Source organism: Streptomyces lydicus, assembly GCF_000717345.1.
Lineage (GTDB): Bacteria > Actinomycetota > Actinomycetes > Streptomycetales > Streptomycetaceae > Streptomyces > Streptomyces lydicus.
In genome coordinates this window covers 1-115,343 of the sequence record NZ_JNZA01000016.1, presented here as the reverse complement: position 1 = coordinate 115,343, position 115,343 = coordinate 1, and the positions used below count along the sequence as shown (strand labels likewise).

The window sequence follows — 115,343 nt, the reverse complement described above, 5'->3', positions numbered from 1 at the left end:
CCCCAGACCGTGCCCCGTACCCCGCTCCGGCGCCGCCGTACGGAACCGCCGCGGACCCTCCGCACACAACTCCGCCGGATACCCCGGACCGTGATCACGCACCACGATCCGCGACCCCGCGACCACCACCTCGATCGGCGGCTTGCCGTGCTTGGCCGCGTTCGCCAGCAGATTCACCAGCACCCGCTCCACCCGGCGCCGGTCCGTCTCCACGATCCGCGGCTCCCCCTCCACGGCCACCGACACCTCGTCCACCCCCCGCTGCCGCGCCGCCCGCTTCACGATCCCGCGCACCAGCGACGGCAGCTCACAGGCATCCACATCCGCCCGCTCCACCCCCGCGTCCAGCCGCGACACCTCCAGCAGGTCCTCCACCAGCCGCCGCATCGCCTGCGCCCGGTCCCGCACCATCTCCACCGCCCGCGGCTGCGGCAACAACTCCGCCGCCGCCACCAGACCCGCCACCGGCGTCCGCAGCTCGTGCGCCACATCAGCGGTGAACTCCCGCTCCGCCTCCACCCGCGCCGCCAACGACGTCGCCATGTGATGCACGCTCCGGCCCAGCTCGGCCACCTCGTCCCGGCCCCGGCTCGCCAACGCGTCCGCGTCCGGCGGCTCACCCGCCGCGATCCGCCGCGCCGCCGCCGCACTCAACCGCAACCGCCGCGACAACCGCTGCGCCACGAACCACGACACCACCGCCATCAGCGCCACCGTCCCGCACCCGGCGATCAACAACGCACGGTCCAGCGCCACCTGCGCCGGATCGTCATCCGGATACGCCGCCGACACCGACAACGACCGCGCCGGGGTACTCCCGTCCCCGTCACCGACCCCCGTCGCCGCCCACACCCGCGGATCCTCACCGCCGCTGACATACGTCCCCGACCGGTTCTTGAACACCGCCTCCCGCAACGGCGACGGCAACGTCGCATCATCCAGCTGCGCGCCCAGCGCCAGCGTGCCGTCCCGCTCGTAGATCTGCAGCGCCGAACTCAGACGGTCGTCCTGATACGCACGCGCCGAACGCTCCCGCTCCGCGTCCGCTATGTGGTGCACGGCAAAACCGAGCACCACCACCGCCAGCGCCGTCATACACGAAATGGCCAGGGCGATCCGGCCTCGAATGCCCATCACGCGAGGTTGTACATCTCCGTCGTGTCCCCGAGCGGCGTCGACCCCTCGTACGTCACCTCAAGCCCCGTGAACGCCAGCCCGCCGTCCACCGGCTTCGGCCCGTAGAGCCGGAACGTCGCCGGAAACCCGGACTCCGTCCCCACCCCGGCCGCCGTCTTCTCCACCTGCACCACACCCACCCCGAGCGCATCCCGCGCCCCGTACTTCTTCCACGTGATCGCGGTCGCCACCATCCCGGCGTCCGCACACGTCAACGTAATCACCTGCGGCTTGATCTCCGGCTCACCGATCCCGCAGTCCCGCACCCCCGGAAGCCCGCCCGACTGCTTGGCGTCCTCCTTCACGTCCTGCACCGCCGCCGTCTTCGGCGCCGCATCCACCGCCGACGCGCGGTCCGACGCCTGGCTGAACCACACCCCGCCCGCCGCCAGCGCCGTCACCACGGCAAAGGCCACCAGCGCGGTACGGCCCCGGACCCAGCGGGACCCTTCGCGGTCGGTCATCACGATCTCCTCCCGGGGACCACGCCCCGTACCCCCACCAGCAAACACGACTGCCACGCCCGGCGCTGCCACTCTCCCGTCCCCGCCACACAGGCTGATTGCCCGAATACTGCGAGGACCGCGCGGCTGTGTACCAGTCCTGTAACAAGCCCTGCCGCACCCCTGGCGCGCCGCGCCCACCACACCCCGTACGGCGCACCCGCACGTGACCTACCTCGCGATATTCGGCGAGATTGGTTTGACTCGCGCGCGACCGTGCAGGCGTACCTGTCGACACCACGCGCAGCCCGCGCCGACCGACCGAGAGGACGCCCCGTGCCGAACGGCAGCACCGACGCCGATCTCGCTCCCGAACAGGACCGAGAAGCACACAAGCGCCACCGGGTGCTCTTCCGTGCCGTCGCCCGGCGCAAAAATCCCAAACTGCGCCGCACCGACATCACCGTCACCGACGAGCGCGTCGTCAAACGCGCCGTGAAGGCCGCGGCCCTCGGCAACGCCATGGAATGGTTCGACTTCGGCATCTACAGCTACCTCGCGGTCACCATCGGCAAGGTCTTCTTCCCCGGCGGCAGCGACACCACCAGCCTGCTGTCCTCCTTCGCCACCTTCGCCGTGGCCTTCCTCGTACGCCCCCTCGGCGGCGCCTACTTCGGCCCCCTCGGCGACCGCGTCGGCCGCAAGAAAGTCCTCGCCCTCACCATGATCATGATGGCGGTCGGCACCTTCTGCATCGGCCTGATCCCCTCCTACGCCACCATCGGCTTCGGAGCCCCCGCCCTGCTCATCGCCTTCCGCATCATCCAGGGCTTCTCCACCGGCGGCGAATACGGCGGCGCCTCCACCTTCATCGCCGAATACGCCCCCGACAAGAAGCGCGGCTACTTCGGCAGCTTCCTGGAGATGGGCACCCTCATCGGCTACACCGGCGCCGCCGGCATCGTGCTGCTCCTCAACACCGTGCTCGGCGACGAGACCATGCTCACCTGGGGCTGGCGCCTGCCCTTCCTGATCGCCGGCCCGCTCGGCCTGGTCGGCCTCTACCTGCGGATCAAGCTCGACGAGACCCCCGCGTTCCAGAAGTTCGAGGCCGCCCACACCCACAACGCCTCGGGCTCCGTCGTCGAGGCCGAAGCGGAGTTCTCCCACCTCTCGGAGAACGCCCCGAAGAAGAAGCTCGGCGAGATCTTCGCCCAGCAGTGGCCCACCCTCATCCTCTGCATCGCCCTGGTCGGCGCCTACAACATCACCGACTACATGCTGCTGTCGTACATGCCGACGTACCTCACGGACGCCCTCCACTACGAGGAGTCCCACGGCCTGCTGATCCTCCTCGCCACCATGGTCGTCCTGATGTTCGTCATCAGCAGCGTCGGCAAGCTCAACGACCGCTACGGCCGCAAGCCCCTGCTGATGACCGGCATGCTCGGCTTCTTCCTCTTCGCCATCCCCGCGTTCCTCCTGGTCAAGCAGGGCTCCCTGCTCGCCGTCTGCGGCGGCATGGCCCTCCTCGGCCTCTCCCTGGTCTGCCTCCTGGGCACCATGTCCGCCGCCCTCCCCGCCCTCTTCCCCACCAGCGTCCGCTACGGCTCCCTCTCCATCGGCTACAACCTGGCCGTCTCCCTCTTCGGCGGCACCACCCCCCTGGTGATCACCGCCCTCATGGACGCCTTCGACAAGAACGTGATGGTCCCCGCCTACTACACGATGGGCGCCGCCCTCGTCGGCGTCATCGCCGTCGCCTGCATGAAGGAGACCGCCCAGCAGCCCCTGGAAGGCTCCCCGCCCTCCGTGGCCACCAAGGAAGAGGCCGTGGAACTCATCACCGCCCAAACCCAGGAACCCCGCTTCTGAGCATCCCCCGAACAAGAGGCCCCGGACCCCCTTCCCCGGGGCCTCTTCCCTTTCCGCCCTCTCACCCCGCGTAACCGCCCCCGCGTTCGATCGTTGGTCTGTTCGAGAGGGCGTCGGGGCGGTTCCGGCGCCGGAGGGGGTGGCGTACATGCCGGTGAGTCCGTACACCAGGGAGCGACTGGAGGCCGCGGCGTCGTCGTCGCGGACGTTGTCGGAGGCGGTGGGGAAGTTGGGGGTGGATCCGCGGAGTTCGACTCGGACCTACCTCAGGGAGCGGATGAGGAAGCTGGGGGTGGACACGTCGCACTTCGAACGGGAGGGGGCCAGGTGGACGAAGGAGATCCTCGAACCGGTGGTCGCCGCGTCCACGAGCGTGAACGAGGTCGTACGCCGACTGGGGCTCGATTGCGTGGGTGGCCACCAGACCAACATCGCGCGGCGTATCAAGGCGTACGGGATCGATACCTCGCACTTTGCGCCGCCTACCCGACGAGGCAGGCCCTGGCGTCGCCGGAAACCCGAGGCTCTGCTGGTCGAGCAGTCCGCCACGCAGGCCCGGCGCATCCCGAGCGACCGCCTCAAGTGGGCAATGACGGCTCTGGGCATCCCTGAACGATGTGCACACTGCGGCACGGAAGCGGTCTGGCGAGGGCACCCGCTGTCGCTCGAGGTCGACCACATCGACGGCAACTGGCGAGACAACCGCATCGACAACCTGCGGTTACTCTGCCCCAACTGCCACTCGACGACGGACACTTACCGCGGGCGCGGCAAGGGACGCACCAGGGATGCCGCTGCATGAGGCGCGGCGTGCAGTACACCCGCGAGCGGCTCAGCGAAGCTGCCGCTCAGTGTTCCGACATCGACGAGGTCATCGCCTTCTTGGGCACCCGGCCGTACGGCAAGCTCCGAGGCTATCTGTTCCGGCGCTTCGACCACTTCGAGATCGATGTCTCACACATTCCACGCCAGATGCGGGCCACCAGGACACCCGCCAAGCCGCCCGCCGACGAGCTACGCCGCGCCGTCCAGGAGGCGACATCCATCGCCGGCGCTCTCCGCGCACTCGGGCAGGAACCGTACAGCAGCACATCGCGCGCCCTGTTCCACACATGGGTGGCCCAGGACGGTCTCGACACCTCCCACTTCCTGGGGCAGGCACATCAGCGTGGCAAGCCGGGCGTGGTTCCTGTCAAGCGCCCGGAAGACATCTTGGTCACGCACGACGGGAAGTACCGGACGCGAACCCCTCTGCTCCGCCGTGCTCTCCGCGAAGTCGGCGTACCCGAGGAGTGCGTCACGTGCGGTGTCGGTTCCGAGTGGCTCGGAAGGCCCATGACCCTTGAGGTCGACCACATCAACGGGGACTGGCGCGACAACCGCCGCGAGAACCTGCGGTTGCTGTGCCCCAACTGTCACGCGATCACGACTACTTGGTGCCGTGGCGGCCGCCGTCCCCAGTGACCGCAAGGACCACCCGCCCATACCCGACCGCACCATCGCCGGGCCGGTACGATGACTGGTGGCTGGCGGCCGTGGCGGAATTGGCCTACGCGCAGCACTTAGGATGCTGTGGGAGAAATCCCTTGAGGGTTCGAGTCCCTCCGGCCGCACAGGCTTACGGCCTGCGAATCGAAATTTACGATTCGCAGGCCGTTTCCGTGCGCGCGTGTTCCCGGCGCCTCAGCCCAGCAACTCCCGCACCACCGGTGCCAACGCCCGGAACGCCTTGCCGCGGTGGCTGATGGCGTTCTTCTCGGCGGGGGTCAGTTCGGCGCAGGTGCGGGTCTCGCCGAGGGGCTGGAGGACGGGGTCGTAGCCGAAGCCGCCGGTGCCGACGGGGGTGCGGCGGAGGGTGCCCTCCAGCGTGCCCTCGACGACGCGCTCGGTGCCGTCGGGGAGGGCGAGCGCCGCGGCGCAGGCGAAGTGGGCGGCGCGGTGTTCGTCGGCGATGTCGGAGAGCTGGGCCAGGAGCAGCGCGAGGTTGGCCCGGTCGTCGCCGTGACTGCCGGCCCAGCGGGCGGAGAAGATCCCGGGCGCGCCGCCGAGGACGTCGACGCAGAGGCCGGAGTCGTCGGCGACGGCGGGGTGGCCGGTGGCCCGGGCCAGCGCGTGGGCCTTGAGGAGGGCGTTCTCCGCGAAGGTGACGCCGGTTTCCTTCACGTCGGGGACGTCGGGGTAGGCGTCGGCGCCGACGAGTTCGACGTCGAGGCCGGCCGCTTCCAGGATGGCGTGGAGTTCGCCGATCTTGCCGGCGTTACGGGTGGCGAGGATGAGGCGGCGGGGGCTCGTGGGGTGGCCGCCGGTGTGTGACTGCATGGGACCTGATTATCCCGGTCAGCCGGGGGTGCAGATTTTGGTCATCTCGCCGGCGCCGTCGACGATCGGCTGGATGTCGGGGGCCTTGTTGTTCTCGATGGCTTTGCGGGCGTCCTTGATGCCCTTGTTGGCCTTGTCGACGGCCTTGGACAGTTCGGGGTCGCTCGCCTCGTCGCTGAGCTTCCGCAGGTTGCTGTCGATGTTGTCGAGGGCCTGCTGGGTCTTCTTGGGATCGATGAGGGCGTTGTCCGCGGCCTGCTGGAGTTTGTCGGCGGCGTTGACGACGGAGGTGGCGGTCTTGGCGCAGTCCACGGCCTTCTGGACCGCTCCGCAGCCGGAGAGCACCGGTATCGCGAGGGTCGCGGCGGCTAAGGCGGCGAGCGCGGGGGCCGCGGTGCGGCGGGTGCGGGGCGTGCGGGGGGCCATGGGCCGGTTCCTTCCTTCGGGTCATGCTCGGGCAAAGGAAGAAACGCGGGGTGGGGGTGTTTGGTTGCCCGGGGGTGGCGGCCGTGGGCGGGGTTCGGCCAGGTGTCAGACGAGGCCGGTCTGGGTGAGCAGCATGGCGAGCACGACGACGAGGGTCCAGCCGGCGAGGTGTTCGAGGAGGGTGGAGTCGTCCTTGGGGCCGCCGGTGCGGGTGCCGGGGCGGGCGCGGGCTGCGGTGGCTGTCGTGGGCATGGGTCCACGGTGCGGGTGCCGGGGCGGCTTTTCCAGAGGCGGACGCCGCATGAGAAAAGGGTCACAAGGGGGCACAGGGGAGGTTCGGCGGGCGGCGGGTGTGCCGTTGTGCCCGCCGAGCCCCCCTGCGCCTTGCGCCCTGTGTCCTGTGCCCTGTGCCGTGTGTCGCGCGTGCGGTGTGTTCAGAGGGTGCGGGCGAGTGCCGCGCGCTGGGCGGCGTCGAGGTCGGCGCAGCCGGCGACGGCGAGGTCGAGGAGGGCGTTGAGTTCGTCGCGGGCGAAGGGCTCGGCCTCGGCGGTGCCCTGGACCTCGACGAAGCGGCCGTCGCCGGTGCAGACGACGTTCATGTCGGTCTCGGCGCGGACGTCTTCCTCGTAGCAGAGGTCGAGGAGCGGGGTGCCGTCGACGATGCCGACGCTGACCGCGGAGACGGTGCCGGTGAGGGGCTTGCGGCCGTGCTTGATGAGCTTCTTGCCCTGGGCCCAGGCGATGGCGTCGGCGAGGGCGACGTAGGCGCCGGTGATGGCGGCGGTGCGGGTGCCGCCGTCGGCCTGGAGGACGTCGCAGTCGAGGACGATGGTGTTCTCGCCGAGGGCCTTGTAGTCGATGACGGCGCGCAGGGAGCGGCCGATGAGGCGGCTGATTTCGTGGGTGCGGCCGCCGATCTTGCCGCGTACGGATTCGCGGTCGCCGCGGGTGTTGGTGGAGCGGGGCAGCATCGAGTATTCGGCGGTGACCCAGCCTTCGCCGGTGCCCTTGCGCCAGCGGGGGACGCCTTCGGTGACGGAGGCGGTGCAGAAGACTTTGGTGTCGCCGAAGGAGATGAGGACGGAGCCTTCGGCGTGCTTGCTCCAGCCGCGTTCGATGGTGACCGGGCGGAGCTGTTCGGGGGTGCGGCCGTCGATGCGAGACATGGCGTAGACCCTATCGGCAACGGCGAAGGCCCTTCTCCGGGCGGTCGGTCGTCCGGGGAAGGGCCTTCGGTCCGTGGGCTGAGCGGGAGCGGCCTGCGCCGGCTCGGGGGCTCAGCTGCTCACATCATGTCTTCGATTTCGGCGGCGATGGGGTCGGCGTCGGTGCCGATGACGACCTGGATCGCGTTGCCCATCTTGACGACGCCGTGGGCGCCGGCGGCCTTGAGGGCGGCCTCGTCGACCAGGGAGGCGTCGTTGACTTCGGTGCGGAGGCGGGTGATGCAGCCCTCGACCTCTTCGATGTTGTCGAGTCCGCCGAGCCCGGCGACGATCTTCTCAGCCTTGGTGGCCATGTCCACTCCTGCTTGTCTCGGCCGCCGGCCGTTCAGCCGCGCGGATTTCACACGGTAACGCACGTTCAGCCCAACTATGTGGGCGTTTGTCCGCTTCCTGGCGAAGGATGGCGATCACCAGATGGCGATCACCGCGGCGCGCGCCGGACGGCCGGGGAGGGTGTCCGGAGCCCGCCGAGTGGTCTACACCACCAGTATGCGGCACGCTTCAGGCCGGCTGTCGACGGGCCGACTGCCGAAAGGACGCAGATGAGTTCGGACGCAGCGGCGGCACCGCGCGGGAGCTGGGCGTCCTCCCTCTTCCAGGGCCTGCAGAAGATGGGGCGCAGTCTGCAGCTGCCGATTGCCGTTCTGCCCGCCGCGGGCATCCTCAACCGTCTGGGCCAGCCGGATGTGTTCGGCGCGAAGGGGCTGGGCTGGGACGCGGTGGCGAAGGTGTTCGCGGCGGCGGGCGGGGCGCTGCTGGATTCGGGGCTGGGGCTGCCGCTGCTGTTCTGCGTCGGTGTGGCGATCGGCATGGCGAAGAAGGCGGACGGGTCGACGGCGCTGGCCGCGGTGGCGGGTTTCCTGGTCTATTTCTCGGTGCTGCACGCCTTTCCTTCCGGCTGCACCCCGGGGCAGAGGTATACGCAGGCGGGGCTGTGGAGCGGGGTCTGTGTGGATTCGAAGGCGGCGGTCACGCAGGCCGCGTACCAGAATCCGGGGGTTTTCGGCGGCATCGTGATGGGTTTTCTCTCGGCCTGGCTCTGGCAGCGTTTTCACCGGGTGAAGCTGGTGGACTGGCTGGGTTTCTTCAACGGCCGACGGCTGGTCCCGATCATCATGGCGTTCGTCGGGCTGGTCTTCGCGGTGCTGTGCCTGTTCGTCTGGCAGCCGATCGGTGCGGCGCTGACGAGTTTCAGTGAGTGGCTCTCGGCGCTGGGTTCCTGGGGGGCGGGGGTTTTCGGGGTGGCGAACCGTGCGCTGCTGGTGGTGGGTCTGCACCAGTTCCTGAACACGTTCGTCTGGTTCCAGTTCGGCAGTTTCACCAAGCCGGACGGCACGGTCGTGCACGGCGACATCAACCGGTTCCTGGCGGGGGATCCGGATGCCGGGCAGTTCACCACGGGCTTCTTCCCGATCATGATGTTCGCGCTGCCGGCGGCGGCGCTGGCGATCGCGCACTGTGCGCGGCCGCACCGCCGCAAGGAGATCGCGGGGATGATGCTGTCGGTCGGGCTGACCTCGTTCGTGACGGGGGTGACCGAGCCGATCGAGTACTCGTTCCTGTTCGTCGCCCCGCTGCTGTACGCGATCCATGCGGTGCTGACGGGTGTGTCGATGGCGGTGAGCTGGGCGCTGGGGGTGCACGACAGCTTCAGCTTCTCGGCGGGGCTGATCGACTACGTCATCAACTGGGGGCTGGCGACCAAGCCGTGGCTGATCATTCCGCTGGGTCTGGGTTTCGCGGCGGTCTATTACGCGGTCTTCCGTTTCGCGATCACGGTGTTCGATCTGCAGACGCCGGGGCGTGAGCCGGACGAGGTGGGGGACGCCATGGAGCGGGAGAACGTGAAGTAGCCCCGACCTGGGCTTCGGTACGGGCTGTCACTGCCCGCTACCGCTTTTCCCGCGGCGCTGTACGGGGGCCGGTCGTCGCGTGGTCCACACCACTTGGAAGAATGGATTCCTTTGTGCCCGGGCTCCGTGCTAAGAATGGTCTAAACCACCAGTGGTGTAGACCAAGGTGTAGACCAACAAGCGGGCCGTCCCCCCTCTCCGAGTGCCCGCCTCACCAGGAGGAATCCGATGAGTTCGGCCACCGCCGAAAAGGCGGCTCCCGCGAAGAAGCGGGGCTCCGGCCTGTTCCAGGGCCTGCAGAAGATCGGCCGCAGCCTCCAGCTGCCGATCGCCGTCCTGCCCGCCGCGGGCATCCTCAACCGCCTCGGCCAGCCGGACGTCTTCGGCGAGAAGGGCCTGGGCTGGATCGACGTCAGCAAGGTCTTCGCCGCGGCCGGCGGCGCGGTCTTCGACAACCTGCCGCTGCTGTTCTGCATCGGTGTGGCCATCGGCTTCGCGAAGAAGGCCGACGGCTCGACGGCGCTCGCCGCCCTGGTCGGCTTCCTGGTCTACAGCAATGTCCTCAAGGCGTTCCCGGTCACGGAAGGCCACATCGAAAAGGGCAAGTGGGTCGAGCCGGTCCTCAACAACCCCGGCGTCCTCGGCGGCATCATCATGGGCCTGCTCGCCGCGGTGCTGTGGCAGCGCTACCACCGCAAGAGGCTCGTCGACTGGCTGGGCTTCTTCAACGGCCGCCGGCTGGTCCCGATCATCATGGCGTTCGTGGGCACCGCCGTCGGCGTGCTCTTCCTGCTGATCTGGGAGCCCGTCGGCAACGCCATCTCCAGCTTCGGCGAGTGGATGACCGGCCTGGGCGCCGCCGGCTCCGGCCTGTTCGGCCTGATCAACCGCGCACTGCTGCCCATCGGCATGCACCAGTTCGTCAACACCGTCTCGTGGTTCCAGCTCGGTGACTTCACCGACGCCGCGGGCAAGGTCGCGCACGGCGACATCGGCCGCTTCTTCGCCGGCGACCCGTCCGCCGGACAGTTCATGTCCGGCTTCTTCCCGATCATGATGTTCGGCCTGCCGGCCGCCGCGCTGGCCATCGCGCACGCCGCCCGCCCCGAGCGCCGCAAGGCCGTCCTGGGCATGATGATCTCGCTGGCACTGACCTCGTTCGTCTGCGGCATCACCGAGCCGATCGAGTTCTCGTTCATGTTCATCGCGCCGGTGCTCTACGCGATCCACGCGGTGCTGACCGCCCTGTCGATGGCCGTGACCTGGGCACTCGGCGTGCACGACGGCTTCACCTTCTCGGCCGGCGCCATCGACTACGGGATGAACTGGTCCCTCGCCACCAAGCCCTGGATGATCATCCCGATCGGCCTGGTGTTCGCGGTCATCTACTACGTGCTCTTCCGCTTCGCGATCTCCAAGTTCAACCTCACCACCCCGGGCCGGGAGCCCGAGGAAGAGCTCGAGGACCTGACGAAGGCGTAAGGCGCAGGCGTAGGCGTAGGCGTCACGCCGCACGGGCCGCCGCGGCCCACGGCAGGGGCCCCGGAACCGTACCCACGGTTCCGGGGCCCTTCGTCGTACGTGCGTCGGCGCTCGTCGCGGGCGCGCCCGCGCGGCGGCGCTCAGATCTCGTAGACCGCGCCCGCCTTGGCCACCTCGACCGGCCCGTCGTAGACCTTCTGCGCGTCGCGGATGTTGATGTCCGGGTCCGTCCACGGCGGGATGTGGGTCAGCACCAGCCGGCCGGCGCCCGCCCGCCGGGCGTGCTCCCCGGCCTCCCGCCCGTTGAGGTGCAGGTCCGGGATGTCCTCCTTGCCGTACGTGAAGGACGCCTCGCACAGGAAGAAGTCGGTGCCGGCCGCGAGGTCGTCCAGCGCCTCGCAGCTGCCGGTGTCACCGGAGTACGTCAGCGAGCTCCCGTTGTGCTCGATACGGAACCCGAACGCCTCCACGGGATGGCTGACCCGCTCCGTACGCACCGAGAACGGCCCGATGCCGAAGGTGCCCGGCGCGAGCGTCCGGAATTCGAAGACCTCGCTCATCGCGCCGTCGTGCGGCAGATCGGCGTGCGCCACGGTCAGCCGGCGCTCGGTGCCGGCCGGCCCGTAGACCGGCATCGGCGCGCAGCGCCCGCCGTCGGGGCGGTAGTAGCGCACCACGAAGTAGCCGCACAGGTCGATGCAGTGGTCGGCGTGCAGATGCGACAGCAGTACGGCGTCGAGCTCGTAGAGCCCGGAGTGGCGCTGCAGCTCGCCCAGGGCTCCGTTGCCCATGTCGAGGAGCAGCCTGAAGCCGTCGGCCTCCAGGAGGTAGCTCGAGCAGGCCGATTCCATGGAAGGGAACGACCCCGAGCATCCGACGACAGTGAGCTTCATGCGGGCGTGAACCTCCGTGGGCGGGGGCGGCGGTATAGGGGTCTCCCCCTGCTCGAACACCGTTGAGAGCTTGGGGAAGGTCCATGCGGGTCTTCCCGGCGGGGGACTTGCCGGGTTGTGCCGGGTCCTGGCGGTCTGTGCGGTGCCCACGAGCGTAAGGCGCAAAAGGGCGTGAGGGTCCTCCGGCGGGGCGAGCTGTGGGCGGAATCACCAGTCCGGGCTGACCCCCCGTACGCCCGTACGCAGGGGCCGTCGCCGCCTCGTCCTGTGCCGGCCCCTGGCCATTGTGACCACGCACCGCGGCGCCGGGCATCATTTGCGGCCCTGACGCCTGCCCGGGTCGGTCCCGGCGGCCGCCCGGGCCGGTCGCGAACGGCCCCGGCCCCGCGAACGAGTGAGCCCGACGAACGGCCCGGCCCCGCAAACAGGCCCGCCGCCGCGGCGGGAGCCACGACGGCGGGAGGAGCCGGCGGCACGGCCGGCCGGGGCGGCCCGGGGCGGCGCCGTCAGACGCCTACGCCCACAGCTGACCGTGCAGCGTCGCGATCGCCGCCTCGGTCGACTCCGCGGTGTAGACGCCGGTGGAGAGGTACTTCCAGCCGCCGTCGGCGACGACGAAGACGATGTCGGCGCCCACGCCGGCCTTGACCGCCTTCCGGCCCACGCCGATCGCGGCGTGCAGCGCCGCGCCGGTGGAGATGCCCGCGAAGATGCCTTCCTCGGCGAGGAGTTCACGGGTGCGGCGCACCGCGTCCTCGGAACCGACCGAGAAGCGGGTGGTGAGCACGGACTCGTCGTAGAGCTCGGGGATGAAGCCCTCGTCGAGGTTGCGCAGGCCGTAGACCACGTCGTCGTAGCGCGGTTCGGCGGCGACGATCTGGACGCCGGGCACCTGCTCGCGCAGATAGCGGCCGACGCCCATCAGGGTGCCGGTGGTGCCCAGGCCCGCCACGAAGTGGGTGATCGAGGGCAGGTCGGCGAGGATCTCCGGGCCGGTGGTGGCGTAGTGCGCACCGGCGTTGTCGGGGTTCCCGTACTGGTAGAGCATGACCCAGTCGGGGTGCTCGGCGGCGAGCTCCTTGGCCACGCGGACGGCGGTGTTGGAGCCGCCGGCCGCGGGCGAGGAGATGATCTCGGCGCCCCACATGGCGAGCAGCTCGCGCCGCTCGGAGGAGGTGTTCTCCGGCATGACGCACACCATGCGGTAGCCCTTGAGCTTGGCCGCCATGGCGAGCGAGATGCCGGTGTTGCCGCTGGTCGGTTCGAGGATGGTGCAGCCGGGGGTGAGCCGGCCGTCCTTCTCGGCCTGTTCGACCATGTGCAGCGCGGGCCGGTCCTTGACGGAGCCCGTGGGGTTGCGGTCCTCCAGCTTCGCCCAGATGCGGACGTCGTCGGAGGGCGAGAGGCGCGGGAGGCGGACGAGAGGGGTGTTCCCGACCGCCGCCAGCGGGGAGTCGTACCGCACCGTCAGACCATTCCGCCGGCCACGGCCGGGAGGATCGTGACGCTGTCGCCGTCGGCGAGCTTGGTGGAGATGCCGTCGAGGAAGCGCACGTCCTCGTCGTTGAGGTAGACGTTCACGAACCGGCGCAGCTGCTCGCCGTCGACGAGGCGCTCACGGATGCCGGCGTGCCGGCTGTCCAGGTCGGCGAAGAGGTCGGCGAGGGTGTCGCCGCTGCCGTCGACGGCCTTCTGGCCGTCGGTGTACGTGCGCAGGATGGTCGGGATGCGGACCTCGATGGCCATGGGGAGTGCTCCTGTCGGAGTGAGTGCGGGGCGGGTGCTGTGCGTCCCGTTGCACGGCGATGCGGCGTGCCGGGGGCGTCGGGTGACGCGGGAAGGTGCGGGTGGCGGCGCGCCGCGCGGCGCCCGGTGCGGTCCGGGTCAGACGGCGGCGCAGCGCGGACAGATGGCGCTGGACAGGCGGCACAGATCCACGTGCAGCCGTGCGGCTCCGCAGCCGAACGCGCCCAGCAGGGCGGATGCGGAGCGACGCGTGGCGAGCGGAGCGTGCAGCAGCATGCCCGGCCTCTTCTCGCTCACGTCGTGGTCAACCATGCGGTCATCGTATCGATTCCCGGTCCGGGTATTGGAACCTCGTCCCACCATACGGACGTTTGGTGTACGCCAGTTGGGACGCGATCTTGCGGTGCGGGCGCCGAGCAGGTCAGGAGTACTCCGCGACGACCTCGACGTCCTCCTCGGTGACCACGCCGTCGACGATCCGGAAGGAGCGGAACTGGAAGGGCCCGGCGTCGTCGGTGTCGGCGGTGGAGACCAGGACGTAGTGCGCGCCGGGCTCGTTCGCGTAGGAGATGTCGGTGCGCGACGGGTACGCCTCGGTGGCGGTGTGCGAGTGGTAGATGATCACCGGCTCCTCGTCCCGGTCGTCCATCTCGCGGTAGAGCCGGAGCAGGTCCGAGGAGTCGAATTCGTAGAACGTGGGCGAGCGGGCGGCGTTCAGCATCGGAATGAACCGCTCGGGGCGGCCGGTGCCCGCCGGGCCGGCGACCACACCGCACGCCTCGTCGGGGTGGTCCTGGCGGGCGTGCTCGACGATCTGGTCGTGGAGGACCTTGGTGAGGGTCAGCATGGCGCCAAGAATAAGCATGCGGGCCGATCCGTACCGAGGAGTGGTACGGACCGGCCCGCATACTGGACAGGCGGCTGGGCGTCAGCCCTTGTCGACGCCCTTGGCGGCGGCTTCCTGCGGCGCGGCGCCCGCGCCGTTCGCCGCTTCCTTGCGCTTGATGCACAGGTAGCCCACGCCCAGGATCAGCGCCCACAGGGGGGCCGCGTAGAGCGAGATCCGGGCGTCCGGGTCGACGCCCATCATCACGATCACCATGGCGATGAAGGCCAGCGCGAAGATCGAGGTGTAGGGGCTGCCGGGGGCCTTGAACTCGGACTGCGGCAGCTCACCGCGGTTGGCCTTGGCGCGGTAGCGCAGCTGGGAGGCGAGGATGACGATCCAGGCCCACATACCGGAGATGGTGGCGAAGGAGACGACGTAGTTGAACGCCTCGCCGGGCCACTGGTAGTTGATCCAGACGCCGAACAGCATCATGCCGACCGAGACGCCGGTGCCCCAGGTGGGCAGGCCGTTCTTGCTGAGCTTGGTGAAGAACTTCGGGCCCTGGCCGTTGAGCGCGAGGTCGCGCAGCATCCGGCCGGTGGAGTACATGCCGGAGTTGGCCGAGGAGAGCGCGGCCGTCAGCACGACGAAGTTGACGATGCCCGCGCCGGCCGGCAGGCCGATCTGCTGGAAGGCGGCGACGAAGGGGCTGACGCCCGGCTTGAAGGCCGTCCAGCTGACGACGGACAGGATGATGATCAGCGCACCGATGTAGAAGAGGCCGATCCGCCACGGCACCGTGTTGATCGCCTTGGGCAGGACCTTCTTCGGGTTGGTCGCCTCGCCCGCGGTGACGCCGACGAGCTCGACGGCGAGGAAGGCGAACATCACGATCTGCAGCGTCATCAGCGTGCCGCCGATGCCCTTGGGGAAGAAGCCGCCGTGGGACCACAGAAGGGTGAAGGAGGCGGTGTCACCGGCGTTGGAGAAGCCGAGGGTGATCACGCCGAGACCGATCAGGATCATGCCGACGATCGCGGTGACCTTGACCATCGAGAACCAGAATTCCAGTTCACCGAAGATCTTCACGGAGATCAGGTTGATACCGAAGAGCGCGACGGTGAAGACCAGCGCCGAGATCCATTGCGGTATGCCCTTGTTCCAGTACTGGACATAGGTGGCCGCGGCGGTCACTTCGGTAATGCCGGTGACAACCCAGAAAAGCCAGTACGTCCAGCCGGTCACAAAGCCGATGAACGGGCCGAGGAATTCACGGCCGTACTCCGAGAACGAGCCGGAGACCGGCCGGTACATGAGCAGTTCGCCCAGGGCCCGCATGATGAAGAAGATGACCAGACCCACGATGGCGTAGGCGAGGATGATGCTCGGCCCGGCCATGGAGATCGCCTTGCCGGCGCCCAGAAAGAGGCCGGTACCGATGGCGCCACCAATGGCGATCATCTGGATCTGACGGTTTCCCAGACCCCGCTGATAACCCTCTTCGGGGGCTTTTGCAGCTGCCTCGTTGCCGTCGTCGTGTTGCTTGTCGACCTGCACAGAGGTCATGAGTGGTGCGCCTTTCTCCATACCGACCCGGTCTGTCCGGATCGGGTCCCGATCCCCCCGGATGGAGTTCCTGCACGCCGACGGTCGGCCGGCTAAGCGCTCCCGTAGCGACAGGGGTGGCGTCACTCACGGCAGGTCGTGAACATTTAACACGGCGCTTCCTTGATCGCCTAGGGATGACCTGCGTCACACCAACGGGAAATACGGACAAATGACGCAGAAGCCAGCGAAATACATGGGTGGGTGTGACGCGATCGTTATCCGGATTTGAGCATCCGCTGAGCGAACGCCACGCGAACACTTCACGCCGACGCGCCGGGCGATACGCCCGGACATATCCGCCTTCAGCCCGTCGATCAGCCCGTCAGCGACTCGACGAGGGTCTCCTGGAGCCCGCCCAGCCAGAGGTAAGCCATCACCATCGGCTTGCGCGGATCACTGTCCGGCAGCCGCAGCAGCTCGCCCCCGTCCTCCTCGTCGGTGACCTCCAGCCGGGTACCGATGGCCAGCCGCAGGTCGTTGAGGGCACCCAGCCACTGCCGGCACTCGTCGGGCTTCAGGCGCAGCACGGCCTCCCCGCCGGACGGCGAGAGCGTGTCCAGCGCGCGGATCAGCGCCAGGGCGTCCTCACGCTTGCGGGAGCGCAGGTCGTTCTCGGTGAAGCGGCGGAACTCCGCGGCCGCGGCGCGCACGTCGTCGTCCGGCACGAGGTCGGGACCGCCGTACGCGTCCGGGAAGAGCCGGGCCAGGACCGGGTCCGCGGGCGGCTCGCTGGGGCCGTCGTTGAACACCGACGCCAGCAGGTCGTCGCTCTCGCTGTCCGTCCCCTCCTCGCCCGGCCCGACCAGCTCGATCAGCTGGACCGCGAGGCTGCGCAGGATGGAGATCTCGACCTCGTCGAGCGGTACGGCGGCGCCGCCGTCCGGCAGCGGCTCGAAGTGCCCGGTCATCGGCGGTCCTGCTGGAGGGTCGCCCACAGACCGTAGCCGTGCATGGCCTGCACGTCCCGCTCCATTTCCTCGCGACTGCCGCTGGAGACCACCGCGCGGCCCTTGTGGTGCACGTCGAGCATCAGCTGGTGCGCCTTGTCCTTCGAGTAGCCGAAGTACGTCTGGAAGACATAGGAGACGTAGCTCATGAGGTTGACGGGGTCGTTGTGGACGATCGTGACCCACGGGACATCGGGTTCGGGAACCTCGAAGGGAGCCTCGCTCGACTCGGGACGCTCGATCTCGACCGGGACACTGAGTGTGCAGTGGTGCGGTCGGAGCGTGATCGTGGGTGACGGGTGGGCGCTCACAGGCCCCATGCTGCCACCCGGGGGCGGGCGGTGCACAAATGCCCCTCGCACAGGCCGCGTCGGCGTGCCGCCCACCCTCGCCACGATCCACCTCCCCGGCGGCCCGGACCTACTATCGTCAAAGTGACGAGTATTGGGGGTAGCATCTCCCCCATGAACACAGCAGACCTGGGGCTGCCGGTGGCCGTGCCGTCGACTGCGCTCTTCACCGACCAGTACGAACTCACCATGCTGCAGGCCGCGTTGCGGTCCGGCACCGCCGACCGGCGCTCGGTGTTCGAGGTCTTCACCCGCCGGCTCCCCGAGGGCCGCCGCTACGGCGTGGTGGCCGGCACCGGCCGGGTGCTGGACGCCGTGGAGAACTTCCACTTCGACGAGACGATCCTCGGCTTCCTCCGCGAGCGCGCCATCCTCGACGGGCCGACGCTCGACTGGCTGGCCGACTTCCGCTTCCGCGGCGACATCTGGGGCTACCCGGAGGGCGAGGTCTACTTCCCCGGCTCGCCGATCATGCGGGTCGAGGGCACCTTCGCCGAGGCGGTCCTCCTGGAGACGGTGATCCTCTCGATCCTCAACCACGACTCCGCGGTGGCCGCGGCCGCCTCCCGGATGTCGGTGGCGGCCGGCGCGCGCCCGCTGATGGAGATGGGCGCCCGCCGCACCCACGAACTCGCGGCGGTGGCGGCCTCCCGGGCCGCGTACGTCGGCGGCTTCCACACCACCTCCGACCTGGCGGCCGGCTTCCGCTACAACATCCCCACCGTCGGCACCAGCGCGCACGCCTTCACCCTGCTGCACGACACCGAGCGGGACGCCTTCACCGCCCAGGTCCAGACCCTCGGCAGCGGCACCACCCTCCTCGTGGACACCTTCGACGTCACCGAGGCGGTCCGCACCGCAGTGGAGGTGGCCGGCCCGAACCTGGGCGCCGTACGGATCGACTCCGGCGATCTGCTGCTGATCGCCCACCGGGTGCGCCAGCAGCTGGACGAGCTGGGTGCCACGAAGACCAAGATCGTGGTGACCAGCGACCTGGACGAGTACGCCATCGCCTCGCTGGCCGCCGCCCCCGTCGACGCGTACGGCGTCGGCACCCAACTGGTCACCGGCAGCGGCCATCCGACCTGTTCGATGGTCTACAAGCTGGTCGCCCGCGCCGACAGCGACGCCCCGGACGCCCCGCTGCGGCCGGTCGCGAAGAAGTCGATGGGCGCCAAGACCTCCGTCGGCGGCCGCAAGTGGGCCGCCCGCCGGCTCGACGAGTACGGCGTGGCGGAGGCCGAGATCGTCGGCACCGGTCCGGTCCCCCCTGAGCTGACCGACCACCAGCTCCAGGTGCCGCTGGTGAGCGACGGCACGGTGGTGGCCCGCGAACCGCTGGACGCCGCCCGCGACCGGCACTTCGCCGCCCGCAGCGGCCTGCCGCTCTCGGCGACCCAGCTCTCGCGCGGGGAGCCGGTACTGCCCACGGAGTACGTCTGAGGGGCGGGGCATCAGGGGGTTCGTGGAGTTGGTCGGGGCGGGTTCTGCGGGGTTCGGGGAGTTCGTCGGGGAGGGCTCTGCGTCGGGGCGGGTTCTACGGGGTTCGTCCGGGGGCGGGGGGCTCGGGACGTTATGGCGTTACGGAGTACGCCTTGGGGGCGTTACGGAGTACGTACGTCCGGGGTGGGGCCTTGCTGGGTGCCGGGTGCGCCTCCTTCCTACTTTCGGCAACGATTACGGAGAGTTATTAGTTCCGGAGGTTCATTACTCTTCGTAGTGACGATCCTGGGGTGTGGTGGGAGACTCCCGCAATCACCCTCCAGTGGCTACCCTCGGTCACACCACCACTCCGCGACCCCGCCAAATCCACCGCTCCGCGCCGCTCCCCCACCCCGGCAGGGCCCGTCTCCAGGGCCCCGTTCCCGGCGGGAGGGCCGCTCTCAGCCGGACCCGATTCCAGCCGGAAGGCACGCACCATGCACCGGGCATTGATCGTCGTTGACGTACAGAACGACTTCTGCGAGGGCGGCAGCCTCGCGGTGGCGGGGGGTGCGGATGTCGCGGCGGCCATCACCGATCTGATCGGGCAGGCGGCCGGCGGGTGCTACCGCCACGTCGTGGCCACCCGGGATCACCACATCGACCCCGGCGACCACTTCTCCGACACCCCGGACTACGAGCACAGCTGGCCGGTGCACTGCGTCGCCGGAACGGAAGGCAGCGGCTTCCACCCCAACTTCGCACCGGCCCTCGCCTCCGGAGCGGTCGACGCGGTCTTCGACAAGGGCGCGCACAGCGGCGCGTACAGCGGCTTCGAGGGCGCGGACGAGAACGGCACCCCGCTCGCGGACTGGCTGCGGCAGCACGACGTCACCGAGGTCGACGTGGTCGGCATCGCCACCGATCACTGTGTGCGCGCCACCGCCCTGGACGCCCTGCGGGCCGGGCTGCGGACGCACGTCCTGCTGGACCTGACGGCCGGGGTGATGGCACACACGACGGAGCGGGCGCTGGAGGAGCTGCGGGCGGCCGGCGCCGAGCTGACCGGCAAGCCGGTGGTCATGAGCGGCTGACGCGCCCACTGGAGCGGCCTCCGCGTCCGCCCGGCCCCCTGGGGGCCGGGCGGAACCTGAAGCGGGTGTGGAGGTGTGGAGGTGCGGAGGTGCGCCACCGGATCGAGCGCGCGGCCAGGCACCGGCACCCCCGATGAGCTGCCCTCAAGCGCCCCTCAGGCGGGCCGCGCAGACCAGCCACACAGCGCAGCCAGGCCGCGCAGCCGAGCCCCGCGGCCCCCGCTCAGGCCCCGCCGCCCTGCCAAGCCCCGGCCCCGCTCAAGCCGCGCGGCCGCGCTCCTCGACCGGTCCGATCGGGCCGATGGGGCCAGCCGGGCCGATGGGACCAGCCGGACCGGCCCCACGCCCGGTGCCGCGGCCGGCCCCAGCTCCATTTCCGGCCCCAGGGCCGGCGCCGGGCCCGGCCACAGGGCCAGCCCCGGCCCCGCTCCCGGTCGGCGTGCCCTGGCGGTCCGGCGTACGGACGGGCAGATCCGGCGAAGGGACGGGCAGATCCGGCGTGCGGACGGGCAGGTCCGTCGCGGGGACGGGGGTGCGGGCGGCGGTGCGGGCGCGGGCCTGGTTGACGCGCCAGAGGGCCCGTATGGGGTGCCAGGACTCCGTGTCGTCGTCGGGGGCCTCGCGCCAGACCAGGCCGTCCGGGTGGTGCAGGACCGCCGTGATCTCGTCCGGGGTGGGCGGCGCGCTGTTGCCGCGGAGGTAGACGGAGCGCAGGCCGAGGTTGCGCAGCCTGGTCAGGGCGCGCTGGCGGTTCACGGCGTGCACCAGGATCCGGACCCGGCAGCCGCAGTCGTACGGATCGGACCGCGCCCCGTGGGGCGGTCTCGGCAGTGAGAGGGCGACCACCACGCTTCCGCCAGGAAGCCTGATGAAGCCGCCGCGGGTCATGGTCATTTCTCCCCCGTGAGACTTGGCGTCAACAAGGAACTTCAGGACGCATCTAAACGCGAATCGGCCGCTGCCCGCTAGGGGGCAACGGCCGATCTGCGCTTGACCTGCAGTTTTTATCTTTTACTTACCGGCGCGGCCGACCTGGATCGTCACCGAGGAGCCGTCCCTGGCCTCCTTGGTGATCTTGATCCGGGTGTTGGTGTCAGGAACGATCACACCGCCGGTCGGGTTCGACGTGTCGTAGTAGACGCCGTTCCGGTCGTCGAAGAGCGTCACGCCCTTCTTCGACGTGATCGTGACCGGCTTGCCGTCCCGGTGGAGCGTCAGGGCGTCGGTCCGGAAGCGGGTGAAGGTCGAGTCGTAGGACTGGAAGCGGTTGCGCATCAGCTTGCCGTCCGCCCAGTGCTCGGCCGTCGGGTGCGCGTCGACCGGGAGGATCTGCCCGTGGCCGGGGTGCTGCCCGACGTTGTTGTCGGCCTGCGAGGTGTCCCACAGCCAGATCAGCACGCCGTTCTGGTAGGGGAAGTGCTCCACCCAGCTGGGCTTGGCGGTGGTCCAGCCGAAGTTGTACGGGCCGACCTTGAGGGTCTTGTCGTACGACACGTACTGGCGGTTCTCGGCGATGTAGTACTGCGGGTAGTCCTTGGTGAAGGACGCGCCGATGCGCGAGAAGCCCTTGCTGGTCCAGCCGTTGTCGTCGCCCTCGGCGTTGTCGCTGAACAGCGGCTTGCCGTCGGCGACGACGCTGACGGTGTCGGCCGCGAAGCCCTTCCCCGCGGTGCCGCCGTCGGTCTGGTAGCGGAAGCGCAGGTCGATCTTCTTGCCCGCGTAGGCGTCCAGCGGGTAGCTGAGGTCCTGGTAGGCGGCGACGGTGCCGGTCAGGGCGGGCTTGTCGCTGCCGTCACGCGGGATGGCCTTGCCGTTCGCGGTGCCGTCCAGGGCGGTCCAGTTGGCGCCGCCGTCGGTGGAGACCTCGGCGTAGAGGTAGTCGTAGTCCTTCTCGATGTCCCACCAGCCCTTGAGCGTCAGCGACGCCTTGGCCTTGCCGGTGAGGTCGACGGGACGGGTGAGGGTGTTCTTGAGGTCGTCGCCCATGCCGCTCCACCACTGCTTGGAGCCTTCGGCGGGCGCCACGACGTCGGTCTTGACGGCCTTGGCGGGCAGTTCGACGACCACCGCCTGCTTGTTCTTGGTGTTGTACTCGGCGACGCCCAGCTTGTGCGTGGACTTCGTCGCCGCCTTGGCCTTGGCGTAGTTGAGCCAGCCCAGCTGCAGCTTGTCCCAGGCGCTCATGTCGCCGGGCAGGTTGCCGATGGCGTCCTTGCCGGTGCCGAGCCAGGAGCCGCCCGACATCAGCGACCAGAAGTCGACGGAGGACTCGCCGGTGCCGGTGGTGTCGTACTCGTCCGGCAGGCCGAGGTCGTGGCCGTACTCGTGGGCGAAGACGCCGAGGCCGCCGTTCTCCGGCTGCATGGTGTAGTCGCCGACCCAGATGCCGGTGTCACCGATCTGGGTGCCGCCCGCCTTGTTGGCGCCCGGACCGGTCTTGCCGGCGTCGGTGCCGTACGCGTACCAGCGGTGCGCCCAGATGGCGTTGGTCTTCTGGACGCCGCCGCCGGCGGACTCGTCCTCGCCGGCGTGCACGATCTGGAAGTGGTCGATGTAGCCGTCGGGCTCGTTGAAGTTGCCGTCGCCGTCGTGGTCGTAGCGGTCCCACTGGTCGTACTTGGCGAGGTCGGCCTTGATCTGGGCGTCGGTGCGGCCCTGGGCCTTCTGGTCCTTGGCCCACTGGTTGACGCCGTCGCGGATCAGGTCCCAGGCGCTGGCGCAGTTGGTCTGGCCGCAGTAGTTGGAACCGTAGCGGGCCTCGTTCCAGTCGACCTTGACCCAGTCGGAGACCTCGCCGTTGACGGAGTAGCGGCCCGAGGACTGCTTCTCGTAGTACTTGGCGAGCGACTGCTTCTTGCGGTCGTGGGAGAAGTAGAGGTCCTGGAAGTGCTGCCGGTTGAAGTCCTTCTGCCAGGCCGTGCTGTTGTCCTTGGCACGGTCCGGCTCGGCTATCCGGTTGTGCGCCGGGCCGGGGTCGCCGCCGTACTTCTTGACCGGAGGCTTGGGTCCGTCGCCGTCCGGGTCGTACATCGTGGTGTCGTCGACCTTGTCGCCGAAGTCCACGAGGATGGTGAAGATCTTGTCGGTCTTCTGCCGGGCCAGCTCGACGTACTTGCTCTTGCCGAGCTTGACGACCTTGGAGCCCCCCCGGTCGGTCGTCTTGGCGTCGCCGGAGATGACCTGCTGGAGCGCTTCCTTGCGCTCGGCCGCCTGCTGGTCGCTGAAGGGGCCCTTGAGGTCGTGGTCCACGGCCCGCTCGGGGGCCGGGTCGTGGCGCTTGGCTACCGGCGAGGGCCCCGGCGCATCGGCCGTGGCCACCCCCGAAGACAAAGCGGCCGCCCCGATCGCGGCGATCGCCGTGGCCAGGGCGGCCGATCTGAACATCCGTCTGTGGTCTCTCACTTGGCGCTGTCCTCCCCATCGAACACGGTCACTGTTCGAGGGCATTCGACCGGAAGTACGGGGGAAAAGACAGGTCTTGACTTGGCCACGTCAGCGAAGTACGTTATCCGGCCCGCGAATTTCGGCTATCGGACAGGGGAAGACGACCTGAAGAACGGCCGCGGAGAGGCCGCGGAGAGAGCGCGGAGCGAGGTCGCGGAAGTTTCCTTCGGTGGCGTGGCAGGGGCCGGGCGTATATGCCTGCCGGGCATGCGCCCCCGCCCGAACAGCCATGACACCAGCGCGTGTTCGAACGCGCGCGGTGTTGTGCGCCCCCTGTGCTCCCGCCCCGTGGGTTAGGTCACGCTTACTTGGCGTTCCGCTCGGGCAGTAAGGACCGTAGGCTCGTGTGATGGCGCGCCCTTGACCGACACCCCTGCCGACCCTCCGAGGACGGATTCCGCCATGCCTCGTCCGACTGCCACCCAGCTCGTCTACGGTTCGGCCACCGTCTTTCTCTCCACCCTCGCGATGCTGCTGCTCTCGCAGACGCAGACCGGGATCGGGGTCGCGGTCATCGCCATTGCGGGGCTCGGGCTCGGCCTGCTGGTCGCCCTGACGGCGCCGGTCCCCGGGGTGTCGCGGGTGGTCCGCCGGCAGGTCGTCCGGGCCGATTCCCCGGACGCCCCCGCGCCGTTGACGGCCGTACCGACGCCGGCGCCGGCGCGTTCGGCACCGGCGCCGTACGAGGGTGTGGCGCGGCGCCGCCTGTCCGGGCGGGCCGCCGCGGCCGAGGCCCGGGTCGGCGAGCACTCACGCTGACGACGTCGACACCGCACCGCTGGGGACGTCACGCTGCGGGCGCACCGCACCGCTGAGGGCGTCCGGCCGGGGGCGGCACCGCGCCGCCGCGCGCGTCAGGCCGTCGGGGGCATGCCTCCTGCCGGGGCGGTTTCCGTGGAGACGACGACGGTCTTTGCCGCCTTGTCGTGCAGACACTGCCGGTACGGCTTGTCCCAGGTGCACCACAGGACGTTGACCAGCCAGAAGATGAATCCGCAGCACGGCACGATCTCCGGCAGCGTGTAGACCGCGGCCCGGATCCAGGCCGACTGGGCGGTCGGGATCGAGCCGTTCGCGAGCATCGCGACGCGGATCTTCATCGCCATCTTGCCGACGGTCTGCCCGCGCTTCGCGAGCATCAGCCCTTCGTAGATCAGGTAGGCGAGCATCGTGACGCCGGAGACCGTCGACTGCTTGCCGGCCTCGACGCTGCTGGTGCTGAAGTAGTTCACCCCGCCGACGATCAGGGTCATGATCACGGACACCGGCACACCGATCAGGATGGCGTCGATGATGCGCGCCACCAGGCGCCGGCCGCGGTTGGCCAGCGGCGGCATGCCGGCCAGCGGATCGGCCGCCCCGTACTGCCCGCCGTAGGGGTCACCGGCATACGGGGCGCCGCCGTACGGCCCTCCTCCGTAGCCGGGCGGCGGGGTTCCGCCCGGAGGCGGGGTTCCACCCGGAGGCGGGGTTCCACCCGGAGGCGGGGTTCCACCCGGAGGGGGCGGCGGGGTGCCTCCGGGAGGCGGGGGCGGGGTGCCGCCGCCTCCCGGGCCGCCGCCCTGCGGTGCGTTGTTGCGAGAGGAGCCATTGCCGGGCTGCTCGGTGCTCATGGCCCGAGTCGACCCCTTGTCGCGGCCGGGCGCATCCGGCGAGGTCCGTTCGGCGTACGGGAGGGCCGCCGTCGGGTCAGCCGGAGGCGACGAAGGTGCGCGCGACCTTGTCGTGCCAGCACTGCCGCCACGGCTGGTCGAAGAGGCACCACACCACGTTCACGACGCCGACCGCCAGCACGCCGAGCACGCTGTAGACGAACCAGCGCTTGAGGGCGGCGCCCAGCGTCGGGCTGTCGTGGCTCTCGATGTCCAGAACCCGGACGCCGCACAGCTTCTTGCCCAGGGTGCGGCCCCACTTGACGGTCGGCAGCGCCTCGTAGAGCGCGCCGCCGATCAGCAGGACGGCGAGGAGCGTGGCGAAGACCGGGGCGGTGGTGCCGTCGACCAGATACACCGTCACCTGGCGTCCGGACTGCTTGGCCGCCTCGACCTTGGCGTCGATGTGGTCGGTGACGGTGCCCCACATGGGCAGGGCCACCGCGGCGGTGACCGCGCCCACCACCAGGGTGTCGATCAGCCGGGCGGCGAGCCGACGGCCGAGCGCGGCGGGGTGGCCCTGGGCGGCCTGTGCGGCGGCGAAGAAGGGGTCGTCGGCGGCCGGCGGCTTCCAGGGGATGACGCCCTCGGGGGCGGCGCCCTGCGGTGCGGGCGCGGCGGGCGCGGCGCCGCCCTGCGGCGGGAGGCCGGCCGGGGGCGCGGACGCCTGCCGGACCGACGGCGGGGCGGGTGCCCGGTCCGGTGTCCGGGCCGGCTGCGGTGCGGGGGTGGGCTGCGCCGGTGCCTGGCCGTGCGGGGCCGGGCGGCCCTGCTGCGGCCGGTCACCGCCGGAGGGCAGCTGCTGCGGGGGCGCGGCGTTGCCGGGGGCGCCGGTCTGCGGACGGCCGGTGCCGGCGACGCGGATGGCCATCGTCTCGTTGCCCTTGGCGGGCTTGCCGGCGGCGGGCCGGTCCGCGTCGGGCCGTACCGCGCGGATCGCCGTGGTGCCCTGGTCGCCGGAGTGCGGGGCGCGGCGGGCGGCCGGGTTGACGGCGCGGATGGCGACGGTCCCGTCGCTGGGGGCGTCGGGGTCGCGCGGGGCGGGGGTGGCCTGGGAGGAGGTGGCGGGCAGGTCGCCGGCGGCCGGTACGTCGCCGGCCTGCTGCTCGCGCGGGGCGGGGACCGCGCCCCACGAGGCGGCGCCGGACGGCGTGCCCGGGGGCGCCTGGTCGGGCGAGCCCCAGGAGATGCGGCGGTCGGACTCGGCGAAGCCGCTCTGCCGGGCGGCGTCGGCCTGCCAGGAGGCGGCCGGTTCCGGGCTGCTGCCGTGCAGCCGGGCCGGGTCGTCCCAGGCGGCGGGGGCCTGCCGGGCCTCGACCTCGGCGCTGCGGCGCACCGCGGGGAGTGCCGTGCCGGCCGCGGGTTCCTCCTCGTCGAGGAAGACCGGGCCGGTCTCCTCGACGGCGGCCGGCGGGGCGGCGCCGGGTGGCGGGGCGGGCATCGCCTCGCCCTCGGCGGGGGCGGGCCGGCTGGTGCCCGGCACCCATGCGGCACCGTTCCAGTACCGGATGTAGCCGGGGATGGACGGGTCCGGGTAGAAGCCTGGCGTGGGGCTGCCGCCGGCGGATCCTGAGGTAGGGGCGCTCATGTCCGAAGTCCCGTATCTGTTCTCGGCCTGGTGGGTGTGGGGTGCAGTCTGCCGCAACGCGGCGTCCACATCTATCAGACGGCGGGTTGCGGCGGTGCTCGTGCCCGTTTTCGACCACCTGGAAGAGGCCCGGGAAAAAAGTTGTCCGAAGTCGTGTAAGGGTCCGGGGGCAGACGCCTCTTGCATCAGTGCGGGCCGGGTACCGGGTCCGTGCGGACGACCGAGAGAGGCGGACCTCATGCACACCATGGTGGAACGAGAGCTGGAGCTGTGTCTGGTGCTGTCGCCGGAGCGGAGCATCCCGGTGCCGGCCCGGCTGACGTACCGGACGGACGACCCGTATGCCGTTCATGTCACTTTTCACGTCGGTTCGGACACGCCGGTCACCTGGACGTTCGCGCGTGAGCTGCTCGTGGAGGGGGTGTTCCGGGCGTGCGGGGACGGTGATGTGCGGGTGTGGCCGACGAAGGTGGACGGCCGAAGCGTGGTCTGCACGGCGCTGAACTCGCCGGACGGGGAGGCGCTGCTGGAGGCGCCGGCGGGGGCGGTCTCGGCGTGGCTGGAGCGCACCCTGCGGGTGGTTCCGCCGGGTTCCGAGCGGGAGCACCTGGGTCTCGACAAAGGGCTGAGCGAGTTGTTGACGCTGGCGTCGCGGGACGAGGCGTGGCCCGGTGACGAGTGGCCGTCGGAGGAGTTCCCGGAGGCCGGGGCGTAGGGGTGTCCGGGGAGTCGCCGAGGGGGCGGTGCCGTCGGGCCGGTGGCGGGGGAGGCCGGTGCGGCCCGGTGAGCGCACTTGTGGAATGTTCAACCAGTCGTCGGTGTTGGCTCCGGCATGAACGGGACCCCGTACACCCCCACGGAACAGCAGCCCACCGCCGGCACGGCGTACGACGACGGCTACTACGCGCACGGCACCGCCGCCGACCGCTGGGCACGGGCCGGGCTCTACTTCGACGCCAAGGACTTCAGCACCGCGGCGCGCATCCTGCGCGGCCTGGTCGACGAGGACCCGCAGCCCGTCGCCCCGCGGCTGCTGCTCGCCCGCGCCTACTACCACTCCGCCCAACTGGGCCGCGCGGAGACCGAGTTGCGCGCGGTCCTGGACCGTGACCCGGTCGAGGCGTACGCCCGCCTGATGCTCGGGCGCACCCTGGAACGCCGGGGCCGCCCCGACGAGGCCGCAGGCCACCTCCGGATCGCCGCGGCCCTGGGCGCCGACCAGGGCTGACGCGTGCCCAGCGGCGCCTCGGCTCAGCCCCGGTACGACTCCAGCAGGCGGAGCCACACCTCGCTGATCGTCGGATAGGAGGGGACCGCGTGCCAGAGCCGTTCGAGCGGGACCTCGCCGGCCACCGCGACGGTGGCGGAGTGGAGGAGCTCGCCGACACCGGGGCCGACGAAGGTGACGCCGAGCAGGACCTCGCGGTCGAGGTCGACGACCATCCGGGCGCGGCCGCGGTAGCCGTCCGCGTAGAGGAAGGCGCCGGCCACCGCGCCGAGGTCCTGGTCCACCACCCGGGTGCGGTGGCCGGCCCGTTCGGCCGCGGCGGCGGTCAGGCCCACCGAGGCGACCTCGGGGTCGGTGAAGACGACCTGCGGGACGGCGCGGCGGTCCGCGGTGGCCGCGTGGGCGCCCCAGGGGTCGGACTCCAGGATCGGCACGCCCCGGGCGCGCGCGCCGATCGCGGCTCCGGCGATCCTGGCCTGGTACTTGCCCTGGTGGGTCAGCAGGGCGCGGTGGTTGACGTCGCCGACGCCGTAGAGCCAGCCGCCGGTCACGCCGGTCACCCGGCAGCTGTCGTCGACGTCCAGCCAGGAGCCGGGGCTCAGGCCGACCGTCTCCAGGCCGATGTCGTCGGTGCGCGGGGCCCGGCCGGTGGCGATCAGCAGTTCGTCGGCGACGATCTCGTCGCTGGGGGTGCCTCCCGGGCCGCCGGGCCCGGGGGGAGAGTCCAGGACGACGGTGACCGGGCCGCCGGGGGCCTCGCGGCGCACCTCGCGCACCTCGACACCGGTGCGCAGGTACGCGCCCGCCTCGGCGAGCGACTCGGCGACCAGGCGGCCGGCGAACGGCTCCATACGGGGCAGCAGCCCGTCGCCGCGGACCAGCAGGGTCACGGAGGAGCCCAGGGCCCGCCAGGCGGTCGCCATCTCGACGCCGACGACGCCGCCGCCGACCACGACCAGCCGGCCGGGCGCGGACTTGGCGCTGGTGGCCTCGCGGCTGGTCCACGGCCGGGCCTCGGCGAGGCCCGGGACGGGGGGCAGTACGGGGCGGCTGCCGGTGCACACGGCGACCGCGTGCCGGGCGGTGAGCACCCGTTCGCCGTCGACGACGACGCGGCGGGGCCCGGCCAGCCGGCCGTGGCCGCGGACGAGGTCGATGCCGGCCGAGTCGAGCCAGCGGACCTGCCCGTCGTCCTTCCAGTAGGAGGTCATGGCGTCGCGGTGGGCGAGTACGGCGGGCGCGTCCAGGGGGCCGGCGACGGCGTCCTTCAGGCCGGGCACCCGGCCGGCCTCCGCGCGGGAGGTGACCGGCCGCAGCAGCGCCTTGCTGGGCATGCAGGCCCAGTAGGAACACTCGCCGCCGACCAGTTCGCTCTCCACGATCACCGTGCTCAGGCCGGCGGCGTGCGCCCGGTCGGCGACGTTCTCGCCGGTGGGGCCGGCGCCCAGCACGATGACGTCGTACTCGTCCTGCGCGGCTCCGGACGCTTCGGTCGCTGCCATCGGCTCTCGCTCCCTGGGTGCGCGAAGGCGGCCCGGCGGGCCGCGGAAAAGGGGCCCGCGCCACCGGCGGGCCTGTGGTCATCCTCTGCCCGGCGGACCGTCAGCGCATCCGGCGCTCGACCGCTTCCTTGGCCTCGACGAGCCCGGAACCGGTCAGCTCGCGGTGCACCTTGATCGCCTGGATCTTCTTTCCCCGGGCCAGCAGCTCGTCGATCTCGGCCATCCGGGGGTCCTGCGGCTCCTCGACGCCCGCGTGGGCGAGCAGCAGGTCGACCTTGCGCTCCAGCCGGCCGAGCCGGCGCTCCAGGGTCTTGGAGCGCCGGTCGGTGGTGGAGGCGACCATGGCGACGGCGAGTACGAGGAGGGCGGCGCCCGGGAGCAAGGAGTCCATGGCGGAACCCTATGAGGCGGCGGCGCGTGCCATGAACACGGCAGTCGCGGCGGGGCCGTGGACGGTGCCGCGGACCGCCGGTGCGCCGTCGGTGAGGATCTCGCACTCGGCGTAGGCGTCGGGCGCGTCGAGGGTGAGGGTGAGCATCGGCATGGCGCCCACCCCGCGTGCGTCGGTCACCACGAACCACGGCAACTCCGGCCGGGCCACCTGGATTTCGTCGCCGGAATCGCCGGGCGCCTGGACGGCGTAGGTGAGGTCGTCGACGCCGCGGCCGGTCACCCGGAAGGTGACCATGCCCTCACCCGGTCTGTGCGGATCGTTGATCGTCATGGGGGCAGTCAACCGTCTCGGCCCGCCGCTGTACATCCGGACGCCGGCCCGTGGCGGCGCCGGCGCGCCCGGCGTCAGAACAGCTTGCCGGGGTTCAGGATGCCGAGCGGGTCGAAGACGTCCTTGATGCCGCGCTGCAACTCCAGCCCGACCGGGCCCAGTTCGCGGGCCAGCCACTCCTTCTTCAGGACGCCGACGCCGTGTTCGCCGGTGATCGTGCCGCCCAGTCGCAGGCCGAGCGCCATGATCGCGTCGAAGGACTCGCGGGCGCGGCGCGACTCGTCGGGGTCGTCGGCGTCGAAGCAGACGGTGGGGTGGGTGTTGCCGTCGCCGGCGTGCGCGACGACGCCGATGGTCAGGTCGTACTTGTCGGCGATGGCGGCGGTGCCGTCCAGCATCTCCGCGAGCCGGGACCGCGGTACGCAGACGTCGTCGATCATGGTGGCGGACTTGACCCGTTCGAGTGCGGTCAGGGTCAGCCGGCGGGCCTGGAGCAGCAGGTCGGACTCGGCGGCGGTCTCGGCGGGCACGACCTCGGTGGCGCCCGCGGCGGTGCACAGCGCGCCGACGGCGGCGAGGTCGGCGGCCGGGTCGGGGGTGTCGAAGGCGGCGAGCAGCAGCGCCTCGGTGGTGTCGGGCAGGCCCATCTGCGCCATGGCGTTGACCGCGCGGACGCTGGTGCGGTCCATCAGCTCCAGCAGGGACGGGGCGTGGCCGCGGGCCATGATCTCGCAGACCGCCTCGCAGGCGGCGGCCGTGGAGGGGAACTCGGCGGCCAGGACGAGCTGCTGGGGCGGCTCGGGCCGGAGGGCGAGGACGGCGCGGACGACGATGCCGAGGCTGCCCTCGGAGCCGACGAAGAGGCGGGTCAGGTCGTAGCCGGCGACGCCCTTGGCGGTGCGGCGGCCGCAGCTCAGCAGCCGCCCGTCGGCGAGGACGACGTCCAGGCCGAGGACGTACTCGGCGGTCACGCCGTACTTGACGCAGCACAGGCCGCCGGAGGCGGTGCCGATGTTGCCGCCGATGGAGCACTGCTCCCAACTGGAGGGGTCGGGCGGGTAGTACAGGCCGTGCTCGTTGACCGCGCGGGACAGGACGGCGTTGACCACGCCGGGCTCGACCACCGCGATCCGGTCGACGGGGTTGATCTCGATGATCCGGTCCATCTTGACCAGGGACAGCACGATGCAGCCGTCGGAGGCGTTGGCGGCGCCGGACAGGCCGGTGCGGGCGCCCTGCGGGACGACCGGGACGCGCAGCTCGGTCGCGGTCCGCATGACGTGCTGGACCTGTTCGACGGTGCGGGGCAGGACGACGACGGCGGGGGTGCCCGCCTCGCAGAAGCTCGCCATGTCGTTGGCGTAGGAGCCGGTGACGTCCGGGTCGGTGAGGATCGCTTCGCCCGGGAGGCCGGCGCGCAGACGTGCGATGAGGTCCATGCCCTCAGCCTCGCATCCGTGGGCCGCACACGGAAGATCGTGTACGGCCCACGGGGCGAGCGCAGCGCTGTCCTCCCGGCGGCGGAGGCGCCGGGTGGCGGGGGGGGAGGGCAGTCGGCGCGCAGCGCTGTCTTCCGGGGGTGGAGGTCGGGCGACGGGCGGGAGGTCAGAGGTTGCCGCGCCGCTCCTGCTCGCGCTCGATGGCCTCGAAGAGCGCCTTGAAGTTGCCCTTGCCGAAGCCCAGGGAGCCGTGCCGCTCGATCATCTCGAAGAAGACGGTGGGGCGGTCCTGGACCGGCTTGGTGAAGATCTGCAGCAGGTAGCCGTCCTCGTCGCGGTCGGCGAGGATCTTCAGCTCGCGCAGCTCCTCGATCGGGACGCGGGTGTCACCGACCCACTCGCCGAGGGTGTCGTAGTACGAGCCGGGCACGTCGAGGAACTCGACGCCCGCGGCGCGCATCCGGCGCACCGTCGAGACGATGTCGTTGGTGGCCAGCGCGATGTGCTGGACGCCCGGTCCGCCGTAGAACTCCAGGTACTCGTCGATCTGCGACTTCTTCTTGGCGATCGCCGGCTCGTTGATCGGGAACTTGACCTTCTTGGTGCCGTCCGCGACGACCTTCGACATCAGGGCGGAGTACTCGGTGGCGATGTCGTCGCCGACGAACTCCTTCATGTTGGTGAAGCCCATGACCTTGTTGTAGAAGGTGACCCACTCGTTCATCCGGCCCAGCTCGACATTGCCGACGCAGTGGTCCACGGCCTGGAAGAAACGCTTCTTCGGGGGCTCGACGACGGGCGGCACGGTGACGTAGCCGGGCAGGTAGGGGCCGTCGTAGCCGCTGCGGTCGACCAGGGTGTGCCGGGTCTGGCCGTAGGTGGCGATGGCGGCCAGGACGACGGTGCCGTGCTCGTCCTTGATGTCGTGCGGCTCCTCCAGGCCGGTGGCGCCGTGGGCGACGGCGTACTCGTAGGCGGCACGGGCGTCGGGCACCTCGATGGCGAGGTCGACGACGCCGTCGCCGTGGGCCGCGACGTGGTCGGCGAGGAAGCGGCCCCACGCGGTGACGGGCTTGATGACGGAGGTGAACACGAACCGGGCGCCGCCGGATTCGAGCACGTAACTCGCGGTCTCACGGCTGCCGTTCTCCGGGCCCGCGTAGGCGACGCGCTTCATGCCGAAGGCGGTGGAGTAGTAGTGGGCGGCCTGCTTGGCGTTCCCGACGGCGAAGACGACCGCGTCCATCCCCTTGACCGGGAAGGGGTCCGCCTGCCGGGCCGTGGCGGGGGTGGTGGGCTGGGTGTGCATCGTGGTGTCTGCCATGGCCGCAGAGTCCCTCCGATCCACAAGGTGCGCAATAGTTTGTGAATCCACTGGGCATTCTGTACAGCGAACGAGGGGCGTGTCCGGGCTATCTGTACATGATGACCATCGAAATCGAGGGAGCGGGCATTGGCGATCGATCATTTGGACGGGGCGTTGCTGGAGCTGCTCGCCGAGGAGCCGCGGATCGGCGTCCTGGAGGCGTCCCGGCGGCTCGGGGTGGCCCGCGGCACGGTCCAGGCCCGGCTCGACCGGCTTCAGTCGAATGGAGTGATCCGGGGCTTCGGACCGGACGTGGACCCCGCGGCGCTCGGCTATCCGGTCACGGCATTCGCCACCCTGGAGATCAAACAGGGGCAAGGCAACGACGTGCGCGCACACTTGACGACCGTTCCCGAGGTGCTGGAGCTGCATACAACGACGGGACATGGGGACATGCTCTGCAGGCTGGTCGCCCGCTCCAACGCCGATCTGCAGCGGGTGATCGACCGGGTTGTGGGCTTTGATGGCATTGTGCGGGCCTCGACGGCAATCGTGATGGAAAATCCGGTTCCGTTGCGGATCATCCCGCTGGTGAAACAGGCATCGGAGGACTGACCGACCGAGGAGAGCGACGGTGAGCTTCTGGGAGTACGTCAGCAGCCGGCACGACCAGCTGCTGACGGACACGTATCAGCACGCCAGCGCGGTCTTCCAGTGCATGGTGATCGCCACCTTGCTGGGCGTCCTCATCGGCGTGGTCACCTACCGCAGCGAATGGGCGGGCAGCCTCGCCACCACGACGACCGCCACGATCCTGACCATCCCCTCCCTCGCCCTGATCGGTCTGCTGATCCCGATCGTCGGCCTGGGCGTCGCCCCGACGGTCATCGCGCTGACCCTGTACGGGCTGCTGCCGGTGGTCCGCAACGCCATCGTGGGCCTGCGCGGGGTCGACCCGGCGCTGGTCGACGCGGCCAAGGGCATCGGGATGTCGCGCACCGCCCGGCTCCTCCGCGTCGAACTGCCGCTGGCCTGGCCGCCGATCCTCACCGGCATCCGGGTCGCCACCCAGATGCTGATGGGCATCGCCGCGATCGCCGCCTTCGCCTCCGGCCCCGGCCTGGGCAACGAGATCTTCCGCGGGATCGCGTCACTGGGCAGCGCCAACGCCCTCAACCAGGTGCTCGCCGGCACGCTCGGCATCGCCGTGCTCGCCCTGCTCTTCGACGCCGCCTACGTCCTGATCGGACGCCTGACCATCTCCAGGGGGATCCGTGCCTGAGACATCCGGGAACACCGCCCCGTCCGGCGCGAGCATCCGCCTGGAGAACCTGACGAAGGTCTACCCGGGGAGCACGGTCCCCGCCGTGGAGAACGTCGACATGGAGGTCCAGGCCGGCGAGATCGTGGTCTTCGTCGGACCCTCCGGCTGCGGCAAGTCCACCACCCTGAAGATGATCAACCGGCTGATCGAGCCGTCGTCCGGGCGGATCCGCATCGGCGACGAGGACGTCACCGACATCGACCCGGTCGGGCTGCGCCGCAAGGTCGGCTACGCCATCCAGGCCAGCGGGCTCTTCCCGCACATGACGGTCGCCCAGAACATCGCGCTGGTCCCCAAGATGATCGGCTGGCCGAAAGCGAAGATCAAGAACCGGGTCGAGGAGATGCTCGACCTGGTCGGCCTGGACCCGGCCGAGTTCCACGGCCGCTATCCGCGGCAGCTGTCCGGCGGCCAGCAGCAGCGCGTCGGCGTGGCCCGGGCGCTCGCCGCGGACCCGCCCGTCCTGCTGATGGACGAGCCGTTCGGCGCGGTCGACCCGATCACCCGCGACCACCTCCAGGACGAACTGATCCGGCTCCAGCACGAGCTGCACAAGACCATCTGCTTCGTCACCCACGACTTCGACGAGGCCATCAAGATCGGCGACCGCATCGCGGTGCTCCGCGAGCGTTCGCACATCGCCCAGTTCGACACCCCCGAGGCGATCCTCACCAACCCCGCCGACGACTTCGTCTCCGGGTTCGTGGGCGCCGGCGCGGCCCTCAAGCGGCTCAATCTGACCCGGGTGCGGGACGTGGGCGTGGTCGACTTCCTCACCGCCACGATCGACGACCCGCTGGAGTCGATCTTCGACTTGCTGCGTTCCGGCGCGCACAACGAACTGCTGCTGCTGGACCGCAACCGCCGCCCGTACAAGTGGCTGCGCCGCGGCGACCTCTCGCGGGCCAAGGGGACGCTGGCGCGGGCCGGGGCGCCGGTGCAGCACACGGTGACCCGGGACGCGACGCTGCGCGACGCGCTGGAGGCGGTGCTCACCGACAGCTCGGGCCGGGTCGCGGTCACCGGGCGGCGCGGGGAGTACATCGGCGTGGTCGACATGGAGACGCTGATGAACAACGTCCAGGAAATGCTGGAGGAGGACCGGCTGGAGGCCCTGGAGCACCAGCACCAGCTGGACGACCAGCGCGCCCGTCAGACCCGCCAGGAGCAGGAGGGCCTGGGCGGTCCGGCCGCCTCCGAAGGGGGCCCGGCATGAGCAGCGGGGGCGAGCGCGGTCCGGGGCCCGCGGGCAGCGGTTCACGGCCGCGTGCCCACCGGACCGGCGACCACGAGGGTTTCGCCCTCCGCGACAACGTCGAGATGGGGCAGCGGGAGCTGGCGTCGGGTGAGGCGCCCACGCCGTCCGCCGCCGCGGGCGGCCGCCGGATCAGCTGGCAGAAGTGGACGTTCATGCCGGCCTTCCTGGTCGCCGCGCTGCTGGCCACCTGGCTGTGGTTCCGCGGCGCCCGGCTGGACTCCATCGCCCACCAGGCGGTCGACAACGGCAAGGTGTGGCTGGCGCTGCGCCAGCACATCCAGCTCACCGCGATCTCCACCTTCTTCGTGCTGATCATCGCGATTCCGCTGGGCATCGCGCTGACCCGGTCCAGGCTGCGCCGGGCCACGCCGTTCGCGATGGCGCTCGCCAACCTCGGTCAGGCGGTGCCGGCCCTGGGTCTGCTGATCCTGCTGGTCATCTGGCTGGGCATCGGTGCCCGCTCGGCGATCGTCGGCATGGTCATCTACGCCGTGCTGCCGGTGCTCGCCAACACCATCGCCGGGCTGCGCGGCATCGACCCGACGCTGACCGAGGCCGCCCGCGGTATCGGCATGTCCCCCACCGGTGTGCTGAGCAAGGTCGAGCTGCCGCTGGCCGTACCGCTGATCCTGGCGGGTGTGCGCACGGCGCTGGTGCTGAACGTGGGCACCGCGACGCTGGCCACCTTCGGGGGCGGCGGCGGCCTGGGCGACCTGATCTCGGCGGGCATCGTCACCCAGCGGATGCCGGTGCTGATCCTCGGCTCGGTGCTGACGGTGGCGCTGGCGCTGTTTGTCGAGTGGCTGGCCTCGCTGGCGGAGCTGCTGCTGCGGCCGCGCGGTCTGGAGGTGGCCTCGTGAGCATCCGCCGCCGCCCGGCCGCCGCCCTCGCCCTGCTGACCGCCCTCGTCTGCGGCGGCTGCGGGCTGATCAGCGGCAGCGCGATGACCGACAGCGTCCTGCCGGGGCCGAAGGCCGGCTACCCGGACCGCCCGCTCACCGGTGCGCAGCTGACGGTGACGTCGAAGGAGTTCACCGAGCAGATCGTCCTCGGCCAGATCATGGGGCTCGTCTTCGAGGCGGCCGGGGCGAAGGTCATCGACAAGACCAGCATCCAGGGGTCGATCGGCGCGCGGGAGGCGGTCAGGTCGGGCACCGCGGACGCCGCGTACGAGTACACCGGCACCGGCTGGATCACCTACCTCGGCCACACCAAGCCGGTCATCGACCCGCAGGAGCAGTGGAAGGTCGTCCGCGACGAGGACCGGAAGAACGGCATCGTCTGGCTGCCGGCCTCCACCCTCAACAACACCTACGCGCTGGCGCTGAACCCCGCCAACTGGAAGAAGCTGGGAGTGCGCACCCTCTCGGAGGTCGCGGCGCTGTCCCGGAAGAACCCGGGGGCGGTGACGCTGTGCGTGGAGAACGAGTTCGCCACCCGCAACGACGGCCTGCCGGGCATGGCCCGGGCGTACGGCATGCAGGTGCCGTCGTCCAACATCCGCAAGATGACCGGCGGTGTCGTCTACACCGAGACCCAGAAGGGCACCTGCACGTTCGGCGAGGTCTTCACCACCGACGGCCGGATCAAGGCGATGAACCTGCACGTCCTCGCCGACGACAAGCACTTCTTCCCCAACTACAACGCCGCCCCGGAGATCAACGCCGCGTCCCTGAAGAAGTACCCGGCGATGGCCGAGGTGCTGGCGCCCGTCACCCGGGCGCTCGACAACACCGTCGCCCAGGAGCTGAACCGCAAGGTGGACGTGGACGGCGAGGACCCGCACCAGGTCGCCAAGGACTGGCTGCTGCGGGAGGGCTTCATCAAGGAGGGCTAGGGCGTGTCCGCCCCGGGCCGGCCCGGGTACCGGTTCAGCAGCTGGGGAGCGCTCCCCCGGTCCGCAGTGCCTTCAGTGCGCCGACGGCGCCGTCGAGGGTGGAGACCGGGATCAGCCGCATGCCCTGCGGCAGCTCGGCCCGCGCGTCGGCGCACTCCTTGCGCGGCACCAGGAAGACCGTGGCACCGTCGCGGCGTGCGGCCTGCGTCTTGAGCGCGACCCCGCCGACCGCGCCGACCTTGCCGCTCGCGGTGATCGTGCCGGTGCCGGCGATCGTCCGGCCGCCGGTCAGGTCGTGGCCGGTGCCGTCGCCGTTCAGCTTGTCGACGATGCCGAGGGCGAACATCAGCCCGGCGCTCGGCCCGCCGACGTCCGCGAGGCTCAGCGAGACCTTGACGTCCTTGGGGGACTTGCCGAGGTGGTCGAGCGCGGCGGCGGTGGCGGTGTCCTGCGACTCGCGCATCTGCGCGGCGTTGTGCTCGGCGATCTCCTCGGTGTTGTTGCCCACCGGGTAGACGGCCTCCTTGGGCATCACGGCCTCGTCGGTGCGCAGCCAGCCCTGGACGATGTCCGGGAGGTGGACCGAGGCGTCCGGGCCGGTGGCGACGATGGAGGTCATCCGCAGCTGGCCGCTCGTCCGGCGGGCCGGGGCGCCGGTGACGGTGATCACCGGCTTGCCCTTGTCGGTACCGAGGACGTTCGCCGTCATGCCCGGATACGCCACCGAGTACGGCAGCGGGGCGAGGGCCGCGGTGACGAGGAGGGCAAGGACGAGGGCGGTGCAGACCGCCAGGGCGCGAGCGCGTGCAGACACCTTGCCACCCTAATTGACCCCTGCCCCACCAGTGGCGGACGGCGCTACCGGCTCACCACACGCCCACCGCCCCTTCACACGGGCAGGGGCGCCGGGCCCGTGCCCGGCACCTCACCGCAGCGCCTCGGAGACCTCCCGGGCCGCGTCGACCACCCGGGGCCCGACCCGTTCGGAGACGGTGTCCGCGAGCATCACCACGCCCACGCTGCCCTCGATGCCGCTCACCCCGAGCAGCGGCGCCGCCGCTCCGCTCGCGCCGGCCTCCAACTCCCCGTGCGTCAGGGCGAGTCCGGCGTCCTGGATCCGGCCCTGGCGGGCCTTGAGGATGGCCCGGCCGGCGGCCCCGCGGTCCAGCGGATGACGGAATCCGGCCCGGTAGGCCACGTGGTAGTCGGTCCAGGTCGGCTCCACGACGGCGACGGCGAGTGCCTCCGTACCGTCGACGAGGGTGAGGTGCGCGGTGGCCCCCACGTCCTCCGCGAGCGAGCGCAGCGCGGGCAGTGCCGCCTCCCTGACCAGTGGGTGGACCTGCCGGCCCAGGCGCAGCACGCCGAGCCCCACCCGGGCCCGGCCGCCGAGGTCGCGGCGCACCAGGGCGTGCTGTTCGAGGGTGGCCAGCAGACGGTAGACGACGGTGCGGTTGACGCCGAGCTTGTTGGACAGCTCGGTGACGGTCAGCCCGTGATCGGTGTCGGCGAGAAGTTTGAGGACGCGCAGTCCCCGGTCGAGCGTCTGGGAGGTCTCTGCGGTCACGACGCCCCCTCCTTGTGAGTGGCGGCGCTCGAACGCGACGCGCTGCGGGTCCCGGAGCAGCGCGCGCTAGAGGCCGCCGGCCGTGTGGCACCGGCTGCGCTCCGCGGCGGCGCTGCCACGGGGCGTGTGCGTGAGCGGGACAGTAGCGAGCCGGTCCGGTCAGCGGAAGAGTCCGTCCAGAATCCGGGCTCCGCCGCCCGGAACATCCCGATTGGTCCGCCCCTCGCGGCCTCAGGTGTTTCAGGGAGGGCCAAGCCCGTTATCCGGCTGTTACGGAAAACGGGGCGGGCAACGAAGAAGGGTGGCGCCCCCGGAAAGGGGGCGCCACCCTGACGGCGGGGGGCCGGCTCACCGCATCCGGGTGGCCCACTCCCGTACCTTCTTGATCCGCTCGTTGAGCTGCCCGGCGGTGGCCTCCGCGCTCGGCGGTCCGCCGCACACCCGCCGCAGCTCGGTGTGGATCACCCCGTGCGGCTTGCCGCTCTGGTGGACGTACGCCCCCACCAGCGTGTTCAGCTGCTTCCTCAGCTCCAGCAGCTCCTTGTGCGTGACCACCGGCCGCCGCTCGGCGGGGATCTCCAGCAGGTCCGCCTCCGCGTCCGGGCGCTTCTTGCTGTGCGCGATCTGCCGGGCCTGCCGCTTCTGGAGCAGCATCTGCACCTGGTCGGGCTCCAGCAGGCCGGGGATGCCGAGGTAGTCCTGCTCCTCCTCGCTGCCCGCGTGCGCCTGCATGCCGAACTCGGCACCGTCGTAGAGCACCCGGTCGAAGACCGCCTCGGACTCCAGTGCCTCGAACGAGAACTGCTCCTGCTCGCCGGTGTCCTCGTCCTGCTCCTTGTTCGCCTCCTCCATCTCCTTCTCGGATTCGGCGTACGGGTCCTCCTCGCCGTCCTTCTTCGGCTTGTCCAGGACGTGGTCGCGCTCGACCTCCATCTCGTTGGCGAAGCCGAGCAGCGAGGGGACGGTCGGCAGGAAGACCGAGGCGGTCTCACCGCGCTTGCGGGACCGCACGAAGCGGCCCACGGCCTGGGCGAAGAACAGCGGGGTGGAGATCGTCGTGGCGTACACGCCCACCGCCAGCCGCGGCACGTCCACGCCCTCGGACACCATCCGCACCGCCACCATCCAGCGGTCCTGACCGTCCGAGAAGTCGTCGATGCGCTGCGAGGCACCGGAGTCGTCGGACAGCACGAGGGTCGCGCCCTCGCCGGTGATCTCCCGGATGAGCTTGGCGTACGCGCGGGCCTGCTCCTGGTCGGAGGCGATGACCAGCGCGCCGGCGTCCGGGATGGACTTCCTGACCTCGGTGAGCCGCTGGTCGGCGGCGCGCAGCACGTTCGGCATCCACTCGCCGCGCGGGTCCAGCGCGGTGCGCCACGCCTGCGACACCGCGTCCTTGGTCATCGGCTCGCCGAGGCGGGCCGCGATCTCGTCACCCGCCTTGGTGCGCCAGCGCATGTTGCCGCTGTAGGAGAGGAAGATCACCGGCCGGACCACGCCGTCGCCCAGCGCGTTGCCGTAGCCGTAGGTGTAGTCGGCGGCCGAGCGCCGGATCCCGTCGTTGCCCTCCTCGTAGGTCACGAAGGGGATGGGGTTGGTGTCGGAGCGGAACGGCGTACCGGTCAGCGCGAGCCGCCGGGTGGCCGGCTCGAACGCCTCCAGGCACGCCTCGCCCCAGGACTTGGAGTCGCCGGCGTGATGGATCTCGTCGAGGATCACCAGCGTCTTGCGCTGCTCGATGCGGTTGCGGTGCAACATGGGGCGTACGCCGACGCCCGCGTACGTCACCGCGACGCCGTGGTACTCGCGGCCCAGCGGCCCCGCGCTGTACTCCGGGTCGAGCTTGATCCCTATCCGGGCCGCGGCCTCCGCCCACTGCTTCTTCAGGTGCTCGGTCGGTGCGACGACCGTCACCTGCTGCACGACGTGGTGGTGCAGCAGCCAGGAGGCGAGCGTGAGCGCGAAGGTGGTCTTGCCGGCCCCGGGGGTGGCGACGGCGAGGAAGTCTCTCGGCTGGGTCTGGATGTACCGGTCCATGGCCGCCTGCTGCCAGGCGCGCAGCTTGTTCGCGGTACCCCAGGGTGCCCGGCCCGGGAAGGCCGGGGACAGGTGATGGTTGTTGGTGGCGCTGGTGGTGGTAGTCACGGTCTCCGTCGGCTGAGCTCGGCGATCGGCAACCGCGCCAGCGTAGCCGGTCCTTGGTTGGACCCACGTCGCCGGCTGCCCCGCCGTGGTGGTTGCTCGCCGTTGCGCTTTGCGGCGCCGCGTACGTTGTCGGCTTTCCCGCCGTGGTGCCTTCTCGCCGTTGCGCCTGCGGCGGGCTGGGTTGTTGTCGGGTGCGGTGCCGGCCCTCCAGACTTCGTCCTCCGGTCCAGCCCCTCCCGTAGTGGGTGAGAAAAAGGCCGGTGGGGGCGAGCGTCAGTGACGACGCTCACCCCCACCGGCCCTCAACTTTCCCTCCCACGGGAGGGGACGGGCCGGAGGGGCCTTGGTTGTGGACGTAAAGCGAAGCAGTCCACAACCAAGGCCGCGGAGGTCCGTCACCGCACCCGACGACCACCCGCCCGCCGCAGGCGCCACGGCGAGAAACCACCACGGCGGGACGGCCGACAACGTGGGAAGCCAAGCCTTCGGCTCAAAATCGCCCCCGCAGCCGCCACGCAAGCCATCGTGGCGAAGACCGCCGTGAAGGCTGCCGGGTGGCTCGTGCCCGGGCCGGTGGGGGCGGCCGCGACGGCGCCTCCGCCGAAGGCGACGAACAGGGCGCCGCTCAGGCCGACGAAGGTGACGTTGCCCAGCGCGTCCGCCATCTGCAGGGAGGCGGAGTTGCTGCCGGTCTCCTCGGGGCGGGACAGCTTCAGCAGCAGCACACCGCCGCTGGAGATGTTCAGGCCCATCCCGAAGCCGCCGACCGTCCAGGCAACCGCGACGATCCAGGCCGGCATCCCGTCGACCAGCGCCAGCGGCACCATGGCGATCGCCAGCGCGAGCAGGGCCATGCCCAGGCCCATCAGCCGCTCCCGGTGGGCCTCCAGGCGCGGCCGGCTCTGCACGTACGAACCCAGGGCCCAGGTCAGTCCGCCGCCGGTGAGGGAGAGGCCGGCGAGGGTGGCGGACAGCCCGCGCTGGGTGACCAGCATCAGCGGGATAAAGCTCTCGGCGGCGACCAGCGCCCCGGCGGCGAGTCCGCGCATCAGGACGACGGTGGGCAGCCCGCGCCCGGCGCGGAACGTGCCGCGGGGCAGCAGCCGCACGAGGGCCGGCCCCAGCAGGACCAGCCCGGCCGCCGCGGGCAGCAGCGCCGCCCAGCCGGGGCGCCGGCCGGCGTACTGGAGCAGGCCCGCGCCCACCGCGACGGCCAGCGCGAGCAGGCAGCGCCGGCTGCCCAGGACACCCCGCACCCGGCCGCCCGGCCCCGGCTCGGTACGCGGCAGCTTGCGCAGGGCAGGCAGCATCACGGCGAGCGGCAGCAGTATCAGCGCGGGGATGGCGACGAACACCCAGCGCCAGCCGAACTGTTCGGTGACGGTCCCGGCGAGCAGCGGGCCGACGATCACCGGCACCACCCAGGCCGCGGAGAACGCCGCCATGACCGAGGGGCGCAGCCGCTCCGGGTAGGCCCGGCCGACCACGGCGTACAGCGAGACGATCACCAGCCCGCCGCCGAGGCCCTGCACCCCGCGGCCCGCGACGAACATCGCCATGCCCCCGGCGCCGCCGGCGATCAGCAGGCCCGCCCCGAACGCGGCGATCCCCGTGAACAGCGGGGCGAGCGGGCCGTGCCGGTCGCTCCACACGCCGGCCAGGGCCATCGCGAACAGGCTCGCCGTGAAGAACGCGGAGAAGGCGAAGGCGTACAGGCCGATGCCGTGCAGGGCGCGGGCGGCGACCGGCATCGCGGTGTTCACGGCGCTGGCCTCGAAGGCGACGAGGGAGACGACGGAGATGATGCCGAGGGTGAGGGCGCGGTGGGCCGGGGCCAGGACGCCGCCGGTGGCGGGGCCGGGGTGCGCGTCACCTTCGCGGGGCGGGGTGGAGAGCGCGGGCGGGTCAGCGGTCATCGGCTCAGCGTAAGGGCCGTAGAGCTGCTGCGCCCCTGTCGCGGGACGGGGATCGGGTCGGTCGTCGGCCCTACGCCGCGGGCCTCGGCCGGGTGGCGGGTCTCGGCGGTCACAGGGCGGGCAGGCTGTCGGTATGCCGCACTTCCGTACGTATGACGATGCCGAGCTGCACTACCGCGTGCTGGGCCCGGCCGACTCACCGCTGCCGCCGCTGGTCTGCCTGGCCGGCGGGCCCGGGCGGGACGCCGCCTATCTGGGCGACCTCGGCGGCCTGGCCGCGCACCGGCAGCTGATCGTGCCCGACAGCCGGGGCACCGGCGACTCCCCCACCGCCGACGACCCGGCCCGCTACGCCTTCCCGCAGCTCGCCGAGGACCTGGAGGCACTCCGCGCCCACCTGGGCCTGGAGCGGTTCGCGCTGCTCGCGCACGACGCGGCCGCCGCGGTCGCGCAGACGTACGCGGCGGGCCGCCCGGAGCGGCTGACCCGGCTGGTGCTGGTCTGCCCCGGCTCCCGGCTGCAGGGCGAACTCCCCGACGACGCCCGGGAGATCTTCGAGGCGCGGGCGCACGAGGAGTGGTGGCCGGACGCCTCCGTGGCGGTGCAGCGCCTCGCCGACGCGGCCGGGATGGGCGAGGTGCGGGAGCTGCTGCTGGCCGCCGCACCCCTCGCCTACGGGCGGTGGGACGCCCCGCAGCGGGCCCACGCGGCCACGGAGGGCGAGCAGTTGGGGCCGGTGCCGCGGGCCGGGTTCTGGCAGGGCGTGGACGAGCAGACGCGGCTGGCGGTACTCGCCGGGCTGCGCGAGGTGACCTGCCCCGTGCTGGTGGTGACCGGTGACCGGGACGCGGTGTCCGGTATGCGGGCGGGCGAGCTGGTGGCCGCGTCGTTCCCCGACGCCCGGGTGCGGCCGCTGCACGAGGTGGGCCACTACCCGTGGGTGGACGAGCCGGAGCTGTTCGCGCCGGTGGTGGAGGAGTTCCTGCGGGCGGCGTGACACACGGCCGCGGCCCCGCCCCGCCCGCCACATGAACCCCGTGTTGCGCCGCGTTGCAGCCCCGTGGCAGCCCGCCCCGCTCCCTTGCCGCACCCCCCGCCCCGCACCCTAGAGTCGGAGACGCACCGCACAACCCGGCCGTGTGCCCGAGTGGTTCAGGGGCTCGCCTGCAAAGCGAGTTACGTGGGTTCGAATCCCGCCACGGCCTCGATACGCGTTACGTGCGACGGAGGCGGCTCCCACATCCGTGGGGGCCGCCTCCGGCGTTGTGGCTGCCGGGCGGCTACTGCGGGATGACGTGGGCCACCGCCGCCTGCGGGCGGATCGGGAGGCGGCCGATGGGGCGGCCGGTGGCGGCGCGGACCGCGGAGGCCACCGCCGCGGGTGAGGTGACGACCGGGACCGCGCTGGCGGGCTTGGCGCCGAAGGGGGCGATCACGTCGCGTTCCTCGACGAGTTCGACGATGCGGATGTCGGGGGCGTCCAGGGCGGTGGGCAGGGCGTAGCCGGTGAGGTCGGGGTGGCGGACCAGGCCGCGGGTGGTGCGGAGGTTCTCCATCAGGGCGGCGCCCAGGCCCTGGGTGACGCCGGCCTCGATACGGGCCCGCAGCTGGCGCGGGTTGAGGACCCGGCCCACGTCCTGCGCGACGGTCATCTCGACGACCCGGATCGTGCCCAGTTCGATGTCGACGTCGGCGACGCAGCGGATCGCGCAGAAGGCGAGGCCGACGAACGCGTCGCCCTGGCCGCTGTCGTCCAGCGGCTCGGTGGGGTGCGGCCGGCACTGGGCGGTGGCCCACAGCTCCTTGCCGTCCAGCGCCTCGGCAACCGTCGTGCTGAGCACCCCGTCGTACGAGGTGATCTTGCCGTCGTTGATCTGGAGGAGTTCGGTGGACATGCCGAACTTGTGGGCCAGCGGCTGCAGGAGCTGGGTGCGGACCATCTTGGCGGCGCGTTCGACGGCACCGCCGGAGACCCAGGTGTGCCGGCCGTGGCAGGCGGCGCCGGCCGGCGGCTGGTCGGTGTCGACGGCCGCGACGTGCACCTCTTCGATGCCGAGGGTCTCCTGCACGATCTGCCGCGCGAGAGTGGAGAAGCCCGAACCGGTCTCGACGGCGGCGCAGATGACCGTGGCGACCGAGCCGCTGACCTTGACGGTGGCGGTGGAGACCTCGTCGGTGCCCTCGGCGCCGAGCATGTGCACCATGCCCAGGGCGTAGCCGACGCCGCGGCGTACCGCGCCCGGCTCGCCCGCGCCCTCGGGCCCGCCCGGCAGCAGCCACTCCGCCTCGGGGGCGTCCTTGGGCAGCTCGGGCAGCGGCGCCTCCTTCACGGCGCGCAGGAGTTCGGCGACGGGGGCCGGGCAGGTCACCGGCTGCCCCGTGGGCAGCAGGTCGCCGGTGGCCATGACATTGCGCATCCGGAGCTCGTCGGGCTCCAGGCCCAGCCGGGCCGCCAGCTTGTCCATCTGGCCCTCGTAGGCGGCGCAGACCTGCATCGCGCCCTCACCGCGTACGTGGCCGGAGGGCGGGTTGTTGGTACGCACCGCCCAGCCGTCGACGACCGCGTGCGGGACGACGTACGGGCCGCAGGAGAAGGACACCGCGGCGGCCAGCGCGTCGGCGGAGGTGTCCGCGTAGGCGCCGGCGTCCATGAGGATCTGCGCCTCCACCTTGACCAGCTTGCCGTCGGCGTCCGCGTGGTGGCGGTAGCGCAGCAGCGTGGGGTGGCGGTGGGCGTGGGCGAGGAAGGACTCCTCGCGGGTGGCGGCCAGTTTGACGGGGCAGCCGGTCCGCAGCGCCAGCAGGCCGAGCGGCAGCTGGATGCCGGGGTCCTCGCGGTCGGCGGTGGCACCGGGGACGCCGGTCACCACGACCTTGACCTGCTCCGGTTCCAGGCCGAAGGACGCGGCGGCCAGATCGCGGTCGGTGTGCGGGTCGGTGGAGGCGGTGTAGATCTCCACCCCGCCGTCGGGGCGCGGCACCGCGAGCCCGGCCTCCGCCCCGATGGGCGCGGGGTCCTGGCGGCCGATGCGGTAGAGCCCCTCGACCATCACCTCGCCGACGGCGTCGGGGTCGCCGAAGCGGAGCGGGATGTGCCGGATGAGGTTGCCGTCCGGGTGCAGCGGCTCGGCCTCGAAGGCGAGTTGGGGGTCCGTGACGGCGTCCAGGACCTCGTACTCGACGGCGATGGCGGCGGCGGCGAGCCGTGCGGTGTCGGGGTGGTCGGCGGCCACCGCGGCGATCGGCTCGCCGTGGTGGCGGACCTCGTCCCTGGCGAAGACGGGGCGGTCGGCGGTGCCCCGGCCGTGGCCCGCGTCCCCGGGGACGTCCTCGTGCGTGACGACGACGCGTACGCCCGGCATCTCCGCGGCGTGCTTGGTGTCGAGGGACAGGATCCGGGCGCGCGGGTGCGGCGAGCGCAGCACCGCCGCCCACAGCAGCCCCTCGGCCCACAGGTCGGCCGCGTAGGGGAAGGTGCCCTCGGTCTTCGCCGGCGCGTCGGCGGACGGCAGGGAGACGCCCAGGCCGTGCAGGGGCGTCTCGACGGGGATCGGGGTGCCCGCCGCGGGGGTCGCGGTGGCGGCGCCCGCGCCGTCGGACGTGCCGGTCACGCCTCCCGTGCTCCGCTCGTTCATGCCGAGCCTCCCGTGTGCGGATCCTGGTCGTGCGGGGCAGGGCCCATGGGGTCGGCGGGGCCTGCCTGGTGGGGAATGCGGGCGGTGTCCGCCGGTGCCGGCCCGTCCGGGTCGTCCAGTGCGGCGTAGGCGGCCTCCGCGGCCTCCGCGCGCTCCTTGACGACCTCCTCGACGGCCTCCAGCACGCCCCGGTAGCCGGAGCAGCGGCAGAGGTTGCCGCACAGCGCCTTGCGGGTCTCCAGCTCGCTGGGGGCGTGGTTGCCCTCCAGCAGGTCGTGCACGGTCATCGCCATGCCCGGTACGCAGAAGCCGCACTGCACGGCACCGGACGCGGCGAGCGCCCGCTGCACGTCGGACGGCACGCCGTTCTGCGCGAGCCCCTCGACCGTGCGGACCTCGCTGCCCGCCGCTGTCGCCGCGGGCACCAGGCAGGACGCCACCAGCCGCCCGTCCACCTGGACGGAGCAGGCGCCGCACTCGCCCTGCGAGCAGCCGTCCTTGGCGCCGGCCAGGCCGAGGCGCTCGCGCAGCACGTACAGCAGCGACTCGCCGATCCAGGCGTCGGTGACGGGCCGGTCGATGCCGTTGACGCGCAGCACGTAGGAGGCGGCGGGGTGTTCGTCGTGGGAGTCGGGTGCCACGGCGGGGGCGGGCGCCTCGCCGTCCGCCGGGTCCGGCGCGGTGCCGTCGGGCGCGTCGGAGGGCGCGTCGGGGGCCGTGCCCCGGTCGGCGTCCTCGGCGGCGCCGGGCGCACCGGTGGCGGCCGCCGCGCCGTCGTCCCCGGCGGTCGCGTCGGTTCCGCCGGGGGCGGGGTCCGGGGCGTGACCGGCCTGCTGGTCGTGGACGGGGTCCGGGTCGGGCTCGAAGGACGCGGCGGGCGCGGCGGGCTCGAAGGCGTCCGGGTGCGTTCCGGCGGCCTCCGGGGTACCGGGCGCGGCCGGGCTGCCGTCGGCGGGCGGCGCGAACTCGTCGGGTGCCTGCGGGCGTTCCTCGTCGGCCGCCGGGGTCGTCCAGCTGCCCGCACCGGCGGGGGCGGGCACGTCGACCGCCCCGTCGTGCGCGGGCTGCGCCGTGTTGCCCGCGGGCGGCCACTGGGCCAGCGCGTCGGCCGGCAGCGACCAGTGCCCGGTCGCGGCGGTGTCCGGGGTGTCGGCGCCCGTCCCGTACGGATCTGCGGCGCCGTGGCCTTCGACGTCGTGCGCGGTGACGTCGTGCGCGCCGGTGTCATGCGCGCCGGTGTCGTGCGGGCCGAGGTCGTGCGCGCCGCCGTTCCGCGGGGCGCTCTCCGGCGCGTAGGAGCCCTGCACGGGGCCGCCGTACGGGTCCTGTCCGGCGCCGCCCGGCGCGACGTCCTCGGCGGGCGTCTGCGCGCCGCCGGTGGCGCTGAGCCCGGCGGTGAAGTTCCAGTGCCCGGTGCGGGCGGCCTCCGCGGGGTCCGCCGCGCTGCCGGCGGTGTCGTACGCGCCGGCGCCCGGGTAGCCGCCCTGGTAGGCGGCGGCGTCGTGGCCCGGGTGACCGGGCAGCCCGGCGTGGCCCGTACGGCCCGTCAGGCGCTCGTCGCCCACCAGGTACTCGCCGGACTCCTCCACACCGTCGTCGGCCGCGACCGGCACCGACCAGCTTCCGGTGCCGCCCGCCTCCGGGCTGCCCGCCACGGGCCAGTCCACGGGTTCGCCGCCCCACGGCCGGGACCCGTCGGGCGCACCGCCCCGGTAGCCGGCGTGCGGGTCGTGGTGGGCCGGGGCCTCGGTGTGCGCCGGGTAGCCGGCGGACGGGTCGGCGTAGCCGGCCGCGGGGCCGGCGAACGGCATCGTCCACTGGCCGGTGGCCGCCGGGTCGTTGTCCGCGCCGGCGCCCGGCGCGGGGGCGTGCGGGGTGAAGGAGGCCGGCGGGGTGTAGCCGTGGCCGGGCGCGGCGAGCGGGTCGGCGCCCGGGGTCCAGCCGGGGGTGCGGCCGCCGTAGACCCCGGTGGTGAAGCCCTCCGGCAGCTGGACGAAGGCGGTTGCCTCCGACTCGTACTCGCCGCCCTGCGGCAGCGGCTGCCAGCCCTGCTCGGGGTGCGGGGCGTGCGGATGGCGGTTGTCGGCGTCACTCATGACAGCGCCCTCCCGAGTGCGCGGCGGGCCAGGGCTGCCACCGTACGGCGCAGGTGCAGCGCGGCGGGCGGCAGGGCCGCCGGTTCGGAGCCGTCCTCCGGCGGTGCCGGGTCGGGGATGCAGGCGGCCGCGACGTAGTCGCCGAAGGCCGTCAGGGCCTCGGGTACCAGGCCGCGTTCGCCGTCCCAGTCGATGAGCGAGGCCACCCACTGCTCGGCCTCCAGGGGGCGCAGCGGCATGGCGGCGACCGCGCCGACCGCGCAGCGCACCCCGCGCCGGGCCGGGTCCAGGACCAGCGCGACCGAGGCGGTGGCGCGGCCGGGGCCGGTGCGGCCGGTGGCCTTGAGGAAGGTCTGCGGGGCGTGCAGCAGCGGCACCCGTACGAAACCGACGAGTTCGCCGGGGTGCAGCATCTCGCGGCCGGCCAGCAGGTGGCTGACCGGGATCTCTCGGCGGCCGCCCCCGGGACCGGCGATGATCACCGTGGCCTCCAGGGCGGCGAGCACCGGCAGGGTGTCGCCCGTGGCCGCGGAGGTGACGATGTTGCCGCCCAGGGTGCCGGCGTTGCGGATCTGCGGCGGGCCGGCCGCGCGGGCGGCGGCGGCGAGACCGGGGATCAGGGCGGCGAAGTCGGGGCGTCCCATGCGGGCGAGGGTGAGGCCGGCGCCGAGCAGCGCATGGCCGTCCAGGTACTGCCAGCCGCGGATCTCGCTGATCCGGCCGAGGCCCACCAGGGCCGCGGGTCTGAGGAGTCCGGCGTTGACCGCCGCCATGAGATCGGTGCCGCCCGCGACGGGCACGGCGGCAGGCATGGCGGTGAGCGCCGCCACCGCCTCGTCGAGCGAGGCCGGCAACGTCACCGTGTGCGACGCGTGCGGTGCGTGCGTGGTCAAGCCAGCTGCCCCTTCCCCGGTGTCCCGGCAGTTCCGCTCCGCCGTACGGTACGTGCTCACGGCCCGGACGTGGCAACTCTGGCACATCTTCCCGGGCCCTCGGCGCGAGGGTCCACGAAGCGGCGTTCCGTCCCCGAACAGGCTGCTGGTCCGGTTTCGTCCGCCACAGGCCGTGAGTTCACCCGCCACGGGCCGTGAGGGAGCACGGTGGCGGCCGGCCGCCGCGGGCACGCCCCGTCGGTACGGCGGTGCCCCGCAGGGCGGTACGGCGGGGCGGAGGAACCGCCGTACCGCACCACCGTCCCAGGGTCCGGCCGGGCGGGCTCCCTCCTTGCACGGGGGCTCACACGTTTGGGGGCGCCCCGTCGATCGGGCGTCCGAGCACGCCGGGGCGTTTCTGCCAGGGGTGGGGGCCGCCGGGTGGCCGGTAGTCGACGCCGAGGGCGTCCAGCCGGGCGTAGTGGACGGCCATCCGCCGGGTGAAGTCCTGGTAGTCGCGGTCCGCCGGGGCGGGCAGCCGCGACCAGGCGACCTCGGCGAACGCGGCCAGCCGCGGGAAGACCTGGTAGTCCAGGCGCGCCTGAGTGTCCATGACCTCGGTCCAGGCGTTGGCCTGGGTGCCCAGGACGTGCGCGGCCTGTTCGGCCGTCAGTTCCGGCGGGACCGGCTCGAAGCGGTAGACGTCCTCCAGGGTCCGTACGAAGCCGATCGGTACCGGCTCGTCCGGGGACGGGTCCTGACGGTGGTCCAGATAGACCTGCTGTTCGGGGCACATGACCACGTCGTGGCCGGATTTGGCGGCCGCGATGCCGCCCGCGTAGCCCCGCCACGACGACACGGCGGCACCCTCGGCCAGGCCGCCTTCGAGGATCTCGTCCCAGCCGATCAGGCGCCGGCCGCGGTCGCTGAGCCAGCGGTCGAAGTGCCGGATGAACCAGCTCTGCAGCTCGTCCTCGCCGGCCAGCGACAGTTCGGCGATCCGGGCCTGCGCGGCGGCGGACGCCCGCCACTGGTCCTTGGGGCACTCGTCGCCGCCGATGTGCACGAACGGCGAGGGGAAGAGGTCGAGGACCTCCTCCAGGACGTGCTCGTAGAACCGCAGGGTGTTGTCGGTGGGTGCCAGTACGTTGGGGTTGACGCCCCAGGTGTCCCAGACCTGCAGGGAGGTGGTGTCGAGGACGTCGGTGTTGCCGAGTTCGGGGTAGGCGGCGATGGCGGCCTGCGAGTGTCCGGGGAGGTCGATCTCGGGGACGACGGTGATGTGCCGCCGGGCGGCGTAGGCGACGATCTCGCGGAGGTCGTCCTGGGTGTAGTAGCCGCCGTGCGGGCGCTCGTCCCACAGGGGGGAGGCGCGGTGGCCGATTTTGGTGCGCGCGCGCCAGGCGCCGGTGCGGGTCAGCTCCGGGTAGCGCCGGATCTCCACGCGCCAGCCCTGGTCGTCGGTGAGGTGCAGGTGCAGGACGTTGAGCTTGTGCGCGGCGAGCAGGTCGAGGCAGCGCAGCACACCGTCCTTGGGCAGGAAGTGCCGTGCGACGTCGAGCAGCATGCCGCGCCAGGCGAAGCGGGGGGCGTCCTCGATGGTCTGCGCCGGCAGGACGACGGGGCTGCCCGGGGCGAGCGGGGCGCGGCGGAAGGCGTGCGGGCCGAGGAGCTGACGCAGGGTCTGCGCTCCCCAGAAGACACCGGCCGGGCCGCCGCCGGTGAGCCGGACGCCCCAACGGCTCACCGCCTCCAGGCGGTAGCCCTCGGGCGGCAGGGCCGGGTCCAGGGCGAGGACGAGGGTGTCGGTGGCGTCGGCGGGGCCGGGCGGCAGCGGGAGGCCGAAGGCCGCGCCGAGGGTGGCGCGCAGCCAGTGCGCGGTGTCCTCGGTGCCGGGCGCGGCGGCCAGCGCGGTGCCGTTGCCGAGGCGGACCGCGCAGCGGTGGGGCCCGTCGACGCTCAGCGGTGCCGGGATCAGGCCGGCGCCCGCTCCCGGGTGGGTGTCTGTGTCCGGCATGCCGTCAGTCCTTCGGCGCGCCGCCCGGGCACGGGACCGGTCGGCGCTGTGCGGGTACGGAGAAGATCGGCGCGGGTGGTCGTCGCGGTCGATGCTGCCATGATCCCGCCCCGGCCGTTTCCCGTTCACCCGAAGAGGGCCGTCACGAGGGGCGGGCCGGGGCGGGAGGCGGCGCAATCCCCGGGGCGGCGGGGGCGGTTGTGCGCCGCGGCGGGCGGCCGGGCCCGTCCGCGGCGCCGGCCGCGCGCGGGAACGCCGACGGGCCCGGTCCACGAGGGCCCGGGCCCGTACCCACGGCGGGGCACCGCCACCGCACGACACCGGTCACGACGTCCTGCGGCTCCTGCTGTTCTGCTGGGGCGTGCGGCCCGCGGCGTTACTTCTTGCCGCCGTCCTTGCCGCCCTTGTCCTTGTCGCCACCGGCGCCCATGGACTCGAAGATCTCCTTGCACATGGGGCAGACCGGGTACTTCTTGGGGTCACGGCCCGGTACCCAGACCTTGCCGCAGAGCGCCACGACGGGGGTACCGTCGAGCGCGCTCGCCATGATCTTGTCCTTCTGGACGTAGTGGGCGAAGCGCTCGTGGTCGCCGTCGCCGTGCGACACCTGTGGTGTCGGCTCTACGAGGGTCCCCGTGCCTGCCCCGCGCTCGGGCTCAAGAGTGCTCATAACTGCCAAGGGTACTCACGCCCGCGGCAACCCGGGAGCGTCGGCCCGCCGCCAGGTGGACGGCGAGGGCGGCCGCCGCCACCGCGGCGGCCGCCCACGGCAGCGCGTCCGGCGCCAGGCCCGCCCCGAGCGCCAGTCCGCCGAGCGCGGAGCCGACCGCACTGCCCAGGTAGAGCGCCGAGTTGTTCAGCGCGAGGGCGACCGTGCCGCGCGGTCCGGCCAGTTCCAGCAGCCGGTGCTGCTGGGGCACCTGCAGCGCCCAGCCCGCCGCGCCCCACGCCACCAGCGCGGCCACCGCGCCGGGCAGCGCCACGGCGGCCAGCCGGGGCAGCAGGGCCTGCGCGGCGACGACGACCACCAGCACGCCGCCGACCAGGGCCCGGGCCCGCCCGCCCCGGTCCGTCCCGCCGCCCGCCGGGTGCGCCGGGGTCCGCCCGGCCCGCCGGAACGGCACCCGGGCGGGTCCCGTACGGTCCACCAGCGGCCCGGCCAGGACACTGCCCAGCACCCCGCCGGCACCCCAGGCCCACAGGTACGGCGCGACCCCGCCGATGCCGCCCGCCGCGGCCAGCACCGGCGCGAGGTAGGTGTACAGGCCGAGGCTGGCCACCGCGGCCAGGAAGGACACCCCGACGACGGGCGCCAGCGCGCGGTCCGTGAGCGCCGCCAGCCGCTCCCGCACCGGCACCGCGGGCCCGGCCGGCACCTCGGGCAGCCGGGCCGCGAGACCGGCGAGCGCCACCGCGCCGAGGCCCGTGAGCAGCCACATCGTGGCCCGCCAGCCGGTGTGCTCGGCCAGCAGCACCCCGATCGGCACGCCGAGGACGGTGCCCGCACTCATCCCGCCCATCACCACCGCCAGCGCCCGCCCGCGCCGCCCCTCGGGCGCCAGCGCGGCGGCCGCGGCCGTGGACAGCGCGGAGTAGACCCCGGCCCCGGCGCCCGCCACGGCGCGGGCGGCGAGCAGGGCGCCCAGCGAAGGGGCCAGGGCGGTCGCGGCGTTGCCGAGCGTGAAGACGGCCAGCGCGGCGAGCAGCAGCACCCGGGGCCGTACGCCGGAGAACAGGCCGGCGACCAGGGGCGCGGAGAGGGCGTAGGCCAGCGTGAAGACCGTCACCAGCTGGCCCGCCAGCGACACCCGGGTGCCGATGTCGTCCGCGAGGACCGGCAGCAGCCCGGCCATCACATAGGCGTCCAGGCCGAGGGTGAACGCCCCCAGCGTCAGCAGCCAGACCTTGCGCACCGTGCTCAACTCCCGTGATCGTGCGGAGCGCCGGGGGTGCCGCGCTCCGGGTGGATGGACCGACGGGGGAAACGTAGGAAGTCTCCGGATGCCCGGGGAAATGCCTGGTGGGGTGCACTTATGCTGAGGCGGCATGAATGACGGCGGAGGCGGGGACAGCGACGGAACCGGGGTCCGGGGCCGGTCCGGCGGCGGGGACGAGGGCGGGGACGGCGGGGTGCTCGACGCCCTCGGCGGTCTGGACGGCATCGCCCTGCGGCATCTGCGCGGCTTCCTCGCGGTCGCCGAGGAACGCAGCTTCACCCACGCCGCCGACCGGCTGCGGATCGGCCAGCCGGCGCTGACCCGGACCGTCCGCGCGCTGGAGACCACGCTCGGCGCCCGGCTGCTGGACCGTACGACCCGCCGCGTCGAACTCACCGACGCCGGCCGGCGGCTGCACGCCGAACTGGCCCCGCTGCTCCCCCGGCTGGCCGCCGCGCTGCGCCCGCCCACCGGCCGCGCGCTGCTGCGGCTGGGCTTCACCTCGCTGCTGCCCGCCGCGTGCACCCCGCTCACCGCGGCCTTCGAGGCGGCGACCGGGGCCGGGGTGCGGCTGGTGCGCCGGGACTCCCCGCTCGCCGGGCTGGAGACCGGGGAGTCGGACGTCGCGGTGGTGCGCGGCGAGGTCCCCGGCGACGCCGGGCTGCGCACCGCGCTGCTGCTCCACGAGCCGCGGGTCGCCGCGCTGCCCCGTACGCCGCTGCCGCCCGCCGGGGACTCCGCCGCGCACCGCACGCCGGGTCCGCCGCCCCGCCCCGGCGGCAGGGGCCCGGCCGCCGCCCGGCAGGCCGCCCTGCGGGCCGTGGCGCGCCGCCGGGTGCTGGACTGGGCCGAGCTGGCCGATCTGCCGCTGGTGGTCAACACCGTCACCGGCAGCACCCGGCCGGAGCTGTGGCCGGCGGACCGGCGGCCCCAACCGGTGTGCACCGCGGGGAACTTCGACGAGTGGCTGGAGGCGGTCGCCGCCGGGCACGGCGTCGGCGTGGCCCCGGAACCGGTGGCCGAGCGCCATCCGCATCCCGGGATCCGCTACGTACGGCTCAAGAACGCGCCGGCCGTGCCCGTCCACCTGGCACTGCCCGCCCGCGACGCCCATCCGCTCGCCGAGCGCTTCCTCGCCCTGGCGGCGCGGCCCTAGGGCGGACACGCCCTGGGCGGCGCTACGAGGCCACCGCTGCCCCGTTCCGCTCGCCGGCCGTCAGGCCGAGCTTCTCGGCGAAGGCCAGCGCGGCCTCCGGCCGGACGTCGTACCAGGAGTCCTTGTCGCAGACCGCGTCCAGCAGCGCGGCGACGTCCGCCTCGCCGACCGTGCGGGACTCGGCCGCGGAGAGGAAGGCCCGCACCCCGGCCGCCGCGTCGACCTCGGTCTCGGTGAGCGCCACGAGGTCGTCGATGATCCGCCGGACCGCGTCCTCGCCGGGCGCGGCCCAGCTCAGCGCCATCTTCAGGCCGTCGTCCGGCAGCTTCTCGGGATACGGCGCACGCGCCCAGGCGCCGTCCTGCCACCAGTAGACGAACCCGAAGAGATTGCCGTCGGCGTCGTGCCGCAACCGCTCCCAGGGCAGCCACTCGGGGCCGCCGGCCAGGAAGTCGATCTGCCGGTCCCCGTCGTGGGTGTAGCTGCCGTCCGAATCCTGGCCGCACAGCAGCGCCCGGCCGCCCTCGAACAGTTTCAGCCGCCACCAGTAGCTGCCGCCGCCGTTCCAGCACTCCAGCCCCTGCTCGCCCCAGGAGAACTCGTCGCCGTCGTCCATCGCGGCGGCGACCACCGCGAGCGTCGCGGCGCGGGCCCACACCCGCTCCGGACGGTCCAGGTCCCCGGGCACACTCGGCCTGTGCATGGCACTCTCCCCCGCTGTCCGGCGCGGCCCCGCCCCACGCGGCCGCGCGCCGTCCCCTGTCATCTCGCACCATAGCGACGGGGACTGACAATCCCCCATGACGAAGCCGTCACAATAATCCAGCGGTCAACCAAAATCCGGGCGGGCGCGCGAAGGACGCCGTTCCTCCCTCACCCACGCGGCTCGGGCCGTCCCCGGCCTCAGTTCAGCGAGGGATCGTCCGGATACGTCGCCACCATCGCCAGTTCGTTGCGCTGCCGCCGCAGCACCGCCCGCCACAGCTGCTCGGGATCGGGCGAGGAGACGTCACCGGGCTCGGACTCGACGACGTACCAGGCGCCCTCGACCAGCTCGTCCTCCAGCTGGCCCGGCCCCCAGCCCGCGTAGCCGGCGAAGATCCGCAGACTGCCGAGCACCGCGGCGAGCAGCTCCGGCGGGGCCTCCAGGTCGACGAGACCGATCGCGCCGTGCACCCTGCGCCAGCCCAGCGGCTCGTCGCCCGCCGCGACGTCGGCGCGGTCCGCGGCCGCCACGCCGGTCGCCTCCGCGCCGTCGTCGTCGGGCCGGGCGCCGCCGTCCACGGCCGGGACGCCGCCGTCGCCGGACGGCCCGCCGGGCACCACGGCCACCCCGAGCGCCGAGTCCAGCGAGACCGGACCGCCCTGGAAGACCACTCCCGGCTCACCGGCCAGTGCGGCCCAGGGCGCGAGGATGTCCGCGACGCCGACCGGCGTGGGGCGGTTGAGGACCACGCCGAGGGAGCCCTCCTCGTCGTGGTCGAGGAGCAGCACCACCGCGCGGTCGAAATTCGGATCGGCGAGCGCGGGCGTCGCGACGAGCAGCCGGCCTGTGAGCGAGGACACCTCGGTCATGGCCACATGATCCCGCACTTCTGCCCCGAGCGGGGAGTCAACGCCCGGTCCCGTGCGAGAGCAGGGCAGGGCGTACGGCGGCAGCCGCCGGCGCACGGGCCCGGGGGCGTCGCCCCGGACGCGGCACCGGACCACACATTCAAGACATCCGGTGACCTTTACCCCAAAAGGCGATTACAGATCAAAGGCGGATAGTAGCCGAGCGTGTTGTGACAAAGCCATTACATGCCCAGAGCCTGCACGGGCCTACGGACTCACCCTCGGACGCCCTTACCATTTTGGCTTGGCCCCTGCCCGTCTCCAGGAACGCGAGATCCATGACCGTCTCTACTGACGACGTACTGCTTGTCCACGGCGGCACCCCGCTGGAGGGCGAGATCCGGGTTCGCGGTGCGAAGAACCTTGTGCCCAAGGCCATGGTCGCCGCCCTGCTCGGCAGCGGCCCCAGCCGGCTGCGCAATGTGCCCGACATCCGCGACGTACGCGTGGTGCGCGGGCTGCTCCAGCTGCACGGGGTCACGGTCCGCCCGGGCGACGAGCCCGGTGAGCTGATCCTCGACCCCTCGCACGTCGAGAGCGCCAACGTCGCGGACATCGACGCGCACGCCGGCTCCTCCCGGATCCCGATCCTGTTCTGCGGCCCGCTGCTGCACCGCCTCGGCCACGCCTTCATCCCGGGCCTGGGCGGCTGCGACATCGGCGGCCGGCCGGTGGACTTCCACTTCGACGTGCTGCGCCAGTTCGGCGCGAAGATCGAGAAGCGCGACGACGGGCAGTACCTGGAGGCCCCGCACCGGCTGCGCGGCACCAAGATCCGGCTGCCGTACCCGTCGGTCGGCTCGACCGAGCAGGTCCTGCTGACGGCCGTCCTGGCCGAGGGCGTGACCGAGCTGTCGAACGCCGCCGTGGAGCCGGAGATCGAGGACCTGATCTGCGTCCTGCAGAAAATGGGCGCGATCATCTCGATGGACACCGACCGGACGATCCGGATCACCGGTGTCGACAAGCTCGACGGCTACACCCACCGGGCGCTCCCGGACCGGCTGGAGGCCGCCTCCTGGGCGTCGGCGGCGCTGGCCACCGAGGGCAACATCTTCGTCCGCGGGGCGCACCAGCGCTCGATGATGACCTTCCTGAACACCTTCCGGAGGGTCGGCGGCGCCTTCGAGATCGGTGACGAGGGCATCCGCTTCTGGCACCCGGGCGGCTCGCTCAACGCGATCGCCCTGGAGACCGACGTGCACCCCGGCTTCCAGACCGACTGGCAGCAGCCGCTGGTGGTCGCGCTGACCCAGGCGTCGGGCCTGTCGATCGTGCACGAGACGGTCTACGAGTCCCGGCTCGGCTTCACCTCCGCGCTCAACCAGATGGGCGCGCACATCCAGCTCTACCGCGAGTGCCTGGGCGGCTCCGCCTGCCGCTTCGGCCAGCGCAACTTCCTGCACTCCGCGGTCGTCTCCGGCCCCACCAAGCTGCAGGGCGCCGACCTGGTCATCCCCGACCTGCGCGGCGGCTTCTCGTACCTGATCGCGGCGCTGGCCGCGCAGGGCACCTCGCGGGTGCACGGCATCGACCTGATCAACCGCGGCTACGAGAACTTCATGGCGAAGCTCGTCGAGCTGGGCGCCCAGGTGGAGCTGCCCAACGGGGAGCTGCGCAACTGACGCCGGCCGGCTGAGCGGCGCACGCACGAGGGGCGGCCACCCGGGGTTCCGGGTGGCCGCCCCTCGTGCGTGCGGGCGGGGTGCCGCGGTGCGCGGCCCCATGGTGGCGCTGCGGCGGCCCGTGGCGGGCCGCCGGGCGCCGCCGGCCACCCAGTGGCCCCCCGCGCCGTCCCCGGCCCGCAGGCGGGCAGCAGGGCGGCAGGGCGGCGGCACGGGAAAGGCGGCCGCCCCTGGAGGGGGTGGCCGCCTTTCTCACGCCGTACGGAGGGTCTTACTTGCCCTTGGCGGCTTCCTTGAGCTTGGAGCCCGCGGAGACCTTCACGCTGTAGCCGGCCGGGATCTGGATCGGGTCACCGGTCTGCGGGTTGCGCGCGGTACGAGCGGCACGGTGGGTGCGCTCGAAGGTCAGGAAGCCGGGGATGGTGACCTTCTCGTCGCCCTTGGCGACGACCTCGCCGATCACCTCGGCGAGAGCGGCCAGAACGGCGTCGGCGTCCTTGCGGGTCACCTCGGCGCGATCGGCCAGAGCGGCCACCAGCTCACTGCGGTTCATGTTTGTACTCCCGTGTTCTTCTTGCCAATGAGGCGTGAGATCGAAGCCGATGCTGCCAGGGTCCTCGGACAGTCCCCGGACCCGGGTCTGGTGCAGACCCTCTCGCCCGATTACGCATCCTGCCCCTACCTGCGGCGGTAAAGCCAATCCGGCACCCAGGAGGGTCACACGAAAAGCGCCACTGCCTCGTCAGTGGTGACGCTCCGTGCCAATCCCGCTCCGGGCCGGCCCCACAGGGCGGCGGTCGCTTACTGTCCGCCACCCTATGGGCGCATCAACGACGGCGTGTCCCGCGACGCGCCGTTCTCAGACCGTCGTGGCCGCCGTCACAGCGGGCTCGCTGCCCTTGGCCGCTTCCCGGACCGCACCGGCCACCGCGCCCGCGACCTTCTCGTTGAAGACGCTGGGGATGATGTAGTTCGGGTTGACCTCGTCCTCCAGGACGACGTTCGCCAGGGCGCCTGCCGCAGCCAGCATCATGTCGGTGTTCACGGTACGGGAGTGGGCGTCCAGGAGGCCGCGGAAGACGCCGGGGAACACCAGGACGTTGTTGATCTGGTTCGGGAAGTCGGAGCGGCCGGTGGCCACGACCGCGGCGGTCTGCCGGGCGATCGCCGGGTCGACCTCCGGGTCGGGGTTGGCGAGTGCGAACACGATCGCGCCGTCGGCCATCCGCGCGACGTCGTCGCCGTCCAGGACGTTGGGCGCGGAGACGCCGATGAAGACGTCCGCGCCGACCACGGCCTCCTTGAGGGTGCCGGTGACGCCCTCGGGGTTGGTGTTGTCGGCGATCCAGCGCAGCGCGGAGTCCGGGTCGGCGTCGACCAGGTCGGTGCGGCCGGCGTGCACGACGCCGTGGATGTCGGCGACGACGGCGTGCCGGACGCCGGCGGCGAGCAGCAGTTTGAGGATGGCGGTACCGGCCGCGCCGGCGCCGGACATCACGACCCGGACGTCCTCGATCTTCTTGCCGACGACGCGCAGCGCGTTGGTGAGCGCGGCGAGCACCACGATGGCGGTGCCGTGCTGGTCGTCGTGGAAGACCGGGATGTCCAGGGCCTCGCGCAGCCGCGCCTCGATCTCGAAGCAGCGGGGCGCGGAGATGTCCTCCAGGTTGATGCCGGCGAAGCCGGGGGCGATGGCCTTGACGATCTCGACGATCGCGTCGGAGTCCTGGGTGTCCAGGCAGATCGGCCAGGCGTCGATGCCGGCGAAGCGCTTGAAGAGGGCCGCCTTGCCCTCCATGACGGGCAGCGCGGCCTTGGGGCCGATGTTGCCCAGGCCCAGCACGGCGGAGCCGTCGGTGACCACGGCGACGCTGTTGCGCTTGATGGTCAGGCGGCGGGCGTCCTCGGGGTTGTCGGCGATGGCCTGGCAGACCCGGGCGACGCCGGGGGTGTAGATCATGGACAGGTCGTCACGGTTGCGGATGGGGTGCTTCGACGACATCTCGATCTTGCCGCCGAGGTGCATGAGGAACGTACGGTCGGAGACCTTGCCGACGGCGACGCCCTCGATGCGGCGCAGCTGCTCGACGATCTCGTCGGCGTGGGCCGTGGACGTCGCCGCGATGGTGACGTCGATACGGAGCTTCTCGTGTCCGGACGCCGTGACGTCGAGGCCGGTCACCGAGCCTCCGTGGGACTCGACGGCCGTGGTGAGCTGGGACACCGCGGTTCCGCTCGCGGGCACCTCCAGCCGGACCGTCATCGAGTAGGAGACGCTGGGCGCCGTTGCCATGGCCGACTTCCTCTGCTTTCACCGTGTAGCTGGATTGCCGTCCGATCGTCGCACCTACCGCGCAGTACGCGGTAGCCGCCCCGCATTGCGAACGTTTTGTTCGTCCGGGACGGGATCTTCGGAAAACGACTTCCACCATACGAGAGTGAGCGCACACAGAAAAGAGGTCCACGCCACCGGAGTGGCGTGGACCTCTCTGCGTCAGCGGCACCGACCCGCCATGCTCGCCTCGCGGCAAGTGGTCGCTCGTAGCGACGATGGTTGGGCCCGGGGGCTTGGATCGAGCCGGTGCCGTCACCCAGGCTAACAAACCATCCCCGGAAGCGAATCCCGTCCCACGGGGCCGATTTCCACAACCGCCCGGACGGCCGTCGGCCACCGGCGGCGGCCGGCGGCCGGGCGGCGAGCGCCTCAGTCCCGCAGCAGGTCGGGCACCCCCGCGGCGTCCGGCTCGTCGCGCGCGGTGGAGAGCACGGTCAGCTGCTGGGTGGCGCGGGTCAGCGCCACGTAGAGCACCCGCAGGCCGGCCGGCGACTCGTCGGCGATCTCGGCGGGCGAGACCACCAGCGTGGCGTCGTACTCCAGGCCCTTGGCCTCCAGGGAGCCCAGGGCCACCACCCGGTCGCCCAGCGGGGCCAGCCAGCGGCGGGCCTGCTCGCGGCGGTTCATCGCCACCACGACGCCGACCGTGCCGTCCACCTCGTCCAGCAGCCGCTCGGCCGCCGCGACGGTGGCCCGCGCCAGCTCCTTGTCGCCCGTCGGGCCCGCGCCGTCCCCGGCGAGCGCGAAGCGCGGCCGGAGGCCCGTCGAGCGGACCGCCTTCGGGGACTGCATCCCGGGCATCGCCAGCGCGAGCACCTTGCCGGCGAGTTCGGCGATCTCCGCGGGGTTGCGGTAGTTCACGGTCAGTGTGAAGCGGCGGCGCGGGCGGGTGCCGAGCGCCTCGTCCCGGGCGAGGGCGGCCTCGTCGGGGTCCGACCACGAGGACTGCGCCGGGTCGCCGACGACGGTCCAGGTCGCCTGCCGGCCGCGGCGGCCGACCATCCGCCACTGCATCGGCGTCAGGTCCTGCGCCTCGTCGACGATGACGTGGGCGTAGTCGGTGCGCTCCTCCTCCAGGCGTTCGCGCCGGCCGCGGCCGCCGCCGTTGCGGTCCGCCCAGGTCGTCAGCTCCTCCAGGCCGGTGAGCTGGTCCAGCGGGTCGGCCTCGCGGGGGCGGGCCGGGCGCATCGGGGCGCCGAGGATCTGCTGGAGCTCGTCCAGCAGCGCGATGTCGTGCACCGACAGCGGGCCCTGCCCACGGGCGTCCAACCGCCCCAGGGAGCGGGCCAGTTGGCGCACCTCGCGGGGGTTGAGGACGCGGCGCGCCCAGCGGCTCAGCAGGCGCTCGTCGGCCATCGCGGACAGCACGCCGCGCGGGGTCAGCTCGGGCCACCAGGCGTCCAGGAACTCCTGGAGGACGGGCTCGGTGGTGAGGTCCTCGTCGAAGCCCTCGCGGGCCTCGGCGGCGAGCTCGGGGTCGGTGTAGCGGCGGCCGGCGCCGGACTTGGCCCAGAGGGCGTCCAGGATCAGCCGGCGGGCGCGCGGGCGCAGCAGGTTGACCGGGGCGGTGCCGCCGAGGGCCGACTGGCGGATGGCGTGGAGTTCGTCGGCGTCCAGTTCGAGGCGGGTGCCGAACGCGACGACCCGCAGCCGGGCGGGCGCGGCGGAGGCGGGCCGGGCGGATCTGGCCCGGGTCCGGCGGCGGTCGCCGCCCCGGGGGGCCGGCTCGGCGGGCGCCCGGACGAGGTCCTCCAGGGACAGCTGGGTGTCCGGCCCGGCGTCCTTCGCCGGCCCGTCCGCCGGCGGTGCCGCCAGCTCCAGCGCGCCGCGGGCCGCCTTGCGCAGCAGCTTCTGCATCCGCGAGGAGCCCTTGATCCGGGCGACCGCGGGCGGGTCGTACGCGGTCGCCTCCGCGCCGTCGACGAGCGAGCCGAGCGCGCGGATGGCGACCTGGCCCTCCTCGCCGAGCGACGGCAGCACGCCCTCGGTGTAGGCGACCAGCAGCGGCGTCGGGGAGACGATGAGGATGCCGCCCGCGTAGCGGCGGCGGTCCTGGTAGAGGAGGTAGGCGGCGCGGTGCAGGGCGACCGCGGTCTTGCCGGTGCCGGGCCCGCCCTCGACCTCGGTGACGGAGGCGGCGGGCGCCCGGATGACCATGTCCTGCTCGGCCTGGATGGAGGCGACGATGTCCCGCATGGTGTGGCTGCGGGCCCGGCCGAGTGCGGCCATCAGCGCGCCGTCGCCGATCGCCGGCAGCTCGCGGCCGTCCAGCGTCGCGGTGACCTCCGGGCGCATCAGGTCGTCCTCGACGCCGAGGACCCGGCGGCCCTTGGAGCGGATCACCCGCCGCCGGACGACCCGGCCGGGGGCGACCGGGGTGGCGCGGTAGAAGGGCGCGGCGGCCGGCGCCCGCCAGTCGATGACCAGCGGGGAGTAGTCCGCGTCGAGGACGCCGAGACGCCCGATGTGCAGCGTCTCGGCGATCGCGGCGCGGTTGTTCTCGATGGCCCCCTCGGCGGGCTCGACCGAGGTGTACGCGCCGTCCGGGCCCTTCTTGCCGTCCTTGCCGAGGAGCAGGTCGATCCGCCCGAAGAGGAAGTCCTCGTACTCGGAGTTCAGCCGGTGGAGATGGACTCCGGCCTGGAAGACCTGGGCGTCCCGCTCGGCGAGCGCGCCGGGCGTGCCGACCTGGCCGCGCTTGGCGGCGTCGTCCATCAGGAACTCGGCCTCGTGGATCTTCTCCTCGAGGCGCCGGTAGACGCGGTCGAGGTGCGTCTGCTCGGCGTCGATCTCGCGGTCGCGAACGGAATCCGGTGCGTGGTCCGGTGCGTGCGTGGCGTTGTGCGCGGCCACCCAGGCCCCCTTCTGCTGTGCGTAGGGCAGCCGTCAACCGTACGCGAACCGGGCACCGCGCGCACCTGGCGAGAGGGACAAAATCGGGCAGATTTCTACAGATTCCATCGGATGTTGCGTCAGACCGTCACTTCGGGCGTCTCAGACCTTCACGGTGGCCAGTCGCCTGCCCTCCAGCGTGCTGATCTCGAAGTGGTCGATGTCGGCGCGGTCGAGGGCCGCGCCGCCCGCCGCGTAGAGGGGCTCGCGGTTCCACTTGGCGGCGCTGCCGGGGATGCCGTAGCCGCCCTTGGGCACCGCCCAGGTGGTGACGGTCTGCCGCCGGCCGTCCTTGCCGACGGCCACCAGGTCGCAGGCGAGCGGTCCCTTGACGTTGGCGAGTTCGAGGACGACCTGGGTGCCCCAGGGGCGGGGCGCCATGGAGACGCCGGCCGAGACCTTGGTGACCGGGTCGACGGAGCCGGCCTTCTCGCCCTCGGCGTACTGGGCGCGCACGGCGTTCGCCAGCGGCGGCGCCGCGGTCGGCGGCGCGTCGGTGCCCCCCTTGAGGGACAGGGCGGCGAGCGGTCCGCCGACGATCAGCACGACGGCGGCGGCGACCAGGAACAGCCGGCGCCGGGCACGGCCGCGGCGGGTGCCGGCGACCTCGTCGAGGAGTCCGTTCAGCAGCCTCGGGCCGGGGACGGCGGTGAGGGTCTCCGGGGTGGGGGCGGACGCCTTGAACTCGGCGAGTGCGGGCGTGAGCCCCATCAGCTCCTCCAGTTCGGCCGCGCACCGGTCACAGCCGACCAGGTGCGCCTCGAACCGTTCCGCGTCGGCGGCGTCCAGGACGCCCAGCGCGTAGGCGCCGACGTCGGTGTGCCGGTCCGGCTGCGTGGGCGGGATCACTCCGTCACTCCTCGTTCTTGAAGCGAGAGCTTCAGGGAGCGCAGCGCGTAGAAGACCCGGGACCGCACGGTTCCGGCCGGCACGCGCAGCACCTCCGCTGCCTCGTTGACCGTACGCTCCTTGAAGTACGTCTCGACGAGGGCCTCTCGGTGGGCCTGGCTCAGGTCGCTCAGCGCCTCGGAGATCGTCATCATGCGCAGCGCCCGGTCGATCACGTCCGCGGCGGGCATCGTCTCCAGAGGTGTCGCGTCGACCTCCTGGGGTCTGGCCTTCCGGCTGCGGTGACCGTCGATCACTATCCGCCGGGCGACCGTCACCAGCCACGGGCGGATGGACCCGGTGGCCCGCTGCAGCTGGTCGGCGTTGCGCCAGGCGCGCACCAGCGTCTCCTGCACCACGTCCTCCGCGCGGTGCCGGTCGCCCGCCACCAGCCGCAGGACGAAAGCGAGGAGCGGGCCCGCGTGCTCGTCATAGAGGGCTCGCATGAGCTCCTCGTCAGGTGTCGTCCTGTCTGCCACGACGGCATCCTTACGCACTCCAACTCCCGGGTCGATAGCCCGTATCACCCAAGATCGCCGGGGACCTGGCCATGAAATCGGACTTGCGGTGAGGAGTACGGACGGGACGGGCGGGTCACTCAGCCGCCGGCCGGAAATTTTTTCCGGACGTGACGGGGGCCGGGGCGGCGGGCTCCGGGACCGGGATGCGGGCCGGTCCGGTGGCGGCCGCGGCCGGGGCGGGGGCGCCCGCGGGGCCGGGCGCGCCCCGTACGGTCGTGCGTCTGCGGTGGCGCGCCACCCGCTCCCGGTTGCCGCACACCTCGCTGGAGCACCAGCGGCGGCGCCGGCCGCGCGAGGTGTCCAGGTAGACCAGCGAGCAGTGCTCGCCCGCGCACTGCCGCAGTTGCCCGCGCGCCGCCGGGTCGGTGAGCAGCCCGACCGCGTCCCGGGCGACCGCGGCCAGCAGCCCGGCGCAGTCGGGCGGGGCGCAGAGCGTACGGGCCAGGGTGCCGTCGGCATCGCGCACCGCACGCGGGGCGGGCGGCGGGCCGGCGGCGGCCGCGGAGTTGAGCCGGTCCAGGTCGGCGTCGGCCGCCCGGTCCCGCAGCTCGTCGTGCACCACGCGGCGCAGCAGGTCGCGCAGCGCCCGGAAGCGGACGACCCAGCGGACGTCTACGGCGTCCAGCGGGACGCCGCGCGGCACCAGCCCCGCGCCGACCAGCCAGGCCGCCAACTGCTCGGGGCCGGTGAGCCGTTCGGCGGGCGCGCCGCCGGCCGTGGCCACCAGGTCCAGGCAGGTCCGGCCGCAGTCGAACCGCAGGTCGCACGCCGCTGCCATGTGCCTGTCACTCCTTAGACCAAACGCGTGTGCTCCCAGAGTGCCCGGCGCGCGGTCCGCCCGGAACCCTCCGGAAGCAGCCACTCCGTACGGCGGGAGGCGGGCCTCCGGGAGCCGCCGGGTACGCGCCGCGGGCGGGCGGCACAGGTAGACACCGTACGTAGACTCTGCACGTATACATCTGATGTATAGTCCGCGGCGTGGCGGCCCGCGGGCCCGCGCACCGGCCCGCCCCGCACGTCACCGCACCTTTCGACGCCTCCAGGACGAAGGTCTCCATGTCGCGCAAGTCCCTGCTCACGAATCGCGCCAGCCTGACCCACAAGATCGGCTACGCGGTCCGCAACCCCGCCCGCATCACCCCGTACGTCAAGCGCACCGCCCGCGACACCTGGCTGCGCCTCAAGCACCCCGACCACGTCGCGTACTACCGGGCGGTGATGGCCTCCGACGCCGGCCGCAGCCCCGAGGCCGCGGTGGGCAGCCGCAGCCACGAGCGGTGGCTGGCGCTCGGCGAGATGCAGTTCGCGTACCTGGCCGAGCACGGGCTCCGGCCGGAGCACCGGATGCTGGACATCGGCTGCGGCAACCTGCGGGCCGGCTGGCGCTTCATCGCCCACCTCGACACCGGCAACTACTACGGCATCGACATCTCGCCGGACATCCTGATTGCCGCCAAGCGCACCCTGACGACGTACGAACTCCAGGACAAGCTGCCGCACCTGACGATCACGCAGGACCTGACACTGGACTTCCTGCCGGCCGGGTACTTCGACGTGGTGCACGCGCACAGCGTCTTCTCGCACTCCCCGCTCGAAGTGATCGACGAATGCCTCGCCCACGTCGGCCGGATCCTGGCCCCCGACGGGTTCTTCGACTTCACCTTCGACCGCACCGAGGGCGCCGAGCACCAGGTGCTGCGCGAGGACTTCTACTACCGGACCGACACCCTGCTGCGGCTGGCCCGCGGACACGGCCTGGAGGCCCGCTTCATGGACGACTGGGAGACCCGGCCGCACGGCCAGTCCAAGATCCGCGTCAGCAACCCGGCGCAACCCGCCTGACCTGCGCGTCCTCCCCGCCGTACTTGTCGGTGTCCGCGTGCGGGTCCAGCGCCAGCCGGTAGCCGCGCTTGACGACCGTCTGGATCAGCTTGGGCGCGCCCAGCGCCACCCGCAGCCGGGCCATCGCGGTCTCCACCGCGTGCTCGTCGCGGCCCGCGCCCGGCAGCGCACGCAGCAGCTCGGCGCGGGGAACGACCCAGCCGGGGCGGCGGGCCAGCGCCCGCAGCAGCGCCATCCCGGCCGGCGGCACCGGCCGCAGCACGCCGTCCACCACGACGGCGTGCCCACGGATCTCCAGTCGCCGCCCGGCCACCGGCAACGTCCGTACCCGGCCCGGCAGTTCGCGGCACAGCAGCTGCACCAGCGGCCCGAGCCGGAAGCGCTCCGGCTGGAGCGTGGCGACGTCCTCGGCCTCCAGCGGCAGCGCGGTCACCGGCCCCACGCACACCGGCAGCACGTCCGTGCGCAGCGCCGCCAGCAGCGCGTCGCGGATGCCGCGCTCCTCCGCGCGGCGCAGCAGCGAGGCGGCGGCCGGCGCGCTGGTGAACGTCACCGCGTCCAGGCCGCCGGCGAGCGTCGCGTCCAGCAGCCGGTCGACCGGACCGAGGTCCTCCGGCGGCATCCAGCGGTACACGGGGACGCCGACGACCTCCGCGCCGCCGGCCCGCAGCGCCTCGACGAACCCCGGCAGCGGCTCCCCGTGCAGCTGCAGCGCGATCCGCCGCCCGTCGACGCCCTCCTCCAGGAGCCGGTCCAGCACCTCGGCCATCGACTCGGAGGCCGGTGACCACTTCTCGGTCAGCCCGGCGGCCCGGATCGCGCCGCGCACCTTCGGCCCGCGCGCCAGCAGCTCCACCCCGGCCAGCCGGTTCAGCAGCGCCTCGCCCAGCCCCCAGCCCTCGGCGGCCTCCACCCAGCCGCGGAACCCGATGGCGGTGGTGGCCACGACGACGTCGGGGGCGTCGTCGATCAGCGCCCGGGTCACCGCGAGCAGCTCGGTGTCGTCCGGCAGCGGCACGATGCGCAGCGCGGGGGCGTGCAGCACCTGCCCGCCGCGCCGCTCCAGCAGCGCGCCCAGCTCCTCCGCCCGCCGGGCGGCGGTCACCCCGATGGTGAACCCGTCCAGCGGCCGGACCGCCGGTGCCGTGCCCGGCTCCGTCCGCTCCCGCTCCTCGCGCTCCTGATGCTGCTCGTCCATGGTCGTCCCGCTCCGCCCAGAGTGGTTGTGCCGCGTTCCGCACCCCGACCGCCGCGGCTCGGGCGGCACGGAGTGCCAGGGTGCCCAGGCTGCCAACGGCAGGTGACAGCCCGGGTCCTCCAGTATTTCCACACCGTTACGCCGGGCGCCTCACACCTCCGCGTGGACCGGGTGCCGCTCCCCCTCCGCGGCCGCCCCGGCCGCCCCGGCCTGCGCGGTACGCCGCGCCCGCGCCGCGGGACGGAGGTATACGGCCCAGGTCACCGCGGCGCACACGGCGTAGCAGGCCAGGAAGGAGACGAAGGCGGGGGTGCCCGAGCCGCCGGTCAGGAACGCCTGCCGGAACGCGAGGTTGATGGCCAGCCCGCCGAGCGCGCCCACCGCGCCGATCAGCCCCATCGCCGCGCCCGACAGCCGCCGCCCGTAGGCCGCCGCCGCCTCGCCCGTCAGACCGCGGCGCAGCGCCTGCGCCTGGAAGATCCCCGGGATCATCTTGTACGTGGAGCCGTTGCCGAGCCCCGACAGCACGAACAGCGCGAAGAAGCCGACGAGGAACACCGGCAGCGAGGCGATCCCCGAGGCGTGGATGACCACGCCGGTGGCCAGGGCCATCGCCGCGAAGGTCCCCAGCGTGATCCGGGCGCCGCCGAAGCGGTCCGCCAGCCGCCCGCCGACCGGCCGCACCAGCGAACCCAGCAGCGGGCCGACGAAGGTCAGCGACGCGGCCTGCAGGGGGGTGCGGGCGAACTGGCTCTGCAGCACCAGCCCGAAGGCGAAGCTGTAGCCGATAAACGACCCGAAGGTGCCGATGTACAGCAGCGACATCACCCAGGTGTGCGGCTGCCGGGCGGCGTCCAGGGCCGCCCCGGTGTCGTGGGTGACCGGCGCGAGGTTGTCCATGAACAGCGCCGCGAGCACCGCCGCCAGCACGATCAGCGGCACGTACACGGCCAGCACCAGCCGCGGATGGCCGGCCCCCGCCGTCCCGATCACCAGCAGCCCCAGCAGCTGGATCACCGGCACCCCGATGTTGCCGCCGCCCGCGTTCAGCCCCAGCGCGAACCCCTTCTTGCGCAGCGGGAAGAACGAGTTGATGTTCGTCATCGAGGAGGCGAAGTTCCCGCCGCCGACGCCCGCCACCATCGCGACCACGATGAACGTGGAGTACGACGTGCCCGGGTGCATCACCACCGCGGCCGCCGCGGTCGGCACCAGCAGCAGCAGCGCGCTGATCACCGTCCAGTTGCGCCCCCCGAACAGCGCCACCGCGAAGGTGTACGGCACCCGCAGCACCCCGCCCACCAGCGTCGGTATCGCCACCAGGAAGAACTTCCCGGCCGGGTCGATGCCGTACTCCGGCCCCATGAACAGCACCATCACCGACCACAGGCTCCAGACGGAGAAGCCGATGTGCTCGGACAGCACGGAGAAGGCCAGGTTCCGCCGGGCGATCCGCTCACCGGTCTCCCGCCACCCCTCGTCCTCCGGCTCCCAGTGCTCGATCCACCGCCCCCCTCGCCGCGCACGGCCGTCGGTACGGCTTGCGCCGGGACTGTCGGTACGGGTGCCTGCCGCGGCCTCGGCCGTCATCGCGCCTCCCAGGGGGTCGGGTCGTCTGCCCCGAACATAGGGACCGCGGGTTTCGGCGCGGTGGCGTGAGGTGACCGCCGCGAAACCTCGCGCTCACCGGGCGTGCGGGGGCCCCGTGAGCGATCTCGGGCGCTCCGGCGCGCGCGCCCCGTGGGCCCGCGCCGGTTTGCCTCGCACGCCCCCGTGATCACCCCTTCGAGGCAATGGAAATTGACGTGAACACTGTCAGCATCCAGTCGAACGCTTTGCGTGACCCCGCTCAGTGCGCCCTGCGTCCACCCGGCCCGCCCGGCGCCGTACCGGCCCCTCCAGTGGAGTGCCCCCCACCGTGGATTTCCTCGTCCTCCCCGATCACCCCGCCTCCGACGCGCTCGGCCGCTGCCTGCCGGCGAGCCCGTCCCGTCGCACCCTCCGCCACCCCTCCGGACGCCCCTGGATCACCGGGCACTGGTCGCCCGACGAGGCCGTGGCGGCCGAGGCCGGACCGCGCCGCGCGCTGCTGCTCGGCACCACCCCGGCGACCCCCGGCACGCTGGCCCGGCTGCTGCCGGGGCCCGGCCACCTCGACGGCATCGGCCGCCGCGCCCGCCCCCTCCCCGGCAGCGCCTTCCTGCTGACCGCCGCCGAGGGCGACCTGCGGTGCCGGGGCGATCTCGCCGGCGTCCGCCTGCTCCACCACGCCCGGATCGCCGGCGTCACCGTCGCCGGCAACCGCCCCCAGGACCTGGCGGCGCTCGCCCGCGCCGCCGCCGCGGCCGGACTGCCGGCCGGCGCCCCCGGCCTCGGCTTCCTCGACGAGGACGCGCCGGCACTGCGCCTGCTGTTCCCCTTCGCCCCGCTCCCGCCGGCCCTCCGCCCGGCCTGGCGCGCGGTGTCCGCCGTACCCCCGGGCCACCACCTCACCCTGTACGCCAACGGGCGGCACTCCCTGGCCCGTTGGTGGAGCCCGCCGGAACCGGACGTCCCCCTGGAGCGCGCCGCGGAGCACCTGGGCGGGGCACTGGCCGACGCGGTGGCGGCCCGCGCCCGGCGCGCACAGCGGCAGGCCGCCGCCGACGGGACCGCGGGCCGCGGCACGCTCAGCGCCGGCCTCTCCGACTCCACCGGCGCCACCGGACTGTGCTTCCTCACCGCCCGCGAGGACGTCCGGCTGCTCACCACCTCCTGGACGTCCCGCCGGCCCGGCGACGAGGACACCCGGTGGAGCGCCCACGGCGCCGCCGCCCTCGCCGCGGCGGAACGGCAGCGCCGGCGGCGCGCGGGGCAGGACACCGCCGAGGAACCGGACGGGAACAGCGGCAAGCGCAAGAACAAGGGGAAGGGCAAGGGCGAGACCCGCGGAAGGAGCGGCGACCGGCGCGTCTCCGGGGCCCCGGCCGGACCCCCGCCCGGGGCGCACCTCGCGCTGCCGTACGCCGACGCCCCCACCTGCTACACCCCGCCCACCGACGCCCGCCACGGCACCCCCGCCGACCCGGCCGGCCCGCTCGCCGTCTTCCGCGAGGCGGCCCGCCTCGCCCACCGGGCCCGGCTGGTCGCCGAGCGCGGCTCCCGGCTGCACCTCGTCGACGCCGGCGCCGACGCACTGTTCGGGCACCGCCCGGCGGCCCTCAACTCCCTTGCCCGCGGCGACCTGCGCACCGCCGCCCGGCGCGCCTGGACCGCCCACCACCTCTGCCGCTGGACGGCCCGCGACACCCTGCGCACGCTCCTCGGCGGCCGCTCCTACCCCCGGTGGCTGGCCGGCAGCGCACCCCGGGCGTCAGGCCGCGGACGGCGGGCCGGCGGCGCCGACTGGGAGGCGCCACCCGCCCTGCCGCCGTGGGCCCACCCGGACGCCGTCGCCACCGTCCGCCGGCTGCTGCGCGAGGCCGCCGACGAGGCCCCCGAACCGTTCGCGCCGCTGCGCGCCCAGCACGAGATCCTCCGCGCCGCCCTGCACGCCGCGGAGACCGTCCGCGGCGCCGACGCCCTGACCGCCCCGCACGGCGTCGGCCACGAGGCGCCGTTCCTCGACGACGCGGTCGTGGAGGCGGCGCTCGCCCTCGACCTCGCCGACCGCGGCCGGGCCGGCGTCCACCAGCCGCTGCTGACCCGCGCGCTGCGCGGCGTCGTCCCCGACGGCGTCCTCGGCCGCGGTACGCCCGCCGCGCCCGGCCCCGGGGCCCGCACCGGCCTGCGCGCCCACCGCGACGCCCTGGCCGCCCTCTGCGACGACTCCCCGCTCGCCGCCCGCGGCCTGATCCACCCCGACGTCCTGCGGCGCCACCTCACCGCACCGCAGCCGCCGGACCCCACCCTGCGGGCCCTGGACGCCACCCTCGCCACCGAGTACTGGCTGCGCGCCGTCGCCCCCGCCCCCACGCCCGCGCCGGCCGTGCCGGTACCCGCCGTCCCCGTCCCCCGCGCCGCCCCGGCGAAAGGAGCGCACTCCCCATGACCGCCGTCCCCGCCGTCCCTCCCCCGCACCGCCCGCCCGGCGACCCGGTGACCGGCCCCGCCCCGCTCCTCACCGGTGCCCGGCTCACCTTCCGCGAACGCTGCGCCGCCCGCGCGGCGGTGGCCGTCGCCCGCGTCCTGACGGCGCTGCCGCCGCACCGGCTGTGCCGCCTCCTGGAGCGGATCCGGCGCGGCGCCCGGTCCGCCACCGCGCCCGAGGCGCTGCGGGCCCGGCACGCCGTGGTCACGGTCAGCCCGCACTGCGCCGGCGACGGCTGCCTCCCCCGCTCCCTGGCCACCGCGCTCCTGTGCCGCGCCCGCGGCCACTGGCCGCAGTGGTGCACCGGCGTACGCACCGCGCCCTTCCGCACCCACGCCTGGGTCGCGGTCGACGGCCGCCCCGTCGGCGAACCCTCCGACACGGCCTTCTACCACCGCGTGCTCAGCGTTCCGTGAGCGCCGCGCCGCCCCGCGCCGGCCCGGCCACACCCATCGCACGGGCGTCCTCCGGCGGCAGCCAGCCGCCCTCCGGGACCGTCAACCAGCCGTCCCGGCGCCCCAGTTGGCCCGCCACCGCGCGCAGCGCCGCCAGCCCGGGATGCCCCAGCCCCCGCCGCCACACCATCGACACCGGCGACAGTGGCACCGGCTCCACCACCGGGCGCAGCACCATCCCCGGTACCTCGATGAACTCCACGCTTGCCAGTACCGACCAGCCCCGCTTGCGCACCACCCGTACGAACTCCTGCGAGCCGTCGATCTCCGGGAACGGCTCCGCCATCGCGATGCCCCGCCCCGCGAAGAGGTGCGCCGCCAGCTCCGTCCACTCCACCGTCTGCGGATTCCCGGCGGCCGCGTACAGCGTCTCGCCGGCCAGCTCCGCGAGCGGGACCACCGGCCGCGCCGCCAGCGGATGGTCCTCGCGCAGCAGCACCGCCATCGGCTCCAGCCGGACCGGCTGGTGCTCCAGCCCCGCCCGCACGGCCGCCGGCAGCCCCGCGTACCGCCCGAAGGAGACGTCCAGCCGCCCGGCCAGCAACTCCCCCGCCGCGCCGGTCAGTCCGCTGTGGAAGCGGGCCACCAGCTCGCAGCTGTCCGGCAGCCGGACCCTGGCCTCCTCCAGCACCCGGTAGGCGGTGCCGACCGGCACCCCCACATCGACCAGCAGCGGCCGCTCGGGGGCCGGCCGGAAGGCCGCGGTCAGCTCCTCGTGCGCGGTCAGCACCCGCCGCGCGTACGGCAGCAGCCGCGCCCCGTCGGCGGTCAGGGAGACCTGGCGGGTGGTCCGCACGAACAGCGCGGCGCCCACCTCCCGCTCCAGCCGCCGGATGTCGCGGCTCAGCGCCTGCTGGGCCACGTACAGCCGGGCCGCGGCGCGGGTGAAGTGCAGCTCCTCGGCGACGGCGGTGAAGGCCCGGAGCAGACGCGGATCGATGTCGGACGGCACCGGGCCATCCTGGCAGTGCCGGCCGCCCCTGCCGACCCCGCCGCCATTGACAACACAGCCGCGTGAATCGGTGCTCATCAGGTGTTGGACCGGCACCGGCCGCTGCCGCGACCGTATGAGGCATGATCCTCTTCCTCGCCGCCCGCCCCGTCACTGCGCCCCCCGTACGCCCTGCCCCGCGCCGCCGCCCCCGCTTCCGCCCGCTCGCCCCCTACCGCCGGATCTTCGCCGCCCCCGGCGCCCGCGCCTTCACCGCCGCCAACCTGCTGGCCCGGCTGCCCATGGGGATGTTCAGCGTCAGCGCGGTGCTGATGATCGCCGGCTCGCGCGGCTCCTACGCGCTGGCCGGGGCGGTCACCGCGACCGGCCTCGCGGCGACGGCGCTGGCAGGGCCGTGGACCGCCCGCATGGTCGACCGCCACGGCCAGTCCCGCGTCGCCGTCCCGGCCACCGCGGTCGCCGTCCTCGGCTCGCTCTCGCTGCTGCTGTGCGTCCACCTCCGGGCGCCCGACTGGACCCTGTTCGCGTCGTACGCCGCCACCGCCACCACACCCAACACCGGCGGCATGTCCCGCGCCCGCTGGGCACACCTCTTCCGCGACGACCCGGCCGCCCGGCACACCGCCAACTCCTTCGAACAGGCCGCGGACGAACTGTGCTTCATGCTCGGACCGGTACTCGCGACGCTGCTGTGCACCACCCTCTTCCCCGAGGCGGGGACCGCGGTCGCCGCGGCGCTGCTGCTGACCGGCATGCTGCTGTTCGCCGGCCGCCGCGACACCGAACCACCGGTGGCCGCACGGCCGGCCGGCACCCGCGACGAGCAGCGGGCCGCGGCACCGCTGCGGCTGCCCGGCCTCCCCCCGCTGCTGCTCACCTTCCTCGCCACCGGCGCGATCTTCGGCTCCCTGGAGGTCGTCACCCTCGCCTACGCCGACGACCACGGCATCCGCTCCGCCGCTGGCGGCATGCTGGCCCTCCAGGCGGCCGGCTCCGGCGCGGCCGGGCTGCTGTACGGCCTGCTGCGCCCGGCCGGCCGCCTCGGAGCACGCTTCCTGACCTGTGTCGGCGCGATGACCGTACTGATGCTGCTGCCGCTCGCGGCCGCGGCCACCGGGAGCGCGCCGGCACTGGCCGCCGCGCTGCTCGCGGCCGGCATGGCCACCGCACCGACCATGGTCACCGGCATGGGACTGGTCCAGGCCCGCACCCCGGCGGACCGGCTGAACGAAGGGATGACGCTGGCGGTGACGGCCCTGCTGGGCGGGATCGCGGCCGGCTCGGCGGCCGGCGGCTTCGCGGTGGACCACCTGGCGGCCCCGGCGGCCGCGTACGGGGTCCCCGCCGCGGCGGCCGCCCTCGCCCTCACCCTCGCGTGGTCGGGCCGTCGGTCCTGGTGAGCCGGCCGGGCGCGGGCACAAAAACGCAGCGCCCCCGCGAGAATCTCGCGAGGGCGCTGCGCTACATGGGATGAGTGGAGATGGCGGGAATCGAACCCGCGTCCAACGGTGTGGAATCAGGGCTTCTCCGTGTGCAGTTCGCTGCGATTTTCTCAGCCCCGGAGATCACGCGAACAAGTCTCCGACGGGCTCAGTCACTGTTTGATGTCTCCGCTGCGCCCCGTGACCGGGCTCAACGGATAAGACCCCTAGCTGATGCCAGGAACCGGGTCGGGATCATCCCCGGGCTGACACTTCGCAAGTCGCTACTTAGGCAGCGAGGGCGAAGGAATCGCGCTTGGTGTTGGCGATTATTGGTTTCGGCATATGGTTTACGAGATCATTGCCGCTTCCTCGACACGCTTCCCCTGCTTCGACATCCGCTGTCGAAACCGATCATCCCCATGTTGATTTTTCAATGTGGTGCACACCCTCCGTGGGGTGCTCAGCCATCGTACGTGAACAACAGGTGCGGTTGCCAGCGTATTCCCGGGGCCGCACCCGCAGGTCAGGCCCGCTGCCGCCGACGGGCCGCGGACACCGCCCGGTCCGCCTCGCGGCGGTCCTGCTGCTCGCGGAGCGTCTGCCGCTTGTCGAACTCCTTCTTGCCCTTGGCCAGCGCGATCTCGACCTTGGCCCGGCCGTCCTTGAAGTAGAGGGCCAGCGGCACGATCGTGTGCCCCGTCTCGTTGCTCTTGGACGCCAGCTTGTCGATCTCGTAGCGGTGCATCAGCAGCTTCCGCTTCCGCCGCGCCGCGTGGTTGGTCCAGGTGCCCTGGGCGTACTCGGGGATGTGCACGTTGTGCAGCCACGCCTCGTTGCCGTCGATCTGCACGAAACCGTCCACCAACGACGCCCGGCCCTGGCGCAGCGACTTCACCTCGGTACCGGTCAGCACCAGACCGCACTCGTAGGTGTCCAGGATGTGGTAGTCGTGCCGCGCCTTCTTGTGCTGTGCGACGAGCTTGCGCCCGGGAGTCTTGTCCTTGCCCTTGTCCTTAGCCATAGTGCGGCCATTTTCGCACTACGCACCCGCTCCGAGGCCACTCAATACTGTGCGGGCCCGCCGCTCGGCATGATCCCCCACCACCAGGTCGGGGGTGATGCCGGCATCGTCGACGATCCGCCCCGACGGGGTGCGGTAGTGGCCGACGGTCAGCTCGGCGACCGAACCGTCCGGCAGCCGGCTGGGCATCTGCACCGAGCCCTTGCCGAAGGTCGGGGAGCCCACCACCACGGCCCGGCCGCGGTCCTGGAGCGCCCCGGTCAGCAGCTCGGCGGCGCTCATCGTGCCACCGTCGACGAGCACCACCAGCGGCAGCCGGGTGTTGCCGCCGCGCTCGGCGTACAGCGCGCGCTGGGCGCCCCGCATGTCGTAGGTGGCGACCAGGCCGCCGTCCAGGAAGGCGGAGGCGGTGGCGACGGCCTCGGTGACCAGCCCGCCCGTGTTGCCCCGCAGGTCGAGCAGCAGACCACCGTGCGGCGAGGCGCGGCGCACCGCGCGGCGGACCGCGGCGCCGGTGCCCCTCGCGAACGAGGTGATCTTGACGCGGGTAGGGCCGTGCGGCCCGGCCGGCCGGTCGGTGACGACGTTGGGGGTGCGCAGCCGGACACGGTGCAGGGTCACGCTCCAGCGCCGGTCACCGCGCTGCAGGTCGAGCCGTACGGCCGTGCCGACCGCGGCCCGGGCGCCGCGGTGCGTCTCGCCGCGCAGCGCCGCGACGGTCTCGGTGACCGGACGGTCCCGCGTGGCGCGGCCGTCGACGGCCCGCAGCCGGTCACCGACGGCGATCCCGGCGCCGGCCGCGGGGCTGCCCGGCCGGACCCGGGACACCTCGGTCCGGCCCGCCACCTGCCGCACCCACAGCCCGACACCGACGTAACGGCCGTCCAACTGCGCCTGGAAATCCTCGAACTCGCCCGGCGTGTAGATCGTCGACCAGCGGTCGCCGCTGCGGCTGACCACCTCGGCGGCCGCCTGGGAACCGGACTTGCCGTCCTCGATGGCTTCGGTGGCGGCCCGCTCCACGGCCGCGCGGTCGGCGGTGGCGGAGGACCGTGCGGACGCGGAGCCGTGAGCGCTCGGAACCGCGCGGTCCGGGGCGGCGCGGCCGGCCGCGCCCTCCGCCTTGTCGCTCCATGTGCCGGTCACCGCGCCGGTGGCGAGCACACTCGCGAGGAACAAGGTCAGGGCCGCCCCGCGGCGAATGCGGCGGGGCCGGACGTACGAACACGGGCCCGACATGCCGGTGAGTCTAGGGGACAAAAAGGCGCCGTACGGGAAGTTGTCCGTACGGCGCCTCTTGGCAAGGGTCACACCTTGAGGTACTTGCGCAGCGCGAAGAACGCGGCGAGCGCGGGCATCAGCAGCCCGATCAGCAGCACCAGCGGAAGCACCGCCGCCACCGAGTCCCAGCCGATGAAGTTGATCACCTGGATCTTCTTCGCCAGCCAGTTGTTGATGAGGACGTACTTGCCGCCGACGATCAGCACACAGGCGAACGCGGCGCCCAGCAGGCCCGCGATGGCGGCCTCCAGGATGAACGGCATCTGGATGTAGAAGCTGGACGCTCCCACCAGCCGCATGATGCCGGTCTCCCGCCGACGGCTGAACGCCGACACCCGCACGGTGTTGACGATCAGCATCAGCGCAACGACGAGCATCAGCCCCATCACGCACAGCGCGGCGATGTTCATGCCGTTCAGGAGGTTGAACAGCGGCTCAACGGTGTCCCGTTGGTCCTGCACCTCCTGCACGCCGGGCCGCTCGGAGAACGCCGACTTGATGACCGTGAACTTGGTGGGGTCCTTGAGCTTGACGCGGAAGGACTCCGGAAGCTGGTCGGGCGTCACCAGTCCGGCCACGGGCGTGTCGCCGAACTGCTCCTTGTAGTGCTTGTACGCCTGGTCGCTGGACTCGTGCGTCACGCTCTGGACGATCGGCAGCCGGTCCAGCTCCGCCTTGATGTCGTTCTTCTGCTGCTGGGTGGCCGCGCCCTTGGCGCAGTTGGCGCCGGTTTCGGCGTCGTTCTTGTTGCAGAAGAAGATGGAGACGTTGACCTTGTCGTACCAGTAGCCCTTCATCGTGCTGACCTGGTCGCGCATCAGCAGCGAGGCGCCGAACAGGCCCAGCGAGAGGGCTACGGAGACGATGACCGCGAAGGTCATCGTGAGGTTTCGGCGGAGACCGACGCCGATCTCCGACAGGACGAACTGGGCGCGCATGGCGTCCTTTCAGTGCTGGTAGCCGTACACGCCGCGCGACTGGTCGCGTACGAGCCGGCCCTTCTCGAGTTCCATGACCCGCTTGCGCATCTGGTCGACGATCTGCTGGTCGTGGGTGGCCATGACCACCGTCGTACCGGTCCGGTTGATCCGGTCCAGCAGCTTCATGATGCCGACCGAGGTCTGCGGGTCGAGGTTGCCGGTGGGTTCGTCCGCGATGAGCAGCATCGGGCGGTTGACGAAGGCCCGGGCGATGGCGACGCGCTGCTGCTCACCACCGGACAGCTCGCCCGGCATCCGGTCCTCCTTGCCGCCGAGCCCGACGAGGTCGAGGACCTCGGGGACCGTCTTGCGGATCTGGCCCCGCGGCTTGCCGATGACTTCGAGGGCGAAGGCGACGTTCTCCCCGACGGTCTTGTTGGGGAGCAGCCGGAAGTCCTGGAAGACCGTGCCCACCTGGCGCCGCATCTGCGGGACCTTCCAGTTGGAGAGCTTGGCGAGGTCCTTGCCGAGTACGTGCACATGGCCGTGGCTGGCCCGCTCCTCGCGCAGCAGCAGCCTCAGGAAGGTGGACTTGCCGGAGCCCGAGGAGCCCACCAGGAAGACGAACTCGCCGCGCTCGATCTCGAGCGAGACGTCCCTGAGTGCAGGGCGGTTCTGCTTCGGGTAGGTCTTGGAGACGTTGTCGAATCGGATCACTGATGCACCACGGTCGACCTGGATAGCGGCACGGGTTGCCGAGTTGCGGCTCCCGTCGGTGTGCGTGACCATACGCGAACCTCGCGGGACGGTGCAGTCGGCGTGGGGGGATGGTGCGTTTCTTCACGGCACCTTTGGGACAAAAAGCCGCACAATCCTGCGGGACGCGCCGTTCCGCCGGGGAGCTGGCACAGTGGAAGGGGGAACCAATGTGCCCCCCGGTGCGTTGGTGCAGTGAAGAAGGAGGTCGCATGACGTACGACCGACTGGTGTGCGCCAACTGCGCGGCCCCTGTGAGCGAGGGCCGCTGCCCTGTGTGCCGGGCGAGCAGGGAACGGCTCCAGCAGCAAGCGGGCGGCGTATTCGCCCAGCTCAGCCCCGCGATGCTGGTGGCATTGATGATCGTGCTCATCGCGGTCGGTGTGCTGCTTCACCAGGCCGTCTGACGCTTGCCGCGCCCTTTACGGGGCGCGTAGGAGACTGTCCCGCCCGTGGCGGGAGTGTGAACGCCGAGGGGCCCGGGACGCTGAGTGCGTCCCGGGCCCCTCGTGGTGCCGCGTCAGCGTCAGGCCGCTGCCGCGCCGCCGCCGTTCTTGTTGATCAGGCGGGGCAGCATACGGAAGCCCACACCGCCCGCGATCATCGTGGCCGCACCGACCAGCAGGAAGGTGGTGCCGGAGGAACCGGTCTCGGCCAGCTCCCCGCCCTTCGCCTGCTGCTTGGCCTGGCCGGGCGTGTCAGCGATCTGCTCCTTGCCCTTGCCGGGCTGCTCGATCGGCTTGGAGCCCTCGTTGTCGGTACCGGTGCCGGTGGAGTCGCCGCCGGTGGCGGAGTCGCCGCCGGTGGTGGAGTCGCCACCGGTGGTGGAGCCACCGCCGGTGGAGGAGTGGCCGCCGGTGGTGGAGCCACCGCCGGTGGACTGGCCACCGCTGTTGTGGCCACCGGTGCTGTCGCCGCCGGTGGACTGGCCACCGCTGTTGTGGCCACCGGTGGTCTCGCCACCCGTGGTCTCGCCACCCGTGGTGGTGTCACCGCCGGTGGTCTCGCCACCGGTCGTGGTGTCGCCGCCGGTGGTCTCGCCACCGGTCGTGGTCTCGCCGCCGATCGTGGTGGCGCCGCTGTCGCCGCCGATCTCGCCGCCGGAGCTGTCGTCGCCGCCGACCTGGCCGGCGGTCTCGCCACCGTCGGTGGCGCCGGTGGTGTCGCCGGTGGTGCTGCCACCGGAGTCGCCGCCGCCGAGGACACCGCCGAGGAGGCCGCCGATGATGCCGCCGCTTTCACCGCCCGAACCGTCGGCGGGAGCCGCGGAGGCCACGCCGGCCGCGGTGAGCGACGCACCCGCCGCGATCACCGCACCGGCCGCAATGCGCGCTACGCGCAGCCGCGTCTTCTTCGTCATGTACTGCTACCCCCAGTAGCTGAACTCGTCATTGGAGCACCGCTGTACGGGGCGACGGGCCGAGGGGGACGCGTGTTGTGGCCCCGGACTGCCGGTAGGCCACTCATCTCCCCGTTCCTACACGCGCCCCAGAACATACGCATGCCGCGCTCAGCCTTCCCAGTCAGACGAACATCGTCAAGGCCGATTAAAGGCCGGATGCCCGAATTCGCGTCGGTTGCGCGGTACATGGACATACGACTGTGACCAAACCGCCACGACAAAAACAACTGCCTCCCCGAGGGAGGCAGTTGTTCCGGTGTCAGAAAGCGCCCGCCGAGGGCGGCGCGGTTACTTCTCCTGCTGCTTGCGCCAGCGGATTCCGGCCTCGATGAAGCCGTCGATCTCACCGTCGAGCACGGCCTGCGGATTGCCGACCTCGAACTCCGTACGGAGGTCCTTGACCATCTGGTACGGGTGCAGGACGTACGACCGCATCTGGTTGCCCCAGGAGCTGCCGCCGTCGCCCTTGAGCGCGTCCATCTTGGCGCGCTCCTCCTGGCGCTGGCGCTCAAGGAGCTTGGCCTGCAGCACATTCATCGCCGTGGCCTTGTTCTGGATCTGCGAACGCTCGTTCTGGCAGGAGACCACGATGCCGGTGGGGATGTGGGTCAGCCGGACCGCGGAGTCCGTCGTGTTCACGCCCTGGCCGCCGGGGCCCGACGAGCGGTAGACGTCCACGCGCAGGTCCGACTCGTCGATGTCGACGTGGTCGGTCTGCTCGACGACGGGGAGCACCTCGACGCCGGCGAAGGACGTCTGGCGGCGGCCCTGGTTGTCGAACGGCGAGATGCGCACCAGGCGGTGCGTGCCCTGCTCGACGGAGAGGGTGCCGTAGGCGTACGGGACGTTGACCGCGAAGGTGGTCGACTTGATGCCGGCCTCTTCCGCATACGAGGTCTCGTAGAGCTCGGTCTTGTAGCCGTGCCGCTCGGCCCAGCGCAGGTACATGCGCTGGAGCTTCTCGGCGAAGTCGGCGGCGTCCACCCCGCCGGCCTCGGCACGGATGTTGACGAGGGCCTCACGGGAGTCGTACTCGCCGGACAGGAGGGTGCGGACCTCCAGCTCCTCGACGGCCTTGCGGACGTCGGTCAGCTCGGTCTCGGCCTCGGCCCGGGCCTCCTCGTCACCCTCGGCCTCGGCGAGCTCGAAGAGGACTTCCAGGTCGTCGACCCGGCCGCGCAGCTCCTCGGCCCGGCGCAGCTGGCCCTGGAGGTAGGACAGCTGGCTGGTGACCTTCTGTGCGCTCTCCGGGTCGTCCCACAGGGACGGCGCCGCCGCTTGCTCCTCAAGCACGGCGATGTCGGCCCTCATCTTGTCGAGGTCCAGGACGGCCTCGATCGACCCCATGGTCGAGGAGAGGGACTTCAGCTCTTCGGATACATCGACGACTGCCACGCACCCAGCCTAACGGCAACCACCGGCGGCGTGACCCGGCCCCGGCAGGACCACGCCGCCCGGGCCGGGTCACCGGGCCGTCACGGCGCGTCCGGCTCCTGCTGGTGGACCCCCGGGGTCGCGTCGCCGGAACCGTCGTCGCCGGAGGCCAGCCAGCCGCCCAGGCCCGCGGCCACCACCACCGCGGCGGCCGCGGCGCCCAGCCTGATCCGGCGCCGGCGCACCGCCTCCGGCGACGCGCGGTGCCGCGCCGAGCCCGCCCGGCGCTCACCGGCCGCCCGCGGGGCCCGCGCCGTGCCGTGCGCACCGCCCGCCAGCTCGTCCGGGCCCGGCACCCGCATGCTGGTGTGCGTCTCCCGGTTGGAATCCGGGGCCGAACCCTGCACCAGCGGGACCGCGCCGCGCGGCGGTGTGGCCTCGCCCGCCCCGGAGGACGGGTAGAACGCCTCCTCGCGGGCCCCGGCGGCGCCGTCCGCGTCGTCCTCCGGCTGCTCGCCGTCCGGCTCGTCGATGTCCAGCGGCGGCATCCCGGCCAGGCCGGGCAGCAGCTCCCGCAGCCGGGCGGCGAGCTCCGGGGCGCGCAGCCGGGAGGCGGGCGCCTTGGCCAGGCACTGCACCAGCAGCTGCCACAGCTCGTCGGGGATGCCGGGCAGCGGCGCGACGCTCTCGGTGACGTGGCGGCGCAGCACCGCGCCGGGGTGGCCGCCCCCGAAGGGCGTGAACCCGGCGAGCATCTCGTACAGGACGGTCGCCAGCGCGTAGACGTCCACCGAGGCGCGCGGCGGCAGGCCCTCGATGATCTCCGGGGCGAGGTAGTCGGGCGTGCCGATGACCTTGGTGGCCTTGGTGCGGCGCGGGGAGTCCACCAGCCGGGCGATGCCGAAGTCGGTCAGCAGGGCGGGGTGCGCGCCACCGGGGCCGAGCGGGCCCTGCATGTCCAGCAGGACGTTCTCCGGTTTGACGTCGCGGTGCACGATCCGCGCGGCGTGCGCGGCGACGAGCCCGTCGGCGACGTCGGCGGCGATCGCGACCGCGGCCTCCGGGGCCAGCCGGCGCTCCCGCTCCAGACGGGTGCGCAGGTCGGTGCCCCGTACGAGGTCCATGACCAGCGCCAGGTCGTTGCCGTCGACGACCAGATCCCGGACCCCGACGACATGCGGGTCCTCCAGACCCAGCAGCGCCGCCCGCTCCTGCACGAAGCGGCCGACGAGCTCCTGGTCGGAGGCGAGGTCCTCACGCAACAGCTTGATGGCCACGGCCCCCTCGGGACCCTCGCCCAGCCATACCGTGCCGGCACTGCCGCGCCCCAGGATCTGGTGGGCGGTGTACCGGCTGCCGATCTTCCGTGCCAAGACTGCTCCGACGTGTCGGGCCCCCGAGCGTCCTGCGGGGGCTGAGGTTGGCGTCAAAGCTACGCGGATGCCAGGGGGTTCAGTGCCCAGGACGGCGGCAACCTTCACTTCTGCGGGCGAATTTCCCACCGGAAGCCGGCCAGAAGTCGACAAATCTACGAAGCCGCCCCGGGACCATCGGTCTCCGGGGCGGCTTCGCTCAGGCGCTGAGCTTGTTCACGAAGTGTTCCACCTGGTGGTACACGTGTCCGATCTGCGAGAAGAAGCTGCGGGTCGTACCGATCCACTCCTGCAGCGGGGTCAGCTCCCAGATCAGCCAGGCCGCCACGAACAGCAGTATCAGCGTGACCAGGCAGCCCTTGAGGCAGCCCAGCCCCGGGATCCGCATCGGGTTGGCGCTGCGCGGACGCGGCTCACGCCGGGGACGCGGCTCCGGAGCGGGCGGCCGCTGCGGCTCGTAACGCTGCGGCGGCGGCTCCGGACGGCGCTGCGGCGCCTGCGGCTGCTGCGCGTACGGCGCCGGAGCGGGCTGCCCGTAGGGAGCCTGCTGCGGATGCGGCTGCTGCTGGGCCGGACGGCGCTGCGGACGGCGCCGCAGCGGGTCCTGACCGGGGTCCAGGTACTGCACCTGGGTCTGGTCGTTGCGGTCCCGCGCGGCCCGCATCTGGGACTCCCACGGATGGGGCCCCTCCGGCTCCTGCAGGCCGGCCGACGGCGCGCCCATCGGCATCGGCGGCATCGCGCGGGTCGGGTCGGCGTCCCGCCCGCCGGGGCCGCCGGTGGACGGCAGCACACTCGTCGCCGCCGCCGGGTCGTAGCCGCCGGCACCGGGCCCGGACGGCAGCACCTGGGTCGGATCCGCATCGCCGCCGGCCCCCTGGGCGCCGCCGACGCCCGTACCGGGGACGGTCGCCGGCGCCGGGTCCGGGGCGAGCAGCGCGGCGACGCCGAGCGCCGCCTCCGCCGCGGCCGGCGTGGCGTGCACCCCGACGCCCGCCGCGACCGTGCGCAGCGCCCGGGCGAGGTTCTCGGCGCTCGGCCGCTCCTCGGGACGCTTGCGCAGACAGCGCTCGATCACCGTCCACAGCGGCTCGGGAAGCGTGCTGGGCCGGCGCGGCTCCTCGCTCAGATGCCGGTGCAGCACCTCCAGGGCCGTCGACCCGGCGAACGGCGGACGGCCGGTGACCAGCTCGTACAGCAGGATGCCGGCGCCGTAGATGTCCACCGCGGAGGTCTGCGGGCGGCCCTCGGCGGACTCCGGCGCCACATAGGCGGGAGTGCCCACGAACTCGTGGGTGCGGGTCAGGCCCGGGGAGTCGGCGAGCCGCGCGATGCCGAAGTCGGTCAGCATCGGGTGCATCTCGCCGTCGCCGTCCGACCCGGCGAGCAGCACGTTGGCGGGCTTGAGGTCGCGGTGCACCACCCCGTCGGCGTGGCTCGCGGCCAGCGCGTCGGCGATCTGGGCGGTCAGCAGGGCCGCGGCCACCGGGCTGAACGGGCCGTTGTCCCGCAGATAGCGGTGCAGGTCCGGGCCGTCGACCAGGTCCATGACCAGCGCGAGCAGATCACCCTCGACGACCAGGTCCCGGGTGCGCACGATGTTGGGGTGGGTGAGCCGCAGCAGGACGGAGCGCTCCCGCAGGAAGCGCATCACCACGTCCGCGTCGTGCGCCAGCTCCTCCTTGAGGACCTTGATCGCGACCGTCTCACCGGGCTCCCCGGCCACGGCGGCCTCGGCCCCTGCCGTCTCCCGCTGGCGGGCACGCCAGACGGTGCCCGTGGCGCCGCGTCCCAGCGGCTCCTCGAGCAGGTACTTGCTGCCTACCGGCCGCACGTCATGCGCTCCCTGGTCGATGGATCTCTTCCCCGGGCCACTGGGTTCAGCTGCGCCAGCTCCGCGCGGCCGGTCCGACCCAAGGTCATCTCCGCGCGGCCCGTCCGATCCACTGTAGTGCCGTCGCACAAGCTTTTCGGTCCGGCGAACCGGCCCGGACTTGTGGGGAAGACGCGCGTTCCGGACAGATGGTTGCCCCTCCGTGCCGGTCGCCTCCGGCGCACACGCGGGGCGGACGCGCCATACGGCCGCGGACGCTTCCGAGCTGACCACGACGGTCCGAATCCGGCCGGGCACCGCGCGCAAGCAGGCACTTTTTCGCCCGTACAAGACCAATCAAGATCACTGATGGACGGTCGGCGGGCGTGTTGTCAGTGGCAGGTGCGAGGATGCACCCAGCACGAAGCGGTGGGGGCGCGCGGTCTGTGTCGCAACGTGCACAAGGGACTTGTACGTGCCGACGTGCCCGGGTTGGCGGGGGGAGTGAGCGGACCCCTGCCGGATCCCCGGCAGAAGGGACCGTTGACGGCGATGCAGATCCGGCTGACCGTCCTCGGGCCGCGCAGCGGCCACACCACACGGGCCTGCGACGTGCTCGTGACGGCCCCCGCCGGGACCGCCCTGGCCGCGGTGGCCGGCTCGCTCGCCGCCTCCGTGGCGGGCTCCGGCGCGGACGTCGGCGGCGCGGGCGGCAGCGGACCGGTCGTCCTCTACGCCGGCACCGAGCGGCTCGACCCCCAGCGCGCCGCCCTCGGCGAACCCCCGCTCATCGACGGCGCGGTCCTCACCCTCCAGGGCCCCGGCCCGGCCCCCGCCCACGGCCTCCCGCACGGCACCGCCCGCCTGCGCGTCGTCTCCGGCCCCGACGCCGGCGGCGTCCACCTGCTGCACGGCGGCCAGATCCGCATCGGCCGCTCCGCCGACGCCGACGTCCCCCTCGACGACCCCGACGTCTCCCGGCTGCACTGCGCCGTCACCGTCGAACCGGACGGCGCCGTGTACGTCGCGGACCTGCGCTCCACCAACGGCACCGCCGTCGACGGCACCGGCCTCGACGAACAGCCCGCACCCCTCCGGCCCGGCGCCCTGCTGCGCATCGGCGAATCCACCCTCCGCGTCCAGTCCGCCCCCGGCTCCCCGGACCCGGCCCTGCAGACCGCCCCCGACGGCGAGGGCCACCTGCGGATCACCCCGGGCCCCGACGGCACCTACGCCCCGTCCGGCCCCGCCGCGTACCCGCCGGACCCCCGGGACCCCGCCGCGGCCTCCCCCGTACCGGCCCCCCGTACGCCCCCGCGGCCCGGCGCCACAGCCCGACGGGACACCCCCCTGCGCGGCACGCCGACCCAGGGCACCGAAGGGCAACGGGAGATCGAGCGGCCCGCCGGGGCGCCGCCCTCCGACGCCGGCCGCCCCTCGTGGTCCCCGGCACCGGCCGAGGCCGGCCGGCCCGCGTGGTCGCAGCCACCCTCCGCCGACCACGGCTACGCCTCCCCACACACCCCCGCCCCGTACCCGGACGCCGCCACCTCCCACGGCTACGGGCACGGCCCCGGCCACGGCGCCGGCGTCCGCGAGGAACTCACCCACGACGCCCCGGCAGGCGCGACGGACCGCACCCACGGCGGCGGGCAGCCGCTGGCCCCGGCCGACGGGCCACACGCGGCACCCGCCGACGAAGCACCCCGCAGGGGTGGCCGGCGCGGCGGCCTCGGCGCCTGGGCACGGCGGCTGGCCGGCGGCCGGCCCGCCACGGACCACCCGGACGGCCCCCTCACCGACCCCTACGAACCGGCCGGCGGCCACCCCTCCCCCCACCCCGGCGCCCCCGGCGGCCCGGAGGCGGTCACCGCCCCCTACGGGACCGCCGACCACGAACGCTGGCCGGACGCCGCCACGGTCCTGCTCACCGCCCTGGGCCCCGGCACCCGCCTGTGGGAACGCGGCCCCGACCACCCCGACGCACTGACCGTCCGGCTGGGCACCGCGAGCCGCAGCGGCGGCCGGGCCGCCGTCCCCGTCACCGTCGAGCTGCGCCGGGCCGGCTCCCTGGGCCTGGCGGGCCCGCGCGCCCGGCTCACCGGACTGGTCCGCTCCGCGGTCGCCCAGCTCGCCGCCCTGCACTCCCCCGGCACCCTCGACATCGTGCTGATCAGCACGGACCGGGCACGCAGCACCGAGGAGCGGATCGCGGACTGGTCCTGGCTCGGCTGGCTGCCGCACGTCCGCCCCGGCCACGGCCAGGACTGCCGCCTGCTCCTCGCCTACGACAAGGAACAGGCCACCGCCCGCGCCGCCGAACTCGTCCGGCGGCTCGACGACGGCCCGCTCGGCCCCGGCTGGCCCAGCGCCGAGCGCGCCGAGGTCTCCCTCGCCGCCGCCCGTCACCACGGCCCGTACACCCTGCTGATCGTCGACGGCGACCCCGGCTCGTCCGCGCTGCGTGAGACCACCGCCCGGCTCGCGTCGGGCGGCGCGGCGGCCGGCATCCACCTCCTGTGCCTGGCCGAAACGCCCGCCGCCTCCCCCGCCTTCCCGCTCGCCGCGACATACGAAGCGGCCCGCGCGGCCTCGCCCGCCTTCGGCGAGTGCGGTGCGGTCGCGGTCCTCAGCGGCGACGTCGCCACCGCGCTGCGCGTCGTCCAGCCCGGCTCCGGCCCCAACGGCACCGTCGGAACGGTCGACGCGGTCTCCGGCGCCTGGGCCGAACGCTTCGCACGGGCGCTCGCGCCGCTGCGCGAGGCCGAGCCGGCCGCCCCCGCCGGAGGCCGTACGGTGCAGCGCCCGGCCGTTCCCCTGCCCGACACCACCCGGCTGCTGGACGAACTGGGGCTGGCCCGCGCCACCCCGGCGTCCCTGATGGCACGCTGGGCCGCCGCACTGGACACCGACCGCCCCAGCGCCCCCGCGGTGCTCGGCGCGGGCCCGCACGGCCCGGTGCACGCCGACCTCGCCGCCGACGGCACCCATCTGCTCGTGGAAGGCGCGGCCGCCACCGGCAAGACCGAACTGCTGCGCTCCCTGGCGGCCTCCCTCGCCGCCGCGGACCGGCCCGACCTGTTGTCGCTGGTCCTGGTGGACGGCGGCGGCAGCGAACGCGGCGACGGCCTGCGGGTGTGCACGGACCTGCCGCACGTCACGACCTACCTCGCGGCCTCGGACCCGGTCCGCATGCGGGAGTTCGCCCAGGCCCTGTCCTCGGAACTGAAGCGCCGGACGGAGATACTGGCCGGCACCCCGTTCGCCGAATGGCGCGCCGAGCACCTGCCCGCGCCCCGCGTCATCGCCCCGCGCCGCTCCACCGAATCCGGCGCCCCCGACCTTGACCGCAACCTTGACCGCAACCGTGACCGTTATGGCACCGGCGACGGGGAGAGCAACGCTCACGACGGTGACGGACAGCAGGAACTAACTACTCTCCGTAATCGTTGCCGTAACAAGGAGGAGGAAGGCGGCACCCCGGCGGACCCCCCAACGACCGGCACACTGCGCCTACGCGCCCCCGCCGGCCCCCCGGGCCCCTCCGCCTCCCCCGGCCCCACCGGTCACTCCAGCTCCCCGGGCCCCACCGGGTCCGCCGGACGCCCCGGGCCCCCTGGCCACTCCGGAGCCCCCGGCCCTGACCCGGCCCTGCCCCTGCCCCGCCTGTTCGTCCTCGTCGACGACTTCGACGCGCTCGTCGCCCCCGCCCTGGGCAGCCCGGGCCGCCCCGCCGCCGGGTCCGTCGTGCGCGCGCTCGAAGCGGTGGCCCGGGAAGGCGCGGCCCTCGGCGTCCACCTGATAGCCGCGACCAGCCACCCGGACCGCACGGCCGACACCGCCACCAGCCAATTCGCGGAACTGCGCATCGAGTTGGGCGCGGCCGCCGACGCGCCCGAGCCGGCGCCGGCCGGCCGAGGCCGACTGCACCGCGCGGCGGACGGCTCCTCGACGCCGTTCCAGGCCGGGCGGGTGACCGGCCGCATACCCCGTACGTCCACGCTGCGCCCGACGGTCGTGCCGTTGGAGTGGCAGCGGATGGGCGACCCGCCGGCCCGCCGTCCGCTGCGCGAGCTGGGCAACGGCCCGACGGACCTCGCCCTGCTGGCCAGCGCGCTCCAGCGGGCAGCCCAGTCCTCGGGCGCGACCGCCCCGCCGCCGCTGGTGTGAGGTCGGGCTGCCTTGGTGGCCTGGGACCTGAGTTCCTGAGTTGCGGGGCTTGGGTGTAGCTGTGCGCTTGGGTGCAGCTGTGCGCTTGGGTGCAGCTGTGCGCTTGGGTGCAGCTGTGGGCTTGGGGGTAGTTGCGGGCTGGGGTGACTGTGGGCTGGGTGTCCGTGGCCTGGTCCGTGTGGGGTGGCCTGGTCCGTGTGGGGTGGCCTGGTCTGTGTGGGGTGGCCTGGTCTGTGTGGGGTGGGCTGGTCCGTGTGAAGCGGCCTGGTCTGGGTGGGGCTGAGTTGGCTGCTGTTGCGGTTGGGGTGGGCGGCCGGGCTGGGGTGGTGTTCGGGCGTGGCCGGCGGGGTGCGTCCGGGTGGGAGTCGGGGCGGGTGAGGTGCCCGGGGTGAGCTGGGGCCGGGGCCCGTTTGAGGCGGCGCGGGGGTGTGGGGCGTGCGGTGGGGGTGGGGTGGGGCGGTGGGGCCGTAACAGCCCGATCACAAAAGGTGAGTTGACGCCGGACGCGGTATTGCGGAGGCCGTGGGCAGGGCGTAGACCTGTCGCACACCCACACGCAGAGCACGATGCTTCACACGCACGCAAGGCGCGGTTCTTCATTCGCACGTGGAGCGCGGTTCTTGGGGCATCAGCCCACGGCCCGCAGCTCGCCGGCACCACCGCAAGCGGCACCCTCGCACCACCACGAGCACCACCACAAGCACCACCACAAGCAGCGACACCGCGTCGCCGGGCACCACCGCACCACCGAACGGCACCGAAGCACCACCGAGCGGCACCGCTACAGCGCACCACCCGGCGCGCCGCACATCGCACCACCAGCACCACCGCACCACCAGCACTACCGCACACCGGACAGGTCACCACGGCAGGGCACCGGTTTGTTGCCGGTGTGGCATGGAGCGACAGGGGGTTACGGGGATGCATAGAGGACTTGGGCGTACGGGGACGGCCGGGAGGGTGCTGGCGGGGGGTGCGGCGGTCGCCCTGGTGTTGGGGTTGGCCGGCTGCAGCGGAGGCAGCGGTGGCGGCGGTTCCGAGGGTGGCGGGAGTGGTGGGGGCAAGGGCGGCGGGTCGACTGCGCCCACCGTGCGGCTGCCGAAGCTTGATGGGCAGAAGTTGCAGGTCACTGCGGTGTGGACGGGGCCGGAGCGGGAGAACTTCGTCAAGGTGCTGGACGAGTTCGAGCGGCGGACCGGCGCCAAGGTCGACTTCGTGCCCAGCGGTGACGACATGGCCGGGTTCGTCGGGTCGAAGATCGCCGGTGGGGGTCCGCCGGATGTGGCGATGCTTCAGCAGGTGGGCGTGCTCAACGAGTTCGCCGCGAAGGGCTGGCTGAAGCCGCTGGGCCCGGACGCCAAGGCGCAGCTCGCGAAGAACTACTCCAAGGGCTGGCAGGACCTCGGCGCGCACAAGGGCACCGCGTACGGCGTGTACTTCAAGGCCAGCAACAAGTCGCTGGTCTGGTACAACACCCAGGCGTTCGGCAACGCGGGGGTGAAGGAGCCGAAGACCTGGCCGGAGTTCCTCAAGGCGGCGCAGACGATCTCCGAGTCGGGGGTCGAGCCGGTGTCGGTGGGGGGTGCGGACGGGTGGACGCTGACGGACTGGTTCGAGAACATCTATCTGTCGCAGGCCGGGCCGGAGAAGTACGACCGGCTGGCGCAGCACCGGATCAAGTGGACCGATGCCTCGGTGAAGCAGGCGCTGACCACGTTGGGTCAGCTGTTCGGCCGGAAGGATCTGCTCGCGGGCGGTAACGCGGGGGCCCTGCAGACGGATTTCCCGACGTCGGTGACGCAGACGTTCAGCGGTGGGGACGCGCCGAAGGCGGCGATGGTGTCGTCGGCGGATTTCGCGGCGGCCAACATCGCGCAGACGAAGGCGAAGGTCGGTACGGACGCGAAGGTGTTCCCGTTCCCGGCGGTGGGGGCGAAGTCGCCGGTGGTGACGGGTGGGGACGTGGCGGTGGCGCTGAAGGACAACAAGGCGGCGCAGGCGTTGCTGACGTTTCTGGCGTCGACGGACGCGGCGAAGATCTGGGCGCAGGCGGGGGGTTTTGTCTCGCCGAACAAGGCGCTGGATCAGGCGGCGTATGCCGATGGGGTGATGCGTGAGATCGCGAAGGCGTTGATCGCGGCGGGTGACGATTTCCGGTTCGACATGTCGGACCAGGCGCCGGCGTCCTTCGGCGGCAAGCCGGGGCAGGGCGAGTGGAAGGACCTGCAGGATTTCTTGAAGAGTCCCAAGGACATCGCGGGGACGCAGGCGCGGCTGGAGAAGGACGCCGCGAAGTCGTTCGGGCGCTGAGCGTCCGCCGCCGACCGTCTCGACCGGGACCGGGGGATCGTCACGATGAGCGACGCGATGCGCGACGCAGGGGTCAGCAAGGACGCAGGGGTCAGCACGGTGAGCCGCCCGGGTGGCCGGGACGGTGACGGGCGGCGCGGTGGGCGGCGGCGGGTGACGGGGACCCGGCGGTGGGTGGCGGTGGTGTTTTTGCTGCCGGCGCTGGTGTTGCTGGGGGCGCTGGTGGTGTATCCCATCGTGTTCTCGGTCTACCGGAGTCTGTTCGACGCGTCGGGCAGCGGTTTCGTGGGGCTGGGTAATTACGGGGAGATGTTCTCTGACGAGGGCATTCGTACCGCTTTGCGGAACAACGTGGTGTGGGTGGTGGTGGCGCCGACGGTGTCGACGGCGCTGGGGCTGGTGTTCGCGGTGCTGACGGAGCGGATCCGTTGGGGGACCGCGTTCAAGCTGGTGGTCTTCATGCCGATGGCGATCTCGATGCTGGCGGCGGGGATCATCTTCCGGCTGGTGTACGACCAGGCGCCGGAGCGCGGGGTGGCGAACGCGGTGTGGGTGTCGGTGCATGACACGTTCAGTGATCCGGCGCCGTTTCCGGGGGCGAAGCCGCGGCCTCGTTCGGCGTTGCGGCCGTCGGGTGGTGGCGGGTTCACCACGGAGTCGGTGGTGCGGGCCGGTGCGCGGGTGGATCTGCCGTTGGTGGCGGTGCGGCAGGACGATCTGCGGGGGGCGCGGCCGGCGGTGGCGGCGGTGCGGCGGCCGGGGGTGGTGTCGGGCTCGGTGTGGCTGGACTTCACGCGGGGTGGTGGCGGCCGGCCGGGGGTGATCGACGGGAACGAGAAGGCGCTGGCGGGGCTGCGGGTGGAGGCGGTCCGGGGCGGGGCGGTGGTGGCGTCGGCGACGACGGCGGCGGACGGGACGTTCGTGCTGCCGGCCGGGGCGGCGGACGGTGCCCGGCTGCGGTTGCCGGGGGCGAATTTCGCGGCGGCGTACCACGGGGTGGAGTGGCTGGGTCCGGCGTTGGTGACGCCGGCCATCATCGGGTCGTATGTGTGGATGTGGGCGGGTTTCGCGATGGTGTTGATCGCGGCGGGCCTGGCGGGGGTGCCGCGGGAGTTGTTGGAGGCGGCGCGGGTGGACGGGGCGGGTGAGTGGCAGGTGTTCCGTCGGATCACGGTGCCGTTGCTGGCGCCGGTTCTGGTGGTGGTGCTGGTCACGTTGATGATCAATGTGCTGAAGATCTTCGATCTGGTGTACATCATCGCGCCGGGGTCGAGCCTCAGGTCGGCGAATGTGCTGGCGCTGCAGTTGTTCCAGTCGTCGTTCGGGACGGATGTGGACGAGGGGCTGGGCAGTGCGATCGCTGTGTTCCTGCTGTTGCTGGTGCTGCCGGTGATGTACGTGAATCTCCGGCGCCTGCGGAAGGAGCCTCGCCGATGACGTCCGTGGGGGGTGTGGTGGCGGGCCGGCGCGGCGGGGGCGCGGTGCGGGCGGGGCGGTCGATCGCGGGGCGTCTGGCGGCGCGGACCGGTGGCGGCGCGGTGCGGGTGTTCCTGGTGCTGGTGGCGCTGTTCTGGTTGATGCCTTCGGTGGGGCTGTTGCTGTCGTCGTTGCGCAGTCCGCAGCAGATCGCGGAGTCCGGCTGGTGGGAGGTGTTCACGAAGCCGGCGGAGATCACGTTCGACAACTACGGCCAGTTGCTGTCGAACGGGAAGGTGATGGGGTCGCTGCTGACCACGGCGGAGATCACGGTGCCGGCGACGGTGCTGGTGGTGGTCATCGGTTCGCTGGCGGGTTATGCCTTCGCGTGGATGGATTTTCCGGGCCGGGACGGCTGGTTCATGGTCGTCGTGGGGTTGCTGGTGGTGCCGGTGCAGGTGGCGCTGATCCCGGTGGCGAAGTTGTTCGGTGCGGTGGGGCTGTTCGAGACGACGGCCGGGGTGGTCCTGTTCCATACGGCGTTCGGGCTGCCGTTCGCGGTGTTCCTGCTGCGGAACTTCTTCGCGGAGATCCCGCGGGAGCTGCTGGAGGCGGCCCGGCTGGACGGGGCGGGTGAGCTGCGGCTTTTCACCCGGGTGGTGATGCCGCTGGGGGGTCCGGCGATCGCTTCGCTGGGGATCTTCCAGTTCCTGTGGGTGTGGAACGACATGCTGGTCGCGTTGATCTTCGCGGACAGCGGCAGTCCGCCGATCACGGTGGCGCTGCAGCAGGAGGTGCGGCAGTTCGGCAACAACATCGATGTGCTGGCGCCGGGGGCGTTCGTGTCGATGGTGGTGCCGTTGATCGTGTTCTTCGCGTTCCAGCGGCAGTTCGTGTCGGGTGTGATGGCGGGCGCGGTGAAGTGAGGCGGGGCGGTCCGGCGGCGGGCGCCCCCGGGCGGCGGGGCGGGCCCCCGGCGGTCCGTCCGTTGTTATCTCCCGTTCATGTCCGTCCCCCTACGATGTCGGTCACTGCCGTGAAACGCATGGTGCGGCGGCGCCTCGTCGGGGAGACTGACGGGCGGGGCTCGCACGTTTGCGTGACGAGCGAGGGCGCCCTGGTCCCGGTGCGGGCCGCGCCCTGCGCCACGGTGTGTGCCGGGCGCCGTCCATAACTGCACAGGTTCTCCGTATCCCCTCACCCTCTTTTTTGCCTCTCCTACAGCGCACATGGCCCTACGTTCCCGACCGTCTGGAGACGGACCGCACATGACTGCCCCCATCGCAGACCAGAGTGCCGAACAACTCCCGCGCCCCACCCGGCTGTCCGACGTCAAAGGCTGGTTCTTCACCGCCGATCAGCTGCTGTTCGACTGGTTCCTGGCGTATCAGCAGGACCGTTCCGAGCGGGGTGATCTGCTGGAACTGGGCGCGTACATGGGCAAGAGCGCGATCTTCCTGGGTGCCCGGCTGCGGGACGGTGAGCGCTTCACGGTCTGCGACCTCTTCGACTCCCCCGCCGAGGACGCCTCGAACTCCAAGGAGATGAAGAAGTCCTACGCGACGCTGACCCGCCGCGCCTTCGAGGCGAACTACCTTGCGTTCCATGACGAGTTGCCGACGATCGTGCAGGGGCTGAGTTCGGTCGTCAGCGATCATGTCGAGGCGGGGTCGGTGCGGTTCGCCCACATCGACGCCTCGCATCTGTACGAGCACGTGCACGGCGACATCCTCGCGGTGCGTGAGCTGCTCTCCGGCAGCGGCGTGGTGGTGCTGGACGACTACCGCGCGGAGCACTGTCCGGGGGTGGCCGCGGCCACGTGGCAGGCGGTGTCGAACGAGGGACTGCGCCCCATCTGCATCACGGGCACCAAGTTCTACGGGACCTGGGGTGATCCCGAGCCGCTGCAGAAGGCGCTGGTGGAGTGGATCAAGGGCCGGGGCGACATCTGGCACGAGGTGCAGTACGTCAATGACGCGCCGCTGGTGCGGCTGAGCGCCAAGGGTGCCAAGGAGCCGGCGCAGCCGGTGTCCCGGTACAAGGCGGCGCCGGCCGCGCGGGTGGTGCCGGGGCCGGCGGCGCGGGAGCCGCGGGCGTCGGCGGCCCGCCCGGTGTCCCGGCCGCCGGTGCCGACGCGCGGCACGGTGCGGAAGGTGGCGCTGGACGTGCTGCCGCCGATCGTCACGCGGGCGATCGTGCGGGCCCGTCGGCGGGCGCGTACGCGCTGAGGACGGTGGGCGCGGGCCGGGACGGGGTGGCCGTCCCGGCCCGCGGTGTGTCCGGGGCCGGGCGGGCCGGTGCGGTCAGGCCGGTACCTGGGCGATCAGGACGAACGCGTTGGCGCGGAGCAGCAGTCCGGCGGGCCGGGGCAGCGGGTGGGAGTAGGTGCGCCGGACGATCAGGCCGGCGGATTCGGCGAAGGCGCGGAGCAGGGGGAAGTCGGTGAAGCGGACGGGGTCGGGGCCGGCGCGGTGGCCGGCTTCCTGCGGGGTGATCAGTACGGCGGCGCCGCCGGGCCGTACGTAGGGGAGGTAGGCGCGCAGCAGGCTTTCGGCCTGTTCGTCGTCGAGGTGTTCCAGGACGTGGGCGGAGAGCAGGGCGTCGAAGGCGCCGGGCCGGGCGTGCGGGCCGGCGAGGAAGGCGGCGGGGGTGCAGGCGGTCAGGCCGCGGGTGCGGCAGCGGGCGACGGCCTGCGGGTCGTGGTCGATGCCGACGCTGCCGGGGGCGCAGCCGGCGAGGGTGTCGCCGTCGCCGCAGCCGATCTCCAGGACGCGTCCGGCGCCGATCCGCCGGAGTTGGCGGCGGTAGGGGGTGCGGGTGGGCAGCAGGCGGGTGAGGCAGCTGTGGGGCTGCTCGGCGGGCAGGCGTGCGGTGGAGGCGGCCGGTGCGGTGCCCGTGGTGTCGGTGGGGTGGACGGGGCGGGGGTCGCTGCCGGGTGGCTGGGCGTCGGAGCTGTCGGTGGTGGCGGAGCTGTCGGTTCGGCCGGGCATCGGGACGCGGTCACCTTCCCTGGGACGCGGCGCGGGGGCGCCTTGACGCGGTGTCTCGGGTCTACGGCATCGGACGCGGCCGGTGGTCACGGCGCGCCGAGCGCTCACCACGGGGCGTGATCTGCCGGGCGGGTGCGCGTGCGGGGGTCTCTCACCCTTTCAGCGCAGATCCGGTGACCGTGGTGGCGGTGGCGAGTTGAAGGGACCGGTCTTGTGCATCGCCAGTCCGGAAAGGCTTGGTCCGCGTATGAAGCCTCGACTCACGGTCGTCGTCCCGGTCCATCGCAGCGAGGGGTCCGAGCGGAATGTGGAGGAGTGCCTGGAGTCGGTGGCGGCGCAGACGCTGGCCGAGCTGGATGTGGTGATGGTGGACACCGGGCCCGCGGAGCGGGGTGCGGTGCCGGGTACGCCGTCGGCGGTGGCCCGCCGGTTCGCGGAGCGGGATCCGCGGTTCCGGATCGTGCACCATCCGGGGGCGGGTGCGGCGCCGGGGTGCGGCGCGGTCCGCAACACCGGTGCCCGGCACGCCTTTCCGCACACCGACTACCTGGCGTTCCTGGACGCGGACGATGTGCTGCTGCCGCGGGCGTACGAGGATCTGGTGGGGCTGCTGGACGCGTCCGGTTCGGATCTGGCGACCGGCAACGTGTACCGGCTGGGGGCGGGCGGCCGCAGTCAGTCGGCGGAGCATCCGGTGGCGCACCGGACGGTGTTGCGGACGCACGTCACCGAGGATCTGACGCTGCTGCGGGATCATTTCGCCCGCAACAAGGTGTTCCGCCGGGCGTTCTGGGACCGTTGCGCATTCGCTTTCCCGGAGGGCGAGTTGTGCCATGACGAGGCGGTGACGCTGCCCGCGCACTTCCTCGCCAGGACGGTCGACGTCCTGCACGAGCACGTGTGTTACTGGCGTCTGCCGGAGGGCCCGGACCGGCACCGGCGTCCCGATGCGCGGGGGGTGCGGGACCGGTTCGCGGCGGTGGCGGGGGTGCGCCGGTTCCTCGCCGATCCGGCGCGGGTGCACTTGAACGCGTATGCGGCGGACTACGACCGGTGGCTGCTCACCGGTGGGCTGCTGGATCTGGTGGAGGGGCTGCCGGGGGCGGCGTCCGAGGCGCGGACGGCGTTCCTGGACTGTGCGCGGGGTTTCCTGTCGGACGTCGATCCGGGGTTGTTCCCGGGGCTTCCGGTGGAGCTGCGGATGCGCTGGTACCTGATCCGTGCGGGGCGGCCGGCGGATCTGCTGACGCTGCTGGGGCACGAGGCGCGCAATCCGGCCGGGTTCACGGTGGCGGGGCCGCCGCTGCGGAAGCGGGCGGTGCTGCCGCTGCGTCCGTCGCTGGAGCTGCCGCCGGGGGTGACGCGGCTGGAGCGGGCCGATTTCCCGGCGCGGGCGCGGGTGGTGGAGGCGGTGTGGCGGGACGGTGCGCTGCGCCTGCGCGGCTATGCGTATCTGCGCAATGTGGATGCCGCGCACCGGCACGGTTATCTGCGGACGGTGGTGCTGTCGTGCGGGCGGCGCCGGGTGCTGCTGCCGCTGCGGCCGGTGCTGATGCCGGAGGCGACCGCCGAGTCCGGTCAGGAGCTGCACTGCTACGACTGGTCGGGCTTCGAGGTGCGGGTGGATCCGGCCCGGTTGCGGCGGGGCGGCCGCTTCGAGGAGGGCGACTGGGCGGTGGGGGTGCTGCTCGCGTCGGGGGGTGTGGTGCGGGCGGCGGCCCTGGGCGCGCCGGAGACGGGGTCGGGTGCCGCGCCGTCGGCCCGGGACGTGGCGGACGAGGGCGCGGCGGGCCGGGTGCGGGTCACGCCGTGGTACGAGGAGGGGCGGCTGCGGCTGTCGGTGGCGCGCCGTACGCGGTGGCTGGTGGGGCATCGGGCGGCGGGCGGCGACGTGGAGGTGACGGTGGAGGCGCCGGGGCCGGCGCCGACGGCGCTGCGGCTGACGCACCGGGGGACGGGCACGGTGGTGTCGTTCCCGGTGGAGGTGGCGCCGCGGGACGGCGGCGAGGTGACGGTGCGGGTCCGTGCGGAGGCGGTGGCGGCGGCGCGTCCGCCGCGGGACGGGGCGCCGGCGGCGATTCCGGCGGCGCACACCGAGAGCTGGCTGGCGCAGCTGGTGCTCGCCGACGGCGGTACGGACGCGGTGGCCTGCGATCCGTGCGCGGCGCCGGTGGCGTATCCGCTGCCGCACGGCCGGGAGCTGGTCGTGGCGGCCACCCCGGGCGGGGATCTGGTGCTGCACGACCGTACGCCGCAGCCGTATCTGGACCGGGTGCTGTGGCGTGCGGACGGCACGCTGCTGGTGTCGGGGCGGCTGCCGGACGCCGCGCCGCACGCCTCCGAGCTGGTGCTGAAGGACGCCGCGCACGACGCGGAGCTGGTGTTCGCGACCCGGCACGAGGAGGGCCGGTTCCACGGGGTGCTGCCGCTGGGGGCGGTGCCGTCGCTGGCGGGGCCGGTGCCGCTGCGTGAGGGCCGGTGGACGCTGCACCTGCGGGAGCGGGGCGTGCCGGGTGCGGTGCCGGACGCGCCGGTGCGGATCGCGCCGTCGGTCCTGGACGGGCTGCCGGCGTCGCGTACGGTGCGCGGCAAGCCGCTGGCCCTGGACCGGCAGCGGTACGACGAGGCGCTGGTGATCGCGGGGCCGGCGGTGCCGGCGGGTGACCGGGGCCCGTACCGGCGGCGGGTGCTGCGCGAGCAGCACTATGCGCTGCACCGCTCCCGCCCGCTGCGGGACACCGTGCTGTACAGCAGTTTCGGTGGCCGGGCGTACGGGGATTCGCCGCGGGCGGTGCACGAGGAGCTGGTGCGCCGGGGGGCGGACGTGGAGCACCTGTGGGCGGTGCGTGACGCGCAGACCGCGGTGCCGGACACGGTGCGGGCGGTGGTGGTGGGCAGCGCCGAGTGGCACGGGGCGCTGGCGCACAGCCGCTGGGTGGTCACCAACACCCATCTGCCGCGGTGGTTCACCCGGCGTGGCGGGCAGCGCATCATCCAGACCTGGCACGGCACGCCGCTGAAGCGGATCGGCGCGGATCTGGCGGGCACGCTGTGCGCGGGCCTGGCGCACCTGGCGGCGCGGCCGCGGGTGAGCCGGCAGTGGAGCGTGCTGCTGTCGCCGAACGCGCACAGCACGCCGGTGCTGCGTTCGGCGCTGGGTTTTTCGGGGCGGCTGATGGAGACGGGGCTGCCGCGTACCGATGCGCTGTTCGCGGCGGACCGTGAGCTGCGGGCGGCGGCGGTGCGGGAGCGGCTGGGCATCGAGCCGGGCCGGAAGGTGGTGCTGTACGCGCCGACGCCGCGGGACGACCTGGCGTACGACACGGGGCAGCACCGGCTGCATCTGCCGCTGGATCTGCGGCTGGCGCGCGAGGAGCTGGGCGACGGGCACGTGCTGCTGGTGCGCGGTCATCCGCTGGTCGCCGACCGGTTGCCGGCGCATCATGCGCCGTTCGCGCTGGACGTGTCCGCCCACCCGGACGCCACCGAGCTGCTGCTGGCCGCGGATGTGCTGGTCACGGACTATTCGTCGCTGGCCGTGGACTTCGCGAACACCGGGCGTCCGCTGCTGTTCCTCACGCCGGATCTGCCGCACTACCGCGACACGTTGCGCGGTTTCACGCTGGACTTCGAGGCGCGGGTGCCGGGTCCGCTGCTGGCCACGACGGGTGAACTGATCGACGCGCTGGGCGATCTGGACGCCATCGCGGCGGCGTCGGCGGAGGCGTACGAGGACTTCCGGGAGACGTTCTGCCACCGGGACGACGGCGGTGCGGCGGGGCGGGTCGCGGACCTGATGGAGCGGTGATGCGGATGGGGCGGTGACCGGGCGGCCGGTCCGCGGCAAGGTCATGGCGCGCGGATCGGCATCGCACGCCACTCGCGTCGTTACAGCATGTGCGGGCGTCCTGCGGGGCCTTCGCACACCCGGAGCGCCCCGGGTCCCGCGAGGTAAGAAGACGGCAAGACGCGGGAAAAGCGGGGGGACGGGTGCAACCGTGCGGCGGGTTTCGCCCTCTGATCCATCGGTATGGGGTCAGGTCCGTACCCGCTCGCGCCAAGAGATGCTGTCGACACGAAATGTAGATTGAGTGACTGTGAAAGAAGCCCTAGAGCCGCTGCCAGGGCCCACCATCACGCCGTCAGCGCAGGTCAGCATCGTCGTCATCGCGTTCAACGATGCCGTCCACGTCTGCGATGCGGTGCGCTCGGCGCTCGCGCAGGAGCTGCCGGGGCAGCCGGCAGAAGCCGGGGAGCCGGGGCCCGGGGGGTCCGGTGTCGAGGTGATCGCGGTGAACGACGCGTCCACCGACGGCACCGGCGCCGCGCTGGACGCGCTGGCCCGCACCGAGCCGCGGCTGCGGGTCCTGCACCGCGACGAGAACAGCGGCGGCTGCGGGACGCCGCGCAACGACGGTCTGCGGGCGGCCACCGGGCGTTTCGTGATGTTCCTGGACAGCGACGACGTGCTGCCGGCGGGCGCGGTCCGGGCGCTGCTGGCGGCGGCGCTGGAGCACGACGTGCCGGTCGCGGCGGGTGCCTGTGTGCGCCGGGAGCTGCCGGCGCGGCGGGACGTGCCGTGGCAGCCGGCGCTGTACCGGGAGGCGGCGGTGCACGAGGCGGCCGGGTCCGGTGCCCAGCTGGTGCGGGACACCCTGTGCGTCAACAAGCTGTACGAGCGGGCGTTCCTGGACGGGCACGGCATCACCTTCCCCGAGGGCCGTTTCACGTACGAGGACTTCGTGTTCACGGCGCGGGTGCTGGCGGCCGCGCCGCGGATCGCGACGATTCCCGACAGCGTCTACATCTGGCACGTGCGCCGTTCCGCCGCCAAGCAGTCGATCTCGCTGGACCGCAAGGACGTCGCGAACTGGCGGGCGCGGATCGAGGCGCACCGCACCAGCGTGCAGATCTTCCGGGACGCCGGGCACAAGGTGATGGCGGAGGCGGCGGCCACCAAGTTCCTCGACCATGATCTGCGGATGTACGTCCGGGAGCTGCACACCCGCGGCGGCGACTACCGCGCCGAGTGGTGGCGGCTGACCCGGGAGTACCTGTCCGGTTTCGACGAGGCCGCGCTGCGGGCGGCCCGCGCGCCGGCCCGCTGGCTGGCCCGGGTCATCCTGGCGTCCCCCGCGCCCCGGGACCTGGACCGGCTCACGCAGCTGGCGGCGCGTCCCGGCCGGCTGCTGCCGCCGTACGCGGAGGCCGGGGGGCAGGCGGTGTGGTCGGCGGACCTTCCCGGGATCGAGCTGGAGGACCTGGGCAGCAAGCCGCTGCACCGGCTGCCGGTGACGATCGACGCGGAGCCGTCGGTGTCCGGCCGCGGGGTGCTGCGGCTGCGGGTGCACGATCTGTACGGGCGGCTGGCCGAGGCGGTGCCGGAGAGCATCGACGTGGAGCTGCGCCGCCGCCGCGACGACCGCCGCGGCCCGGTGCACACCGCGGCGCTCACCCCGGTGGGCAGCGGGCCGGGCGCCGGCTGGACCGCGGAGGTGGTGCTCGACATAGGGGCGCTGGCCGACGACGGCAGCTCGTCCGCCGAGCCCGAGCCGTGGGATCTGACGGCCCGGGTCAGCTGTGCCGACGGCGACGGGTTCCGGGCGGCGCTACGGGCCACCGGGCCGGGGCTGCGGCGGCGGGTGCTGCCCAGCCGGCGCCACGCGGTGCTGCTGGTCCAGCCGTACGCAACGACCGGCGGCGCGCTGTCGCTGCGGGTGGCGTCCGGTCTGCGCAGCGTCTGGCGGATAGCGGCCCGCCGGCTGGGCCGCTGACCCGCTGCCCCTTGACTGTCCGACCCCGAGCCTAGGATGGGCGCTATGTCTTACTTGATCACGGGTGGTGCCGGCTACATCGGCGCCCATGTCGTACGGGCCCTGCGGCAGGCCGGCGAGCAGGTCGTGGTGCTGGACGACCTGACGACGGGCGTGGCCGCCCGCCTCCCCGAGGACGTCCCGCTGGTCGTCGGCTCGACCCTGAACCGTGCGCTGCTCGACGAGACGATCGCCGCGCACGGCGTCACCGACGTGGTGCACCTGGCCGCGAAGAAGCAGGTCGGCGAGTCGGTGGAGATGCCGCTGCTGTACTACCGGGAGAACGTCCACGGCCTGCAGATCCTGCTGGAGGCGATGGCGGCGGGCGGTGTCGGCCGGCTGGTGTTCTCCTCGTCCGCGGCGGTCTACGGCATGCCGGACGTCGACCTGGTCACCGAGGACACCCCCTGCGTGCCGATCAATCCGTACGGTGAGACGAAGCTGGTCGGGGAGTGGATGGCCCGGGCGGCGGGCCGGGCGCACGGGATCTCCACGGCGTGCCTGCGGTACTTCAACGTGGCGGGCGCGGCCACCCCGGAACTCGCCGACACCGGTGTCTTCAACATCGTGCCGATGGTCTTCGAGAAGCTGACCGAGGGCGCCGCGCCGCGCATCTTCGGCGATGACTACGCCACCGCGGACGGCACCTGCATCCGCGACTACATCCACGTCGCGGATCTCGCGGAGGCGCATGTGGCGGCGGCCCGCAAGCTCGCCGAGCCGGGCCCGGTGCGGGATCTGACGCTCAACATCGGGCGCGGGGAGGGCGTCTCCGTACGGGAGTTGATCGACCTGATCACCGAGCTGACGGGCCATGAGGGCGTCACCGCGGAGGTCACCCCGCGGCGTCCGGGCGACCCGGCCCGGGTGGTCGCGGCCGCCGACCGCATCGGGTCCGAGCTGGGCTGGAAGGCCCGCCACGACGTCCGCGACATGATCACCTCGGCGTGGGCGGGCTGGCGCCACCACCACCCGCAGGGCTGACCCGGCGGGAAGGATATCCGGCAGTCGGGCGCGCGCGGTGTGGCGTCCCGGTGCGGAGTGCCGGTTCGTCGAGCACGGCCGGGCACCCTGCTCCGCGGGGGTCGGGCCCACGGCGGGGGTGCCCGGGTGTGCCGCTCAGGTCAGTGGGTACGACGTCCGGCCGGACGCCTCGTCGATCTCGTCGTGGGCCTTGGTCAGCAGCTTCATCGCCAGTTCGTTGAGCGCTCTGGCTCCCGCGATCTCCTCGCCGACCCGCGCCTGGTTGGAGTCGGCGGGGTGGCGGCTGGCGTAGCCGTGGGCCCGGACCTCACTCCCGTCGGCGAGCCTCACCATGGCGGCGGCACGCGTGCGGTGCGTGTCCTCCTCGAATTCCAGCTCCACATGCCATCCGACAGCGGTCTGCAACATCCCGATCACCTCCCAACCGCTGATACCAGGGTGCTCCTGGACGCGGCCCGGCGCACGGTGTGCGTGGCGGCCCACCGTGCCGGTCGGCGGAGGCGGATCCGGCGGGCCGGCCGGGGCACGGTGACGGTCAGGGGGGTCCGGTCGTCGGCGGTGCGGACGGGGAGGTCGTGGCGGAACGGCCCGGCGGTCAGGCGGACGGCGACCTGCCAGGTGCCGGGCGGGACGCCGCGCAGGGAGCAGCGGAGGGTGTAGCGGTCGGCGGCGGCCGGTTCGACGGTGGTGCCGCGGGCGACGAGCGTGCGGTCACCGGCCCGGAGGGTCAGGTGCAGGCCGGCATCGGTGGGGCAGCCGGGCAGGGTGAGGTGGGCGGTGAGGGTGGCGCGGCCGGTGCGGGTGGTGATGACGGTGCCGCGGAGGTCGGTGCCGAGGGGGTGGCGGCGGCCGTCGGGGTCCAGGTCGAGGTGGAGGTGGTGGTGCGGGCCCGCGGGGAGGAGGGCGGCGACGGCGGGGCCGTCGGGGCCGTGGCCGACGAGGCGGGGGCGCCGGGCGCCGGCGGGTGCGGCGGCCGGCTCGTCGGGCCCGTCGGGTTCCGGTAGCCATGCCTCGCGGTGGACGGCGGTGTCGGCGGCAGTGGCGTCGGGGCCGGCGTCCGGGGCGGGCGCCCCGTGGGCGGTGAGCGCGATCTTCAGGCCCCACAGGCCGGCGGGCAGCGGCGCCCCGTCGGCGGCGGTCGCCGGGTCGACGGCGGCCCGCCACCGCTCGCCGTCGTAGCGCGCCGGTATCCGGTAGTGGGCGCCGGGGCCGTGCAGCAGCACCTCGGCGGTGGTGCCGCGGAGGCCGGGGAGGGTGGCGGTGCCCCGCAGGTGCAGGACGCCGCCCGCCCACTGCCGGCCCGTCAGCCGCTGGCGCAGCGCGACGCGGTCGGTGAGGTCGTAGCAGGTGTCGGGGAGGGCGTGGTGGGGGTCGCGGAAGCCGGGGTAGCGGGCGTAGAGCCGCCCGCCGGCGGCGTACGGCGGCTCGGGTGGGGTGTCCTCGGTGTCGGCGCGGACGACGGCGGTGAGTGCGTCGTCGAGGGCGGCGCGCAGGCAGTGGGCGCGCAGCCGCAGCCGGGGCGGCAGGGCGGCCTGCACCCGGTCGGTGAGGTAGCGCTCGACGAGGGGGCGGGCGGCGGCGGCCATGGCGCGGCGGCCGGCCGGGGGGCGGGCGAGGTAGGGGGCGGCGAACGGCATGAGGATCTCGCCGTGGAAGTGGCGGACCATCAGGGCGTCGCGGTCGGGGCCCGGCGGGACCTCGGCCTCGACGGTGGCGAGGACGGTGCCGATGTAGTGCAGGTACTCGCACCAGTCGAGGTCCTGGCGGCTGGCGTTGCTGTCGTCGGGGCGGCCGTGCAGGTAGTAGCAGTCGTAGTCGGCGAGCACGGAGACGGTGTCGGCGCGGAGCAGCGCGGCGATGCCGAAGGGGAGGTCCTCGGCCAGCAGCCGGCCCTCGACGAAGCGCAGGCGGTGCCGTTCGAGGAAGGCGCGGCGGAAGAGTTTGTAGGCGGCCAGGGTCCAGTAGACGGGGGAGTCGAAGGGGGTGACGCGGGCGCGGGTGGTGCGCAGGTCGACGGGGGCGGCGCGGCCGTCGACGCCGACGATCCGGCCGTGGACGACGTCGGAGCCGTGGGTCTGGGCCATGCGGGTGAGCCGGTCCAGGGCCTCGGGGCCGAGGTGGTCGTCGGAGTCGAGGAAGAAGACGTAGTCGCCGGTGGCGAGGCTCAGGCCGACGTTGCGGGGGCGGCCGGCGCCGCCCGAGGCGGGCTGGGTGATGACCGTCAGGTTGGGGTGGTGGCGGGCCTGTCCGGTGAGCCAGGCGGCGCTGCCGTCGGTGGAGCCGTCGTCGACGGCGATCACTTCGATGCGGCGCTGGTCGAGGGTCTGCGCGAAGACCGAGCCGAGGCTACGGGGGAGGTAGGGGCGGGTGTTGTGGACGGGGACGATCACGGAGACGGCGGGGGCAGGGTCGGCCGGCCCGCCGTGCGCCGGGTTCGCGGCTTCGTCGGATATCGGCACTCCGCCTCCGTCGGTCGTCGTGGCAATCCCTCGAAAGCCCCGCGTCCCCGCAGAGCAAAAGGGACTATTAAGACATATAACGTGAGGTGAACGTTCGCCCGAGTGTGGAGGAGTGCCGGTGGCTCCGACGCCCGCCACCCCACAAGAGGCGGCCCGGCCCCAGGAGGTTGCCCCGTCCCGCCCCGGCAGGCCACTCCCGGCGGCGCTGCGCGGGGCCCTGCGGCGGCTCGGCGCCCCCTGGCTGGCCGCGGTGCTGTCGATGGGGGCGTACTGCCTGGCGCTGGCCCTGCACGGCAGCTACCCCCTGGGGCCGCGCTCACGCGCCGTCAACGACCTCGGCAACCAGTTCGTCCCGTTCCACGCCCGGCTGTGGGACCTGCTGCACGGCACCGCGAACGGGGACCTGTACTTCAACTGGAGCAGCGGGTACGGAGTTCCCTTCCTCGCGGACTTCTTCACGTATCTGATGAATCCGTTCTCCTGGCTGGTCGGGCTCTTCCCGCGGGCGCTGGCCGACTTCCCGGTGTTCCTGGTCACGCTGGCGAGCATCGGGCTGGGCGCCGCCCTGATGACCGTCTTCCTGGGGCTGCTGCAGCCCGGCTCCGGGTGGCTGCGGGCGCTGCTGTCGGTGGGGTACGGGCTGTGCGGCTGGGTGCTGAACGACGGTTTCGCCGACCCGATGTGGATGTGGGGGCTGGTCGCGCTGCCGCTGGTCGGGATCGCGGCGGACTGGTGTGTGCGCCGCACCCGCTGGGTGGCCGGCACCCTCCTGGTCGCCCTCGCCTGGGCGGGCAACTTCTACACCGCGGCGATGGCGACGCTGGCGATGGCGCTGGTGCTCGGCGTGCGGCTGCTGACCGCCCCGCCGGGGGCCCGGGGCGACCGGCTGCGGGCGGCGGGCCGGGCGGCGGCCATGGCGGCGGTCGGCATCGCGCTGACGGCACCGGTGCTGACCGTCAGTCTGCTGGCCAGCCGGGCGGCGCAGCCGGCACCCGAGGTCCTCTACCGTCACCGGCCGCCGCCGCTGTACCAGTTGGCGCAGCTGCTGCCCGGCGGGCACGGCGGGTCGCCCGCCCCCAACATCTTCATCGGGGTGCCCGGACTGCTGCTGGTCGCCGCCTTCCCGTTCGTGCGCGCGGTGCCGCCGCGGGTGCGGATCGGCTGGTACGCGCTGGCCGCGGGGGTCGCCGTCTCGTTCGTGTGGAAGCCGACGGTCCTGCTGTGGCACGGCCTGGCGCTGCCCAACGGCAGCCCGTACCGCGCCGCGTTCGTGCTCAGCGGGATCCTGGTGATGATCTCCTGGCTGGCGCTGGCGCACCGCCCGCGGCCGCGGGAGCTGGCCGCGGGCGCCGGGCTGGTGGCGCTGCTGGCCGTGCTGTGCCGCGATCAGGGGGCGGTCTCGACGGCGACCTGGGTGCTGGTGGCCGGCGGGGGCGCCGCGACGCTGGCGGCGCTGGCTGTACTGACGGTGCCGTCCGGTGCGCGCACCGACCGCACCCGGACCGCGGTCACCGCCGCGCTGACCGGGACGGTGCTGCTCGGCTCGGCGTACACGGCGTTCTCGGTGACCGCGGCGCGCGACCGGATCGCCTGGTTCCGGCCGAAGACCACGCTGACCCCGGCGTCCCTGGCGGTCCGGGCGGGGCTCGCCGGGCGCGCCGAATGGCCGCGCTCGCGCACCGACCCCGGTCCGCACGAGTTCGCCAACAACGATCCGCTGCTGCTGGGCGGCGAGGGCGGCTCGTACTACAGCAGCTATGTGCCGGCCGTCACCGCCCGCACCCTGCAGGCGCTGGGCGCGGGCTGGTACATGCGGGGCCGTCACACGCTCAGCTTCGAGGACCCGGTGGGCCGGGCGGTGATGGGCGTGGGCAGTTATCTGTCGGCCGCGCACGGCCGGCTCACCGCCTACCGCGCGCCGCACGCCCCGCTGCTGACGGTCCGCGACGGGCCGCCGCCCGCCGCGGGCGGCGAGCCGTCCACCGTCTTCGCCCGGCAGGAGCGGCTGCTGGGCGCGGCCGTCTACGAGGTGCCGCGCCTGACGCCCGCCGGGGGCGCGGTCCCGCTGCCGGTCCGCGGCGGGTGGCTGCTGCCGCCCGCGCCGCTGCCCGCCGCGGGCCGGCAGGTGGCGGGCCCGGACGCCGCGGGGACCGCCTTCACCGCGCGGTGCGCCCCGGGCGGTGTCGTGGTGTGGTCCGCCCCGTGGTTCGCCGGGCGGGTCGGCGGGCCGGGCGGGCACGTCGAGGGGGCCGGGAAGTACGACATCACCGCCAACGCGGCGAGTGTGCTGGGCCGGGTGCCCGCCGACGGCAAGGTCACCGTGCGGGTGCACGGGCAGGGCTGGCAGGTGGTGCCCGAACGCGCGGTGGGCTGTCTGTCGCCGCGCCGGCTCGCCGCGGCGGTCGGCGCGCTGCGCGGGCCGCGCACGCTGACCGCCGACGGGCACCGCCTGACGGCGCGGCTGCCCCGGGGTGCCGCCGGCCGCGCGGTGCTGGCGGTGCCGGCCGTGGCGGGGTGGAGTTGCGCGGTGGACGGCGGTCCTTCCAGGGCGCCGGCGTCGGACGGCGGGCTGCTGGCCGTCCCGCTCGGCCGGGGCGCCGGCCGGTTGTCGTGTGCGTACGTCCCGCCGGGTCTGCGACCGGGGCTGGCGGTGAGCGGTGCGGCCGGGCTGGTGCTCGCCGCGGTCGCGTTCGGGGGACGCCTGCGGGGCCGCTCACGGCCCCGCCCCAGCAAGGAGGCCCGGGCATGAAGCTCTCCGTCGTCGTCCCCTGCTACAACGAAGAGGCCGTGGTGACCCGGTTCGACGCGGCGCTCCGCGCGGTCCTGGAGCGCCTCGGCATCGTCTACGAGGTGTGCTACGTGGACGACGGCAGCGCCGACGGCACCCTGGCGCGGCTGCGCGGCCTGGCCCAGCGGCACCGGGCCACCACCCGCTACCTCTCCTTCAGCCGCAACTTCGGCAAGGAGCCCGCCATGCTGGCCGGCCTCCGGGCGGCCACCGGCGACGCGGTGATCCTCATGGACGCCGATCTCCAGCATCCGCCCGAACTCATCGAGCGGATGCTCGACCTCTACCAGCTCGGCCACGACCAGGTCGTCGCCAAGCGCAGCCGGGACGGCGACCGGCGGCTGCGGACCGCGCTCAGCCGGCTCTACTACCGGGCCGTCAACACCTGGGTCGATGTGGAACTCACCGACGGGGTGGGCGACTTCCGGCTGCTGTCCCGCAAGGCCGTGGACGCGCTGCTGTCGCTGCCGGAGTACAACCGGTTCTCCAAGGGCCTGTTCTCCTGGATCGGCTTCGACACCGTCACCTTCGACTACCGCAACGCCGCCCGGGGCGCCGGCGAGACCAAGTGGCGGTTCGGCTCACTGGTGAACTACGGCATCGACGGGATGCTGTCCTTCAACTGCCGGCCGCTGCGGCTGGCCATCTACGCCGGTCTGGGCCTGGCGGCGCTCGCCACCGTCTACACCCTGTGGATCATCGGCGCGGCAGTCGTCGGCGGGGTGACGGCCCCCGGCTATGTGACGCTGGTGGCCATCATCGTGGGCCTGGGCGGGCTGCAGATGGTGATGCTGGGGCTGATCGGCGAGTACATCGGCCGGATCTACTACGAGACCAAGCGGCGGCCGCACTTCCTGCTCAAGGAGACCGACGGGCTGCCTCCCGCGCCCGAAACGGCGGACGTCGCCGCCGGCTCGCAGGCCCGCTGATGCCCGCCCGCCCCTCGTCCGCGACCTGGGGCCAGCTGGTGCGCTTCGCCGCCGTCGGCGGGGTCAACACCCTGACGTTCTACGCCTGTTACCTGCCGCTGCACCGGCTGCTGCCGTACTTCGCCGCCTATACCGCCGGCTTTCTGATGAGCCTGGTCTGCTCGTTCTTCCTCAACACGTACTTCACCTACCGCACCCGCCCGACCTGGAAGAAGTTCCTGCTCTTCCCGCTGACGCAGGTCACCAACTACGTCGTGCAGAGCGTGGGACTGGTGGCGCTGGTGAGCTGGCTGGGGATGAACAGCACGGTGGCGCCGCTGGTCGCGGCGGGCTTCGCCATCCCGTTCACCTATGTCGTCTCCCGGCGGATCCTGCGCCCGGCGGCCTCCGCGTGACCCTGCCAGGGCCGGAACAGCGCGCCCTGCCCGACCGAGGTCTGCCGGGTGGTGTACAGCCTGCCGTCGGTGCCCAGCACGGCCACCACGGCGCGCCCCACCGCGTCCTGGGCGACCCCGGCCGCCGCGGAGTGCGGCACCCGGCCGGTCTGCCAGGGCTTGGGCGCGTCCTGGGCCATCGCCATCCGCACGTCACCGGCGTCGTCGCGGGCCGCGAGCACCATCCGGTCGCCGCTGCCGACCGGTGCCGCCGCCACCCGGCCGTGTCCGCCGACCGCCGCGCACTGCGCCGAGACCCGCCAGCCGCCGATCAGCCGCTGCCGCTCGGCGAGCAGCACCTGCGCGGTGACCGAGCGGCGGTAGGCGACCCGGACGGCGCCGCCGGCCAGCGGCACGACGCTGACCGGGCCGGCCGGCTGCGGCAGGCCCGTGGCGGCGGCCGGCCGCGGTATCTCGCCGGCCTCCTTGGACACCCAGTGGTGCACGGTCCCGGTGCTCGGCGCGACCAGGTGGATCAGCCCGTCGGAGTCCACGCAGGCGTCCAGTCCGTCGACGACCTGCGGTGACGCCTTCAGCGTGCCGACCGGGCCCTCCAGCCGCTCCCACAGCGACCAGTAGGTGCCGCCGGGCCCGCTGCGGTGGGCGATGTTGCCGTCCCAGGTCCGTACGAAGACGTGCACCGTGCCGTCCGGGGCGGCCACCGCGGCGGGGAAGCCGATCTCCAGCGAGCGGACCGGATCGGCGTCGGGCGAGCCCAGCGACTCCCAGTGCGGGAAGAGCGGCCGGCCGTCCTCGGCGGTGCCGCGCTGCGCGGCGGTCACCAGCTCACGGCGGTGCGCGGCGTTGCGGCCGGGCAGCACGGTGCGGGTGGCGAACAGCTGCAGCGCGCCGTCGGGGCGGCGCACCACGTGGATCTGCCCCTGCAGCAGTTCCCCGCCGGCCCGGGCCGGCCCGCCGAAGGTGCCGCTGCCCGGCCGGGTCTCGGTCCAGCAGTACGCCGCGCCGCCCAGCACCGCGAAGGCGGTGAGCCGGCCGTCGGCGGCGGGCCGGATCCAGGCGTTGGAGCCGGGTGCGCGCAACCGGGTGGAGCGGGTCCAGCTGCCGGAGCCGCCGTGCAGCGCCGAGCCGCCCACCTTGCGGTCGCCGCAGCCGGCCGGGTCGCCGCAGCGGCGGTGGTCGGCCCAGCCGTACACCGCCAGCAGGCCGGCCTTGCGGCGGGCGGTGGACAGGTCGACGTCGTTGGGCAGCACTCCGGACTCGTAGCCGAGGTAGTGCTCCACGACGGCCGGGGGGTGGCGGGTGCTGCCCTGGTAGGCGGCCAGCGCGGCCTGGGCGAAGTAGGCGGAGGCGGTGTGGTCCTGGTGGTCGTAGTAGCGCAGTCCGGTGAGCCGCGGGTCGCGGTCGGGGCTGGCCGGGGGGCGTTTGCGGGAGTGCGCCGCGTTGGGGTCCAGGGTCCGTACGACGGTGGGGCGGACCCGGTCGAGCACCGCGACCAGGGTGTGGGTGAGCTGGTCGCGGGTGTAGTGGTACTGCCGCCGTACGGGGGTGCCGGCGGGGCGCAGGGTGGGCAGCGTGTCGGTGGCGCCGAGCCACAGGCCGCGCAGGCTGACGGCGCGGGCCTGCCAGACGGCCCGGGACTCCACGAGCTCCAGGAAGATCAGCTGGTGGTGCGGGGCGGCGCGGAGGGTGTGCAGCTCCGCCTGGAAGCCGGGCAGCAGGGAGATCACCGACACGTCCCAGGGCGCGGCCGGGTCACCGGTGGCCATCACGGCGTGCGCGGCGCGCAGCCCGTTGGTCCGCGCCCGGGCGAAGGCGGGCCGGTTGCGGGGGACGCCGGCGGGGTCGGTGGCCCGTCTGCTGACGTTGTGGCCGTCGGCCTCGCCGCCGGTGAGGCAGACCGTGACCGAGCGGGCGCCGCCGCGGATGGACTGCTCCAGTTCGGGGTTCATGAAGTACAGGCCGTCGTCGGCGTGCGCGATGACCTGGAGGAAGGACTGGTCGGCAGGGTCCACCAAGGGCCGTCTGCCGCCGCTGGGTTCGGCCGTTCGGGGGAGTTGCTGGGTGCGCCACGCGTAGATACCGACGCCCGCGGTCGCGGCCAGCACTCCCCCGCCGGCGGCCTGGAGCAGCCGGCGACGGGAAGGACTGGGCGGGCGGCGGGAGTCGCCGGGCTCAGGCGCGGGTGACACCCCCTCAGTATTCGGTGGCCGGCCGGATCCCGCTCGTCCGAAAGTTCACTACTTGACCACATCCGTGATGAGCACCACAGAACTTTCAGGTTACGAACAACAACCTTTTTGGGTGAACGGGAGTCAGAAGGCTGACAATGCAAAGACCCCTTTGGGGCCTTTTTTGCGTTCTGCACTCAGATCGTCACGAGGAGTTAGCACCGCATGTCCGAGACAGACCTCGACGCCGTACCCCGCTTCAGCATCATCGTTCCCGTGTTCAGAGTGCAGGGCTTCCTGCGCGAGTGCATGGACTCGGTGCTGGAGCAGGACTACACGGACTTCGAGCTCATCGCCGTCGACGACTGCTCGCCGGACCGCAGCGGCGCCATCCTGGACGAGTACGCCGCCCGCGACGACCGCGTCCAGGTCCTCCACCTCCCGGAGAACGTCGGCCTGGGCCTGGCCCGCAACGCCGGCCTGGAGAAGGTCCGCGGCGAGTACGTCCTCTTCCTCGACAGCGACGACACCCTCGTGCCCGGCGCGCTCACCGCCCTCTCCGACCGGCTGGCCGCCACCGACAGCCCCGAGATCCTGATCTTCGACTACGCCCGGACCTACTGGGACGGCTCGGCCCGGCGCAACGCGCTCGCCGAGCTGCTCGACGAGTCCGGCGCGCCCTCCTTCACCCTCGCCGAGCGCCCCGAGATCCTCGACCTGCTGCAGATCGTCTGGAACAAGGCGTACCGCCGCGACTTCATCGAGGAGCACGGCTTCGCCTTCCCGGTCGGCTACTACGAGGACGCCCCCTGGACGTTCTGCACGCTGATCACCGCCGGGTCCATAGCCGTCCTCGACCGGGTCTGCCTGCACTACCGCCAGCGCCGGCAGGGCGGCAACATCCTGCGCACCACCAGCCGCAAGCACTTCGACGTCTTCGACCAGTACGAGCGGGTCTTCGACTACCTCGACGCGCACCCGGAGCTGTCGCGCTGGCGCCCGCACATGTTCCGCAAGATGATCGACCACTACCTGACGGTGCTGGACAAGCCCGGCCGGCTGCCGGCCAACGCCCAGGCCGAGTTCTTCCACCGCGCCGCCCGCGACTACCGCACCCGGATCCCGGCCGGCTTCGTCCGCCCCACCGGCATGGCCGGCGGCAAGTACGCGCTGCTCGCCAAGGACGCCTACCCGGCGCTGGCCGGCCTCAAGGTCGCCGGCAAGGTGCAGCGCACCGTGCGCAAGCACGCCACCAAGCGGGTCAAGCAGGCCAAGAAGAAGGCCATGGACCTGCGCTACCAGGCGCTGCTGCGCCAGCCGCTGGACGAGAACCTCGCGGTCTACTCCGCGTACTGGAACCGGCTGCCGGCCTGCAACCCGCTGGCGGTCTACGAGAAGGCCAAGGAGCTGGCCCCGCACGTGCACGGCGTGTGGGTGGTCAAGCAGCAGCTGGCCGACTCCGGCGCGATCCCGGCCGGCATCGACCACGTCGTGCTGAACTCGCCGCGCTACTGGGAGGTGATGGCCCGCGCCAAGTACCTCGTCAACAACGTCAACTTCGCCGACGGGGTGGTCAAGCGCGAGGGCCAGGTCCACCTCCAGACCCACCACGGCACCCCGCTGAAGTCGATGGGCACCGACCAGAAGCGCTACCCGGCCGCCGCCAAGGGCATGAGCTTCCGCAAGCTGCTGGCCCGCGCCGACCGCTGGGACTTCTCGCTCTCCTCCAACCAGCACACCACCGAGCAGTGGGAGCGCGTCTACCCCTGCAACTTCGAGTCGGTGGACGCCGGTTACCCCCGCAACGACGTCTACTACCGGGCGAGCGCCCAGGACGTCCTGGACATCCGCGAGCGCCTGGGCATCGCCCCCGGCAGGACCGCGGTCCTCTACGCCCCGACCATGCGCGACTACCAGGTCGGCTACGTCCCCCGGCTCGACCTGGAGAAGATCTCCCGCGAGCTGGGCGAGGACTTCGTCCTGCTGGTGCGCACCCACTACTTCTACGACCAGGACCCGGGCCTGCAGGAACTCCAGGAGCGCGGCGCGCTGATCGACGTCTCCGGCCACCCGGTCGTCGAGGAGCTGTGCCTGGCCGCCGACGCCCTGGTCACCGACTACTCGTCGATCATGTTCGACTACGCCAACCTCGACCGGCCGATCATCAACTACGCCGACGACTGGGACACCTACGTCCGCTCCCGCGGCGTCACCTTCGACCTGCTCTCGGGCAAGCCCGGCGACACCCCCGGCGTGATCGCCACCACCGAGGACGAGCTGATCGAGGCGTTCCGCAGCGGCCGCTGGGACGACGAGAAGGCCACCGGCCTGCGCGCCGCGTTCCGCGCCCGGTTCTGCCAGTGGGACGACGGCCACGCCGCCGAGCGCGTGGTGCGGCGGGTCCTCCTCGGCGAGGAACTGCTCCCCGAGCCGCTCCCGCAGGACGAGCGGACCGTGGCACCGTCGCCGCGCGCCGCGGCCGCCGACGCCGGCCTGATCAAACTGCCGTCCCCGCGCACCGCGGCCGACGACACCCCGGCCAAGGACACCACGGAAACCTCAGGCATCGAACTGGCCGGCTGACCCCCACACCCCCCGGACACAGCCCCGCCCCCGACCGGTCCCCCGGCCGGGGGCGGGGCTGTTACGGGGGTGCTCGTGGGCCGGGGAGCCTGCCCCTTTGCCATGAGGGCGTTCTGGGCCGGGGAGCCCGCGGGTGGCCTACTCGCCGGCGCGCCCCTGCGCGGGTGGTCTCCCCCGCGCGCCCCTGCCCGTCGCGACTCCCCCGGCAGGCCCGCACCCCACCCCTCGCGCCCGGACCCACCCCGCCCCGCGGGAATACCGCCCCACCCCGCCCCGTTGTGGCTCCGCAGGGGGCCCGTCGACCCCGTACGGGATCCGTTCGGCCCCGCCCTAAGGGCTTGCAGGGCTCCAGGGGCCCGCCCCAAACGAGCCCCCTCAGGGCCCCTCAGGCCCCCTCGGTCACTCCGCCCCCAGCGCCGCCGTCACCGAAGCCGCCAGCGCGTCGAGGTAGCCCTTGGGCAGCGCGTCGCGGACGACCAGCAGCCGCCAGTACAGCGGGCCGGTCAGCAGGTCCAGCGCGAGGCGGGTGTCCACGTCCTCCGGCAGCTCGCCGCGCTCCACCGCACGGGCCACCACCGCGGCCGCCACGCCCTCCTGACTGTCGTGCAGCGCCGTCCGCAGCGCCTGCGCCAGCTCCGGGCTGCGGGCCGCCTCCGCAAGCAGGTCCGGGATGATCTGCGAGGCCATCGGGTGCCGCAGCGCCCGGGACGCGACCTCCAGCAGCATCCGCACGTCGCCGCGCAGCGACCCGGTGTCGGGCGCCGGCAGCCCGGCGGCAGCCACCGCGGACACCACGTCGAGGACGAGGTGCAGCTTGGAGCGCCACCGCCGGTAGACGGCGGTCTTGCCCACCCCCGCCCGGCGCGCGATGCCCTCGATCGACATCCGGGCGAAGCCCACCGCGGCCAGCTCCTCGAAGACCGCGGCGCGGATCGCCTCGGTCTTGTCCTCGCGTAGTACGGCGGCGCCCGCCGGGGTCCGGCGCGCCGCCGCGGGGTCGCTCCCGCTGCCGTCTTTTGCCATGGCTTGAGCCTACCGTCACGACGCTACGGTTGCGTTTCGACGTGAGCTCCCTTTAGTGTCGGCGTCGCGACGATACGGACCCGTCCCGTCGTCGGTTTCCGTTTCTGCGGCCCCCGTACGCAAGCGAAAGCGGCCCCCATGCCCCAGACCCTCACTCCGCCGGCGCCGGCGCCCGCCCGGGCACCCCGCCCCGGTACGGCACCCGACCCCGAGCTGCGCGCGCTGGCCGAACGCCACGGCCTCACGGTGAGCGGCGCCCGCCCCTCGCTCGGCGAGTACACCCGCCAGCTGTGGCACCGCCGGCACTTCATCACCTCCTTCGCCACCGCCAAGCTCACCGCGATGTACACCACCGCCAAGCTCGGCCAGCTCTGGCAGGTGATCACCCCGCTGCTCAACGCCGGCGTCTACTACTTGATCTTCGGTGTGCTGATCGGCACGAAGAGGGGTGTCCCGGACTACATCCCGTTCCTGGTGACCGGCGTCTTCGTCTTCACCTTCCTGCAGAACTCGGTGATGACCGGCACCCGGGCGATCTCCGGCAACCTCGGCCTGGTGCGGGCGCTGCACTTCCCGCGGGCCTGCCTGCCGATCTCGTTCTGCCTGGCCCAGCTCCAGCAACTGCTGTACTCCATGGGCGTACTGGCGGTCATCCTGCTGTGCTTCGGGCAGGTGCCGACCTGGTCGTGGCTGCTGGTGCTCCCGGCGCTGACCCTGCAGTTCGTGTTCAACACCGGCCTGGCGATGGTCATGGCGCGGCTGGGCTCCAAGACCCCGGACCTGGCGCAGCTGATGCCGTTCATCATGCGGACGTGGATGTACGCCTCCGGCGTGATGTTCAGCATCGACCTGATCCTCAAGGGCAAGCACCTCCCGAAGATCGTGGAGATCCTGCTCAACGGCAATCCGGCCGCGGTCTACATCGACCTGATGCGTTTCGCGCTGATCGACAGCTTCACCCACAAGCAACTGCCGCCGCACGTGTGGGCGTTCGCCGGCGGATGGGCCCTGCTGGCCGGCGTCGCCGGCTATGTGTACTTCTGGAAGGCCGAGGAGCGGTACGGACGTGGCTGAGCTTCTGACGGAACGACACAACGACGTCCGGCCGGCGCAGACCGCCGAGGACCGGATCCCGACGGTGATCGCGGACGATCTGCACATCGTCTACCGCGTCTACGGCACCGGTGCGGGCCGGGGCAGTGCCACCGCGGCGCTGAACCGGATCATC

Annotated in this window: 94 protein-coding genes, 2 tRNA genes, 1 other RNA gene and 1 pseudogene (1 of these 98 running past the window's edge); 39 read left to right on the top strand and 59 right to left on the bottom strand. The window is 73.0% G+C overall.

Features of this window, described 5'->3' with window-relative positions; translation table 11 throughout:
• On the bottom strand, window positions 1–1,134 hold the 5' portion of the coding sequence (locus OO62_RS17820; RefSeq protein WP_033268481.1) for a sensor histidine kinase. Its footprint begins 141 nt before the window's first position; 1,134 of the gene's 1,275 nt are visible here — the first part of the coding sequence; its start codon is at window positions 1,132–1,134; the stop codon falls past the left edge of the window.
• A complete protein-coding gene (locus tag OO62_RS17815) occupies window positions 1,134–1,640 on the bottom strand; it encodes a hypothetical protein (RefSeq protein WP_033268421.1) in 507 nt (168 codons plus the stop codon). The genes OO62_RS17820 and OO62_RS17815 overlap by 1 nt, the downstream gene beginning before the upstream one ends.
• Before the next feature lie 315 nt (window positions 1,641–1,955).
• On the opposite strand from OO62_RS17815, the gene OO62_RS17810 reads away from it, so the two are divergent.
• The 4 genes from OO62_RS17810 to OO62_RS17795 all read left to right on the top strand — a co-directional run bounded on the left by OO62_RS17810 (window position 1,956) and on the right by OO62_RS17795 (window position 5,107).
• A complete protein-coding gene (locus tag OO62_RS17810; protein WP_033268420.1) occupies window positions 1,956–3,494 on the top strand; it encodes an MFS transporter in 1,539 nt (512 codons plus the stop codon).
• 148 nt (window positions 3,495–3,642) lie between these two features.
• The gene (locus tag OO62_RS17805; RefSeq protein WP_033268480.1) at window positions 3,643–4,296 is read left to right on the top strand and encodes an HNH endonuclease signature motif containing protein; all 654 of its coding nucleotides are present in this window, start codon (window positions 3,643–3,645) and stop codon (window positions 4,294–4,296) included.
• 8 nt (window positions 4,297–4,304) lie between these two features.
• Window positions 4,305–4,958 (top strand): HNH endonuclease signature motif containing protein, encoded by a 654-nt coding sequence (locus OO62_RS17800; RefSeq protein ID WP_078617219.1) that lies wholly within the window; start codon window positions 4,305–4,307, stop codon window positions 4,956–4,958.
• 65 nt (window positions 4,959–5,023) lie between these two features.
• Window positions 5,024–5,107: transfer RNA gene (locus OO62_RS17795), tRNA-Leu, on the top strand.
• Between the two features lie 70 nt (window positions 5,108–5,177).
• Here the strand turns inward: OO62_RS17795 and rdgB are convergent.
• From rdgB to OO62_RS17775, 5 genes are all read right to left on the bottom strand, one after another.
• The gene (gene rdgB, locus OO62_RS17790; protein ID WP_051733359.1) at window positions 5,178–5,813 is read right to left on the bottom strand and encodes an RdgB/HAM1 family non-canonical purine NTP pyrophosphatase; all 636 of its coding nucleotides are present in this window, start codon (window positions 5,811–5,813) and stop codon (window positions 5,178–5,180) included.
• Between the two features lie 18 nt (window positions 5,814–5,831).
• Complete coding sequence (locus OO62_RS17785) at window positions 5,832–6,239, bottom strand: hypothetical protein (protein ID WP_033268418.1); 408 nt, start codon at window positions 6,237–6,239, stop codon at window positions 5,832–5,834.
• 105 nt (window positions 6,240–6,344) lie between these two features.
• Window positions 6,345–6,491, bottom strand: a complete 147-nt coding sequence (locus OO62_RS38975) for an SCO1431 family membrane protein (RefSeq protein ID WP_157850152.1) — start codon at window positions 6,489–6,491, stop codon at window positions 6,345–6,347.
• Window positions 6,492–6,673: 182 nt separating this feature from the next.
• Entirely contained in the window at window positions 6,674–7,405 is a 732-nt protein-coding gene (gene rph / locus OO62_RS17780) for a ribonuclease PH (protein WP_033268417.1), read from the bottom strand.
• 119 nt (window positions 7,406–7,524) lie between these two features.
• Entirely contained in the window at window positions 7,525–7,758 is a 234-nt protein-coding gene (locus OO62_RS17775; RefSeq protein WP_033268416.1) for a PTS sugar transporter subunit IIB, read from the bottom strand.
• A gap of 249 nt (window positions 7,759–8,007) precedes the next feature.
• Here OO62_RS17775 and OO62_RS17770 point away from each other — a divergent pair, with 249 nt between their 5' ends.
• Window positions 8,008–9,318, top strand: coding sequence for a PTS transporter subunit EIIC (locus OO62_RS17770; protein WP_033268415.1), 1,311 nt, complete (start codon window positions 8,008–8,010; stop codon window positions 9,316–9,318).
• Window positions 9,319–9,546: 228 nt separating this feature from the next.
• Window positions 9,547–10,800, top strand: a complete 1,254-nt coding sequence (locus OO62_RS17765) for a PTS transporter subunit EIIC (protein ID WP_033268414.1) — start codon at window positions 9,547–9,549, stop codon at window positions 10,798–10,800.
• A gap of 140 nt (window positions 10,801–10,940) precedes the next feature.
• On the opposite strand, the gene OO62_RS17760 is transcribed toward OO62_RS17765, so the two are convergent.
• The 8 genes from OO62_RS17760 to clpS all read right to left on the bottom strand — a co-directional run bounded on the left by OO62_RS17760 (window position 10,941) and on the right by clpS (window position 17,134).
• Complete coding sequence (locus OO62_RS17760) at window positions 10,941–11,693, bottom strand: MBL fold metallo-hydrolase (protein WP_033268413.1); 753 nt, start codon at window positions 11,691–11,693, stop codon at window positions 10,941–10,943.
• Between the two features lie 514 nt (window positions 11,694–12,207).
• A complete protein-coding gene (locus OO62_RS17755) occupies window positions 12,208–13,158 on the bottom strand; it encodes a PLP-dependent cysteine synthase family protein (RefSeq protein WP_033268412.1) in 951 nt (316 codons plus the stop codon).
• 2 nt (window positions 13,159–13,160) lie between these two features.
• Window positions 13,161–13,439, bottom strand: a complete 279-nt coding sequence (locus tag OO62_RS17750) for a MoaD/ThiS family protein (RefSeq protein WP_033268411.1) — start codon at window positions 13,437–13,439, stop codon at window positions 13,161–13,163.
• 138 nt (window positions 13,440–13,577) lie between these two features.
• Entirely contained in the window at window positions 13,578–13,751 is a 174-nt protein-coding gene (locus tag OO62_RS37990) for a putative leader peptide (RefSeq protein ID WP_173675728.1), read from the bottom strand.
• A 109-nt stretch (window positions 13,752–13,860) separates the two neighbouring features.
• A complete protein-coding gene (locus tag OO62_RS17745) occupies window positions 13,861–14,286 on the bottom strand; it encodes a M67 family metallopeptidase (protein ID WP_033268410.1) in 426 nt (141 codons plus the stop codon).
• A gap of 81 nt (window positions 14,287–14,367) precedes the next feature.
• Complete coding sequence (locus tag OO62_RS17740) at window positions 14,368–15,834, bottom strand: amino acid permease (protein WP_033268409.1); 1,467 nt, start codon at window positions 15,832–15,834, stop codon at window positions 14,368–14,370.
• Window positions 15,835–16,190: 356 nt separating this feature from the next.
• Window positions 16,191–16,784 carry a DUF2017 domain-containing protein gene (locus tag OO62_RS17735; protein ID WP_033268408.1) on the bottom strand — a complete coding sequence of 198 codons (594 nt, stop codon included), beginning with the start codon at window positions 16,782–16,784 and terminating at the stop codon, window positions 16,191–16,193.
• Window positions 16,781–17,134 (bottom strand): ATP-dependent Clp protease adapter ClpS, encoded by a 354-nt coding sequence (gene clpS, locus OO62_RS17730; protein ID WP_051733358.1) that lies wholly within the window; start codon window positions 17,132–17,134, stop codon window positions 16,781–16,783. Before clpS ends, OO62_RS17735 begins: the two co-directional genes overlap by 4 nt.
• A 153-nt stretch (window positions 17,135–17,287) precedes the next feature.
• Between clpS and OO62_RS17725 the strand changes: the two genes are divergently transcribed.
• Together OO62_RS17725 and OO62_RS17720 are read left to right on the top strand one after the other, a co-directional pair.
• Window positions 17,288–18,616, top strand: coding sequence for a nicotinate phosphoribosyltransferase (locus tag OO62_RS17725; protein ID WP_033268407.1), 1,329 nt, complete (start codon window positions 17,288–17,290; stop codon window positions 18,614–18,616).
• Between the two features lie 476 nt (window positions 18,617–19,092).
• Window positions 19,093–19,689 (top strand): isochorismatase family protein, encoded by a 597-nt coding sequence (locus tag OO62_RS17720; protein WP_033268406.1) that lies wholly within the window; start codon window positions 19,093–19,095, stop codon window positions 19,687–19,689.
• Between the two features lie 258 nt (window positions 19,690–19,947).
• Here OO62_RS17720 and OO62_RS41745 read toward each other — a convergent pair whose 3' ends face one another.
• Window positions 19,948–20,583 (bottom strand): hypothetical protein, encoded by a 636-nt coding sequence (locus OO62_RS41745; protein ID WP_398742170.1) that lies wholly within the window; start codon window positions 20,581–20,583, stop codon window positions 19,948–19,950.
• Between the two features lie 117 nt (window positions 20,584–20,700).
• Window positions 20,701–23,091, bottom strand: a complete 2,391-nt coding sequence (locus OO62_RS17710; RefSeq protein ID WP_106974867.1) for an immune inhibitor A domain-containing protein — start codon at window positions 23,089–23,091, stop codon at window positions 20,701–20,703.
• Window positions 23,092–23,535: 444 nt separating this feature from the next.
• Between OO62_RS17710 and OO62_RS17705 the strand changes: the two genes are divergently transcribed.
• Window positions 23,536–23,892, top strand: a complete 357-nt coding sequence (locus OO62_RS17705) for a hypothetical protein (protein ID WP_033268404.1) — start codon at window positions 23,536–23,538, stop codon at window positions 23,890–23,892.
• A gap of 95 nt (window positions 23,893–23,987) precedes the next feature.
• Here OO62_RS17705 and OO62_RS41550 read toward each other — a convergent pair whose 3' ends face one another.
• Window positions 23,988–24,470, bottom strand: a complete 483-nt coding sequence (locus OO62_RS41550; protein WP_033268403.1) for an RDD family protein — start codon at window positions 24,468–24,470, stop codon at window positions 23,988–23,990.
• Between the two features lie 352 nt (window positions 24,471–24,822).
• On the bottom strand, window positions 24,823–26,373 hold the full coding sequence (locus tag OO62_RS17695; RefSeq protein ID WP_033268402.1) for an RDD family protein: 1,551 nt from the start codon (window positions 26,371–26,373) through the stop codon (window positions 24,823–24,825).
• A gap of 238 nt (window positions 26,374–26,611) precedes the next feature.
• On the opposite strand from OO62_RS17695, the gene OO62_RS17690 reads away from it, so the two are divergent.
• The gene (locus OO62_RS17690) at window positions 26,612–27,088 is read left to right on the top strand and encodes an SsgA family sporulation/cell division regulator (protein WP_033268401.1); all 477 of its coding nucleotides are present in this window, start codon (window positions 26,612–26,614) and stop codon (window positions 27,086–27,088) included.
• Between the two features lie 117 nt (window positions 27,089–27,205).
• Window positions 27,206–27,601, top strand: coding sequence for a tetratricopeptide repeat protein (locus OO62_RS17685; protein WP_051733353.1), 396 nt, complete (start codon window positions 27,206–27,208; stop codon window positions 27,599–27,601).
• Between the two features lie 23 nt (window positions 27,602–27,624).
• Here OO62_RS17685 and OO62_RS17680 read toward each other — a convergent pair whose 3' ends face one another.
• From OO62_RS17680 to hppD, 5 genes are all read right to left on the bottom strand, one after another.
• A complete protein-coding gene (locus tag OO62_RS17680; protein WP_033268400.1) occupies window positions 27,625–29,103 on the bottom strand; it encodes a dihydrolipoyl dehydrogenase family protein in 1,479 nt (492 codons plus the stop codon).
• A 100-nt stretch (window positions 29,104–29,203) separates the two neighbouring features.
• Window positions 29,204–29,494 (bottom strand): ribosomal protein L7/L12, encoded by a 291-nt coding sequence (locus tag OO62_RS17675; RefSeq protein ID WP_033268399.1) that lies wholly within the window; start codon window positions 29,492–29,494, stop codon window positions 29,204–29,206.
• 9 nt (window positions 29,495–29,503) lie between these two features.
• Window positions 29,504–29,827, bottom strand: a complete 324-nt coding sequence (locus tag OO62_RS17670) for a hypothetical protein (protein WP_051733351.1) — start codon at window positions 29,825–29,827, stop codon at window positions 29,504–29,506.
• Window positions 29,828–29,901: 74 nt separating this feature from the next.
• Window positions 29,902–31,266 carry an FAD-binding oxidoreductase gene (locus tag OO62_RS17665; RefSeq protein ID WP_033268398.1) on the bottom strand — a complete coding sequence of 455 codons (1,365 nt, stop codon included), beginning with the start codon at window positions 31,264–31,266 and terminating at the stop codon, window positions 29,902–29,904.
• Between the two features lie 166 nt (window positions 31,267–31,432).
• Entirely contained in the window at window positions 31,433–32,590 is a 1,158-nt protein-coding gene (hppD, locus tag OO62_RS17660; protein WP_033268397.1) for a 4-hydroxyphenylpyruvate dioxygenase, read from the bottom strand.
• 129 nt (window positions 32,591–32,719) lie between these two features.
• Here hppD and OO62_RS17655 point away from each other — a divergent pair, with 129 nt between their 5' ends.
• The 5 genes from OO62_RS17655 to OO62_RS17635 are packed head-to-tail and all read left to right on the top strand — an operon-like array spanning window position 32,720 to window position 36,991.
• Window positions 32,720–33,187, top strand: coding sequence for an Lrp/AsnC family transcriptional regulator (locus tag OO62_RS17655; RefSeq protein WP_033268396.1), 468 nt, complete (start codon window positions 32,720–32,722; stop codon window positions 33,185–33,187).
• 19 nt (window positions 33,188–33,206) lie between these two features.
• Window positions 33,207–33,854 (top strand): ABC transporter permease, encoded by a 648-nt coding sequence (locus OO62_RS17650; protein WP_033268395.1) that lies wholly within the window; start codon window positions 33,207–33,209, stop codon window positions 33,852–33,854.
• Entirely contained in the window at window positions 33,847–35,112 is a 1,266-nt protein-coding gene (locus tag OO62_RS17645; RefSeq protein WP_033268394.1) for a betaine/proline/choline family ABC transporter ATP-binding protein, read from the top strand. Before OO62_RS17650 ends, OO62_RS17645 begins: the two co-directional genes overlap by 8 nt.
• Window positions 35,109–36,014: an ABC transporter permease gene (locus OO62_RS17640; protein ID WP_381572634.1), complete on the top strand. Its 906-nt coding sequence runs from the start codon at window positions 35,109–35,111 to the stop codon at window positions 36,012–36,014. The genes OO62_RS17645 and OO62_RS17640 overlap by 4 nt, the downstream gene beginning before the upstream one ends.
• Window positions 36,011–36,991 (top strand): glycine betaine ABC transporter substrate-binding protein, encoded by a 981-nt coding sequence (locus OO62_RS17635; RefSeq protein ID WP_033268393.1) that lies wholly within the window; start codon window positions 36,011–36,013, stop codon window positions 36,989–36,991. Before OO62_RS17640 ends, OO62_RS17635 begins: the two co-directional genes overlap by 4 nt.
• A gap of 34 nt (window positions 36,992–37,025) precedes the next feature.
• Here OO62_RS17635 and OO62_RS17630 read toward each other — a convergent pair whose 3' ends face one another.
• The 4 genes from OO62_RS17630 to OO62_RS17615 form a co-directional block, all read right to left on the bottom strand.
• Entirely contained in the window at window positions 37,026–37,805 is a 780-nt protein-coding gene (locus OO62_RS17630) for a S16 family serine protease (RefSeq protein WP_033268392.1), read from the bottom strand.
• A gap of 111 nt (window positions 37,806–37,916) precedes the next feature.
• Window positions 37,917–38,558, bottom strand: a complete 642-nt coding sequence (locus tag OO62_RS17625; protein WP_033268391.1) for an IclR family transcriptional regulator — start codon at window positions 38,556–38,558, stop codon at window positions 37,917–37,919.
• 348 nt (window positions 38,559–38,906) lie between these two features.
• Window positions 38,907–40,703 (bottom strand): DEAD/DEAH box helicase, encoded by a 1,797-nt coding sequence (locus OO62_RS17620; RefSeq protein ID WP_033268390.1) that lies wholly within the window; start codon window positions 40,701–40,703, stop codon window positions 38,907–38,909.
• 395 nt (window positions 40,704–41,098) lie between these two features.
• Window positions 41,099–42,619: an MFS transporter gene (locus OO62_RS17615; protein WP_078617217.1), complete on the bottom strand. Its 1,521-nt coding sequence runs from the start codon at window positions 42,617–42,619 to the stop codon at window positions 41,099–41,101.
• A 133-nt stretch (window positions 42,620–42,752) separates the two neighbouring features.
• Here OO62_RS17615 and OO62_RS17610 point away from each other — a divergent pair, with 133 nt between their 5' ends.
• Both OO62_RS17610 and OO62_RS17605 read left to right on the top strand, forming a co-directional pair.
• Entirely contained in the window at window positions 42,753–43,616 is an 864-nt protein-coding gene (locus OO62_RS17610; protein WP_033268389.1) for an alpha/beta fold hydrolase, read from the top strand.
• A gap of 136 nt (window positions 43,617–43,752) precedes the next feature.
• A tRNA-Cys gene (locus tag OO62_RS17605) sits at window positions 43,753–43,824 on the top strand.
• Window positions 43,825–43,899: 75 nt separating this feature from the next.
• On the opposite strand, the gene OO62_RS17600 is transcribed toward OO62_RS17605, so the two are convergent.
• The 6 genes from OO62_RS17600 to OO62_RS17575 all read right to left on the bottom strand — a co-directional run bounded on the left by OO62_RS17600 (window position 43,900) and on the right by OO62_RS17575 (window position 53,152).
• Window positions 43,900–46,254, bottom strand: a complete 2,355-nt coding sequence (locus tag OO62_RS17600) for a xanthine dehydrogenase family protein molybdopterin-binding subunit (protein WP_398742178.1) — start codon at window positions 46,252–46,254, stop codon at window positions 43,900–43,902.
• Window positions 46,251–48,350 carry a 2Fe-2S iron-sulfur cluster-binding protein gene (locus OO62_RS17595; protein WP_033268388.1) on the bottom strand — a complete coding sequence of 700 codons (2,100 nt, stop codon included), beginning with the start codon at window positions 48,348–48,350 and terminating at the stop codon, window positions 46,251–46,253. The genes OO62_RS17600 and OO62_RS17595 overlap by 4 nt, the downstream gene beginning before the upstream one ends.
• On the bottom strand, window positions 48,347–49,243 hold the full coding sequence (locus OO62_RS17590; RefSeq protein WP_033268387.1) for an FAD binding domain-containing protein: 897 nt from the start codon (window positions 49,241–49,243) through the stop codon (window positions 48,347–48,349). Before OO62_RS17590 ends, OO62_RS17595 begins: the two co-directional genes overlap by 4 nt.
• 343 nt (window positions 49,244–49,586) lie before the next feature.
• Window positions 49,587–51,239 carry a beta-N-acetylhexosaminidase gene (locus tag OO62_RS17585; RefSeq protein ID WP_051733349.1) on the bottom strand — a complete coding sequence of 551 codons (1,653 nt, stop codon included), beginning with the start codon at window positions 51,237–51,239 and terminating at the stop codon, window positions 49,587–49,589.
• A 376-nt stretch (window positions 51,240–51,615) separates the two neighbouring features.
• Window positions 51,616–51,909: a DUF3039 domain-containing protein gene (locus tag OO62_RS17580; RefSeq protein ID WP_026169910.1), complete on the bottom strand. Its 294-nt coding sequence runs from the start codon at window positions 51,907–51,909 to the stop codon at window positions 51,616–51,618.
• A complete protein-coding gene (locus tag OO62_RS17575) occupies window positions 51,896–53,152 on the bottom strand; it encodes an MFS transporter (protein WP_033268386.1) in 1,257 nt (418 codons plus the stop codon). Before OO62_RS17575 ends, OO62_RS17580 begins: the two co-directional genes overlap by 14 nt.
• Before the next feature lie 133 nt (window positions 53,153–53,285).
• Between OO62_RS17575 and OO62_RS17570 the strand changes: the two genes are divergently transcribed.
• Window positions 53,286–54,332, top strand: coding sequence for a LysR family transcriptional regulator (locus OO62_RS17570; protein WP_078617216.1), 1,047 nt, complete (start codon window positions 53,286–53,288; stop codon window positions 54,330–54,332).
• A 22-nt stretch (window positions 54,333–54,354) separates the two neighbouring features.
• On the opposite strand, the gene OO62_RS17565 is transcribed toward OO62_RS17570, so the two are convergent.
• Together OO62_RS17565 and OO62_RS17560 are read right to left on the bottom strand one after the other, a co-directional pair.
• Window positions 54,355–55,035: a hypothetical protein gene (locus OO62_RS17565; RefSeq protein WP_033268385.1), complete on the bottom strand. Its 681-nt coding sequence runs from the start codon at window positions 55,033–55,035 to the stop codon at window positions 54,355–54,357.
• A gap of 200 nt (window positions 55,036–55,235) precedes the next feature.
• Window positions 55,236–55,907, bottom strand: a complete 672-nt coding sequence (locus tag OO62_RS17560) for a YqgE/AlgH family protein (RefSeq protein ID WP_033268384.1) — start codon at window positions 55,905–55,907, stop codon at window positions 55,236–55,238.
• 317 nt (window positions 55,908–56,224) lie between these two features.
• Here OO62_RS17560 and murA point away from each other — a divergent pair, with 317 nt between their 5' ends.
• Complete coding sequence (murA, locus tag OO62_RS17555) at window positions 56,225–57,571, top strand: UDP-N-acetylglucosamine 1-carboxyvinyltransferase (RefSeq protein WP_033268383.1); 1,347 nt, start codon at window positions 56,225–56,227, stop codon at window positions 57,569–57,571.
• A 271-nt stretch (window positions 57,572–57,842) separates the two neighbouring features.
• Here murA and OO62_RS17550 read toward each other — a convergent pair whose 3' ends face one another.
• From OO62_RS17550 to OO62_RS17525, 6 genes are all read right to left on the bottom strand, one after another.
• Complete coding sequence (locus OO62_RS17550; protein ID WP_033268382.1) at window positions 57,843–58,124, bottom strand: HU family DNA-binding protein; 282 nt, start codon at window positions 58,122–58,124, stop codon at window positions 57,843–57,845.
• A gap of 306 nt (window positions 58,125–58,430) precedes the next feature.
• Window positions 58,431–59,864 carry an NAD-dependent malic enzyme gene (locus OO62_RS17545; RefSeq protein WP_033268381.1) on the bottom strand — a complete coding sequence of 478 codons (1,434 nt, stop codon included), beginning with the start codon at window positions 59,862–59,864 and terminating at the stop codon, window positions 58,431–58,433.
• 411 nt (window positions 59,865–60,275) lie between these two features.
• Window positions 60,276–62,759 carry a HelD family protein gene (locus tag OO62_RS17540; protein WP_033268380.1) on the bottom strand — a complete coding sequence of 828 codons (2,484 nt, stop codon included), beginning with the start codon at window positions 62,757–62,759 and terminating at the stop codon, window positions 60,276–60,278.
• Window positions 62,760–62,900: 141 nt separating this feature from the next.
• Window positions 62,901–63,647 (bottom strand): anti-sigma factor family protein, encoded by a 747-nt coding sequence (locus OO62_RS17535; protein WP_051733346.1) that lies wholly within the window; start codon window positions 63,645–63,647, stop codon window positions 62,901–62,903.
• Window positions 63,644–64,183, bottom strand: a complete 540-nt coding sequence (locus tag OO62_RS17530; RefSeq protein ID WP_099869592.1) for a sigma-70 family RNA polymerase sigma factor — start codon at window positions 64,181–64,183, stop codon at window positions 63,644–63,646. The genes OO62_RS17535 and OO62_RS17530 overlap by 4 nt, the downstream gene beginning before the upstream one ends.
• Window positions 64,184–64,280: 97 nt before the next feature.
• The gene (locus OO62_RS17525) at window positions 64,281–64,985 is read right to left on the bottom strand and encodes a CGNR zinc finger domain-containing protein (RefSeq protein WP_078617215.1); all 705 of its coding nucleotides are present in this window, start codon (window positions 64,983–64,985) and stop codon (window positions 64,281–64,283) included.
• A 278-nt stretch (window positions 64,986–65,263) separates the two neighbouring features.
• Between OO62_RS17525 and OO62_RS17520 the strand changes: the two genes are divergently transcribed.
• Entirely contained in the window at window positions 65,264–66,049 is a 786-nt protein-coding gene (locus OO62_RS17520; protein WP_033268378.1) for a class I SAM-dependent methyltransferase, read from the top strand.
• On the opposite strand, the gene OO62_RS17515 is transcribed toward OO62_RS17520, so the two are convergent.
• Both OO62_RS17515 and OO62_RS17510 read right to left on the bottom strand, forming a co-directional pair.
• Window positions 66,024–67,247: a uroporphyrinogen-III synthase gene (locus tag OO62_RS17515; RefSeq protein WP_033268377.1), complete on the bottom strand. Its 1,224-nt coding sequence runs from the start codon at window positions 67,245–67,247 to the stop codon at window positions 66,024–66,026. The genes OO62_RS17520 and OO62_RS17515 overlap by 26 nt on opposite strands.
• A 150-nt stretch (window positions 67,248–67,397) precedes the next feature.
• Complete coding sequence (locus tag OO62_RS17510; RefSeq protein ID WP_033268376.1) at window positions 67,398–68,837, bottom strand: nitrate/nitrite transporter; 1,440 nt, start codon at window positions 68,835–68,837, stop codon at window positions 67,398–67,400.
• A gap of 328 nt (window positions 68,838–69,165) precedes the next feature.
• On the opposite strand from OO62_RS17510, the gene OO62_RS37980 reads away from it, so the two are divergent.
• The gene (locus tag OO62_RS37980) at window positions 69,166–71,277 is read left to right on the top strand and encodes an asparagine synthase-related protein (RefSeq protein ID WP_063739022.1); all 2,112 of its coding nucleotides are present in this window, start codon (window positions 69,166–69,168) and stop codon (window positions 71,275–71,277) included.
• A complete protein-coding gene (locus tag OO62_RS17495; RefSeq protein WP_078617214.1) occupies window positions 71,274–71,732 on the top strand; it encodes a lasso peptide biosynthesis B2 protein in 459 nt (152 codons plus the stop codon). The genes OO62_RS37980 and OO62_RS17495 overlap by 4 nt, the downstream gene beginning before the upstream one ends.
• Here OO62_RS17495 and OO62_RS17490 read toward each other — a convergent pair.
• Window positions 71,719–72,723, bottom strand: coding sequence for a LysR family transcriptional regulator (locus OO62_RS17490; RefSeq protein ID WP_033268375.1), 1,005 nt, complete (start codon window positions 72,721–72,723; stop codon window positions 71,719–71,721). The genes OO62_RS17495 and OO62_RS17490 overlap by 14 nt on opposite strands.
• Before the next feature lie 122 nt (window positions 72,724–72,845).
• Here OO62_RS17490 and OO62_RS17485 point away from each other — a divergent pair, with 122 nt between their 5' ends.
• A complete protein-coding gene (locus OO62_RS17485; RefSeq protein ID WP_033268374.1) occupies window positions 72,846–74,123 on the top strand; it encodes an MFS transporter in 1,278 nt (425 codons plus the stop codon).
• A gap of 72 nt (window positions 74,124–74,195) precedes the next feature.
• Here OO62_RS17485 and ssrA read toward each other — a convergent pair.
• The 5 genes from ssrA to ftsE all read right to left on the bottom strand — a co-directional run bounded on the left by ssrA (window position 74,196) and on the right by ftsE (window position 78,086).
• Window positions 74,196–74,566: a transfer-messenger RNA gene (ssrA, locus tag OO62_RS37445) on the bottom strand.
• A 104-nt stretch (window positions 74,567–74,670) separates the two neighbouring features.
• Window positions 74,671–75,168, bottom strand: a complete 498-nt coding sequence (gene smpB, locus OO62_RS17480) for an SsrA-binding protein SmpB (RefSeq protein WP_033268373.1) — start codon at window positions 75,166–75,168, stop codon at window positions 74,671–74,673.
• Between the two features lie 18 nt (window positions 75,169–75,186).
• The gene (locus OO62_RS17475; RefSeq protein ID WP_051733344.1) at window positions 75,187–76,407 is read right to left on the bottom strand and encodes a S41 family peptidase; all 1,221 of its coding nucleotides are present in this window, start codon (window positions 76,405–76,407) and stop codon (window positions 75,187–75,189) included.
• A 68-nt stretch (window positions 76,408–76,475) separates the two neighbouring features.
• The gene (gene ftsX, locus OO62_RS17470; protein WP_033268371.1) at window positions 76,476–77,387 is read right to left on the bottom strand and encodes a permease-like cell division protein FtsX; all 912 of its coding nucleotides are present in this window, start codon (window positions 77,385–77,387) and stop codon (window positions 76,476–76,478) included.
• 9 nt (window positions 77,388–77,396) lie between these two features.
• Window positions 77,397–78,086 carry a cell division ATP-binding protein FtsE gene (ftsE, locus tag OO62_RS17465; protein ID WP_033268370.1) on the bottom strand — a complete coding sequence of 230 codons (690 nt, stop codon included), beginning with the start codon at window positions 78,084–78,086 and terminating at the stop codon, window positions 77,397–77,399.
• A 251-nt stretch (window positions 78,087–78,337) separates the two neighbouring features.
• On the opposite strand from ftsE, the gene OO62_RS17460 reads away from it, so the two are divergent.
• A complete protein-coding gene (locus OO62_RS17460; RefSeq protein ID WP_033268369.1) occupies window positions 78,338–78,532 on the top strand; it encodes a hypothetical protein in 195 nt (64 codons plus the stop codon).
• A 119-nt stretch (window positions 78,533–78,651) separates the two neighbouring features.
• On the opposite strand, the gene OO62_RS37010 is transcribed toward OO62_RS17460, so the two are convergent.
• The 4 genes from OO62_RS37010 to OO62_RS17440 form a co-directional block, all read right to left on the bottom strand.
• Window positions 78,652–79,485 (bottom strand): hypothetical protein, encoded by an 834-nt coding sequence (locus OO62_RS37010; RefSeq protein WP_051733343.1) that lies wholly within the window; start codon window positions 79,483–79,485, stop codon window positions 78,652–78,654.
• A gap of 330 nt (window positions 79,486–79,815) precedes the next feature.
• The gene (gene prfB, locus OO62_RS17450; RefSeq protein ID WP_033268368.1) at window positions 79,816–80,922 is read right to left on the bottom strand and encodes a peptide chain release factor 2; all 1,107 of its coding nucleotides are present in this window, start codon (window positions 80,920–80,922) and stop codon (window positions 79,816–79,818) included.
• Between the two features lie 80 nt (window positions 80,923–81,002).
• Window positions 81,003–82,274, bottom strand: coding sequence for a serine/threonine-protein kinase (locus tag OO62_RS17445; RefSeq protein ID WP_033268367.1), 1,272 nt, complete (start codon window positions 82,272–82,274; stop codon window positions 81,003–81,005).
• Window positions 82,275–82,473: 199 nt separating this feature from the next.
• Complete coding sequence (locus OO62_RS17440) at window positions 82,474–84,108, bottom strand: serine/threonine-protein kinase (protein ID WP_033268366.1); 1,635 nt, start codon at window positions 84,106–84,108, stop codon at window positions 82,474–82,476.
• A 531-nt stretch (window positions 84,109–84,639) separates the two neighbouring features.
• Between OO62_RS17440 and OO62_RS17435 the strand changes: the two genes are divergently transcribed.
• The 5 genes from OO62_RS17435 (at window position 84,640) to OO62_RS17415 (ending at window position 94,211) form a co-directional block, all read left to right on the top strand.
• The gene (locus OO62_RS17435; protein WP_033268365.1) at window positions 84,640–88,257 is read left to right on the top strand and encodes an FtsK/SpoIIIE domain-containing protein; all 3,618 of its coding nucleotides are present in this window, start codon (window positions 84,640–84,642) and stop codon (window positions 88,255–88,257) included.
• Window positions 88,258–89,178: 921 nt separating this feature from the next.
• Window positions 89,179–90,567 (top strand): ABC transporter substrate-binding protein, encoded by a 1,389-nt coding sequence (locus OO62_RS17430; protein ID WP_051733340.1) that lies wholly within the window; start codon window positions 89,179–89,181, stop codon window positions 90,565–90,567.
• A 45-nt stretch (window positions 90,568–90,612) separates the two neighbouring features.
• Entirely contained in the window at window positions 90,613–92,004 is a 1,392-nt protein-coding gene (locus OO62_RS17425) for a carbohydrate ABC transporter permease (protein WP_164993287.1), read from the top strand.
• Window positions 92,001–92,909, top strand: a complete 909-nt coding sequence (locus OO62_RS17420) for a carbohydrate ABC transporter permease (protein ID WP_033268363.1) — start codon at window positions 92,001–92,003, stop codon at window positions 92,907–92,909. Before OO62_RS17425 ends, OO62_RS17420 begins: the two co-directional genes overlap by 4 nt.
• Window positions 92,910–93,251: 342 nt before the next feature.
• Entirely contained in the window at window positions 93,252–94,211 is a 960-nt protein-coding gene (locus OO62_RS17415) for a class I SAM-dependent methyltransferase (protein ID WP_033268362.1), read from the top strand.
• Between the two features lie 75 nt (window positions 94,212–94,286).
• Here the strand turns inward: OO62_RS17415 and OO62_RS17410 are convergent, their stop codons facing one another.
• Entirely contained in the window at window positions 94,287–94,973 is a 687-nt protein-coding gene (locus tag OO62_RS17410) for a class I SAM-dependent methyltransferase (RefSeq protein WP_033268361.1), read from the bottom strand.
• A gap of 247 nt (window positions 94,974–95,220) precedes the next feature.
• On the opposite strand from OO62_RS17410, the gene OO62_RS41345 reads away from it, so the two are divergent.
• From OO62_RS41345 to galE, 3 genes are all read left to right on the top strand, one after another.
• Complete coding sequence (locus tag OO62_RS41345; RefSeq protein ID WP_033268360.1) at window positions 95,221–98,781, top strand: bifunctional glycosyltransferase/CDP-glycerol:glycerophosphate glycerophosphotransferase; 3,561 nt, start codon at window positions 95,221–95,223, stop codon at window positions 98,779–98,781.
• 289 nt (window positions 98,782–99,070) lie between these two features.
• Window positions 99,071–100,747 carry a glycosyltransferase family 2 protein gene (locus tag OO62_RS17400; RefSeq protein ID WP_078617213.1) on the top strand — a complete coding sequence of 559 codons (1,677 nt, stop codon included), beginning with the start codon at window positions 99,071–99,073 and terminating at the stop codon, window positions 100,745–100,747.
• A gap of 45 nt (window positions 100,748–100,792) precedes the next feature.
• Entirely contained in the window at window positions 100,793–101,770 is a 978-nt protein-coding gene (galE, locus tag OO62_RS17395; RefSeq protein WP_033268359.1) for a UDP-glucose 4-epimerase GalE, read from the top strand.
• A 135-nt stretch (window positions 101,771–101,905) separates the two neighbouring features.
• Here galE and OO62_RS17390 read toward each other — a convergent pair whose 3' ends face one another.
• Together OO62_RS17390 and OO62_RS37005 are read right to left on the bottom strand one after the other, a co-directional pair.
• The gene (locus OO62_RS17390; RefSeq protein WP_033268461.1) at window positions 101,906–102,178 is read right to left on the bottom strand and encodes a DUF1876 domain-containing protein; all 273 of its coding nucleotides are present in this window, start codon (window positions 102,176–102,178) and stop codon (window positions 101,906–101,908) included.
• Window positions 102,179–102,183: 5 nt separating this feature from the next.
• Window positions 102,184–104,229, bottom strand: coding sequence for a glycosyltransferase (locus OO62_RS37005; RefSeq protein ID WP_063739021.1), 2,046 nt, complete (start codon window positions 104,227–104,229; stop codon window positions 102,184–102,186).
• Between the two features lie 118 nt (window positions 104,230–104,347).
• On the opposite strand from OO62_RS37005, the gene OO62_RS17380 reads away from it, so the two are divergent.
• The 3 genes from OO62_RS17380 to OO62_RS17370 are packed head-to-tail and all read left to right on the top strand — an operon-like array spanning window position 104,348 to window position 108,341.
• Entirely contained in the window at window positions 104,348–106,978 is a 2,631-nt protein-coding gene (locus OO62_RS17380) for a YfhO family protein (RefSeq protein WP_051733338.1), read from the top strand.
• On the top strand, window positions 106,975–107,946 hold the full coding sequence (locus tag OO62_RS17375) for a glycosyltransferase family 2 protein (RefSeq protein ID WP_033268358.1): 972 nt from the start codon (window positions 106,975–106,977) through the stop codon (window positions 107,944–107,946). The genes OO62_RS17380 and OO62_RS17375 overlap by 4 nt, the downstream gene beginning before the upstream one ends.
• Entirely contained in the window at window positions 107,946–108,341 is a 396-nt protein-coding gene (locus tag OO62_RS17370; RefSeq protein WP_033268357.1) for a GtrA family protein, read from the top strand. Before OO62_RS17375 ends, OO62_RS17370 begins: the two co-directional genes overlap by 1 nt.
• Here the strand turns inward: OO62_RS17370 and OO62_RS17365 are convergent.
• Entirely contained in the window at window positions 108,296–110,530 is a 2,235-nt protein-coding gene (locus tag OO62_RS17365) for a PIG-L family deacetylase (protein WP_051733336.1), read from the bottom strand. The two genes, OO62_RS17370 and OO62_RS17365, sit on opposite strands and share 46 nt — an antisense overlap.
• Window positions 110,531–110,734: 204 nt before the next feature.
• Between OO62_RS17365 and OO62_RS17360 the strand changes: the two genes are divergently transcribed.
• Window positions 110,735–113,092 (top strand): bifunctional glycosyltransferase/CDP-glycerol:glycerophosphate glycerophosphotransferase, encoded by a 2,358-nt coding sequence (locus tag OO62_RS17360; RefSeq protein ID WP_033268356.1) that lies wholly within the window; start codon window positions 110,735–110,737, stop codon window positions 113,090–113,092.
• Window positions 113,093–113,491: 399 nt separating this feature from the next.
• On the opposite strand, the gene OO62_RS17355 is transcribed toward OO62_RS17360, so the two are convergent.
• Window positions 113,492–114,115: a TetR/AcrR family transcriptional regulator gene (locus OO62_RS17355; protein WP_033268355.1), complete on the bottom strand. Its 624-nt coding sequence runs from the start codon at window positions 114,113–114,115 to the stop codon at window positions 113,492–113,494.
• Window positions 114,116–114,253: 138 nt separating this feature from the next.
• Here OO62_RS17355 and OO62_RS17350 point away from each other — a divergent pair, with 138 nt between their 5' ends.
• The gene (locus tag OO62_RS17350; protein ID WP_033268354.1) at window positions 114,254–115,189 is read left to right on the top strand and encodes an ABC transporter permease; all 936 of its coding nucleotides are present in this window, start codon (window positions 114,254–114,256) and stop codon (window positions 115,187–115,189) included.
• A pseudogene (locus OO62_RS40660) lies at window positions 115,146–115,343 on the top strand (hypothetical protein); the annotation flags it as partial. The gene OO62_RS17350 and the pseudogene OO62_RS40660, both read left to right, overlap by 44 nt.

Coding starts and splice junctions, on each gene's coding strand:
- OO62_RS17815 (WP_033268421.1), bottom strand. CDS start 1,640: ATGACCGACCGCGAAGGGTCCCGCTGGGTCCGGGGCCGTACCGCGCTG.
- OO62_RS17805 (WP_033268480.1), top strand. CDS start 3,643: ATGCCGGTGAGTCCGTACACCAGGGAGCGACTGGAGGCCGCGGCGTCG.
- rdgB (WP_051733359.1), bottom strand. CDS start 5,813: ATGCAGTCACACACCGGCGGCCACCCCACGAGCCCCCGCCGCCTCATC.
- OO62_RS17785 (WP_033268418.1), bottom strand. CDS start 6,239: ATGGCCCCCCGCACGCCCCGCACCCGCCGCACCGCGGCCCCCGCGCTC.
- OO62_RS38975 (WP_157850152.1), bottom strand. CDS start 6,491: ATGCCCACGACAGCCACCGCAGCCCGCGCCCGCCCCGGCACCCGCACC.
- rph (WP_033268417.1), bottom strand. CDS start 7,405: ATGTCTCGCATCGACGGCCGCACCCCCGAACAGCTCCGCCCGGTCACC.
- OO62_RS17775 (WP_033268416.1), bottom strand. CDS start 7,758: ATGGCCACCAAGGCTGAGAAGATCGTCGCCGGGCTCGGCGGACTCGAC.
- OO62_RS17770 (WP_033268415.1), top strand. CDS start 8,008: ATGAGTTCGGACGCAGCGGCGGCACCGCGCGGGAGCTGGGCGTCCTCC.
- OO62_RS17765 (WP_033268414.1), top strand. CDS start 9,547: ATGAGTTCGGCCACCGCCGAAAAGGCGGCTCCCGCGAAGAAGCGGGGC.
- OO62_RS17760 (WP_033268413.1), bottom strand. CDS start 11,693: ATGAAGCTCACTGTCGTCGGATGCTCGGGGTCGTTCCCTTCCATGGAA.
- OO62_RS17750 (WP_033268411.1), bottom strand. CDS start 13,439: ATGGCCATCGAGGTCCGCATCCCGACCATCCTGCGCACGTACACCGAC.
- OO62_RS37990 (WP_173675728.1), bottom strand. CDS start 13,751: ATGGTTGACCACGACGTGAGCGAGAAGAGGCCGGGCATGCTGCTGCAC.
- OO62_RS17745 (WP_033268410.1), bottom strand. CDS start 14,286: ATGCTGACCCTCACCAAGGTCCTCCACGACCAGATCGTCGAGCACGCC.
- OO62_RS17740 (WP_033268409.1), bottom strand. CDS start 15,834: ATGACCTCTGTGCAGGTCGACAAGCAACACGACGACGGCAACGAGGCA.
- OO62_RS17735 (WP_033268408.1), bottom strand. CDS start 16,784: ATGACCGGGCACTTCGAGCCGCTGCCGGACGGCGGCGCCGCCGTACCG.
- OO62_RS17725 (WP_033268407.1), top strand. CDS start 17,288: ATGAACACAGCAGACCTGGGGCTGCCGGTGGCCGTGCCGTCGACTGCG.
- OO62_RS17720 (WP_033268406.1), top strand. CDS start 19,093: ATGCACCGGGCATTGATCGTCGTTGACGTACAGAACGACTTCTGCGAG.
- OO62_RS41745 (WP_398742170.1), bottom strand. CDS start 20,583: ATGACCATGACCCGCGGCGGCTTCATCAGGCTTCCTGGCGGAAGCGTG.
- OO62_RS17705 (WP_033268404.1), top strand. CDS start 23,536: ATGCCTCGTCCGACTGCCACCCAGCTCGTCTACGGTTCGGCCACCGTC.
- OO62_RS41550 (WP_033268403.1), bottom strand. CDS start 24,470: ATGCCGCCGCTGGCCAACCGCGGCCGGCGCCTGGTGGCGCGCATCATC.
- OO62_RS17695 (WP_033268402.1), bottom strand. CDS start 26,373: ATGAGCGCCCCTACCTCAGGATCCGCCGGCGGCAGCCCCACGCCAGGC.
- OO62_RS17690 (WP_033268401.1), top strand. CDS start 26,612: ATGCACACCATGGTGGAACGAGAGCTGGAGCTGTGTCTGGTGCTGTCG.
- OO62_RS17685 (WP_051733353.1), top strand. CDS start 27,206: ATGAACGGGACCCCGTACACCCCCACGGAACAGCAGCCCACCGCCGGC.
- OO62_RS17680 (WP_033268400.1), bottom strand. CDS start 29,103: ATGGCAGCGACCGAAGCGTCCGGAGCCGCGCAGGACGAGTACGACGTC.
- OO62_RS17675 (WP_033268399.1), bottom strand. CDS start 29,494: ATGGACTCCTTGCTCCCGGGCGCCGCCCTCCTCGTACTCGCCGTCGCC.
- OO62_RS17670 (WP_051733351.1), bottom strand. CDS start 29,827: ATGACGATCAACGATCCGCACAGACCGGGTGAGGGCATGGTCACCTTC.
- OO62_RS17665 (WP_033268398.1), bottom strand. CDS start 31,266: ATGGACCTCATCGCACGTCTGCGCGCCGGCCTCCCGGGCGAAGCGATC.
- hppD (WP_033268397.1), bottom strand. CDS start 32,590: ATGGCAGACACCACGATGCACACCCAGCCCACCACCCCCGCCACGGCC.
- OO62_RS17640 (WP_381572634.1), top strand. CDS start 35,109: ATGAGCAGCGGGGGCGAGCGCGGTCCGGGGCCCGCGGGCAGCGGTTCA.
- OO62_RS17615 (WP_078617217.1), bottom strand. CDS start 42,619: ATGACCGCTGACCCGCCCGCGCTCTCCACCCCGCCCCGCGAAGGTGAC.
- OO62_RS17610 (WP_033268389.1), top strand. CDS start 42,753: ATGCCGCACTTCCGTACGTATGACGATGCCGAGCTGCACTACCGCGTG.
- OO62_RS17600 (WP_398742178.1), bottom strand. CDS start 46,254: ATGAACGAGCGGAGCACGGGAGGCGTGACCGGCACGTCCGACGGCGCG.
- OO62_RS17595 (WP_033268388.1), bottom strand. CDS start 48,350: ATGAGTGACGCCGACAACCGCCATCCGCACGCCCCGCACCCCGAGCAG.
- OO62_RS17585 (WP_051733349.1), bottom strand. CDS start 51,239: ATGCCGGACACAGACACCCACCCGGGAGCGGGCGCCGGCCTGATCCCG.
- OO62_RS17580 (WP_026169910.1), bottom strand. CDS start 51,909: ATGAGCACTCTTGAGCCCGAGCGCGGGGCAGGCACGGGGACCCTCGTA.
- OO62_RS17570 (WP_078617216.1), top strand. CDS start 53,286: ATGAATGACGGCGGAGGCGGGGACAGCGACGGAACCGGGGTCCGGGGC.
- OO62_RS17565 (WP_033268385.1), bottom strand. CDS start 55,035: ATGCACAGGCCGAGTGTGCCCGGGGACCTGGACCGTCCGGAGCGGGTG.
- OO62_RS17560 (WP_033268384.1), bottom strand. CDS start 55,907: ATGACCGAGGTGTCCTCGCTCACAGGCCGGCTGCTCGTCGCGACGCCC.
- murA (WP_033268383.1), top strand. CDS start 56,225: ATGACCGTCTCTACTGACGACGTACTGCTTGTCCACGGCGGCACCCCG.
- OO62_RS17550 (WP_033268382.1), bottom strand. CDS start 58,124: ATGAACCGCAGTGAGCTGGTGGCCGCTCTGGCCGATCGCGCCGAGGTG.
- OO62_RS17545 (WP_033268381.1), bottom strand. CDS start 59,864: ATGGCAACGGCGCCCAGCGTCTCCTACTCGATGACGGTCCGGCTGGAG.
- OO62_RS17525 (WP_078617215.1), bottom strand. CDS start 64,985: ATGGCAGCGGCGTGCGACCTGCGGTTCGACTGCGGCCGGACCTGCCTG.
- OO62_RS17520 (WP_033268378.1), top strand. CDS start 65,264: ATGTCGCGCAAGTCCCTGCTCACGAATCGCGCCAGCCTGACCCACAAG.
- OO62_RS17515 (WP_033268377.1), bottom strand. CDS start 67,247: ATGGACGAGCAGCATCAGGAGCGCGAGGAGCGGGAGCGGACGGAGCCG.
- OO62_RS17510 (WP_033268376.1), bottom strand. CDS start 68,837: ATGACGGCCGAGGCCGCGGCAGGCACCCGTACCGACAGTCCCGGCGCA.
- OO62_RS17495 (WP_078617214.1), top strand. CDS start 71,274: ATGACCGCCGTCCCCGCCGTCCCTCCCCCGCACCGCCCGCCCGGCGAC.
- OO62_RS17485 (WP_033268374.1), top strand. CDS start 72,846: ATGATCCTCTTCCTCGCCGCCCGCCCCGTCACTGCGCCCCCCGTACGC.
- smpB (WP_033268373.1), bottom strand. CDS start 75,168: ATGGCTAAGGACAAGGGCAAGGACAAGACTCCCGGGCGCAAGCTCGTC.
- OO62_RS17475 (WP_051733344.1), bottom strand. CDS start 76,407: ATGTCGGGCCCGTGTTCGTACGTCCGGCCCCGCCGCATTCGCCGCGGG.
- ftsX (WP_033268371.1), bottom strand. CDS start 77,387: ATGCGCGCCCAGTTCGTCCTGTCGGAGATCGGCGTCGGTCTCCGCCGA.
- OO62_RS17460 (WP_033268369.1), top strand. CDS start 78,338: ATGACGTACGACCGACTGGTGTGCGCCAACTGCGCGGCCCCTGTGAGC.
- OO62_RS37010 (WP_051733343.1), bottom strand. CDS start 79,485: ATGACGAAGAAGACGCGGCTGCGCGTAGCGCGCATTGCGGCCGGTGCG.
- OO62_RS17435 (WP_033268365.1), top strand. CDS start 84,640: ATGCAGATCCGGCTGACCGTCCTCGGGCCGCGCAGCGGCCACACCACA.
- OO62_RS17430 (WP_051733340.1), top strand. CDS start 89,179: ATGCATAGAGGACTTGGGCGTACGGGGACGGCCGGGAGGGTGCTGGCG.
- OO62_RS17425 (WP_164993287.1), top strand. CDS start 90,613: ATGAGCGACGCGATGCGCGACGCAGGGGTCAGCAAGGACGCAGGGGTC.
- OO62_RS17420 (WP_033268363.1), top strand. CDS start 92,001: ATGACGTCCGTGGGGGGTGTGGTGGCGGGCCGGCGCGGCGGGGGCGCG.
- OO62_RS17415 (WP_033268362.1), top strand. CDS start 93,252: ATGACTGCCCCCATCGCAGACCAGAGTGCCGAACAACTCCCGCGCCCC.
- OO62_RS17410 (WP_033268361.1), bottom strand. CDS start 94,973: ATGCCCGGCCGAACCGACAGCTCCGCCACCACCGACAGCTCCGACGCC.
- OO62_RS41345 (WP_033268360.1), top strand. CDS start 95,221: ATGAAGCCTCGACTCACGGTCGTCGTCCCGGTCCATCGCAGCGAGGGG.
- galE (WP_033268359.1), top strand. CDS start 100,793: ATGTCTTACTTGATCACGGGTGGTGCCGGCTACATCGGCGCCCATGTC.
- OO62_RS17390 (WP_033268461.1), bottom strand. CDS start 102,178: ATGTTGCAGACCGCTGTCGGATGGCATGTGGAGCTGGAATTCGAGGAG.
- OO62_RS17375 (WP_033268358.1), top strand. CDS start 106,975: ATGAAGCTCTCCGTCGTCGTCCCCTGCTACAACGAAGAGGCCGTGGTG.
- OO62_RS17370 (WP_033268357.1), top strand. CDS start 107,946: ATGCCCGCCCGCCCCTCGTCCGCGACCTGGGGCCAGCTGGTGCGCTTC.
- OO62_RS17360 (WP_033268356.1), top strand. CDS start 110,735: ATGTCCGAGACAGACCTCGACGCCGTACCCCGCTTCAGCATCATCGTT.
- OO62_RS17355 (WP_033268355.1), bottom strand. CDS start 114,115: ATGGCAAAAGACGGCAGCGGGAGCGACCCCGCGGCGGCGCGCCGGACC.
- OO62_RS17350 (WP_033268354.1), top strand. CDS start 114,254: ATGCCCCAGACCCTCACTCCGCCGGCGCCGGCGCCCGCCCGGGCACCC.